Below are 113,030 nucleotides of genomic sequence, written 5' to 3' on the forward strand. Positions count from 1 at the left end.
ACGGTCTTGATCGGCGAGTCGTTCTTCACCAGGATCCCCTCGCCGACACCGTCGGGCGCGGTCCGGGCGAACAGCTTGAAGCCGGGCTTCTGGGCCAGCGCGGCGACGGCCGAGGTGATCGAGCCCTGGGCGACGTCCAGCTGGTCGGCGGAGAGAGCCTGGGCGGCGGGGGCGAAGGGGCCGGCGCTGCCGGTCCAGGCGACCCTGGTGTGGACGGCGGCCAGGGCCCGGTCCAGCGATCCGTCCTTCTTGCCGCGGGCGAGGAAGCCGTTGTTACCGGGGTCGGGCAGGCGGAGCACCACGTCGGCCTTGCCGTCGGCCCCGCCACCGGCGGAGGCCTTGGCCCCGTCGGCGGACGAGCCGCAGGCGGCCAGGGCGGTGGAGGCGAGCAGCGCGGTGGCGGCGAGGGCGAGGCGGGGGGTCTTCACGGGGTCTCCAAGTGAGTGACAGATGGCAGCCGACAGATGACAGCTGACAACTTTCAAAATCTGTCGTCTGAAATCTGTTGTCCGAAGGCGGTCATCGGAAGTCTGTGATCCGAACGGCGTCGAGGCCCGCATGCGCTCGCCGGGCCCGCAGCAGCTCACGGGCCGCGCGGAGCGGCTCCGGGTCGGCCCACGCCCGGACGTCCACCGGCGAGGTCAGGAACCCCTGCTCGCCAAGGAATCGTTCCTGCAACGCCAGCAGCTCCAGCCGCTCCGTCGACAGGTCCAGATGCAGGGTGCGGTGGCTGCCCGGCGCGTAGGCTCCGGCGACGCCCTCGGCTCCGGCGCCGGTCTCGGCCCGCAGGATCCGGACCACCTCCTCCGGGCGTTCCGCCGCCCAGTCCGCCGCCTCCAGCAGCACGGCGAGGAAGCGGACGACCAGCTCGGGCTGCTCGTCCAGCAGCCGCTGGTGAACGGTGACCGGCCGGGGCGTCCCGTTGTTGACCCGGGTCCGGCGGTCCGGCGCCGCGTCCAGCCCGACGGCCACCTCAGCGCCGATCCGACGGGCCGCCTCGACGGCGAGCGCCCCCTTCACGTACACCGCGTCCACCCGGCCGTCCCGCAGCGCGGCCAGCTCGGCGGACCACTGGCCGCCGCCCGGGACACCGGGGACGTCCACCAGCTCGGCGTCCGCCAGGGTGAGGCCCGCGAGTCCGAGGGCGCCGCGGAAGCCGGCCAGCGCCATCGCCCGCCAGAAGTCGATGCCGATGTCATGATGCGGGATCGCCAGCCGCAGCCCGCGCAGCTGCCCCGGCTCGGTGACACCGCTGCCGGCCCGGACCAGCACCACCTGGCGCTCCTCGATCCAGGTGAGCCCGATCAGCCGGGTCGCCTCACCGCGCGAACGGGCCCACAGCGCCGGGACGTTGCCGCCCTCCCGGAACAGGCCGGTCAGCGCGTGGGTGTAGTGGTGGTCCGCGGCCACCTCGGGCGGAGCGTCCTGGAGCGAGCGGACCGCGATGCCGTCGCCGGCGAACTCGCGGGCGAGCCATCCCTGGTCGGCGGCGATCCCGGTCGCGGTGGGCACCGGGCAGCGGGTGAACCAGAGGGTGTCGGGAAGCGTGGAATCGTCTCGGGTGCGACTGGACAACGGAGTTGGTCCTCTTCGGGGGCTCCGGCGACGGCCGGAGGCGGCTTGGGATCGATGACCGCACGATGGCCATCAGGCCTGGCGCACAAGGGAGTTGTACGCAACGATGCGGGGAGTGGACAGGCGGCGCGGGAGGCGTCGGTCAGCGACGACACGTACAGGAGGGGAGACACCGGTGGGACGTCACGGTGCTTCTCCTTCCGTAGAGTCGTGGCATGCGCCGCCTGGGCCGACTGGCTGTCCGGCGCGATGCCAGGAGCGTTCCACGGCAGGCGAGCCGAAGGCAAGCCATTGCCACATGGTGGGATCAGTTGTTCATCAATGCCATTCCATTGCAACATCGTCGACACATTCCCGCAGCACCGGCTGCCCTACGCTGAGACCGCCCCCGGCCGCCCGGCGGGAGTTCCGAACCGAAACGCGAGGTGCCATGGCCGAGGCCGCCACCGCCGTCCAGAGTCCGCCGGCCGGTGCGCAGGCCGTCCAGCGCGCGCTCGGACTGCTGCACTGCTTCCACGACAACGGCCCCGACCTGAGCGCCTCGGACCTGGCCCGCCGGATGGGCCTGTCGGTCTCCACCGCGCACCGGCTGGCCCGCACGCTGGTCAGCGCCGGATTCCTGGAGCAGAACGAGCGGACCGCCCGCTACCGGCTCGGCCCGGCCGTCGCCGAACTCGGCCAACTCACCTTCCACCAGCGCGGGCTGCACCTCGCCGGACCGGAACTGGAGCTGCTCTCCCGGCGCACGAAGGCGACCGCCGACCTGGCGATCCGCAGCGGCGGGCACGCGGTGATCCTGGTCGGCGGCTCGGTCCGGCCGGACACGGGGCTGGGCCTGCGCCGCCCGCTGCACTCCACGGCGCTGGGCAAGGTCCTGCTGGCCTGGCCCCGCCCGGGCGAGACGACACTGCCCGCGCTCGGCCCGCTGCCGTCCTTCACCGACCGCACCATCACCGAACCCGCGCTCCTGAAGGAGGAGCTGGAGAGGGTCAGGGCGGCCGGTTACGCGCTCAACGACGGCGAGTCGGCCGCCGGGGTGCGCACCGTGGCCGTACCCGTCCTGGACGGTGCCGGGCAGGCCAGGTTCGCCCTGGCGGCCCGCTCGACGCCGGCACACCTCACCGACGACCGGCTGGACTGGTTCCTCGGCCACGCCCGCACCTGCGCCGACGCCCTCGCCGTCCTCCTACTGCCGCCGGAGCAACGTATCTGACGATTCGTCAAGAAAAGGAAAGAAGCAGCGGTCCGCCCGCCCGGGGAGGGAACGGGCGGTCCGCTGCTTCGTCCGACCGGCGACGGTCTGCCGTCAGACCGTGGCCGGGGTGTACTTGTAGCCGACCCGGCGGACCGTCACGATGGTGTCCCGGTAGGCCGGTCCGAGCTTGCGGCGCAGCCTGGCGACGTGCACGTCGACCGTCCGCCCGTCCCCGACGTGGCCGTAGCCCCAGACCGCGGAGACCAGGTGGTCCCGGGTGTGCACCCGCTGCGGGTGCTCGGTGAGGTGGGCCAGCAGCTCGAACTCCAGATAGGTGAGGTCGAGCAGCCGCCCGTCGACGTAGGCGTTGCGCCGCTCGGTGTCGACGGCGATACCCCGCCCGGCCGGGCGGACCGGACGGACGCCCGCCACCGCCTGGGCACCAGGCCCGCCGGACGCGGGGTACCCGGCGGCCCCGGCCGCGACGCCGACCTGAAGCCCCGGCAGGCCCGGGACCCCCGCCGCCTGGCCCTCGGCCGGTACCAGCACCAGGTACCCGACCATCGGACTGCCGTTCACACCGCCGAACTGCGTACCGTACTGGGCGAGCAGACCCTGCGGCAGCACGCCCTGCGGCAGGGTCGCGACGACGGCCGCGCCCTCCGGCAGCGCGGCGAGCAGCGCCTGGGGCACCTGCGGGCCGGCGGAGCCCGGCTGCGGGGCGGGCAGCACCGGACGGGAAGGACCGGAATGAGGCGAACCGGCCTGGGCCGGACCGATCTGGGCGAGGCCGTTCTGGGGTGGCCGGGCCGCCGCCCCCGGCCATCGGTCGGACACCGACGCCGGAGCGACGGACGGCCCCGCGGTCCCGGGCGCGCCGGGACCGACCGGCGCGGTGGAGGGGACGGCGGAGACCGGCGGAACAGCCGAGACCGGCGGGACGGAGCGGACCGCGCGCAGGTGCGGGGTCGCGGTGGGCAGGGGCAGGGTGGCCGTGGAAGAAGAAGACATGGTGTGCCGCTCATTTCGCGCGTGACGGACGGGGTGGAGTCGTCTGCGCGTCGACCGGGCGTACTGCCTGGGCTGGACCGGACCGAACCGGATCAGTGGGCGGAGAGCCGGGACGCGCTGGGCGAGCCGGGACACGTCTGATCGAACAGGTGCGGCTGCCGGGACGGCCAGAACGGCTCAAGGTCGAAGCGACCCTGCCGGCTGTCCACGGCGCGGTTCCCGCACCGGTTCCACCGCCCGGTCAGTCCGCCCGCGCGCATCGCGGTGGCCGCACCGGTGGTTCGGGTACGGCCTTCGATGCCGGGAACGGTGCTGGGGCAGACGATGTTCACTGGTGATCTCTCCGCTGGGCGGGTCCGGTTGGTCGGCCGCGGGCACGCCGGACGGGCGGTCCGCTACGGCCTGGTCGACGGGTGTCGGCGGTGCGTCGGGCGGCGGGCCGGGTGGGCCGAAGCTGCCGGGGGGACGTACCGGGAAGGGCAGGCCGGTCAGCGACAACACGCGCTACAGACCAGCGCGTGGTCGATGTAGCGGCGGATGGTGAGCGCCGGGCCGACGGCACCGGGGACGGTGGAACCGGGCACGAGGGAGCCGGACACGCCGGTGGTGATGCGTCGTCGGCCGACGGTCATCCTGCTGCCCTCCCCCTTCGTTCTCCCCGCGGCGGCGCACCGCTGCCGGCACCCGCCGGCGATGCCTCGCCGGTTCACCGAAGGCCGTCCGCCGGTCGGCAACGCCCTTGTGAACAGAGCGTTTCCGGCGCTCCCGACGGCATGGCCGGGCGGCCTTCGTCCACAGAGCCTTCCACGGCCGGGCCGGTCTAGGCAACCTTCGGAGCAACGAGCGTCCGGGATGCGGACGGCCGAATGAGACGACCGGCGGAACGGGCAGGTCGGCACGGCCTCGAAGCACCGCCCTCGGACGGCGCCCGGTCCTCATCCGCCGACCCGCCCGCGGCCGGCGCGCCCAGCCCTCAGGCTCCGAGCGGGGCGCGGTGCCGGCGGGCGGCGGCGTGCTCGACCAGCGCGACGAGCAGGTCCTTGCCGTCCTGCCGCAGCCGCGCGTCGCACAACAGCACCGGGATGTCCGGGTCGAGGTCGAGCGCGTCACGCACCTCGTCCGGCGTGAACCGCTCGCTGCCCTCGAAGCAGTTCACCGCCACCACGAACGGGATGCCGCGCTGCTCGAAGAAGTCGACCGAGGGGAAGCAGTCGGCCAGCCGCCGGGTGTCCGCGAGCACCAGGGCGCCGAGCGCGCCACGGGCCAGCTCGTCCCAGACGAACCAGAACCGGTCCTGCCCCGGGGTGCCGAAAAGGTAGAGCGCGAGGCCCGGCCGCAGGTCGATCCGGCCGAAGTCCATCGCGACGGTGGTCGTGCGCTTGGTCTCCACGCCCGAGGTGTCGTCCACCGGACGGCCCAGCTCGCTGAGCTCCTCCTCGGTGCGCAGCGGCCGGATCTCGCTGACCGAGCCGACCAGGGTGGTCTTGCCCGCACCGAAGCCGCCCGCGACCAGGATCTTCACCGCGACGGCCGGACCGCCGCGCCAGCGCGGTTCGTCGGCGTTCGGCCGGTGCGGCCCGGCGCCACCGGGGCGGGGCGCGGCGCCGCCGAGGCGGGGCCCTGTGTCGTCGTGACGGGTCTCAGTACCGTCCGGACGGAGCTGGGGGTCAGAGCGCACGGAGTCCATTGATCACGTCTCGCAGCAGGCGCTCGTCCGGCAGCTCGGCGAGCGGAACGGGTCGGGTGACGCTGATCAGGTCGGCGTCGTAGAGGTCGCCGAGCAGCACCCGCACCACGCTGACCGGCAGGTCGGTGTACGAGCCGAGTTCGGCGACGGAGAGCGGCTCCCGGCGGCACAGGGTGAGCAGCGTCTGGTGCTCCGGGTCGAGGACGTGCGCGGGCACGGCCCCCGCGTCCGGCCCGGGTTCGACGGCGGTGACCAGCGAGATCAGGTCGAACAGCCCCTCCTCGACCGGCCGGGTGCGGCCGCGGGTCATCGAGTAGAGCCGGACCACCGGGCCCGCCTCGTCGTCGAACCAGCGGTCGTCGACCGGGGTGCGCGGTCGGAACAGGTCGACCTCGGGATCGTCCGGAGCCGCCTGCCCGTCCTGCGCCGACGCCCCCGGACCGTCAGGGGGCCCGGCCCCGGGGAACCCGGCGGACCCGTCGGGCCCACCGGCCCCGGACACCACCTGGGCACCGGACGCCCCGCCGACACCGGACGGCCCGGCCGTGCCGCTGGGCACGGCCGGGCCCACCGGCACCTGGGGACCGTCCGGCGGCTCCGGGCCGGCCGGCACATCCGCCTTCGGATCCGCCATCGAACCGCTCATCTCACCGGCGGGGCGGTTTCGGTGCGCGGCTCGGCGGCCATGTGCTCGCCGACCCGCTTGACCAGCAGCGCCATCTCGTAGGCGATCTGGCCGATGTCCGCCTCGGCCTCGCTCAGCACGGCCAGGCAGCTGCCGTCGCCGGCGGCCGTGATGAACAGGAACGCCTCGTCCAGCTCCACCATGGTCTGCCGGACGCCACCGACCTTGAAGTGCCCGCCGGCGCCCTTCGCCAGGCTGTGGAACCCGGCGGCGACGGCGGCCAGGTGCTCGGCGTCCTCGCGGTCGAGGTCACGGGAGGCGCCGGTGGCCAGGCCGTCGTTGGAGAGGATCACCGCGTGCCGCAGGGCGGCGATGCGCCCCACCAGGTCGTCCAGGAGCCAGTTGAGGTCCCCTGACGACTGCATCGACGTGGTCATGAATCAGTTCCTTCCGCTGGAGCGGGTGGTGCGGGTGGTGCGGGTGGTGCGGGTGGTGCATGTGGTGCTGGTGGTTCGGGTACGACGGGTGGCACGGGCGCACCGGTGTCCTGGCTCCGGCGCACCGGCTGCCCGGGTGGCAGCCGACGGACGAGCGGTGCCCGGCCGGTGTCCTGCGGCGCGGGCAGCGCCGCCGGGGCGGGTGCCGGGCTGATCGCCCGCCGGGACCGGTCGGGCGGCTGCCAGGCCGGTACGGCCGAGGGCCGTCCGTTCCCCCGTCCGGCACGATCGTCCGGTGTGCCGGGACGATCCGTCAACGGAGCACCCGAGCGCTCCGCGGGGACACCCGTACGGTCCGCGGGGGCCGTGGCACCGCGCCCCCGGGTGAAGCCGCGCTGGAACGAGGCGAAGGTGGCCCGGGCCTCCTCCGGCGAGCGTTCCCGGACGTCCCTGCTCTCCCCGCCGTCGTGGGTGCCCCGATCGTCCCGGACGGGTCCGGCCGGCTCTCCCCCGGCTCCGCCTCCGCCCCCGCCTTCGGTGCGGAACCGTTCCTTCAGCTGTTCCGTGAGCTGCTCCCTGAGCTGCGGAGCCAGGTTCGCCTGCCGCACCCGACGGGGCAGCCCGCCCGCCGTCCTGGGCGCGGTGTCCACGGACGGAACCACCGCCGAGTCGCTCCGCGCGGCGGCCCCCGACACCTCCGACGCCCCGGAAACACCCGAAACACCGGAAACACCAGCGGCCGCGACCGCCGCCTCGGCGGCGGCCACCACGACGTCCTCCCGCCGGTGCCGCCCCGTCCCCGGCGCGTCCTCGGCGTCCGCCACGGGCGCGGGGACCAGCACCGGCCCGCCCTTCACCCGCGAGGCCCGGCGCGGCAGTCCGCCCACCGTGCGCCCGGACTCCGGCGCGGAGGGCCGCGGCCCGCTCGTCGTCCCGCGGTACCCGCCGTCCTCGCCGCCGCCCGTACGGCTTCCGTACGCCGCGCCGGCCGGTTCGGCGGCCCCGGCACCCGAGGTGGCGGCATGGCCGACCCGGGCACCCGAGGGCCCCGCGCCGCCCGGCCCGGGCACGGCGACCAGGTCCCGCTGCCCGCGCCGCCCGCCCGCCCCCGACCGCTGTCCGGCGGCGGGCGGGTCCGGCCGCCCGTCCGGCGCCTCGGCGAGCAGCTCGCGCGGGATCAGCACCACGGCCGTCGTCCCGCCGTACGGGGACGGCCGCAGGTGCACCCGGATGCCGTGCCGCCGGGCCAGCCGGCTGACCACGAACAGGCCCAGCCGGTCGGTGTCGGCGAGGTCGAACTCCTGCTCCACGGCGAGGCGTTCGTTGATCTCGGCGAGCAGCTGCTCGCTCAGCCCGAGGCCGCGGTCGTCGATCTCCAGCGCGAAGCCGTGTGCCACCACCTCGCCCTGGACGGTGACCTGGGTGGTCGGCGGGGAGTACACCGCGGCGTTCTCGACGAGTTCGGCGACCAGGTGAGTGACGTCCGCGACGGCGCTGCCGAGCAGCCCGGTGCCCGGGAACGGCCGGACGATCACCCGGGCGTAGTCCTCGACCTCGCCGACCGCCGCCCGGACCACGTCCACCATCCGGACCGGCTTGCGCCAGGCCCGCCCGGGCGACCCGCCGGCCAGGATGATCAGGCCCTCGGCGTGCCGGCGCATGCGGGTGGTGAGGTGGTCGACCTTGAAGAGGTCCTCCAGCTCCGCCGGGTCCTCGGTGCGGCGTTCCATGGTGTCGAGCAGGGTGAGCTGGCGGTGCAGCAGCACCTGGCTGCGCCGGGCCAGGTTGACGAAGACCGCCGAGACCCCGCGGCGCAGTTCGGCCTGCTCGACGGCGGCCTCGACGGCGGCCCGCTGCACGGCGTTGAAGGCCTGGCCGACCTGGCCGATCTCGGTGTCCCCGAAGTGCAGCTCGGGCGCCTCGGCGGCCACGTCCACCGGCTCGCCGCGGCGCAGCCGGAGCATCACGGACGGCAGCCGGGTGCCGGCCAGCTCGTCGGCCGCGTTGCGCAGGCCGATCAGCTGGCGGGCCAGGCCGCGGCCGATCCGGAACGAGATCATCACCGAGAGCACGACGGCGACCAGGCCGACCGCGCCGGCGATGCCACCGCGCCACAGCAGCCCGATCGCGCCGGACCGTGCCCGCTCGTCCAGCCCGGCGGCGATCCGGCTGTTGATCGAGGCGAGGTCGCCGAGCGCCCGGTCGGCGGTCTCCCGCCAGGAGTCGCTGTTGAGCGCCTGGACCACCCGGTCGGGGCCGCCGGCGCCGACGAAGTCCGCCTCGGCGCGGGCCAGCGCGCCCCAGGCCTCGCCGCCGCGCAGGGCGACGTAGTCGGACTGGTCGGCGGGTTCGAGTTCGGCGATGTAGACGGTGTACAGCGCCTGCTGGTTGTGCAGGGCGTCCAGCGCGACCTGGTACTGCTCGGCGGTGGGCTTGGCGGTGCCGGTGCGCAGGCCCTCCATCGCCGCGTCCTCCTGGGCCAGGTACTCGCGGGCGCGCACCAGCTCGATCAGGATCGTTCCCTGGCGCGGGAGTTGGCCGCTCTGCCGGGCGACGTAGGCGGACCGGAAGCCGAACACCGGCTTGACCAGGTCGCTGTACTGGTCCAGCGCGAACTCCCAGTTCAGCGCGGAGCGGCCGACCTGGGCGCGCAGCGGGCCGATCTGGTCGGCGGCGGCGATGATCTGCACGAAGCGTCCACGCTGGGCGGCGGAGAGCTTGCCGCCGGAGGTGTCCTTCTTCTGCCGCAGCACGTCCAGGCTGTGGTCGGTGGCGGCCTTGGCGCGCTCGTAGGCGTCCCGGTGGACCGGCGAGCGCGGGTCGGCCAGCCGCTGGACGGCGGCGCGGCGCTCGTTCTGCAGGTCGGTGGTGTACTGGTCGACCGGGCCCGCGAACTCCTTGTACGTACGGCTGATCCCGAGCTGGTTCCAGACATCCCCGGTGGTGGCGATCGTCGCGTACACCCACAGGGCGGTGAGGGCGACGATGGGCACCAGGAGCAGCGCGATGATCTTCGCGCGGATCGAGCTGCTGCGCAGACGCATGGAGTCCTCGGTCGGGAAGTGCCAGGCGCGGACGGGGAGCGGTGGAAGCGGTGGCAGTGGTGAACGGGCGGCGTCGGGAGCGGGTGGCGGGGAGGTACGGGGCGGGACGTTGCGGTTCGGGGCGGCGGCGCGGGAGCAACACGGAGAGTGATGAGGAAAGAGTCGATGGAGGGGCCCCCGGCCACAGGTCTGCGAGACTCTACTACGCCCTGACCACTCGTTCGAGGGGCGAACCAGTCCACTTCGCGGTCTCACCCCGCACACACCGGGAACCGGTCGTCCCCGCCTCCGCTTCGCGCCCGAATCATCCTCGGACACCCGGAATGCCCGACCACCGGGAGGCCCCGTCCGCCTCCGCGGTTCCCCCTCCGCGTCTCCCCCACGCCTCCCCGGCCACGGCACCGCCGACCAGGACCCGTGCCGATCTCGTCGTGTCGCCGCCACACCCCCTGGGCAGCGACGGAGCGATCCGATAGTTTCGGCCCACCTCGTACTACCGGCGTCGAACTGGGGAGGACCGTGCGCGAGTTCACCACCCCCGCCCCGGCCGTGCCCGAGGCCGCCGGAGGACTCGCCGACTCCCTGTACGACACCGCCGAACGCGCTCCCGAACTGGTCCAGCTGTCCTGGCGGGCCGAGGACGGCCGGTGGCAGGACGTCACCGCCAGGGAGTTCAGGAACCAGGTGCTCGCCCTGGCCAAGGGACTGCTCACTCACGGTGTCCGCTACGGCGACCGGGTCGCCCTGATGTCCCGCACCCGCTACGAGTGGACGCTGTTCGACTACGCACTCTGGTCGATCGGCGCGATCACCGTCCCGGTCTACCCGACCGCCGCCGCCGAGCAGGTGCGCTGGATCCTCGCCGAGACCCAGGCGGTGGCCTGCCTGGTCGAGGACGAGGACGCCGCGATGACGGTCGGCGCGGTCTGCGACGCGCTGCCCGACCTCGCCGGCATCTGGCAACTGGACCGCGACTGCGTCGCCGCGATCACCGAGGACGGCCGCGGCGTGCCCGACGCCCTGGTGCACCGCCAGCGCCTCGGCGTCGCCGCCCAGAACATCGCCACCGTCGTCTACACCTCGGGCACCACCGGCCGGCCCAAGGGCTGCCTGATCACCCACGCCAACCTGGCCGCCGAAGCCGACGCCCTGCTCGCCGGCTGGGGGGACGTCCTGCGCGACACCGGCGGCGACCAGCCGGCCACCCTGCTGTTCCTGCCGCTCGCCCACGTCTACGGGCGGGCCGTGCAGATCGCGGCGATCCGCGGCGGCTTCCGGATCGGGCACATCCCCGAGGTCTCCACGGACGCGCTGCTGCCCGCGCTCGCGTCCTTCCGTCCGAGCTTCCTGCACGCCGTCCCGTACGTCTTCGAGAAGATCTTCCAGCAGGCCCGGCGGGCCGCCGACGACGCCGGCCGCGGCGAACTCTTCGAGCAGGCCCGCCAGGTGGCCGTCGAGTGGGCCGCCGCGCGGGAGCAGAAGGCCTTCGGGCGCGGCCCCGGACCCGGCGCGGCCCTGCGGCTGCGCCACCTCGCGTACGAGCGGACCGTCTACCCGAAGCTGCGGGCGGTGCTCGGCGGCCGGGTACGCAGCGTGATGTGCGGCGGCTCCACGCTGCGGCGCGAACTGGGCCTGTTCTTCACCGGCGCCGGCCTCCGGCTGTACGAGGGCTACGGGCTGACCGAGACCACCGCCGCGATCACCGCCAACCCGGCCGGACGGCAGAAGCTCGGCACGGTCGGACAGCCGGTGCCGGGCGCCTCGGTGGCGATCGCCGACGACGGCGAGGTGTGGGTGAGCGGCGGCTCGGTCTTCGGCGGCTACCTCAACCATCCGCGGTGCACGGCCGAGTCCCTGGTCGACGGCTGGTTCGCGACCGGCGACCTGGGCCGGCTGGACGACGACGGCTATCTGACCATCACCGGCCGCAAGAAGGACCTGATCGTCACCAGCAGCGGCAAGAACCTGGCGCCGACGGCCCTGGAGGAGCGGGTCGAGGCGAACGTGCTGGTCTCCCAGTGTCTGGTGGTGGGCGACGACCGTCCGTACGTGGCCGCGCTGATCACGCTCGACCCGGCGGCACTGGCGCACTGGCTGAAGACCCACGGGCGGGAGCAGGCCGATCCGTGGACGGTACTCGCGGACGAAGAACTGCACGTGGAGGTCCAGCGCGCGGTGGCGGCGGCGAACACCGCGGTGTCGCGGGCCGAGTCGATCCGTGCCTTCCGGCTGCTGCCGCGGGAGTTCAGCCAGGAGCAGGGGCTGCTGACCCCCTCCCTCAAGCTGCGGCGGGCGGCGATCGCGGAGTACTACGCGGCGGACATCGAGGAGCTGTACCTGCCCTGAACCGGGCCTGCCCGAACGGTCCTTGACGTACCGTCTTGTCCCTTGTGTCGCGGCTTCGATGACCACGGGGTTCATCCACCGTTCCCTTGACGGCCCCATTGGTCTAGTCCATTGTTGCGACGATCCAGAGTTCCGCGCACCGATTCCACTCACGCCCTCCCCACGGGCGTACCCCCACCTGCTGGAGTCCTCACGTGTCGATGTCCACGCGCCTTCCCCTCGGCCTGCCCACGGGCCTGTCCACCCGCCTGTCCAGAGGCCTGTCCGCGCTGGCCACCGCGGCCGCGCTGCTCGGCGGCCTCGCCGCACCGGCGGCCTCCGCCGACACTCCCCCGGCCGGCGGCGCGGGCGCCGGGAGCGCCCCGACGGTCAACCTCGCGACCAACCCCGGCTTCGAGCTGCCCGCCCCCGAACTCGCCGACTGGGGCAGCATCCCCGGCTGGAGCTGCACCGGCGGCCCGGCCGAGGCGGCCGTCACCACCACCGCCCCGCACGCCGGCGGCTCCGCGCTCACCGTCACCCCGGCGAACGCCGACTCCACCGGCGAGTGCGCGCAGACCGTGGCCGTCCAGCCCGGCACCACCTACACGGCCTCCGCCTGGGTGCGCGGCAACTTCGTCTACCTGGGCGCCACCGGCACCGGCAAGGACGTCGCCCCGGCCTGGACGGAAACCACCCGCGGCGGCTGGCAGCGGCTGACCACCCGGTTCACCACGGGACCGAACGCGCGCAGCATCCGGCTGTACGTGCACGGCTGGTACCAGCAGGGCCCGTTCTCGGTGGACGACGTCCGGGTGGACGGCCCCGCGCCCGCCCCCGCGGTGGCGGCGGGTTCCGTCCCGACCACCGACAAGGTCGTCTTCCTCACCGTGGACGACGGCTGGCAGCGCACCCCCGAGGCGGAGCAGTTCATCGCCGACCACCGGCTGCCGATCACCGCCTTCCCGCTGCCGATGCCGGCCGCCACCGACCCGGCCTTCTTCAAGCGGGTCACCGCCGTGCCCGGCTCCTCGGTCCAGAACCACAGCGTCTCCCACGCCGACCTCAGCCAACTCCCGCTGGAGCGGCAGCAGGTCGAGATCTGCGACGCCAGGGACTCCCTGACCCGCCTCTTCGGCACCGCGCCGACGTTCTTCCGTCCGCCGTACTTCACCTGGAACGCCGACACCCTGCAAGCCGCCGCCAACTGTGGCATCCGCACCGTGCTCACCGCCGACGCCGACTTCAGCTGGGGCGCCGGCAACATCTGGCACCCGGGCCTGTTGCAGCCGGGCGACGTCGTGCTGATGCACTGGACGGACACCCTCGCCTCCGACCTCCAGCGCGCCCTGGCGGCGGCCGACGCCGCCGGGCTCAAGCCGGCCGGGCTGGTCGACTACCTGCGCTGACGGACGGTCCTCCGGACCCGCCGCGCCGCCGTCTCCGGGAGGAGCGGCGGCGCGGCGCCGTCCGGCACGGGAGGGCGGGTCGCCCGGGAACGAGCCCCGCCGGGCTTCCCGGGCCTCGCCGGGGCGCACCGGGGCACATCGGTCGACCCCTCAACCGCTCAACCGCTCAACCGCTCAACCGCTCAACCGCCGAAGACGTCTCCCATCCAGCCGATCAGGCGCGCCTCGAAGTCGGCGGCGGAGGTGATGCCCTGGGCCGGGATGGTGCCGCCCACCTCGTGCTCCTCCGCCGTGGCGGGCTTCTCCTCCCGGCCGGCGGCCAGGTAGTCCACGTCCGCCCAGCCTCCGCGGAAGAGCACCACGTGCAGTTCGCCACCGGTCAGCGGGGCGGACAGCCGCAGGCCGACGGAGTCCGGATCGCCGACCCGGGTGCGGTCCGTCTCCAGCAGCTGGGGCCAGGGGGCGAGGCCGTCGCGCCAGGTGAGCGGCCCCACCGTCAGCCGGGCCGCGCACCAGCGCGGGGACCGGGCGGTGATCCGCGCGGCGGCGTCGTCGAGGTCCACCACGCGTTCCACGGCGGCTCCGGCTCCCCTCGGGTGGTGATCACGCTCGTTGACAGCCCGTCCACGGCCTGGCTCTAATGGGGGCGTGCAGCGCGGCGTCGGCCACAGAGTAGTGGGCCGGCCGACAGCCGAGCGAGCACCCTTCCGAAGGGACGAAGCGCGATGAGCACTCTCTCCGCTGCCCTGATCTGACGCCAGGCGGTCACCGCGGTGCCCGCGTGTGCGGGACACCTCCACGAGGCACCTCCACGGGGTACCTCCGCAGGGTGCGTCCACGGGGTCCGTCCACGGCGAGCACCGCCGGTCGCGCACCCCCGTGGCATCACCCGCACCCGCATCACGTGTGGCCGCGACACCCCTTTCCTCTCCGGAGATCCATCACCCACGCATGCCCATGTCCTTCAATCTGAACGTCATCGAGGAGTTCCGCGCCAACGACGGACGGGTCGGCGGCCCGTTCGAGGGCGGCGACCTGCTGTTGCTCACCACCACCGGGGCCCGTTCCGGGCGGCCGCACACCGTGCCGCTCGGGTACGTCCGGGCGGAGGGGCTGCTCCTGGTCGTCGCCTCGGCCGCCGGGGCGCCGGAGCACCCCCAGTGGTACCGCAACCTGCTGGCCCACCCCGTGGTCCGGGTCGAACTCGGCACCGAGGCCTTCGAATCGGTCGCCGTCCCCGCCGAAGGCGCCCGCCGGGAACGGCTGTTCGCCGCCGTCGTCCGGAAGGCCCCTGGCTACGGCGACTACCAGGCGCAGACCGAACGGGAGTTGCCGGTCGTGGTCCTCGAACGGCCCGATCCGCCCGACCCGACCTCCGGCGGCCTTGCCTCCGCGGGGCTGACCTCCGGCGCCCCGGCCCCCGAGGGCCCGGCCCCGGTGGTCGGCAGCCTCGCCGACAAGCTGCTGGAGGTGCACACCTGGCTCCGCGCGCAGCTGCGCCACGTACGGGAGGAGGCGCACGCCCACGTCCCGGGCCGGCCGGCCGCGCTCGGGCTCCAGCTGCGCCGGCACTGTCTGGCCTTCTGTGACGGGCTGACGCACCACCACACCGGCGAGGACACCGCGATCTTCCCCGCCCTCGCCCGCAGCCACCCGGAACTGGCCGGCGTCCTGGCACGGCTCGGTGAGCAACACCTGGCCATCGGCCGGATCAAGGAGGAGCTGGTGGCACTGCTGGCCGGCATCGCGGTCACCGAACCGGAACGGCTCCGGGCGGAGTTGGACCGGATGTCCGCCGAGCTGGAGGCGCACCTCGACTTCGAGGAGGCCGAACTGCTGCCGGTCCTCGCAGGCATCCCCTTCCCACCGACCGGGCCCGCGCCGAGCGGCGGCTGAGACCGCACCGCCGCCGTCCCCTCCCCCGCACGGCCGGGGGAAGGGACGGCGGCCATTGCGACTGCCCGTCAGGACGCCGAGAACACCGGGAGGTAGCCGCCGGAGTGGCCGGCCGCCTTCGGGTGGTAGCTCTCGTCGACCGGCAGGGTGGTGCTGTTCAGCCAGGTGGTCAGCGAGCCGCAGATCTCGTGCTCGTTGAAGACGTTGCGGACGTCGCCGAAGGCGAAGCCGGCGTTGGCGGCACGCTTGGCGATGACGCCGTCCAGGGCGTCCGCGGCACCGTTGATGGCGGCACGCTTGGTGTCACCGATGCCGAAGATACAGCTGCCGCCGACCTTGTAGATGTGCGGGTAGCCCATCACCACGACGTGGGCGTTGGGGGCCTTGGACTTGATCGCCGAGTACACCTTGTCCAGCTGGCCGGGCAGAGTGCCGGTGGCGTAGTTCTTGGCCGTGTTGACGGCGTTGACGCAGTCGGTGTCCGTGCCCAGGACACAGGTCTGCATGGTGTCGGCGAAGCCGGCGTCGTTGCCGCCGATCGAGATACTGACCAGCGTGGTGCTGGCGTCCACCGCGGAGATCTGGCTGTTCAGGATGTCGCCGGTCTTGGCGCCCGAACAGGCGACGAACTTGAAGGAGGACGGCGCGTGCGCGTTCTTCCAGAGGTACGCGTACGCGTTGGTGCTGCGCTTGCAGCTGCCACTGTCGCTCAGGTAGCTGCCGGCACCGACACCGGAGGAGTACGAGTCGCCGAGGGCGACGTAGTTGACGCCGGCCGCGTTCGCGGACGACGCGGCGAAGAGCGTCGTCATGGTGAGGCCTGCCGCAACGGCGGCGATCGACAGGGCACGGGCAGAGCGGATCATCACGGCTCCAGTGGGGTGGCGTGGCGTGGGTCACAGAAGTGATACCAGGCAGTAGCCAAACCCGGAAGCGGTCATGCCAAGGATATTGACGGGACGTCTGACAGCTCAGAGATGAACTGCCGCCGACAATCCGTCATTTCGCGCTGGTCAGAGCGGGTGCGGGGTGACGCGCGTAGTGCAGCGCGCGTAGACCGGCAACTTGCGGAAATTCCGCGCAGGACAAGCGGGGGGTCGCCGCCCGTCCATCGCCGGTTCGGATTCGACGAGGGTGCCGGCCGACACAGGGGGGGCGGATGACATGCCTCAGGGGGCGTCAGAAGGTGGGCCGAAAAGGTCATCGACCGCGTCGACGGCACCGGACGGAATTCACCGGTGTGGCCGATCGGACCCGGGTGACAGATGTGAACGGCCTTCAGGACGGCATGCCGGGCGTCGTTCGGACGTACGGAGCAGCGCGCGGTCTGCCCCGGAAGCCGGGGCGACCAGCCCTGAGCCCCAGCGCGCGGTCGGTCCCGAACGCCGGGACACGGTCGGCTCCGGCCACCGGGGTGGCTCAACCCGAGTGGGCCGCGCGGTCGGTGCCGGGCATCGGAGTGCGGTCAGCACCGGACATCGTGGCGCGGTCAGCCCCGGACGCCGGGGTGGCCGCCACCGGGGTGCAGGGCACCCCGGTACACGGCGCCCTGGGAAACCGTGCAGCCCTCGACCGGCAGTTCCTCGATCGCCTCGTTCGCGGCCTCGGGCACACCGAGCCACCGGACGGCGGTGGCGACCGCGACCCGGGCCTGGCGCAGCCCGGGCAGGCCCCAGCCGAGCAGCTCGACGGCGAGGCCCGGCGCGACCAGCAGCCGCCGGTAGTGCCGGCCCGAGGCCGGGTCGGGCACGCTCGGACCGACCGCCCGCAGCGCCGCCGCCATCCGGACCCGCGCGCACTCGTGCCCGCCGTTGGCCGAGCCGACCCGGTCGTAGAGGTAGCCGAGGTAGTACGGCCGGCCGATCACGGCCTGCGCCTCCTCGGCGGCCTCCCTGGCCAGGGCGGCCGCCGGGTCGCCGCCGTCCTCCGGCTCCAGCGAGCCACCGGGCAGCGAGCAGATCCCGTCCCTGGGGTTGACCAGCGTCAGCACCCGCCCGTCCGGAGCGAACAGCCACCCCCAGGACTGCTTCGTCGGCAGCCCGTCCGGCACCAGCTCGCCCGGGCGCCACGGCCAGCCCGCCGTGGGGCGCCGCCGCACCTTCCCGAGCAGTTCGGCGATCTCCTCGCTGTACTCGATCGGGCTCATGCTCTCGCCCCGCGGCGCTCGGCGGGGGCACCCGCCCGGCCGTACCCCCTGGCGCCGAGCTCGCTCCGCTCGCTCATCCGTCCCCCTCTCGCTGTCGGGCTTCGCCGGACCGGCGGTGCGCGGGGAGGACCTGCATGGCGCGGTACGGAGCGGAGCGGCCGGAGCGGCGACGTGGGGTACCGCGCGCTCCTGCTGTTGATCTTCTCCGAATCTTCCCCGAACACGCGGTCGATGAACAGTCCCCAGCGCCGCATGGTGGACGCGGAGGGGGTGAACGCCCTGATCACCCCCTCACCCCAGCGGCCCACCCCCTTCCCCGGCGGCCGGGAGTCCTGGCAGCGGGAAGCCCGGCCGCGGGTCCACTCCGGGCGGGAAGGGCAGCCCCCGCGCGGCGTCGTCGGCCAGCTCGTCGAACACCTGGTGCGCGGTCATCGGGCGCAGCCGCCCGCCGCTCAGCGCCCAGCCGCGCACCGGCGGCCGCGGCCCGGCACCGGCGGCCGGGGCGGTGCGGCCACCGGCCTGCCCGGCGGCCCCGCTGTCGACGTGGCCGTCGGCCGGCACGCCCGCCGACGGGTCACCGTGCAGCAGCAAGGCCCCCTCACCGCCGGAGGCCACACCCGCCGCCAGCGTGACGCAGAACGCCTCGGCGTCCCGCCCTGCGGGGTGGAGCCGCCCCTCCTCGACACAGACGTCCACCGCCGAGGTGAGCTCCTCCCCGTCCTCCGGACCGTGGCAGCGCAGCGTCAGCAGGTGGCACCCCTCCCCCGCGCCCTCGGCCAGCGCCAGGTAGACGGACGTCACGTACCGCATCACCGTCGCCATCCGGTGCTGCCCGGCCCCGTCCACTCCGACGGCGTCCAGCAGGGCCGCACAAGCCACGGACATCCGCACCCGCGCCCGGTGGTCGTCCAGCAGCACCGGGAGCAGTTCGGCCAGCCGCTCGCCCGCGTAGACGAACGGCTCCCCGGCCAGCTCCGGATCGCCCGCGTAGGCGACCCGGGCCGCGGGTGCCCGGGGATCGAGGCCGAGCGCCTCGCAGTAGTCCTCGAAGTCGCCCGCCTCCAGGACCCGCAGGTGCACCTCCAGCCCCTGCCGGTGCAGGGCCGTCAGCTGCTCCTCCGCCCGCCGCAGGTAGGCCTCGTGCCCGAGCCCGCCGAACAGCCCGTACCGCGCCAGCCCGGCGAAGTCCCCGGCGTCGACGGCCAGGGCCACCGCCACCGGCTGGGGCGGCGGCGCACCCCGGACCCGCCCGCCGCGCCGGGCCCAGGACCCGCCCCCTCCGGCACGCGCACCAGGCGGCCGCCCGCCGCCCGGCGGCACCGCCCCGCCGGGCCCACCGGCCGACTCCCCGCCGACACCTCCACCCGGCCTCCGCCCGGCCCGCACCAGCACCCGCCGGTGCCCCCGCGACGGCCGCCCCGCCGCCACGCACAGCGCCTCGCACACCCACTCCCGCACAACAGCCATGGCTCCTCCTCCGGTCGCTTCCTCGCGCCGGCCGCCCCGTACCGGGACGATGCCGTCCGCCCCGGCCGGCGGTCGGCCGACGTCGAGGAACATACACAGAGCCACTGACAATGCACCCCTGGTAATCGAACAGCTCGGCGCCGCCCTGGCTGCCTCCCGTCCGAGCCACCCCTGACAGCCTCCCGGCCGACCGGCGGCGCACCGATGGCACCCGCCACGAACGGAGTCACGATCCCCCTTCAGGGAGCCCCTGGTGCCCGTGGTTCCACAGGGCCGGGCGGGATTGTCAGTAGCGCGGGTTAGGGTCGGGAACCATGCGACTGCTGCATACCTCCGACTGGCATCTCGGGCGTTCGTTCCACCGGGAGAGCCTGCACGACGCCCAGCGCGCCTTCCTGGACCACCTGGTGGCAGTGGTCCGGTCCGAGGGCGTGGACGCCGTGCTGGTCGCCGGGGACGTGTACGACCGGGCGCTGCCCGGGCTGGAAGCGGTCGCGCTGTTCGACGACGTGCTGCACCGGCTCGCGGACCTCGGCGTGCCGACGGTCTTCATCAGCGGCAACCACGACTCGGCCCGCCGCCTCGGGGTCGGGGCCCGGCTGATCGGGCGGGCCGGCATCCACCTGCGCACCGACCCCGGCGAGTGCGCCGAGCCCGTCCTGCTGGCGGACGGGCACGGCCCGGTGGCGGTGTACGGGCTGCCGTACCTGGAACCGACGCTGGTGCGCGAGCGCTTCGGGCTGGCGAAGGGCGGGCACGCGGCGGTGCTCGGGGCCGCGATGGACCAGGTCCGGGCCGACCTCGCGGAGCGCCCGGCGGGGACGAGGGCGGTGGTACTGGCCCACGCCTTCGTCACCGGCGGCGCGCCGAGCGACAGCGAGCGGGACATCGCGGTCGGCGGGGTCGCCTCCGTGCCCGCCTCGGTCTTCGACGGGGTGCACTACGCCGCGCTCGGCCACCTGCACGGCTGCCAGACGCTCGCCCCGCACCTGCGCTACAGCGGCTCCCCGCTCGCCTACTCCTTCTCCGAGGTGAACCAGCGCAAGACCATGTGGCTGGTCGACCTCGCCGCCGACGGCTCGGTGGCGGCCGAACGCGTGCCCTGCCCCGAGCCCCGCCGGCTCGCCACCCTGCGCGACACCCTCGACGCGCTGCTCACCGACGAGAAGTACGCCGAGCACGAGCAGTCCTGGGTGCAGGCCACGATCACCGACGCGGCCCGGCCGAGCGAGCCGATGGAGCGGCTGCGCCGCCGCTTCCCGCACACCCTCCAGCTGCTCTTCGACCCCGATCGCGGCGATGCCGAGCCCGCCCGGTCGTACGCGGCCCGGGTCAGCGGCCGCGCCGACCTGGAGATCGCCGAGGGCTTCCTGCGGCACGTCCGTCCCGGTGCCGAGCCGGCGGCGGACGAGCTCGGCTGGCTGCGCGAGGGCTTCGAGCGCGTCCGGGAGACCACCGACCGGAAGGCGGACCTGCCCCGATGAGGCTGCACCGGCTCACCGTCACCGCCTTCGGCCCGTTCGCCGGCAGCGAGACGGTGGACTTCGACGCGCTCGCCGCCGGTGGGCTGTTCCTGCTGCGCGGCGCGACGGGCGCGGGCAAGAGCAGCGTGCTGGACGCGGTCTGCTTCGCCCTCTACGGCGAGACGCCGGGCGCGCGCCGGGCCAACCGGCTGCGCAGCGACCACGCCGATCCCAAACTGCTGACCTCGGTCGAGCTGGAGCTGACCCTCGGCGGACGGCGGCTGCGGATCACCCGGCTGCCGGAGCAGCGCCGCCCGAAGAAGGTCGGCACCGGCACCACCGTCGAGCGGGCGCAGACCCTGCTGCGCGAGTGGGTCCCCGACACGGGCGACGGCACGCCCGGCTGGCGCGGGCTCAGCAAGTCGCACCAGGAGGCCGGGGAGGAGATCCACCGGCTGGTCGGCATGAACCGGGAGCAGTTCTGCCAGGTGGTGCTGCTGCCGCAGGGCGACTTCGCCCGCTTCCTCAGGGCCGACTCCGAGGAGCGCGGCAAGCTGCTGCGGCGGCTGTTCGACACCGAACGCTTCCAGCACGTGGAGGCCTGGCTGGCCGAGCAGCGCCGCGGTCAGGAGGCCGCCGTCCAGGCCGGCCGGCGCCGCCTGCGGGACCTCGCCAGCAAGGCCGAGCAGGCGGCCGGTCCCGGCGCCGAGCCCGCCGAGGGCTGGGTGCCGGCCGAGGACGAGGCCGGCGGTCCGACCGCGGCTCCGACCGCCGGGGTGCTCGGCTGGGCGGCGGTGCTGCGCAGTGGCGCGGCCGAGCAGCTCGCCGTCGCCGAGGCCGCCCTGACGGGCGCCGAGTCGGCCCAGCGCGCCGCCCAGGAGCACCGGGCGACCGCGGAGGAGCTGGCCGGGCGCCAGCACCGGCACCGCGAGGCGGTGGAGCGGGCCGAGCGGCTGGCCGGCTTCGAGTCCGCCGCGGCCGCCGACCGGCAGCGGCTGGCCGCCGCGCAGGAGGCCGTCGGGGTGGAGTCCGCGCTGCGGCTGCGGGAGAGCGCGGCCGAGTCGCTCCGGCGCGCGCAGCAGACCGAGCGCCGGCACCGCGAGGAACTGGCCGGATCCGGCGGCGAGGGCCGTGACCTCGCCGGGGCCGACGCCGCCGCGCTGGCCGGGGCCGAGCTGCGGCTGCGGGCCGAGGTGGTCCGGCTGGAGACGGCCCGGGAGGAGGAACGCCGCTGCGCCGAACTCGCCCACGAGCAGCGCACCCTGACGGATGACCGGCGCACCGCCGAGGAGCTGGCCGAGGAGGCCGAGGACTGGCTGGCCGAGTTCGAGGGCGAGTCGGGCCGACTGGAGCAGCAGCACACCGAGGCCCGGGACGCGACCGCCCGGGTCGAGCAACTGGACGGGCAGCTCGCCGAGTTGGCCACCCGCCTGAGGGCGGCCCGGCAGCGCGACGGCCTGCGCGCCGAGATCGCCGCGACCGAGCCCAGGGTGGTGGCGCTGCGCACCGCCGCGCTGGACGCCCGCGAGCACAGCCTGGACCTGCGGGACCGCCGGCTGAGCGGCATGGCCGCCGAACTGGCCGAGCAGCTGCGCTCGGGCGAGGCCTGCCGGGTCTGCGGCTCACCCGACCACCCGGCGCCCGCCGAGGCCGCGCCGGGCAGCCGGGTCGGCGCCGAGGACGAGGAGCGGGCGCGTCGGACGCAGGCCACCGCCGAGCAGGTCTGGACGGAGGCCGACCAGGCGCTCACCGCTCTGCGGATGCGCGAGGCCACCGCCGCCGGCGCTGCCGGGCCGGACGGTGCGGAGGCACTCGCCCAGGGCCTCGCCGAGCTGGAGCGCGCGCACCGCGAGGCGCGGCACGCCGCGGAGGCGCTCGGCCGGGTCGAGCAGGAGATCGCCCGGCTGTCCCAGGACCGCGCCCGGCGGGTCGACGAACTGCACGGGGCGAAGGAGCGCACCGCCGTCCTGTCCGACCGGCTGCTGGCACTCGGCACCGAGCAGCAGACACTCGCCGCCCGGGTGACGGCCGCCCGGGGCGAGGCGGCCTCGGTGGCCGAGCGCGCCGCGGCCCTCACCCGGCTCACCGAGGCGGTCGCCGCCGCGGCCGTCGCCGCCAGGGCCCACGCGGAGGCGGCGGCCCGGCTCGGCGAGGCCGAGGTGGAACTGGGCAAGGCCGCCGCCGCGGCGGGCTTCCCGGACGCCGGTGCGGCCCTGGCGGTGCTGCTGCCGCGCGAGGAGCGCGAGCGGCTGGAGGCCCGGCTGGAGCGGCACCGCACCGGGACCGCCGCCGTCCGCCGGGAACTGGCGCTGCCGGAGCTGGTCGAGGCCGCGGGCCGTCCGCCGGTGGACCTGTCCGCTGCCATGGCCGCGCTCGGCGCCGCCACCGACCGGCTCGGCCGGGCGCACGCCGACCACGCGGCGGCCCGCGAGCGCTGCGAGGCGCTGGCCGCGATCGGGCGGCAGCTGGCCGGGCTCGCCGCCGAACTGGCCCCGACTCTGGACCGGTACGGGCGGCTCAACCGGCTCGCCGCGCTCGCGGCCGGCACCTCCGCCGAGAACCGGCTTCGGATGCGCCTGGAGTCGTACGTCCTGGCGGCCCGGCTGGAGCAGGTCGCGGCGGCGGCCAGCGACCGGCTGGTCCGGATGTCGGGCGGGCGCTACACCCTGGTGCACAGCGACGACCGGGGCACCGGCACCAAGCGCTCGGGGCTGGCGCTGCGGGTGGTCGACGCCTGGACGGGCACCGAGCGGGACACCGCGACCCTCTCCGGCGGCGAGAGCTTCTTCGCCTCGCTCTCCCTCGCCCTGGGCCTGGCCGACGTGGTGACCGACGAGGCGGGCGGCATGCCGCTGGACACCCTCTTCATCGACGAGGGCTTCGGCACTCTCGACGAGCAGTCCCTGGAGGAGGTCATGGACGTCCTGGACGGCCTGCGCGAGCGGGACCGCGCGGTCGGCATCGTCAGCCACGTCGCGGACCTGCGCAGCCGCATCCCCGCCCAGCTGCTGGTCCGCAAGGGCAGGCACGGATCGACCCTGGCGCCGGCCGGCCGGGAGGACGCGTAGGGCCGGTCCGCCGGATCGGGCCGGATCGCCGGATCGAGTCGGGCCGGCTCGGGGACCACGGGCCGGTGACCGGCCCGAGGTGAGTCCGGGTTCGGCCCGGGGATCAGCCGGAGCAGGCGATCCGCTGCGCCTGCTGCCAGGCACACACCGGGCAGAGGGTGCTGCCCGGCCGGTCGGCGGGCAGTTCGGTCGGCTCGCCGCACAGGACGCAGTCGGCACGCGGACCGGCCGCCTCCGGGGCGTGCCGCAGCGCCGCCTCCGCCCCGCTGTCGGGCGCGAGTTCGCAGACGCCCGCTTGCTCGTTCGTGCCGGTGCCGGTGTCGCTCATGCCGCCTTCCTACTCCGCATGCCCGTCCTGCCGCAACACCCGGCCCGGCTCGGGCTGACGGCTGACGGCGAACAGATTTCAGAAAACGTTTGCTGAAAGCTGTCATCTGATATCTGTCGTCTGACATCCGTTACCTGTCGGCTGCCGCCCGAAAGCCGTCGCCTGAACTCCGTTCGCCGACACCCGTCCGCCCGCCCGCCCGCCGAACCCTGCCCGCCCCGCCCCGCCGCCACACCGCTCCCACCCGGCGGCTAGCGTGACCGGCATGGCCACCGACCTGCACCGACGCCTGCTCGCCGCCCACGCCACCACCCCGTCGTACCCCGAGGTGGGCGCCACCCGGGGCGGGGGCGGACGGCTGCCGGCCGGCTACGCCCACCTGCGGCGGCGGGTCCACCTGGGGCACGGTCCCGAAGTGCTGGAGCGGGCCGGACGGTACGTGCTCGACTGGGGCAGCCAGGTGGGCACCGGCTTCGCCGTGCACCCGGCAGGACGGGCCCGGGAGGGCGACACGGTGCTGCTGCGGCTGAACCTTCCGGGGAGCAGGTGGCCCCGGCTGGTGATCCCCTGCCGGGTGGTGTGGACGGTGGACGAGCCGGGCCGGATCGGGTTCGGCTACGGAACCCTCCCCGGGCACCCGGAGTGCGGCGAGGAGGCCTTCCTGGTGTCGATGGACGCCGACGGCGAGGTCTGGTTCGAGGTCACCGCGTTCTCCCGGCTGTCCGCCTGGTACGCCCGGCTGGGCCGGCCGGTGGCACTGCTGTGCCAGCACCTGGCGATCGAGCGCTACCTCGCCGCGGTCGCCGCACACGTCCGCTGACTCCGCCCGCCGGGCTGCCCGCCGTCGGGGGGTGCCGTCCGCGCTCCGAGCGCCGGGTCCGGCCCTCGACCCCGGCTTCAGTTGTCAGCCGTAAGCCCCCAGCTCTCAGTTGTCAGCCCTCAGCCCTCAACCTTCAGCCTTCAGCCGAGGAAGGACAGCCGGACGGTCCGGCGCGGGTTGTCCCCGTTGGTGTCGACCAGCACCACCGACTGCCAGACGCCGAGCGCCAGTTGGCCGCCGAGCACCGGCAGGGTGGCGTGCGGGGCGACCAGTCCGGGCACCACGTGGTCTCTGCCGTGCCCCGGGCCGCCGTGCCGGTGGCGCCAGCGGTCATCGGGAGGGAGCAGGTCGCGCAGGGTGGCGAGGAAGTCGTCGTCACTGCCGGAGCCGGTCTCCAGCACCGCGATCCCCGCGGTGGCGTGCGGGACGAAGATGTTGAGCAGGCCGTCGCGCCCCGCGGCCCGTTCGTCGAGGAACGCGGCGCAGCGGTCGGTGATGTCGAGCGCGACCTCACGGCTGCCGGTGGTGATCTCGAAACTGCTGCTCTGGAAGGTGGTGGTCGGGTCGGAGGTGGTCCGGGTGGAGTGGTTGTTGTCCGCCATGGCGCCATCCTGTCCCAGGCCAGGGGGTCGGGCGTACTCCCTCGCCGACTCGGCCTGCCGAGGGGGCGAACTCGAATAGGGTGAAAGGTTCAGACCACAGCACCCCGAGCGGCGGGCACACCCGCCCGGCGCCGCCCGGAGCGGCTCAGGGCATCGCCCCGCCGGCGCCCGGGCACAACGAAGACCCGGCGGACCGGATGGTCCACCGGGTCGGAACCGACCAGAGCGGCGGGGAGGGACCCGTGCCGCGCCGGCCGGACTAGCCGCGCCCGCCGAAGAGGCTCCGCCGCAGCCGACGCAGCGGCGTCAGCAGCGAGATCCTGGTGTGGCGGCGACGGGTCGTCGGGGCCTCGGCGCCGCGCGGCGTGAGCTCCCTTATCAACCCGAGCGCCTCGGCGGTGTCCACCGCCGGGAGTGCGGGCGCGCCGAGCACGGCCAGGTGTCGGTCGATCCGGCGGCCGGTCGTGCCGACACCGCACTGGACCGCCGGCACGCGAGGCCGAGTCCGCACTTGCATGTGTTCCATCAGTTTTCCCACCCCTACGAGGCGCCAGGGCCGTGAGGCGAAGACTATCCGTGAAGGACGGCCTTCGCGCAACCGTCCCTGGTGTTGTGCCACCGTATCGTGCGGCGTCAACTGACGAAGCACCAGGGGCCACCAGGCCGGTCACGACTAGGCATCAATGATGGTGCACGACCAGCCGTACGTCACCAGGGCGGGCGGGCGCGGGTGCGGCACCCGTCCACGCGGCACGCGCCCGGCGCGCGGCAACACCCCGGCGACGTCCAGTGCGCACCTCGCCCGCCTCCCCTATATGGGGACAGCCGTCACATCGACAAAACGACCGCCGGAACGGCCGCCGGAGCGATCACCGGGACGATCAACGGGGCGTCCGCCGAAGCCGCGCGGACCCGGGCAGGGCTGGGCAGGGCACTCGCGACAGCGCGAACACGTCCGACTTCAGGAAGTGAACACAATCGAGGGATTGACTCCCGGCGAACCTCCAAGCAATATCTGATGCACACGCCAGTGCCCGTACCCCACTCAAGCGTGTGTTCGAGTGATGAAGGACTCCGGTTCCCGCGAGCCACTGCCCGGCCGCCTCGACGCTGCGGCGGCCAGGCTCGCGCGGTACCCGGACAGGCGGTCGGCCGTAGAGGGTCGGCCGGGCCGCCACCCGGCTGCCGGTGCCGCCCCGTGAGGGGCCCGGCACCGGCGGTTCCGGGCCCGCCGCGAACCCGCCCACCCCGAAGGGCCTTCGCGCCCCGCCACGAGGCCCCCGGGGTCCGCACCGGACGTCCGCGCAGGTCGCACCCGGTGGATCGGTAAACTCGGCCAGCGTGTCCCTCCTCCTCAGCATCGTGCTCCCGGTCCACGGCGTGGAGCGGTATCTCCCGCGCTGCCTCGACTCGATCCTCGGCGACACCCCCGCCGCGGAGACCCGCTTCGAGGTGATCGCGGTCGACGACCTCTCCCCCGACGGCTCCGGCGCGATCCTGGACGCCTACGCCGCCCGCGACCCCCGGCTGCGGGTGCTCCACCTCACCGAGAACCAGGGCCTCGGCGGCGCCCGCACCGCCGCCCTGCCACAGGCCCGCGGCGAGTACGTCTGGTTCGTGGACAGCGACGACTGGGTGCCCGAGCAGACGGTCGGTGCCCTGCTCGACGAACTGGAGCGGGAGCGCCGCCGGGAGACCCCCGTCGACGTGCTGATCACCGGCTTCACCCACGTCTACCCGGACGGCGGGACCGAGCCCAACCCCTGGCGTCACGTGCTGACCGACTCCCCGCTGGTCGAGGGCTGCACGCTGGCCGAGCACCCGGCGCTGTTCCAGACCGTGATGTCGGTGTGGAACAAGGTGTTCCGCCGCGAGTTCCTGGACGGCCTCGGCGTCGCCTTCGGCCGCGGCTACTACGAGGACATCTCGGTCACCTACCCGGCACTGCTGGCCGCCGGGCGGCTGCGCTACCTCGACCGCCCCTGCTACTTCTACCGGCGCGGCCGGGACGGCGCGATCACCGCCACCGCCTCCCCCAAGCACGCCGACGTGTTCGCCCAGTACGACGCGATCTTCGCCTTCATGGACCGGTCCGGCAACGGCGACGGCGACCGACAGGACCGCCCCGGCCGGCCCGTCCCCGACGCGCTGCGCACCCTGGTCTTCGACCGGACCGTCCGCCAGGCGCTGAACGTCTACGACACCCCCGGGCTGGTCCCCGCCGACCTGCGCAGGGACTTCTTCCAGAAGATCGCCCGGCACTTCGACCGCCACCGCCCGGCCGACTACCGCTTCCCCGGCGGGGTGCGCGGCGTGCAGTACCGGCTGGCCGCGCGCGGCGCCCGGATCGCCTACGCGGAGCTGCGCCGCACCGGCCGGCTGCCGCGCGAACTCAAGCGCGGGGCGCGGGCGGTGGCGCCCGCGGTGAAGAAGGGGATGCGCAGCGGCGCCCGGTTCACCGCGTACAACGCGTTCCGCCGGCTGCCGCTGGACGAGAACCTCGCGGTCTACGCCGCGTACTGGCACCGCGGTTACGCGTGCAGCCCGGCGGCGATCTACGAGAAGGCGAAGGAACTCGCCCCACGGGTCCGGGGTGTGTGGGTGGTGGAGAACCGCGCCCAGGCGGCCACGCTGCCGCCCGGCGTGCCGTACGTGATCGTCAACACCCCCGCCTACCTGAAGGCGATGGCGACCGCCAAGTACTTCGTCAACAACGTCAACTTCCCCCGCACGATGTCGAAGCGGCCGGGCACGGTGCACGTCCAGACCCAGCACGGCACCCCGCTCAAGGCGATGGGCATGGACCTGCGCGACCACCCGGCGGCGGCCGAGGGAATGGACTTCGAGCAGCTCCAGGCGGCCGTCGACCGCTGGGACTTCCTGGTCTCCCCCAACCCGCACACCAGCAAGCACTTCGCCCGCGCCTTCCCCGGCCGGTACGAGATGCTGGACACCGGCTACCCTCGCAACGACCGGCTGGCGAAGGCCGCTTCGGACGAGGTCCGGGAGATGCGCGAACGGCTCGGACTGCGGCCCGGCACCCGGGCGGTGCTGTACGCGCCGACTCACCGCGGCAGCAAGGGCGGCTACGTGCCGCTGCTGGACGTGGCGGCGCTGGCCCGGCAACTGGGCCCGGAGTTCACGCTGCTGGTGCGCACCCACTACTTCCACACCGACGGCCCTGGCGACCTGGCGGCGGCCGGTACGGAATCGGCGCGGATCGTGGACGTCTCCGCGCACCCGACGGTCGAGGACCTCTACCTCGCGGCGGACGTGCTGGTGACGGACTACTCGTCGATGATGTTCGACTACGCGGTGCTGGACCGGCCGGTGGTGATCTTCGCCCCGGACTGGGAGGAGTACCAGCGCGAGCGCGGCGTCTACTTCGACCTGTTCGAGGAACCGCCGGGCGCGGTCACGGTGGACCCGGACGGGCTGGCGCGGGCGCTCCTGGCGGGCGATCCGGAACCGGCGGCACGGTCCCGCTTCCGGGCGAAGTTCTGCGTCTGGGACGACGGCGGGGCGGCGGAGCGGGTGGTGCGCCGGGTCTTCCCCGCGACGTAACAGCCCCGCGACGCAGCAGCCCTGTGACGTAGCAGCCCGGCGGAGAAGTGAAGCAGGGCCTCCGGACGGGGCCGGTGCCGGCGGTACGGCGACCGGCCCCGTCGGCGCGGACTCAGCGCCGGCGGGCGGCCAGGAACTCCTCGAAGGTCAGGACGCCGTCGTGGTCGGTGTCCATGCCGTGGATCAGCGCCTCGGCCATCGAGAGGGTGACGTCGTGGTCGCCCATCTCGTTGGCCGCCAGGGCGTACTCGGCCGGGGTGATCCTGCCGTCGCCGTCCTTGTCGAAGCGGTCGAAAAAGGCCTTGATCGCCTCGGTGGTCTCCATCGTGCCCTCCTGGGTACTGCGGGGTGTCGCTCGGTTCGGACGGCCGTACCCTACCCGGCCGTGGCGCGCGCCACGGCCGCCGGGAGTGGACGGGCGCGGGGGTGGGTGTCGTAGTCTGCGGATCTGATTGCAGGCCCGGGCTCCTCCCGGGCGGTCGTTCGTCCAGGGAGGGAATCGTGCTCGACCTCGCCACCAAGTTGGTGCTGAAACCGGTCTCGCGGGGGATCTGGCGGCCGGTCATCGAGGGGATCGAGAACGTCCCGCGCAAGGGCGGGGTGATCCTGGCCAGCAACCACCTGTCCTTCATCGACAGCGTGGTGATCCCGCTGACCGCCCCGCGCCGGGTCCACTTCCTCGCCAAGGCCGAGTACTTCACCGGCACCGGGCTCAAGGGCCGGCTCTCCAAGGGCTTCTTCGAGGCGATCGGCGCGGTGCCGGTCGAGCGCGGCACCTACCGTTCCGCCCAGGCCTCGCTGGAGTCGGCGCTGGAGATCCTGGAGGACGGAAAGGCCTTCGGCATCTACCCCGAGGGCACCCGTTCGCTGGACGGCCGGCTCTACCGGGGCAAGACCGGCGTCGCCTGGCTGGCGCTGACCGCCGGTGTGCCGGTGGTGCCGGTGGCGCTGGAGGGTCCGGAGCAGATCCTGCCGGTGGGCAAGCGGCTGCCGCGGCTGAAGAAGGTGACGGTCCGCTTCGGCGAGCCGCTGCACTTCGACGGGCTGCACGGGCAGGCCCGCTCGCTGAAGGCCCGTCGGCAGGTGACCGACGAGGTGATGGCGGCCATCCAGCGGCTCTCCGGCCAGGAGGTCGCGGAGAGCTACAACGAGGCCCCGAAGGCGGCCTGACCCCGGGCCGGCCGCGTACGCGTCGGCCGGGGCCGACGGCCGCAGCCGATGTCCGTAGTCGACGTCCGTAGTCGACGTCCGTAGTCGACGTCCGTAGTCGACGTCCGTAGTCGCGTCCGTAGTCGCGTCCGTAGTCGGCGTCCGCGGTCCGTCAGACGCGCCCGAGTGCCGCCGGTTCCGGCTGCCCGGCGGCCTCCGGTACCTCCCGGCGCAGCAGCGCCGCGTACCGGCCGTCCAGCGCCACCAGCTCCTCGTGGGTGCCGAGTTCGACCACCTCGCCGCGGTCCAGGACGGCGATCTGGTCGGCGGCGCGGACGGTGGAGAGCCGGTGCGCGATGGTGATGGTGGTGCGGCCGGCGGCCAGGGTGTCCACGGCCTGCTGGACGGCGCGTTCGGTGCGGTTGTCGAGCGCGCTGGTGGCTTCGTCGAGGATCAGCACCGGCGGGTTGCGCAGGATCGTCCTGGCGAGTGCCAGGCGCTGCTTCTCACCGCCGGAGAAGCGGTAGCCGCGCTCGCCGACCAGGGTGTCGTAGCCGTCCGGCAGGGCGGCGATGGTGTCGTGGATCTGCGCGGCCCTGGCGGCCTCGACCAGTTCGGCGTCGTCGGCGCCGGGCTTGGCGAAGCGCAGGTTCTCGGCGACCGAGGCGTGGAAGAGGTAGGTCTCCTGGGAGACCACGCCGACCGCGCGGGCCAGGGTGTCGAAGGACAGTTCGCGCACGTCCACCCCGTCCAGGGTGACCCGTCCGCCGGTGACGTCGTACAGCCGCGGGACGAGGTAGCTGAGGGTGGTCTTGCCCGAGCCGGTCTCGCCGACCACGGCCAGTGAACTCCCGGCCGGGACCTTGAGGTCGACGCCGGCCAGGGTCGGGCGCTCCTGCCCGGGGTCGTAGCGGAAGTCGACGGACTCGAAGCCGACCTCGCCGCGGATCCCGGTCAGGGTGACCGGGTCGGCCGGTTCGTCGATCTCCACCGGCAGGTCGAGGTACTCGAAGATGCGCTGGAAGAGCGCGAGCGAGGTCTGCACGTCCACTCCGGTGGAGAGCAGGCTGACGGTCGGGCGGAAGAGGCCCTGCTGGAGGGTGACGAAGGCGACCAGGGTGCCGACCGAGACGATCGGCGCTCCGGCGGCGGAGGTCAGGCCGGCCGCCCAGTAGATCACCGCGGGCATCGCGGCCATCACGATCTGGATGGTGTTCATCCGCCAGCGCCCGGCCATGCTGGCCCGCACCTCCAGGTCGGCGAGCCGGTCGGACTGCCCGGTGAACTCGCCGGCGAGCGAGCCGGAGCGGCCCATCGTGCGGCCGAGCAGGATGCCGCTGACCGAGAGCGACTCCTGGACCGCCGAGCTCATCGCGGCCAGCTGCTTCTGCCGCTCGGTGGTGATCTTCTTGCGCTCCTGGCCGACCCGCCGGCTGATCCAGACGAACAGCGGGAGCAGCAGCAGCGAGACGACCGTCAGCCGCCAGTCGAGCGCGACCATGGCGACGACGGAGGCGACCACCGCGGTCAGGTTGGAGACCAGGCTGGTCGCGGTGGAGGTCACCGTGGACTGCATGCCGCCGATGTCGTTGGCGATCCTGGACTGCACCTCGCCGGTGCGGGTGCGGGTGAAGAAGGCCAGCGACTGCCGCTGGAGGTGGCCGTAGACGGCGGTACGCAGGTCGTGCATCACGCGCTGGCCGACGGTGGTGGAGATCAGCGTCTGCAGCACGTTGAAGATGCTGTTCACCACGGCGGTCAGGATCATCCCGAGCGCGAGCAGGCTGAGCAGCCCGGTGCGGCCCTGCGGGATGGCGGTGTCCAGGACGGCCTTGAGCAGGAACGGCGAGACGACCGAGACCACCGCGGAGGCGGCGACCAGCAGCCCGACGGTGGTCAGGCGGCCCCGGTACGGGTGGAAGAGCGCGAGGATGCGCCGCCACTCGGCGGGCGGGCGGGGATCGCCCTCGGCGCGGTCGGGCGGGGTCCAGTCGATGGCGGTGGGCCTCAAGGACGGGCCTCCCTGGGTGGGACGGTGGAGCGGACGGCGGGACGCGGGTCAGCATAGCGAGGATAGCTCATAGTTAGACAAGCTAATAGTGAGGGTTACTCTATTCCTCTGCCACACCGAACCCGGCCGCCCCGGCCGCCACTCTGCCGCCCCGGCCGTCACCCTGCGACCCCGACCCCGACGCCGCCCCGCCTCCCGGCACCCCCGTCCCGACGCCCCGGCCTCAGTCGGTCCGGTAGCTGCGCGCCGCCTTGGAGGAGAGCCCGCCGAGCTTGCCGGACGGCAGCACCCGGGCGATCGCCACGGCCGCCTTGTACCGCTTGCCCGGCACGGACACCGACCGGCCGCGGGCCAGGTCGCGCATCGCCTCGTTCACCACCCGCTCCGCGGACAGCCAGGACCAGGACGGGATGTTGCCGGTGCCCATGCCGGCCCGCTGGTGGAACTCGGTCCGGGTGAAGCCCGGGCACAGCGCCATCATCCGCACGCCCGTACCGCCGAGGTCGCGCATCACGCCCTGGGTGAAGCTGACCACCCAGGCCTTGCTCGCGCCGTACGTGCCGCGCGGCAGGAAGGCGGCCACCGAGGCGACGTTGACGATCGCGCCGCGGCCGCGCTCCCGCATGCCCGGCAGGGCGGCCGTGGTCAGCCGCAGGATCGCCTCGATGTGCACCTTCAGCATGTCCAGTTCGTCCTGGAGCGGGACGGTCCCGAAGGCCCCCTTGTTGCCGAAGCCCGCGTTGTTGACCAGGAGGTCCACCGGGCGGGCGGAGTCGGCGAGCCTGGCCTCCACGGCGGCGATGCCCTCGTCGGTCGCGAGGTCGGCGGTCAGCACCTCCGCCTCGATCCCGTACCTGTTGTTCAGGTCGACGGCGGCGCGCTCCAGGCGCCCGGTGTCCCTGGCCACCAGGACGAGCTGGTAGCCGCTGCGGGCGAGCCGGTGGGCGAAGGCGGCTCCGATGCCGGCGGTCGCGCCGGTGATCAAGGCGGTAGTCATGCCCCCGACCGTACCCACTCAGTGCACCGGCACCCGCACCCAGGGCGACGTCGCAGCTCAGCGGCCTGCGGATGCAGGTCCCCCCAGGTGCTCGTAATGTCGAGAAGGGGCATCGTCCGACCGGGCGGTGAAATTCCACTTGAGGAGGCATATCTGATGCTTACTCAGTTCCGGACCGAATCCGCTTCGACGTCACACAGCGCGACGCTCGAAGCCGAGACACTCGCGAGCCTGATGGTGGAGGACGAGGCCGTCGTGTCCGACGCGCCCACGTACTCGCCCGAGGCGGCAGGACTCCTGCTCCTGCTCGGCCTGATCCTCCTCTCCCCGAAGGGACCGAAGGAGAAGCCGACCCGGTAGCCGGACCCCCGGCCGCACCGGGCCCCGCGCCCACGCCGAACCTCCTGAAGGAGGACCTCACCACCATGCCATTCGCCGAGACCCCTCTCCGTGACGAGTACGCCGCGGCGGTCGAACGGGTGGCGGGCCGGATCCTCGCCGTCCTCCGGGACGGCGAGGATGCAGCCGCACTCGCGGATCCGGACACAGCCGTACCCCGCCCGCTGCTGGCCGCGGTGCGCGTGCTCGGAGCCGACCTCCTCGCCCCGCAACTGCTCGCCGGGACCGAGCCCGACGACCCCACCGCCGCACTGCTCGCCGAGGCCCGGCGGGCCCTTCCCGCACCCGCGGCCACCGCCGAGGGCGCGCTGGTGATCGCCTGGCAGGACTGGGCGGCCGACCGGGTGCTCGCCCGTACACCGTACGGGGGGGCGTCGACCGCGTCGCCGTCCGCTGCCCCGCCCTCTCCCGCTCCGCTGCCGGGACCGGCCGACCTGGGCTGGCAGTCCTGGTCGGTGCGGATGGCACAGCTGTCCGCACTCGCACTGCCCGGACTGGACGGACCGGTGCACGACGCCGCCAGGGCCGACACCCTGGGCCTCGCTCGCGGCACCGTCCGCTCCATGCTCCGGCAGGACTTCACCACCGCCGCACGGCTCGCCCGCTGGCTCGCCTGGGCGGACGCCGAGGGCCGACCGCCGCGGATCGAGATCGAGCCGGTCCTGGACCGGATCCGACTGATCGGCGTCGGCGCCCGTAACCGGCTGGACCTCGCCATCGCCGAGCGGCTGCTGGAGGGGACGGCATGACCGACACCCAGGTGCTCGCCACCGCCCAACAGCTCGGCAGCCGTGCGCTGTCCTGGCTGCACGCCTGCTACAAGGGCGGCTACGGCAGGCTCGAGGACAGCACCATCATCGACCTCTCCGAACCGAACGACGTCTACAAGCCGCTCTGCGAGGCCGCGATGGCCTCCTCCCTGGTCCTGCGCAACGGCGTCGCCGGGCCGCGGGACGTCCGCATCGCACGCGAGATGCTCGACGTCGCCTGGAGCCAGCTGCGCGAGGGCGATCTGCTGTACGAGCGGCAACTGCGGCACGTCACCGTCACCGATCCGCTGGAGACGTACGCGCACTTCGCCCGGATCGGCTACCGGCACGCCGCGCTGGAGGAACTGCTCGAATCGCTCGGCAAGCTGCGGGCCGTGCACGCCGTCGAGATCCCGGGCAGCCGGATGCTCGCCATGGCGAACGCCCGGCGGATCATCGGGCTCAGCCCCCGGCCGGACTGGCCCGCGCTCGCCGCCGGCACCTGGCTCGGCGCGCTCCCCGAACCCTGGACCGTCGCCTGGACGACCGCCTACCAGGCCACCCACACCGTCTTCCACCTCACCGACTGGGGCGCCCGGCCCGGGGATCTGCCCGAGCCGATGCGGGACTACCTGAACGACTGGCTGCCGGTCTGGCTCGACATCTGGCTGGAGATCGGCCAGTGGGACCTGGTCGGCGAGCTGCTGATCGTCGACGCGTGCATCGGGGAACCGGCCACCGGACGGTCCGGCTGGGAGGCCCTGGCCGCGGCGCAACGGGCCGACGGGCTGGTGCCCCGGGACACCGAACCGATCGAGGACGACCCGGAGTCGGCCATCCGCGCGCACGAGCACACCGCGGTGGTCGCGGTCGTGGCCGCGACGGTCATGCTCTCCCGGGCGCTCGGCGGCAGCCCCGCGGCGGTCGCGTGAACGACCTCGTCGACCAGGCCGTCACGGCGGTGGTGCGGGCGGCCGAGCCCAACGCCACCGCCGTGACGGTGGCCGTCGCACGCGGGGACCACGAGGAGATCCGGTGCTTCGGGCGGCTCAGGCGCGGGGCGGGCGCGCCGCCGTGCACGCCGGACACCGTCTTCGAACTCGGTTCGGTGAGCAAGACGTTCACCGCTCTGCTGCTGGCCACGATGGCCGTACGCGGTGAACTCGCCCTGGACGACCCGGTGGAGAGCCGCCTGCCGCGCTGCTGGCGCCCGGCGGCCGTCCGTTCGCCCGAACCGATCCGCCTGCTGCACCTGGCCACCCACACCTCGGGCCTGCCCCGGCTTCCCCCCGGAATGCGCGTGGGGGCCGTTCCCGCCTGGTTCAGCAACCCCTACGCCGCGTTCGGCGAGGACGACTTGAGAACCGGCCTCGCCCGAACGACCGTACGCAGCAGGCCAGGCAGCCGGTACGGGTACTCCAACTACGGGGTCGGACTGCTCGGGCGGACGCTCGCCGAAGCGGGCGGGCTGCCGTACGGGGACCTGCTCGCCGAACGGGTCTGCCGACCGCTCGGGCTGCGTTCCACGACCTGCGCCGCGGACGCTCCCGGCCAGGCCGTCGGATACCGGCACGGACGGGAGCTGCCGCCCTGGAGCATCCCCGGACTTCCGGGGGCGGGTGCCGTACGCTCCTCCGGGGCCGATCTGCTGCGCTACCTGCGGGCTCATGTCGACGGCGGCGCAGGAGAGTTGGGAACCGCCCTGCGGGAGGTCCAGCGGTTGCGGCTGCGGCTGCCACGCTCGACGGACCGGCTCGGCCTGGTCTGGATGCACCGCCACTCGGGCGGCCGGGACCTCTACTTCCACTCCGGCGGCACCCGGGCGTTCACCACCTTCGTGGGGTTCTCGTCCAAGGGCTCGACGGCGGTGGCGGCACTGGCCAGCACCCCACCGGCGCTGGACGGGCGATTCATCCAGGCCGGGTACGAGCTGCTGCGGGTGGCCTGCCCTGCGGACTGATCGTCCCGACCACCGCGGCCTCAGACCGCGACGGCCTTGGCGCGGTCGGCGGCGATGTGCACGGCGAGGCCGGCCAGGACGGTGCCCATCGCGTAGCGCTGGATCCGCAGCCAGCCGGGGCGGCGGTTGAGGAAGGCCGCGATGCCGCCCGCGCTCACCGCGATCAGGCCGTTGACGGTGACCGCGATCGCGATCTGGGTCAGGCCCAGCACCAGGCTCTGCGCGGCGACGTGACCGCGCTCCGGCGCCACGAACTGGGGCAGCAGCGAGATGTACATGATGGCGATCTTGGGGTTGAGCAGGCAGGTCAGGAAGCCCATCGCGAACAGCCGGCGCGGCGGGTCCGGCGGCAGCTGCCGCGGGGCGAAGACCGCCGTACCGCCCGGCTTGACCGCCTGCCAGGCCAGCCAGAGCAGGTACCCGGCGCCGGCCAGCTTGATCGCGGTGTAGAGGGCCGGCACCACCGAGAACACCGCGGCCACCCCCGCCGTCACCGCGACCAGGTAGACCAGGAAGCCGGTCGCGACCCCGGTCAGCGAGACCAGCCCGGCGCGGCGGCCCTGCGCGATCGAGCGCGAGACCAGGTAGATCATGTTGGGCCCCGGCGACAGCACCATGCCCAGTGCCACGGCGGCGATCCCGAGCACGGCGTGGCCGTCCACGGCGGATGTCAACGTGTCCATGCGAGGAGGCTAGGGCGGGCAATCCCCTCAATGCAATGATGACTTTGCACTCGGTGCAATGTGGCGGAGTGGCGGGGCCCCTGGCCCTTGACGCCGTCCGGGCCGCCCACCCCGTGCACTCCATGCATGCCATCCACGCTCTACGAAGGACCACGGGAGGGCCGACCGCCGATGGACGACTACCGCCTGATCGCCGACCGGATCGCCGCCGACATCGCGGACGGGCGGCTGCGGCCGGGCCATCAGCTGCCCACCCAGCGCGCGTTCGCCCGCAGCCGGGGCATCGCCGCCTCGACGGCCGGACGCGTCTACCAGGAACTCGCCCGACGCGGACTGACCGTCGGCGAGGTCGGACGCGGCACCTTCGTCCGGGCCGGGCGCGCGGCGGACGGCGGCCGCGTGGCGCTCGCGGAACCGGCCGCCTCCCCGGTGGACCTGGAGCTCAGCTACCCCACCGTCCCAGGGCAGGCGGAGCTGCTGGCGGGCGGGCTGGCGCCGCTGCTTCGGCCGGACGCGCTCGGCGACGCACTGCGGCCGGTCGGCGTGGCCGGGACGGGCTCTGCCCGGCGGGCGTTCGCGGGGCTGGTGTCGACCGGCTTCCGGGAGGTCGGGGCGGAGGAACTGCTGTTCGCCGGCAACGGGCGGCAGGCCATCGCCGGGGCGCTGTCCGCACTGGTACCGCCCGGGCAGCGGCTGGGCGTGGAGGAGCTGACCTATCCGGTGGTCAGGGCGGTGGCGGAGCGACTGGGCATCGTGCTGGTGCCGCTGGCCGTCGACGAGCACGGGCTGCTGCCGGACGCCGTGGCGGCCGCCCACAGGACCGCGCCGCTGCGCGCGCTGTACGTCCAGCCGCGCCTCCAGAACCCGCTCGGGGCGAGTCTGCCGCAGGAGCGGGCGGTGGCGCTCGTGGAGGTGCTGCGGCGGCTCGGCCTGCCGGTGGTCGAGGACGCCGTCTGGTCCTTCCTGCGGCCCGAGCTGGCGCCGCTGGCCGTGCTCGCGCCGGAGCGGACCGTGCTCGTGGACAGCCTCTCCAAGCGGCTCGCCCCCGGTCTGACCACGGGGTTCGCGGTCGTCCCCGCGGAGCTGCGCGAGGCGGTGGCGGGGTCGCTGCGCTCGGGCGGGTGGACGACGAGCGGCTTCGCGCTGGAGGCGGCGGTGCGCTGGATCGGGGACGGCACACTGGCCTCCGTCGAGGCGGCGAAGCGGGCCGACGCGGCGGCCCGGCAACTGCTGGCGCGCGAGGTGCTGGCGGGGCAGCGGCTGCGATCCGACCCGCGCTCGTACTCCCTGTGGTGGGAGCTGCCGACGGGCCTGCGGGCGGAGATCTTCGTCGCGGAGGCGGCGCGCGCCGGGATCTCGGTCACGCCCGCGGCGGCCTTCGCCGTCGACCCCCGGCGCTCACCGTCCGCCGTCCGGGTCGGGCTGGCCTCGCCGCCGCTGCCGGTGCTCGCTCGGGCGCTGGAGACGCTGGCGCGGATCGCGGGGGCGGGTGGGGGCGCGTCGCCGGGGGGGACGACGGACAGATGACAGCTGACAGATTTCGAAATCTGTCAGCTGTCATCTGTTATCCGTCGCCTGATATCTGTGCTTCCGCCGGGCTTCGTCTGTCAGGCGACGGCCGTCACTCGCCCGCCCCGTTCCGGCTCCCCCGGACCGCCGTGTCGGCCGCACCTCCGGCGCCGACCGCGCGCAGGCGGCTCGCGGCGGTGGCGGCGAGCTGGGGGGCGAGCCGGGCGACGTCACGGGAGCCGACCACCGCGATCAGGCTCGGCAGCAGCCAGCGGACCGGCTGCATCCCGCGCAGCCAGGCCTGCGCGTAGACGTGGGCGGACCGACGGGCGATCCCGGCGACGATCCGGTCCACGGCCGGCTCCAGCGGATACGTCTTGTTCGCCGGCCACGGCAGCCGGGAGCGCATCTGCTTCAGCACGGCGTCCTGGTCAGCCCCGCGCACCATGTCCGTGTCGGTCCAACTGAGGTACCCGACACCGACCTTGACCCCCTGGTAGGCCACCTCGGCGCGGATGGAGTGGGCGAAGGCCTCCACTCCGGACTTGCTGGCGCAGTACGCGCTCATCAGCGGCGCGGGCGTCAGCGCGGCGAGCGAGGCGATCTGGAGCAGGTACCCACGGCTCTCGGCGAGCGCCGGGAGGAAGGCCCGCGCGGTGGCCACGCTGCCCAGCAGGTTGACCTCGATGACCCGGCTGAACGCCCGGTGGTCGCTGTCGGCCAGCGGTCCACCGAGGGCGATCCCGGCGTTGGCGACGACGGTGTCGATCCGCCCGTAGTGCTCCTTGATCAGCCGGGCGGTGTCGCTGAGCGCGTCGAGGTCGGTGACGTCCACCTCCCAACTGGTCGCGGACGGGCCGCACTGCGTCGCGACGGCCTTCAGCTCCTCGGGCTCCAGCCCCAGCAAGGCCACCTGGGCCCCGCGCCGGGCGAGCTTGCGGGCCAGCGACGCACCGACGCCGCGCGCGGCCCCGGTGACGACGACGACCTGTGCGGACAACGGCGGGATGGCGTTCATGCGACGGCGGTCCTCTCGTCGGCGGAAGCAGAATCGGAAGCGGAGGCGGGGGCGGAAGCCGGGGCAGCGGCCTCGCCGGACGCGGCGGCCAGGTACCCGGAGGCCATCCGGTGGATCTCGGCCGCGACCTCCGCCGGGCGCTCCAGCGGCGACATGTGGCCGACCCCCGGCAGCAGCAACAGCCCCTGCGGATCCCGGAGTCCGGCGACGATCCGGTGGGCGTGTACCGGCGGGGTCAGCCGGTCTTCGGTGCCGACCACCACCGACGTGGGCGCGGTGAGCCGGGCGAGTCCCGCGTGGACGTCCAGCCGGTCGAGCACCGCGGCCCAGTTGGCGCGGACGGCGGTCGGGCAGGCCTGCACGATCCGGGCCGTCGCCTCGACCTGGCCGGCGGGCGAAGCCGGCCCCATGGTCGCGTACTTGAGCGCCGCCCGGCTGACCGGTGAGACCGGGCCGAGGGGCATCCGGGAGCGCAGCAGCTGACGGTGCAGGAAACGCCGCAGGCCCCGCGGGCGCACGGCCGGTGGCAGGACGGTGAGTTCGGCCACCAGCTCGCCGGGCCCGGTGGAGATCAGGACGGTCGCGGCGGTTCGCTCGGCGACTTCGGGACGGTCACCGGCCGCCATGATGGTCATCCCGCCCATGCTGTGCCCGGCCAGTACGGCCCGCTCCCCCGCCGGTACGGTCCGGGCGAGCACGGCGGACAGGTCCTCGGCCAGCGCCCGGGTCGAGTAGCGGGCCCGGCTCGGCGGGATCTCGCTGTGCCCGTGACCGCGCTGGTCGTAGGCCACCACCCGGTAACGGTCGGAGAGTTCGCGGATCACCGGGGCCCAGAAGGCGGTCGAGCAGGTCCAGCCGTGCGCGAGCACCACGGTGGGCGCGCCGGGCTGACCGTGCACCTCGGCGTGCAGCCGGATGCCGTCCGCCGAGCGGATGCTCAACTCCTCCACCGGGGCCGGCGGTTCGTACTTCTCAGGCAGGTGAACGCCACTCACGCGGAGACCTCCTGGACGGTGCGGGCGGCGGCGGGCGCGGCGCGCATGATCAGCTCGTACTCGCCGAGGTCCACCTTGCGGGTGGCCCTGCGGAACGAGGTGGTGGACCCCGGCCAGAGCACGGTGTTCTTGCCGCTCGGATCGAGGTACCAGCTGCGGCAGCCGCCGGTGGTCCAGACGGTGCGGTCCATCCGGTGCTGGAGTTCGAGGTTCCACTGCCGCTGGGCGCGTGCGGTCGGCTGCATCGCGGTGGCACCGATCGAGCCGAGCGTGGTCAACGCGTCGATCATGTAGTTCAGTTGGGACTCGATCATCAGGATCATCGAGCTGTTGCCGAGGCCGGTGTTGGGCCCGATCACGAAGAAGAGGTTCGGGAAGCCGTGCACGGTCGAGCCGCGCAGCGCCTCCATGCCGTCCTTCCACTCCTCCGCCAGGCTGGTGCCGTTGGCGCCGAACACCCGGGCACCGATGGGCATGTCGGTGACGTGGAAGCCGGTGCCGAAGACGATGGCGTCCACCTCGTGCTCGCTGCCGTCGGCCGCGACCAGCGTGGAGCCGCGCAGCTCACGCAGGCCGGAGGAGACGACCTCGGTGTTGGCCGCCGCGAGTGCCGGGTAGTAGGTGTTGCTGAGCAGGATGCGCTTGCAGCCGATCCGGTAGTCCGGGGTGAGCTTGGCGCGCAGCGCCGGGTCGGGGACGCCCTGGGCGATGTGGCGCTCGGCGAGCTGCTGGACCATGCGCAGGAGTCCCGGGCGGCGCACGAACGCGTCCACCTGGAGCTCGCGGAGGGCGAAGAGGGTGCCCCGGCGGATCTTCGCGGTGACCGGGAGGCGGCCGTGCAGCCACTTCTCCAGCTGGGTGATCTCGCGGTCGCGGCGCGGCAGGACCCAGGCCGGGGTGCGCTGGAAGACCGTCAGCTTGCCGACCTTCGGCTGGATCGACGGGACGATCTGGGCGGCGGAGGCGCCGGTGCCGACCATCGCGACGCGCTTGCCGGTCAGGTCGAAGTCGTGGTCCCAGCGGGAGGAGTGGAACACCTTGCCGGGGAAGCCGCTCAGCCCGGGCAGGTCGGGGATCTGCGGGTCGGCGAGCGGTCCGGCGGCGGAGACGATCGCGTCGGCGGTCCACCGGCCGGCCGCCGTGGTGATCTGCCAGCGGGTCTGCTCGCTGTCCCAACGCGCCTCCAGCACTTCGGCGTTGAAGCGCAGATGCGGACGGAGGCCGAAGACCGTGGCCACCTTCTCCAGGTAGGCGCGGATGTCCGACTGACCGGAGAAGCTGCGCGGCCAGTCGGGGTTGGGGGCGAAGGAGAAGGAGTAGAGGTGCGAGGGCACGTCGCAGGCGCAGCCGGGGTAGCTGTTGTCGCGCCAGGTGCCGCCGACGGAGTCCGCTCGCTCCAGGACCACGAAGTCGGTGATCCCGGCGCGGCGCAGCCGGACCGCGGCGCCGAGGCCGCCGAAGCCGGAGCCGATCACCGCCACCCGGACGTGCTGGACGGACTCCTGGGCGGCGGTGGTATCGGTCGCTGCGGACGCGCCGGAGCTGGGGCGCTTGCTACTGGATGCCATGCGGCAACCTCCTGAGGGTGGGGCGGTGATCTTCGCGCTCTTCCGGGACCGTCCGCCCCGGAGCCTCCCGGGGGCTCACCTCCGGGACCCTGCCAATCGCGCCAGTAATCACTGGCACGATTGGCAGGGTAACCCTTGCTGACACCGGATGGAAGAAGCGCGACGGCTCCGGTTCGGCGAGCCCTTCCGATGCGGCAAGCCCTCCGATCGGCGAGCCCTCCGATCGACGGGCCGACCGCCGCGGAGGGCCTTCCGAGCCCGGAGCGGCTTCGGAGCCGACGGTCCTATGCTGAACGCCGTGGACAAGGTCAGAGCTGCTGCGGACGACAGAAAACGCGAGTACCGGGTGGAGGAACTGGCCGAGGCCGCCGGCATCACCACTCGCACCCTGCGTTTCTACCGCGAACGCAAACTGCTCCAGCCGCCCCGCAAGGAGGGGCGCATCGCCTGGTACGGCGAGGAGCACCTGGCCCGGCTGCGGATGATCGGCGAACTGCTCGAACGCGGCCACACCCTGGGCGGCATCGCCGAGCTGATCGGCGCCGGGGAGAGCGGGCGGGACGTCGCCGACCTGATCGGGCTGGAGGCGGCAATCGTCGCGCCGTGGTCGGACGAGACCCCGGTGCGCCTGGACTGGGACGAGCTGAAGGCCGCCTTCGGCGACCAGCTGACCGAGGAGAACACCGCCGAGTCGATCGCCCAGGGCTACATCAGCGTCGAGGAGGACGGCATCGTCCACGTCAGCCGCCGGCTGATGGACGCCACCACCGAACTGGTGGCGGAGGGCGTGCCGCTCTCGGCGGTGCTGGAGGCGAGCCGGCGCACCCGGGAACACGTGGACGCCATCGCCGAGGTCTTCATCGAGGTGGTCAGCGAGCACCTGCTCAGCGCACTGGCCACCGACACCCCGCTCCCGGCCGGCGAGGCGGCCAGGCTCACCGAGCGCATCCTGCGGGTGCGGCCGCTGGCCCGTACGGTCGCGGACGCCCAGTTCACCCTCGCGATGGACCGGCGGGTGCGCGCCGAGTACGACGAACTGCTGCGCCAGCGACGGGAGAAGGGCTCCGAGGCGTAACCGGGTGGCCGGGCGGGCAGGGATTCCCGCGCCCTACCCGTACGTTGGAGGTGCCTCCGATGCCCCGACCGCTCAGCCGCCGTGCCGCCCTCGGCCTCGCCGCCGGACTCGTCCCCGGGCTCGCGCTCGCCGCGTGCGGGTCCGGCTCCCCCGGGACGGGCTCCGGTTCGGCAGGTTCGTCCGGCTCGGCAGGTGACTCCGGCGGCACCGGCGGCACCGGCGGCACCCGGACGGTCCGCCACGCGCGCGGCGAGAGCACCGTACCGGCGCGGGCGAGCCGGGTGGTGACCCTGGACACCGACGCGCTGGACTCGGTGGTCACCCTCGGTCTCAGCCCGGTCGGCGCCACCACCGTGACCGCCGGCGCGGCCTTCCCCGCGTACCTGCCCGCCGAGCGGCTGGCCGGGACGAAGCCGGTCGGGGCCATCGGCCAGCCCAGCCTGGAGACGATCGCGGCGCTGCGGCCCGACCTCATCCTGAGCAACCAGGTCCGCGACGACAAGCGGTATGACGAGCTGTCGAAGATCGCTCCGACCGTGCTCTCCAAGACCACCGGACCGGCCTGGAAGGAGAACGTCCGGCTGCACGCCGAGGCACTGGGCCGCCAGGCCGAGGCCGAGGCGGCGGACGCGGCCTACCGGACGAAGCTGCGGGACCTGGTCACCGCGCTCGGCGGGCCGGCCAAGGCGGCGGCCACCCGGGTCGAGCTGGCCCGCTTCCTGGCGGGCGCGCCGACCAGGCTCTACCTGAACGACACCTTCGTCGGCTCGCTGTTCAAGGACCTCGGGCTCGGCAGACCCGCCAACCAGGACAAGCCCGGCTTCTCGATGGAGATCAGCCCCGAGCAGGTGGACCAGGCGGCGGCCGACGTCATCTTCTACTCGGTGTACGGGGACGCGGCCAAGTCCGACCAGGGGAAGATCACCGACGGGGCGCTCTGGAAGAACCTCGACGCCGTTCGCAGTGGTCGGGTGTTCCGGGTGGACGACAACGTGTGGATGCTCGGCATCGGCTACACGGGGGCCGGGCTGGTCCTGGACGAGATCCGCAAGGACCTGGCGCCGACGGGCGGGTGACGGATGACGGGCGGCAGGCGCCAGCTGACAACCAACAACTAACAGATGACAGATGACAGATGACAGATGACAGATGATGAAATCTGTCATCTGAAAGCCGTCACCCGTCACCCGCCGGCTCGGGTCATCCCGTGCCCCCGCCGTACCGGCCCGGCCGCAGGCGCCCGGTGGAGGCGAGGAAGGCGACGAACCCACCGAGGACGATCCACCCCGGCCAGCCGGCCAGCGACATGGTGAGCGGGTCAAGTTCGGCACCCGGGTCGGCGAACTCCCGGACCATCGACACGCTCATGCTGCTCGTGAAGGTGTGCGCCAGCACCGCGGGGACCACGGACCCCGAGCGCAGCCTCAGCCAGGTGAAGACCGGCAGGACGAGCACACAGCTCACCGTCAGCGCCGGCACCGCCAGGTACCAGGGCCGTCCCGGGTACTGCCCTCCCATCAGCAGGGTCGGCAGGTGCCAGAGCGCGAAGGCCGTCCCGGTGAGCAGGTACGCCAGGACCAGCCGCGCCGTACCACCATCCGCACCGTCACCCGCAGCACCGCCCGTACCGCCGTTCACGCCGTCCGCACCCCGGCCGAGCCTCAGCAGCCGGGGGAAGAGGAAGCCCTGCCAGCCGATCTCCTCACCGAAGAACAGCGGCAACGAGAGCGCCATGCCGATCGCACCCTGGACCGCCCACGATCCGATCCGCCCCGGGTCCAGCGAGCCGAAACCGGCGAACGGGTAGCTGCCCACCAGCGCACCGAGCACCAACACCGCCGCCGTCAGCGCGCCGAGCACCCCGAGCGGCAGCAGGCAGGCCCGGACCGCACGAGTCCGGGGAAGGCGCAGCGCGAGCGCCTCCCGCACCCCTCCACCCCCTCCCGCGCGCTCGACGAAGCGGACCACGAACAGCGCCGCCAGCGCCGGAGCGAACATCGCGGCCCCGATGCAGAGTTGCTCCCGTACGCCGACCCCCTCCCGGGCGTCGGCCCGCTGGTAGCCGTCGGCGAGCAGCGGAGCCATGGCCGCCCACATCCCGAGGTAGGCGAGCACCAGGTAGACCAGCAGGCCGCGCCGCCGGACGGCGCTCTGCGTGGATCGTGTCAGTGGCTTCAGTGGCGTCATGCCGAGGACGCTACGGACCGGAGGGATCTCCCGAGAACCAAGTACGCTGCCGCTCAGGAGGGTTGTCGACTGCCGGTGGATGGTGGAGTTTTCTGGGTGTTCGGCGGCCTGTCGGACGTGCTACCCGCCGGGCGTACTGGTCGCTTTCCCTGCCGATGACGCACTCGCGGCTCGGGAGCGGTACAGTTCACCCACCTGACGGGCAGTCAGGCAGCGAGCAGCAGGGGCGACGGTGGTCCGCTCACCGTCACCCCTGCTGTGATGGCCCTGCCCGGCCCGTCTCAGCTGAGGGCCCGCTCATTTCCGAACCCGCCTGATCAGCAGATCAGTTGACGTTGACGGCCGTCCAGGCGGCGGCGACCGCGTTGTACTCCGCGCCACCCGAGCCGTACAGGTCGGCCGCCGCACTGAGGGTGCCCGCACGCGCACCCGCGTAGTCGGTGGTGGAGGTGAAGTAGGTGGTCAGCGCGCGGTACCAGATCTGCGCGGCCTTGTCCCGGCCGATGCCCGCGAGCGTGGAGTTGTCGTAGGTCGGGCTGTTGTAGTCGAACCCGTTGATGCTCTTCGCCCCGCTGCCCTCGGAGAGCAGGTAGAAGAAGTGGTTCGCCACCCCGGACGAGTAGTGCACGTCCAGGTTGCCGACGTTCGCGTCCCAGTAGTCCGCCGAGCCGCCGTCCCTGCTCGGCTGGTCCATGTAGCGCAGCGGGCTGCCGTCGCCGCGCAGGTTGATCAGCTCGCCGATCCAGTAGTTCGGCGGGTTGGAGGGCAGGTTGGCGTACCACTCGACCATCGTGCCCATGATGTCCGAGGTGGCCTCGTTGAGACCGCCGGACTCGCCCGCGTAGTTGAGGTTGGCGGTCGCCGCGGTGACGCCGTGGCTCATCTCGTGGCCGGCCACGTCGATCTCGGTGAGCGGCGCGGTGTTGTTGCTGCCGTCGCCGTACGACATGCAGAAGCAGCTGTCGTCCCAGAACGCGTTGACGTAGTTGGAGCCGTAGTGCACCCGGCTCAGGGCGCCGACGCCGTCGTTGCGGATACCGCTGCGACCGAAGGTGCTGTGGTAGAAGTCCCAGGTGGTCGCGGCCCCGAACTGGGCGTCCACGGCGGCGGATTCGCGGCTGTTGACGGTTCCGTCGCCGAACCTGTCGCTGGTGTTGGCGAACAGCGAGCCGGTTCCGTCGGTGCCGTTGTTCAGGTCGCTGGTGGACTGGTTGCCGCGGCTCGCGTCCTTGAGCGCGTAGGTCGAGCCGCTCTGGGTCGTGGTCAGCGGGACCTGGCCGACGAAGACGCCGTTGCCGGTGCCGGCGGCGGTCTCGATCGTCTCGTGCGAGGCCAGGACCCGGCCGTCGGCGGCGTCGGTGACCAGGATCTGGCGGCTCGGGGTACCGTCGGCGCGCCGGCCCTCGACCGTGGTGCGGTACGCCGGCCGCGGGTTGCCGTCGGTGGCCCAGACCACGAGTTCGGCCCGGTCGGCCTGGCCGACCTCGGTCAGTGGCGACGCGTCGGCGTCGGTGGTCGCCCCGAGGGTGGCCCTGACCGTCCCGGCGGCCTGCGCGGCCGCCCGGTCGGCGGCGATCCTCGGGGTCAGGCCCGGCAGCGCGATCCGGGCGGCGACCGCCTTGTCGACCGACTTCACCGAGCCGTCGGCCTTCTGGTGGACGACCAGGTCGCCGCCGATCACCGGCAGACCGGCGTAGGTGCGCTCGAAGCGCAGGTGGCGGGTGCCGTCCCGGTCCACCGCGGCGTCCTTGGCGACCAGCTTCTCCTGGTCGCCGAGCGCGAGCGCCTTGGCGAGCGGACCGGCCTGACCGGCCGCCAGCTTGAGCACGGCGGCGTGCTGCTGGGCGGCCTGGGCGACCCGGGCCTGCGACGTGTCGGCGGGGGCGGCTTGGGCGGCGGTGCTCACCTGGATCACACCGGTCAACAGGGCGGTGGCCGAGAGTACGGCGACGGCCGCGAGCTTACGGTTCACGTACGAGTCCTTCCGGGAAACCGCGTCCGGGCGCGGTCGTACCTCGTTCCGGGGGCCGGGTCGGCACCTGTGGGGAGGAACGGGCACTGACGTGCGGGAACCCCGCGCGGTCGAGCAGCTCGCCACCAAGGGGTGGGGGTGGGGGCTACCGCCGGGGGATGACCAGAAGCATGGCAATCGAGCAGGTTGATTGACAGGTCTGCTTCAGAAGTTGGCCAGGTCCCGCCACCGGGTAAAGAGCTTCCAATCGGCGGGCGAACCGGGGCAATCCACCACATCCCACCGGGGGTTCAGGCCCGAGCGACGACCGACCGCCTGCGCCTACGGGCATCCGTCCGCCCGGTGCCGGATCGGCGCCCGGTGCCGGCCGGCCGTCGATCGACTTTTACATGTGTGTAGAAGACTCCATACGGTTCCTTGACACCCGGGTGGCGAGGTTTCGCCACCCGCGCCCTCTTGTTCACCCGGGAGGCGCCTGCTAGCCGGTCCCCCCGCGCGCCCGCCGCCGCGGGCCGGTCACTGGAGCCGCCACTCCTGGGCGGTGTTGCCAGGGGTGCAGGCGACCATGCTGACCGCGCTGCCGGGGCCGTTGTTGGTCATGCAGCTCTGGTTCTGGTAGTCGCCGAGCGTGTACGAGTCGGACGAACTCCCGGTGTGGACCGTCCAGTTGGTGAGGAAGCTGAACCCGCCGTTCAGGACGACCTTCCCGTCCATCGTCTGGACCATCGTCGGGCCGCCGTTGTTGCAGGCGTTGAAGAGGATCCAGGAACCGGGGTTGGTGGAACGCACCCAGCCGTACTGCGCGTGCCCCCCGACCACGATCGGGTTGTCGCCGTTCAGGTTGTCGTCGCGCATCCCGATGGTGCGGCCGTCCTTCACACTGACGATGGTGCTCCAGCTGCTGCCGCCGCAGGAGGCGGGCCGGCCCGGGCTCTGCGGGGCGCTGGTGGTGCCGCCGCCGGTGGTGGTCTGGGCGGGGGGCTGCGGGTTCTGGTTGGCGGGCGGGTTGGGCGGGTTGCCGCCACCGGGCTGGTTCGCCTGTCCGCCCGACGACCCGGCGGCGGCGGTGCCCGCGCCACCGGTCTTGTTGCCGCCGGAGCCACCGGAACCGCCGGAGCCGGCGCTTCCGCCACTTCCACCGCCACTGCCCTGGCCGGCCGCCGGGACCGGCGCCTGTGACTGGCTCTGGGCGGTGCCGGGCGTCGGCTGGTCGGGGCCGGGGGTGGCCGACGGCGTGTCGGTCGGGGTCGGGGCAGCGGGTGGGGTGGTGGTCGCGGGCGCCGAGGTGGCGGCGCCCGGGTTCACGGGCGCGGTGACCACCACGGTCGGCTGGGCGGCGGGTGGCAGGACCCCGTCGGAGCCGCCGGATCCGCGGTCGATCAGCAGGACGGTCGCCGTGCCCATCGAGATGACGACGGGGATGACGATGGGCACCAGCAGGGTGCGCCGTGGCCGCCGACGGCCGGGCTCGGTCCGCGCCTGCGGCTCCACCTCCACCTTCGCGACCTCGTCCGGGGCCGGGGCACCACCCGTGGCGGGCACCACCACGGCCCCGCCCTCGGCGGACGCCTCCGCGGCCTCGCCGCCCTCGGCAGGACCCGCCGCCGTGTTCTCGGCCGCCGCCACCACGGCCGCGGCGCCCGCGGCCGCCTCACCCGCACCGGCCCGGAGCGGGATCGTCCGGCTGTCGGCCGCGCCGGCCTTCCCGGCCGTCGGCCCGTCTCTCCCGGCGTCCTCCGCCGCGGACGCGGCGAGCGCGGCGCGGGCCGCCGCGGCCATCTCGGCGGCGTCCGCGTACCGTTCCTCGGGCTTCTTGGCGAGCGCCCGGGCGACCAGTGCCCGCACCGGAGCCGGGAAGGTGTCCGGCAGCTCCGGCACGGGCTGGTTGACGTGCTTGAGCGCGATCTGGAGCGGACCGTCGCCGGAGTAGGGCGGTTCGCCGACCAGCAGTTCGTAGCAGACCACGCCGATCGAGTAGAGGTCGGTGGCCGGCCCGAGGCTCGCGCCCTCGGCCTGTTCGGGGGACATGTAGAGCGCGGTGCCGATGATCGCGAACGGGGCGGTGAGCTTGGTGCTGGCGACCGCCCGGGCGATGCCGAAGTCGGTGATGGCCACCCGGCCGTCGGTGCGCACCATCAGGTTGGACGGCTTGACGTCCCGGTGCACGATCTCCCGCTGGTGGGCGGCGTGCAGCGCGTCCAGGGCGCCGGCCGCCAGGTCGAGGGTGCGCTCGACGGTCATCGGGCCGGTGTCCCTGAGCACCCGGTCCAGCGGACTGCCGTCGATCATCTCCATGACGATGTAGGCGCAGCGCTCCTCGCCGTCCCCGCCGCTCTCCCCGTAGTCGTGGACGTGTACGACGCCGGGGTGGTCGATCGCGGCGACCAGCTGGGCCTCACGGCGGAAGCGCTGGGCGGAGGTGTCGTCCTCCAGCAGCTCCGAGCGCATGATCTTGACCGCGACCTGCCGCGCCAGCACGGTGTCCTCGGCCTTCCAGACCGATCCCATCGCGCCGCCGCCGATCTTCTCGACCAGCTCGTACCGCCCGCCGAGCACGGTGCCCGCGCCGCTCATACCCCTGCTCCCCCGTGTGTCGTGACCCGCCCCGACGGGTCATCGGCACACAGTGTGCCAGAGCGTGTCACGACCTCAGCAGTCCAGGTCCGAAAAGGAATTGGGCACGAATTGTCAGACGTCGAGGAAGTATCGGGCATGCTCCGAAACTTCTCGGACGGCCGCGACGACCGCCCGGGGCCGGTCCACCTGGATGGCGTGACCGGCGCCGTGGACCGTGCCGTGCGTTCCCCGGACGGCGTTCCTCGCGACGCACGCCTGCACGGCGGTCCACCGGACGCGCATCGTCCGGGGCAGCCCCTCGGTCGCGCTCAGGACCGCCAGCGGCATCTCGGGCGGCCGCGCGAGGGATCGGCGGCGCCGGATCCCGGGCCCGGCGAGGGCCGTCATCCGCTGTTCGGCGAGGACGGCCCACCGCTGGTGCGGGTGCGCGATCACGGCCGCCTCCGCCAGGTCGAGCGGCTCCGCCGGTCCTGGTGCTGCCGGCGCCGACCCGGCCCGGTACAGCCACAGCCGGTTCAGCACGGCCTCGGCGACCCGGATGGACTGCGGCTGGAACTCCTCGTGTGCCGGATCCACCAGCACCAGCCCGGCCACCAGGTCCGGCCGCTGCCAGGCGAGGAGTTGGGCCGGCTGGGCACCCCAGCTGTGCCCGACCAGGAGCGCCGGTCCCGCGTCCAGGTGTCGCACCAGGGCGGCCAGGTCGGCGACCTGGCCGTCCGGCGTCGGGCCGGCACCGCGCCCGGGGCCGGACTCGGGATCGCTGGCGCCCAACCCGGCCCGGTCGTACGCCACGACCCTTCCGTGCCGGGCGAGTTCGGGCAGTACGGCGGACCAGATGAGCGCCGTGGTGCCGCAGCCCGCGATCAGCACCACCGGTGCGACGCCACCCCGGCCGGCCTCCACCCAGCGCAACGCCCGTCCGCCGCGGTCCAGTTCACCGGTCCGCACACCGCCGGGCAGGTGCTCGCCCAGCGCCCGGGCCATGACCTCCTGGACTCCCCGCAGATCAGGTCCGGCCGGTGCGCCCCGCCTGCTCTGCCTGGTACTCATGCGTGATCCCCCCTGGATCCCCGTCCGGCCCCGCTCTCCCGGGCCCGGTTCCGAACAGACTGCCATCAGCCGACCGGATTTGCCGGATGGCCGGATGGCCGGCCGGGAGTCGGTTCTCAGACCGGCAGGGCCTGCCGCAGCACCCCGAGCAGCGCCGCCCAGTGCCGCTCGTCGGCCGCCGCGTCGTAGCGGGTGGTGTCGGCCTGGGTGTAGCCGTGCGGGGCACCGGCGTAGACCTCCGCGCGGTACCGGACGCCGGCCGCGGTCAGGGCCGCGGCGAGCCGGTCGATCTGCTCGGGCGGCAGCGCGGGGTCCTGGTCGGCGTGGCCGAAGTACAGCTCGGCGGTGATCCGTTCGGCGCCCAGGTGCGGGCTGTCCGGGGTGTCGGTGGCGAGGCTGCCGCCGTGGAACCCGGCGGCGACGGCGATCCGGTCCGGATGGCTGGCGGCCGTACGCAGAGCCAGCAGTGCCCCGCGGCAGTAGCCGGTCAGGCCGACCGGGCCGTCCTGGACCAGCGGGGAGTCGGCGAGCCAGCGCAGGTAGGCGTCGGCGTCGCGAGTGGTCGCCTCCGGGGTGAGGGTGGCGAGCAGCGGGCCGATTCTGGCGAAGAGCCCGCTGTCCTGCTCCAGGTCGACGAGCTCCGGCAGTTCGACGACCGGCGCGCGGCCGCTCCGGTAGAAGGCGTTCGGGACGAGCACGGTGTACCCGGCTTCCGCGAGCCGGTCGGCCATCCGCTCCAGATGCGGCCGGAGCCCGAAGGCGTCCGTGTAGAGGATGACGGCCGGGTGGGCCCGGCCGTCGTCGGGGTGGGCGAGGTAGGCGTCGGCGGTGCCGTCCGCCGTCGGGATGTCCACGAGGGTTCCGCGCACGGGCATGAGGAGCACTCCTTTCGGTCCGTCCGGCAGCGTATCCGCTGGGCCCGCGGCCGGACACCACAGTTCACCACCGCCCGGCACCGCCCGCCCGACCGGGCGCCGTTCCCCGCAGTGCGCCCACGAGGGAACGCCCGGGCCGTACCGCCGCGTTGAGCGGGCATGGGGTTGATCGTGGGTGTGGCGGCGGCGGTCGTGGTGGTGCTGGGGCTGGTGCTGCTCGCGGCGTGGCAGGTCCTGGACGAGTCCTCCTCGCGGCCTCGGCAGCGCGGACCGGGTGTGGGGATGGGCGCCGGCGGGCTGGAGGAGCTGCACGCGCTGTTCAGCCCGGGCAAGCAGGTGCAGGTCGAGCAGAAGCACGAGCAGCTGGTCCTGCGGGACGACGCGCAGGCCGGAGCGCTGCCGCACCTCGGCGTGGACCTGGACCGGGGCGTGGCCGTCCTGCGCGGCGGGGCCGCAGGACGGACGCCCGAGCCCGCACCGCACGACGGGAGCGGGACGGGGACGACCGGTCAGGCCCCTCTGGCGGCGGGGGTTCAGGCCTCCCAACTGCGGGAGCAGAGCACCAGCCGGTAGCCGTCCGGGTCGGATATCGTCACGCCGTACTCGTCCCAGTACGGGTTGTGGGACTCGGCCCGGGTGCCGCCCGCCTCCTCCAGCCGGGCGACCAGGGCGTCGTCCACCGGGGCCCCGAGGTAGACGACGAACAGGTCGTCCACCGTCGGGGTGGGATCCAGCGGCCGCTCCGGGTCGCGCGTGAGCTCGAAGTGCCAGCCGCCCCCGGACGGGCCGACCATCAGCAGGTCGTGCTTTCCGGACACCCTCTCGGCGCTGCGCCACAGCACGTCGAGGCCGAGGCCGCCGACGTAGAAGCGCTCGGCCGCCGCGAGGTCGCGCGAGGGGCGGGCGATCCGGACCCGCGTGGTGGAATCGATCATGCCGGCGACCATAGCCGATGCCACTGACATCGAACCACGCTGCGCGACGGGCCTGTGGACGGACCGTCAGAGCCGCCGCAGTCGCTCCTCGTCGGAGGTGCGCGGGCAGGTCAGGCAGGCGACGGCCGCGGGCCCGACAGCGTAGTGGAGGCAGCAGCCGAGCCGGGTGCGGGTGTGGTGGGCGCGCCCGTCGGGGGTGTGCAGGCGACGGAAGCCGGCGCCGCCGGGGAGCGGCGGGGTGCCGCCGGGCAGTACGGCCTCGGCGGCGGCGACGGAGGCCTCCTCCTCGCCCAGCATCCGGCCGAGGCACCAGAGGGCGGAGGCCAGGTCGTCCGTCACCATGCCCCAGAGCGCGCGGTCACGGCGCCGGGTCGGTCCGGCGAAAGCGGCGAGCACCGGTCCGAGGTGCCCGACCACGGCGGCCCGCAGCTCGGCGCGCAGTTCGTCGTCGCCGGGCAGGGTGACCGACCCGCGCGGGCGCAGGGCGAGTGCACCGGTGGGGGCGTGCAGCCAGAGGTCGGCGGGGCCGAGGACGGGGACCCGACGGGCGAGGTGCCAGGGACCGGCGATCAGCAGGCAGGCCGACCAGACGTAGTGGTGGAGCAGCCGGGAGGCGGTGACGTGCGGTCGCGGGGCGCGGCCGTGCTCGGCGGCGATACGGGCCTCCGCCCCGGCCAGGACGGCGGCCCGCGGCCGCCCGTCGGCGGCGAGTTCGGCTCCGGAGTACCAGTCGTCGGCGGCGCACGGATCGGGCTCGGCGGCGTCCAGCAGGCGCAGCTCCAGCACCGGGCAGAGCTCCAGCATCCGCCGGTAGTCGGCGGCGAGCGCCGAGGACACGGAGAGCCCGGCGGGCACAGCGGGCACAGCGGACACAGCGGGCACGGGGGTTGCGACGGGCGCGGCGGAGGGCACGGCGGGCATGGGCGTTCCGGGAACCACTGACACTCCCGTGATCGATTCTGCATGATCGATTAAGGTGAGGCTCACCTTACAACGCCTCGTATCACCCGGCGACCACACACGACCACACACCGCCCCGCCGGTCCGCCGGTTGCCGGTCGCCACCCACCGTCGACCACCCGCCGCCGCCCGTACACCCACCGTCCACCACCCCCGGCCGCCGCCGCCCCCTTCCCCCGCTCGTGGGAGAGTGGTAGGCAGCGAAGGGAGCGCGAACGTGCTGATGGACAAGGTGGCGGAGATACTCGCCGAGGCGTCGGCCCAGGCGGTGGAGCCGCGCTTCCGGGCGCTGGCCGCGGGCGAGGTGATGGAGAAGGCGCCCGGCGAGGTCGTGACGGTCGCCGACCGCGAGGCCGAGGCGATCATCGCCCGCCGGCTGCACGAGCTGCTGCCCGTACCGGTGGTCGGCGAGGAGGCGGTCTCCGCCGACCCGTCGCTCGCCCTGGCCCTCCACAACGAGCCCGCCGCCTGGCTGGTCGACCCGGTCGACGGCACCGCCAACTTCGTGGCCGGCCGTCCCGAGTACGCCGTGATGTGCTCCCTGGTCCGCTCCGGCCGGACCGTCGCCGCCTGGATCTGGCAGCCCGCCACCGCCACCACCTACTGCGCCGAACTGGGCTCGGGCGCCTGGCGCGACGGCGTGCGCCTGACCCGCCCGCCCGCGCCCAGGGACCTCGCGAAGCTGCGCGGCTCGGTGAAGAGCCGCTACCTCGACGCCGAGCACCGCCGCCGGCTCCAGGACAACATCGCGGCCTTCGGCGAGATCTCCCCCGGCCGGCACGCCGCCGGGATCGAGTACCCGGACGTCGTCGAGGGCCGCTCCGACTTCATCCTCTACTGGCGCACCCTGCCCTGGGACCATGCCCCCGGCTCCCTCCTGGTCACCGAGTCCGGCGGCGTCTCCGCCCGCCCGGACGGCACCCCCTACCGCCCGGAGGCCCCCGGCTGCGAGGACGGTCTGCTGGTCGCCGCCGACCCCGACACCTGGGAGCTCACCCGGTCGCTCCTCCTGAGCAACTGACCCCAGGCCCCGGCGCCGCCGCGCCGCCCGTCACCCCTTCGCCGCTCCGCCCACTGCTACCCCGCCCGCTCACCCGCCACCTTGCGACCGGCGCCCACCACCTCCCGCAGCAGCGCGCCGACCTCCCCCGCGGTCGTGTGCGGGTTCAGCAGCGTGAGCTTCAGCCGGACCCGGCCGGGGCCGTCACCCGGGAGTTCGGTGCGGCCGACCACCACCCGCCCGGTGCGCAGCAGCAGCCGGCGCAGCCGGCCGTTCAGCTCGTCCAGCGCCGCCTCGTCCGTCACACCCGCCGGCCGGTAGCGGAAGAGGACGGCGGTGAGCACGGGCTCGGTGTGGAGTTCGAGCGCCGGATCGGCGCGGACGGCGTCGGCGGCCGCCCGGGCGAGGTCGTGGCAGCTGTCGACCAGCCGGCCGAGCCCGTCCCGGCCGAGGGTGCGCAGGGTGACGGCGAGCTTGAAGGCGTCGGCACGCCGGGTGGTGCGCAGCGAGCGGCCCAGGAGGCTGGGGTAGCCGGCCTGCTCGTCGTCGACCGGGTTGAGGTACTCGGCGCGGCGGGCGAGCGAGACGTACGTCTCGGCGCGGCGCACCAGGAAGATCCCTGCGGCGGCCGGCTGCCAGCCGAGCTTGTGCCAGTCCAGGGAGACCGAGTCGGCGCGGGCGATGCCGTCGAGCAACGGGGCGAGCCGGTCGGAGAGCAGCGCCCCGCCGCCGTACGCGGCGTCCACGTGCAGCCAGGCGCCGTAGCGTCCGGCCAGGTCGGCGGCGGCGGTCAGCGGGTCGATGGCTCCGGTGTCGGTGGTGCCGGCGGTGGCGACCACCGCGATCGGGGTCCTTCCGGCCCAGCAGGCCTCGGCCATCGCCCGCTCCAGCTCGTCCTCCCGCATCCGCAGCCCGCGGTCGACCGGGACGGGGATGACGGCCCGCTCGCCGAGGCCGAGCAGGGCCGCGGAGCGCTGGACGGAGAAGTGCGCGGCCTCGGAGGCGATGATGCACGGCCGGACACCGGCCGGGATGCCGTCCAACTCCACGATGCCGTCGAGCTTCTGGTCGCGCGCCAGCATGAGCCCCATCAGGTTGGACTCGGTGCCGCCGGAGGTGAGGACGCCCGCTGAGCGCTCCGGGTCGTAGCCGACCAGTCCGGCGATCTCGGCGAGCAGCGCGCTCTCCAGGGCGGTGGCGGCGGGGGCCTGGTCCCAGGAGTCCTGGGAGGGGTTGAGGGCGCTGACCGCGAGGTCGGCCGCGGCGGCGACGGCGAGTGGCGGGCAGTGCAGGTGTGCGGCGCAGGCCGGGTCGGCGGGGTCGGCGGCACCGTAGGCGAGGAGTTCGGTGAGTCTGCCGAGTGCGCCGGGGCCCTCGCTGGTGGCGAGCGCTTCGTCGACCAGGGCGGCGATCTCGGCCGGGCTGCCCGCGGGCAGCGGTCCCGACCGCATGGCGGTGCCCGTCTCCAGGGCGTCGAGGACGGTGGCCAGCAGCGGTGCGAGCGCACCGGGCCCGGCGGCGCCGCCCGCCAGGGCGTCCGTCGCGACGCCGTCCCCGGGGAGCCCGACGGGGCCGGAGCCGGGCCCGCTCACCGGTGCCTCCGCCCCGCCGGCGCACCCGCCGAAGCCGCACCCCCAGGGGGGATCGCCGAGGCCGCCGCGATCGCCTCCGCCAGGCGCTCCAGCACCGCGGCCACCTGCTCGTCCGTGATGGTGAGCGGCGGGAGCAGCCGGAGCACCGCGTCGTGGCGGCCGCCGAGTTCGACGATCAGCCCCCGCGCCAGGCACGCCTCCCGGACCCGTACCGCGAACGCCGGGTCCGCGGGCCGGGCGCCGCACGCGTCGGGTTCGGCCGCCGGGTCGACCAGTTCGACCCCGAGCATCAGCCCGCGCCCGCGCACGTCGCCGATCGCGGGCAGCTCGGCCGCGAGGTCGCGCAGCCTGGCCGCCATCCGCTCGCCGACCACGGCGGCGCGCTCGACCAGTCCGTTCGCCGCGACGTGGCGCAGCGTCGCGGCTCCGGCGGCCATCGCGAGGGTGTTGCCGCGGAAGGTGCCGGTGTGGGCGCCGGGCCGCCAGCCGTCGTAGTCCTCGCGGTAGACGACGACCGCCAGCGGCAGGCTGCCGCCGATGGCCTTGGAGAGGACCATCGCGTCCGGGACGATGCCGCTGTGCTCGACGGCCCACATCGCGCCGGTGCGGCCGACTCCGGTCTGCACCTCGTCCACGATCAGCGGGATGCCGCGCTCGGCGGTGATCCGGCGCATCGCGCGCAGCCAGTCGTCGGGGGCGGGGACGACGCCGCCCTCGCCCTGGACGGCCTCCAGGATCATCGCGGCGGGCGCCACCACGCCGCCCGAGGGGTCGTCCAGCAGCCGCTCCACGTAGGTCGCGGCGAGGTCGGCGCCCGCCGCGCCGCCGACTCCGAACGGGCAGCGGTAGCCGTACGGGTAGGGCAGCCGGACGACTTCGCCGCCGCTCGGCAGCGGCTCCTTGACGGCGACGTTGCCGGTGAGGGCGAGGGCGCCGGCGGTCATGCCGTGGTAGGCGCCGGTGAAGGCGAGCGCGCCGGAGCGGCCGGTGGCGGTCTGCATCAGCTTGAGCGCGGCCTCGACGGCGTCCGTCCCGGCCGGTCCGCAGAAGTGCACCCGGGCGCGGGCGGCGAACTCCGCGGGCAGGCTCTCGAACAGCGCGCTGGTGAAGTCGTCCTTCTCCGCGGTGGCGAGGTCGAGCAGGTGCAGCGGGGCGCCGCTGTCGAGGGTGCGGCGGATCGCCTCCAGCACCACCGGGTGGTTGTGGCCGAGGGCGAGCGTGCCGGCTCCGGAGAGGCAGTCCAGGTAGCGCCGCCCGTCGGCGCCCTCGACGGTCATGCCGTGGGCGCGGACCGGGACGATCGGGAAGGAACGGGCGTACGTCCTGGCGGCGGACTCGCGGACGCGCTGACGGCGCAGGATGGCCTCGCCGGCGGCCGGGGCTCCGGAGGCGGCCTGGACGGGTACGGCAGCGGGTGACACGAGAAACCCCCAGGGGAAGTTAGGTTAGCCTAACTTTACTGCTCATGACCTGCCGGAATGCCTGCGGGGCACTCAGAACCACCCGAGCGAGTGAACCTCCCCCCGTTCCTCCAACGAGCGCCGCGGGGAAAGGTCACGGCTCGGGACCCGGAACGGTCGGGCCCCGGAACGGTCGGGCCCCGGAACGGTCGGGCCCCGGAACGGTCGGGACCCGGAACGGTCGGGACCCGACGGCCGCCGCCCTCCGCCCTCAGGCCCTGCCCCTCCACCGGTAGCAGAGCTCCGGCCGCCCGACGTTCCCGTACTGCGGCTCCCGCACCGCGCACCCGGTCTCCACCAGGTGCTCCAGGTAGCGCCGCGCGGTGATCCGCGAGACCCCGGCGGCGGTGCCCGCGGCCGCCGCCGACAGCCCGCCGGCCGCCTCCCGCAGCACCGAGGCGACGGTGTCCAGGGTGGGCGCGCACAGCCCCTTGGGCAGCGTGGTGCGCTCCGGCGTGCGGAGCAGGGCGAACGCCTGGTCGACCTCGTCCTGCCCGGTCGCCTCGCCGGTGCGCCCGAGGCTGTCGCGGTAGCGGGCGTAGCGCTCCAGGCGGTCGTGCAGGGCGGCCGCGCTGAACGGTTTCAGCAGGTACTGCACGACGCCGGCCGAGACCGCCTGCCGGACCATGGCGAGGTCGCGGGCCGAGGTCACCGCGATGACGTCGGTGCTGTGGCCGGCCGCGCGCAGCGTCCGGCAGAGCTGGAGCCCGTGGCCGTCCGGCAGGTAGAGGTCGAGCAGGGTGAGGTCGACGGGCGTCCCGGCGGCGCGGGCCCGGTCCAGGAAGCGCAGCGCGTCGGCGCAGCTGTGGACCGTCCCCGCGGCGCGGAAGCCGGGCTCGCGCCGGACGTAGAGGGTGTGCGCGGCGGCGGCCACCGGGTCATCCTCGACCACCAGGACGGAGATCTCCGCGCCGGCCCCGGCGGCCCTGTCGGCAGTGGCGGCGGCGTCGTTCACGCGAGGGCCCCTTCCCGATCCCGGCCGGTGGACCCGTCCGGCCGCCCGGCGGGATCCCCCGGGCTGCCGGCGGGCCCGGACGGACGGACGGCCAGCGGCAGCCGCACCGTGAGCACCGCCCCGCGCTCCCGCCCGACCGTGACGGTGCCACCGTTGCGCCGGGCGGTCTGGGCGACCAGCGCCAGCCCGAGCCCGTGCCCCCGGCCGTCCTGCTTGGTGCTCCAGCCGCGCCGGAACACGTCCTCGACCGCGCCGGGGGCGATCCCCGCACCGGTGTCGGCGACCCGCAGCAGCAGGCAGTCCCCCGCCGTGCCCGCCGCGTCGCCACCGCACTCCCGGCCACGGGCGATCCGCGCCGTGACGGTGACCTCCGGCGGATCGGGGCTCTCCGCCGCCCCCGCGATGGCGGCGTCCACGGCGTTGTCGATCAGGTTGCCCAGCACGGTGATCAGGTCCCGTGCGGAGAGCCCCGGCGGCAGCACCCCGTCATCGATCCGGCTGTCCTCGGTGAGGGCCAACTCCACGCCCCGTTCGGCGGCTTGGGCCGCCTTGCCGAGCAGCAGCGCGGCGAGCACCGGCTCGGACACCGCCGCGACCACCCGGTCGGTGAGCTGCTGGGCGAGCTCCAGCTCCGCGGTGGCGAACTCCACCGCCTCTTCGTGGCGGCCGAGTTCGATCAGCGAGACCACCGCGTGCAACCGGTTCGCGGCCTCGTGCGCCTGCGCGCCGAGCGCCTCGGTGAAGCCGCGCACCGAATCCAACTCTCCGCTCAGGGCCTGGAGTTCGGTGTGGTCCCGGAGGGTGACCACCCGGCCGAGACCGGCGCCGGTGCCGGTGCCGATCGGGGAGGTGTTGAGCACCACGACCCGTTCGACGGTGAGGTGCACCTCGTCCCGGACCGGCTCCTCCCTCAGGACGGCCGCCACCAGCGCCTCCGGCAGACCCAGCTCCGCCACCGACCGGCCGTCCAGGTCGCCTGCCAGGCCGAGCAGTTCACGGGCGGCGTCGTTGCACAGCACCACCCGGTGCGCGCGGTCCAGCAGGACCAGCCCCTCGCGCACCGCGTGCAGGGTGGCCTGGTGATACTCGTAGAGGTGGCTCAGCTCGTCCGGCCCCATCCCGTGGGTGTGCCGCCGCAGCCGGGAGTTGGCGAGGTAGGTGCCGACGCCGCCGACCGCGAGCGCGGCCACCGCCACCCCGACCAGAGCCAGCAGCGGACCGCTCAGCTGCGCGGATATCGAATCCACCGTGAGGCCCGCGCTGACCAGCGCGACCACCCGGTGCCGGTCGTCCCACACCGGGGTGACCACCCGCACGGACGGGCCCAGCGTGCCCGTGTACGTCTCCGCGTGGGTCTGCCCGGCGAGCGCCCGGTCGATGTGCCCGAGGTAGGCCCTGCCGATCTGGTCGGGCAGCGGGTGGGTCCAGCGCACGCCGCCGGTGTCCATGACCGTGATGAAGGAGACCCCGGTGTCGGCCCGCACCTGCTCGACGTACGGCTGGAGCAGCGCGGTCGGATCCGGACCGGTGACGGCGGTCCGCACGGACGGCGAGTCCGCGACGGCGTGGGCGACCGCGGTGACCTGGCGGCGGGCCGCGTCCTCGGTACGGTCGGCGGCGAACAGGTACGCGAGCACCGCGCCGCCCGCGACGACCGCGGCGACGATCACCACCTGGACGACGAACAGCTGCCCGGCCAGGCTGCGGACCGGCCGCCGGGGCCCACGGCCCTTCGGCCGATACGAGCCGCGGCGCGGGTCGGTGGGGGCGGTGCGCTCGGACATGCCTGCCAGTCTGCACCACGGCCCCGGTTGCCCCCGGGGCCAGTCCGACCCACACCGTTCGCGGGCCCGCCGCCCGGGCCACCCGTGCCGTTCATGAACTCTATGAACGCAAACGTGACCTCCGTCACCCGGGGAGCCCATAGTCGGAGCGGCCCATCCCCCGGGGCCGCCAGGACTGCACGGCAAGGGAGCCGCAGATGTCGATCGACGGAGCCGCCACGGCGGCGGAACCCAGACGCAAGGACCGCACCCACTACCTCTACCTCGCCGTGATCGCAGCGGTGGTCGCGGGTGTGGTGGTCGGTCTGGCCGCCCCCGGTTTCGCCGTGGAGCTGAAGCCGGTCGGCACGGGCTTCGTCAACCTGATCAAGATGATGATCAGCCCGGTGATCTTCTGCACCATCGTCCTGGGCATCGGTTCGGTGACCAAGGCCGCGAAGGTCGGCAAGGTCGGCGGCCTCGCCATCGGCTACTTCCTCGTCATGTCGACCGTCGCACTGGCCATCGGCATGGTGGTCGGCAACCTGCTGGAGCCCGGCGGCGGCCTGCACCTGACCGCCGCGCTCGCCAAGTCCGGTCACGCCCAGGCGGCGGCCGGCGGCGCCCAGTCGACCACCGACTTCCTGCTCGGGATGATCCCCGAGACCCTGTTCTCCGCCCTCACCCAGGGCAAGGTGCTCCAGACCCTGCTGGTCGCCCTGTTCACCGGTTTCGCGCTCCAGGCGATGGGCCGGGCCGGCGCGCCCGTGCTGCGCGGGATCGAGCACGTGCAGCGGCTGGTCTTCCGGATCATGTCGATGATCATGTGGGTCGCACCGGTCGGCGCCTTCGGGGCGATGGCCGCCGTGGTCGGGGCCACCGGCACCGCCGCGCTGAAGAGCCTGGCCGTCATCATGGTCGGCTTCTACGTGACCTGCGCGCTGTTCGTGGTCCTGGTGCTGGGCACGCTGCTGCGCCTGGTCGCCGGGGTCAACGTGTTCGCGCTGCTGAAGTACCTCGGCCGCGAGTTCCTGCTGATCCTCTCCACCTCCTCCTCCGAGAGCGCGCTGCCCCGCCTGATCGCCAAGATGGAGCACCTGGGCGTCAGCCGCCCGGTCGTCGGCATCACCGTGCCGACCGGCTACAGCTTCAACCTGGACGGCACCGCGATCTACCTGACCATGTCCTCGATCTTCATCTCCGAGGCGATGGACAAGCCGATGTCGGTCGGCGAGCAGCTCTCCCTGCTGGTCTTCATGGTGATCGCGAGCAAGGGCGCGGCCGGGGTCACCGGCGCCGGGCTGGCCACCCTCGCGGGCGGTCTCCAGTCGCACAAGCCCGCGCTGGTGGACGGGGTCGGCCTGATCGTCGGCATCGACCGCTTCATGTCGGAGGCCCGCGCGCTCACCAACTTCGCGGGCAACGCCGTCGCGACCGTACTGATCGGGCACTGGACCGGCGAGCTCGACGCCGAACGTGCCCGGCAGGTGCTGGCCGGCGGACTGCCCTTCGACGAGCGGACGCTGGTCGGCACCCACGGCACGCCCACCGGCCCCGCCGCGCCGGACGCCCCCTCTGCCGACTCCCCTGGGACCGTTCCCGCCCAGGGCGCCGCCCCCGCCGGAGTCTGAGCCCGGCAGCGACCCCCGAACTCCCCCGATCCGGCGCCTCCCAACCAACCCCCGGTAACGGCGCCGGATCGGGGGTCCTTGCTTTTCCGCTCGGCTTCCTTCGGCCCCCGGCCGGTCAACCCCCGGTCGGCCCTCGGTCGGCCGGCCCTCGGTCGGCCGGCCCGCGCGGCCGAGGCCCGTCACAGCTCCTGCGAGCCGCTGACCGCCCAGGCCACCCCGCCGACCGGGTCCTCCAGTGCGACGTGCAGATGGTGCAGCCCGGCCGACGGCTCCTGCCAGGTGAAGCAGCGCATCCGGGCGACGAGGGCGTTCACCTCGCCCCGGTCGGCCGTGTCCACCGTGTCCGCCTCGCCCTGACCGCCCGGTGCGCCCCGGCCATCCGGTGCGCCCCGGCCGTCCACTCCGTGCGACCCGGCCGCGCCGGCCATCGCGGCCAGTGCCCGCCACAGGCCCAGCCTCCCGTGCGCACAGCCCTGCGCCCGTCCCACCGCGGCGGCGCGCACCAGCGCCGGATAGGCGAGCGCGAACGGCAGGTACCCGCCGACCACCCTGCGGTCGCGGGCCAGCAGGGCCGCGGCCGCCGGAGCCCGGCCCCGGACACACACCGTCTGCGCCCACGGCGCCAGCGCGCCCAGTCCGGCCAGCGCCCGGGCGACCCGCGGCCCGTCCGGCCTGTCTCCCGGCTGCCCCGCCAAGGGCGGCAGCTCCACCTCGCCCAGACCCTCCCGGCTGGCCGGCAGGGTCAGCAGCGCGCTCCGCGCACCCCCGCCGGGCAGGTACTCACGCACCCTGGCCGCCTCGTCCCAGCCGGCCGCCTCCCACGGCTCCAGCCGCAGCGGCACTCCCTCCGGGTCGGGCTCGGCCCCGTACCCGAGGTCCTCGCCGAGCAGCGCCCTGGTGTGCGCGACCAGCCGTCGCACCGGAGCCGGGCCGAGCAGCGGGGCCAGCCGCAGCCAGGAGTGCCGGGTCGCCAGCACCTCCCAGAGCGGACCGGCGTCGTGGTCGGCCACCCCGGCGGCCGTCCCCGCGCCGCCGTCCCGGTCGAACAGCCGGACGGCCAGCTCGGGCGGCGCCGCGTAGGCGATCAGATGCCCGAGCGGTGCGGTCAGGGCGGCGGCGGCCTCCTCCCCCGCCTCCGCCACGGCTGCCGCCCGGCCCTGCCGGTAGGCGGCGAGCAGTTCGGGCCAGCGGCCGTCCTCGGCCAGGGCACGCAGGCGGCCGTCCTCGTACGTGATCACGATTCGCAGCGTACGGGCCCGGGCGGCGCATCAGCTGACTTGCCGTCAGCTCGGTGCGTCGGAGCGGCGGTCGCACCCGATGCCGCGCCCGGGGCTCCGCCGCCGAGCCCGGTCGCCCCGCTCGCACCCCCGTTCGTGGCCGTGCTCCCCCTCGCGTCCGCGCTCGCGTTCGCAGTCGCGCTCGCGTTCCCGCTGGAGGACGGCGCGCAGCCGGCCGTGGGCGCGGCGCCGGGTGACGGCCAGCGTGCTGCGGTGCAGCCCGAGCAGTTCGGCCGCCTCGTCGACGCTGTAGCCGTCGAGGTCGACCAGCACCACCACGCGGGCCTGCTTGTCGGTCAGGAAACCCAGCAGCCGCAGCACCTCCCAGCGCGCCTGCAACTCGACCATCCCGCCGGTCGGGGGGTCGAACGCCCCCCGGTCCCGCGCGGCGGCGTCGGCCACTTCCGGAATCTCCGACATCGGCACCCGGCGCCGCTCCCTGCGCCACTGGTCGCGCAGGATGTTCACCATCGTGGTGAACGCGTAGGCGTACGGCTGCGGATGGCCGAGGAAGCGCTCCGGCCGACGGGCGATCCGGAGGTACGCGTCATGGACGACGTCCCCGGCGGCGAGCGGACTGCCGGCCAGTGAGGCCGCCGCCTGCTGAAGCCTGGGCAGCAGATCCGTGAACACCCGGTTGAATTCGGCCTCCTGGTCGCCGTTCCCGCTCGGACCGAAGTCCTTTCCCCGTCCGCCGCCCGCACTCCGACCACTGCAATCCGCCATGCCGCTCTCCCCGGAAATCGGCACCCCGAACGCCCGGTCTGGCCTGGCCGCAAGGGATGTGACCTGACCGGACGAGTTGTGACACAGGTCACATCATAGTTCGTCGTCTCACCGTGCGCAGTCAATCGTACGCAACACGTCACCAGCGGTACGGGAGGCCGGACTTCACCTTCGCGCGGACGCCCCGGCGGCCCGGACGCGCCGCTCGACGAGAACCCTCGGCAAGGAGAACCACCATGCGAGGTTGCATCGCCAGGAAGATCACCACGTTCGGACTGGCCGCCGCGGCCGCCCTCGGCGTGCTCGGGGCCACCGCCCTGCCGGCCGCCGCGGCGACGGTCCGGCACCGGACCGTCACGCCCGGGTCCATCGAACCCTCGAACACCATCACGGCCGACGCCTACCGCTGCGTCATCACCGGCAACTACGGCTGGCGCTGGGAGGGATACTGCAACGTCTACTCCGGCCGCCTGCGCACCGTCACCTACTGTGCCGACGGCTCGCACACCACCGGCCTGTGGATCGGCGCACGACCGGAGGCCTGGGCGGTCTGGGGCAAGTGCCCCGGGTCCAGCTGGACGAAGATCGTCTTCCAGTGGCACAGCTGAGCCATCGATCCCTCGGCCGAAGCCCGACCGGACCCAGCCGGACCGGACCGGCCCCCGACCGAAGCCCGGCCGAAGCCTCGGGCAGGCCGGACCGGCGGGTGACGGGCGGCTGGTGACGGGCGAACGGCCGACAGATAACAGATGACAGATTTCGAAATCTGTCATCTGTTATCTGTCATCTGAAACCTGTCGGCTGAACTCCGTCCGCCACCTCCGCCTGCCGACTCAGCCCACCGACGAGACCTCCGCAAGCAGCCGGGCGGCGTGCACCCGGCCCGCGTGCTCGACCAGCTTGATCAGCACCTCCTTGCCCGAGGCCCGCCGACGCGCGTCGCACAGGAGCACGGGAGTGCCGGCGTCCAGGTCCAGCGCGCGGGCGACCTCCTCCGGGCCGAAGTCCCTCGTTCCGGCGAACCGGTTCACCGCGACCACGAACGGAATGCCCCGGTGCTCGAAGAAGTCGACGGCCGGAAAGCAGTCGGTCAGCCGGCGGGTGTCCGCGAGCACCACCGCACCGAGCGCCCCCTGGGCCAGCTCGTCCCAGAGGAACCAGAACCGGTCCTGCCCCGGGGTGCCGAACAGGTAGACCGCCAGGCCGTCTCGGATGGTGATCCGGCCGAAGTCCATCGCCACCGTGGTGGTGGACTTGCGCTCCACGCCGTCCAGGTCGTCCACCCCGCGCCCGGCCTCGGTCAGCCGCTCCTCGGTGCGCAGCGGGCGGATCTCGCTGACCGCGCCCACCAGCGTCGTCTTGCCGACTCCGAAGCCGCCCGCCACCAGGATCTTGAGCGCGAGCACGGTGCCGTCGGGGTCCTCGGGCCCCGCGAGGTCGAACGGATCCGGCCGGCGGCGCGGATCGGACGGACCGGACGGGCCGAACCGGTCGGTCGGATCGAACCGCTCGGACGAGTCGGACGAGTCGGACGGGTGGTCAGAGTGCACGGAGTCCACGGATGACCTCCTGGAGGATGCGCTCGTCGGGGAGCAGGGCGGGCGGAACGGGACGGCGGACCCGGATGAGCCCGGCCGTCAGCAGGTCACCGAGCAGCACCCGCACGACGCCCACCGGAAGGTCGAGGTCGGCGGCCAGCTCGGCCACGGACAACGGAGTGGCCCGGCACAGCGCGAGGATCCGCGCCTGCTCCGGGCCGACCGGCGGCTCGGGCGCTGCCGGACCGAACGCCGGACCGAACGCCGGGTCGGGCGGCTCGGTGATCACCAGAGCGATCAGGTCGAACTGCTGCTCCCCGGTGCCGGTACGCCCCCGGGTCATCGCGTACGGACGGACCAGCGGCCCGGCCTCCTCGTCGTACCAGCGGGCCCGGTGGGCCGCGGCCAGCGGGTTGCGGGGGTGACCGTCGGGTTCGGCCCTCGGATGCTCCGGATGTCGCCCCCGGTGCGGGTGGGGCACCGGACTCACCGGCCGCCCACCGCCCGCGGCGGGGCGCTCAGGTGCTCCCCGACCCGGCGGACCAGTCTGGCCATCTCGTAGGCGACCAGACCGAGGTCGGCCCGGGCGGTGGCGAACACGGCGAGGCAGGTGCCCTCCCCGGCCGCCGCGACCAGCAGGTAGCCGCCCTCCAACTCGACCATGGTCTGGCGGACTTCGCCCGCACCGAAGTGCCGACCGGCGCCCTTGGCGAGGCTGTGGAAGCCGGAGGCGATGGCGGCCAGGTGCTCGCCGTCCTCGCGCGCCAGGCCCGCCGAGGTGCCCATGGCCAGGCCGTCGGCGGAGAGCATGACGGCGAAGCGGAGTTCGGGGGCGCGCTGGACCAGCTCGTCGAGGAGCCAGTTCAGCTCCCCCGCGCGGTGGGTGGTGGCGATCACGGACGGTCTCCTTCGGGTCGGGACGAGGGTCGGGGGTGGCGCGACCGCGGCGACTGCGGAGGGTCGGCGGGCTGCCCGTCCCGCCGACCCTCCGGGGACAGGCCGCGCGCCCACCCGTTCTGGAAGGCCGCCATCGCCGCCCGGGCCGCCTCGGGACTGCGGCCCGCGGGCCCGCAGCCGTCGCGGTAGCCGTCACCGGAGCCGGACTCGGCGGCGACATCGGAGGCGGAGGGCGCGGCGGAGGCGGCGGCCGTGCGACGGCCGTACGGGGCCGGGCGGGTCGGAGCCTCGCGCAGCTGCGGCGCGAGGCTCGCCTGGCGGGTCCGGCGCGGCAACTCCTCGGGGCCCTGGTCGACCCGGTGACCGCCCGAGGGCGGTCCGGATTCCGGCTCAGGGCACGGTCCCGTACGGCTCGGCTCCGCACCGTACGGATGCGGCGGCCCGGCCTGCGGACGGGTTTCCGCACCCGCACCCTCGTCCGCACCCTCGTCCGCAGCCGGACCGGCCACCCGGGGCCCTGAGGCCCGGAAGGGGGTGCGGCGCAACGGTCCGGGGTCGGCGCCCCGGACGCCGAACGCCAGCAGCGCCCCGCCCTCCGACGGCGGCCCACCCGCTGCCGGAAGCCCGTCGTTCCCCCCGCCCCGCGGGGGCTCCCGGTGCCACGGGCCGCCGACCGGGACACCCGTCGGATCGCCGGTCGGATCGCCGCTCCGGTCGTCCCCCGCACCGCCCGTCGGGTCGTCCACCCGGCCGGGCTCCGGCGCGAACTCCCGTTCCGGAGCGCCCTGCTGAGCCCACCCGCCGACCACCGGATCCACCGGCCCCGCCCCGACCGCCGATCCCGACCCGAGCGCCCTGCCGCCCGAAGTCGCCACTGGCCCCACCGGTTCGAAGCCGTACCGCTCGTCCTCCGTCCCCACCTCCGCCGTCTCCTCGGCCAGCAGCGTGGTGGGCAGCAGGACGACGGCGGTGGTGCCTCCGTACGCGGAGGTCACCAGGGAGACCTTGACGTCCTGCCGCCGGGCGAGCCGGCTGACCACGAACAGGCCGAGCCGGTCGCTGTCGAAGAGGTCGCTCTGCTCGGCGGCGGCGATCCGGCGGTTGGCCGAGGCCAGGACCTCAGGGCCCATGCCGAGGCCACGGTCCTCGATCTCCAACGCGAAGCCGTTGCCGACCCGCTCACCCCGGATGTGCACCCGGGTGTGCGGCGGGGAGAAGCCGGTGGCGTTCTCGACCAGTTCGGCCACCAGGTGGGTGAGGTCCGCGACGGCGTGGCCGGCCACGGCGGCGCGCGGCAGCGGATGCACCTCGACCCGGGCGTACTCCTCGACCTCCGAGACGGCCGCGCGCACCACGTCCACCAGCGGGACGGGCCGGCGCCAGCCCCGGCCGGGGGCGGCCCCGGAGAGGATGATCAGGCCCTCGGCGTGGCGGCGCATCCGGGTGGTGAGGTGGTCGAGGCGGAACAGGTCCGCCAGCTCGGACGGGTCCTCGGTGCGGCGTTCCATCGCGTCCAGCAGGGTGAGCTGGCGGTGCACCAGGACCTGGCTGCGGCGCGCGAGGTTGACGAACACCCCGGAGACCCCGGAGAGCACCTCGGCCCGTTCGACCGCCGCCGTGACGGCCGCCCGCTGGACAGTGCCGAGCGCCCGGTGCACCTGGCCGATCTCGTCGCCCCGCTCCACCGGCCGGGGCACCTCGACCTCGATGTCCACCTCCTCCCCCGCGCGCAACTTCCGCATGGTCGCCGGGAGTTTGCGCCCGGCCAGCTCAAGTGCCGAGTTCCGCAGGCCGATCAGCTCGGTGACCAGACCGCGCCCGATCTGCACCGAGATCACCAGCGAGGCGATCACCCCGGCCAGCCCCAGCAGCACGGCCATCCCGGACGGGGTGAACAGGCCCAGGGGGTAAGGGTCCTGGCGCTCGGCGGCGATTCGTCCAGCCTGGTCCTCGACGGCCCTCAGGGCACCGGCCACGTTGCCCGCGACCATCGCCCAGCGGTCCGCCGGCACCGCCGCGACGGCGGCCCGGCCGTCGGCGGCCGCCCGGACCCTGTCCTCGTACCCGGCCAGCTCGCGGTGGTCCTGGCCACCGGTGACGGCGAGCAGCGCCTCCCGCTCGGCGGGGCGCAGGTCGGCGGCGGAGCCCAGCTCGAACGCGCGCCGGGCGAAGGCCGCGCCGGAGAACTCCCGCAGCTGGTCGTCACCGAGCGCACCGGACAGCTGGGCGGAGCGCAGCAGCGCGTCCTCACGGGCGAGCAGTTCCCTGGACCGGGCCGGCTCCAGCAGCACCCGCGCGTCGGCGGCCATCTGCCGCTCCTGGAACGGTGCCACGGCGCCGGCGGCGGCGAGCGCCCGGTCCACCGCCTCGCCGTACGCGGCGTACGCCTCGGGCCAGCCGACGCTCCTGTCCAGGACCCGGCTCCGCAGCACGGGCAGGGCGGCGAGCGAGCTGCCGAGGGCGTCCAGCCGGGTGGCCGCGTCACCGCCCAGGCCCTGGGCGTCCGCACGGTTGTAACCCTGGCCGGGGTGGCGGGCGTCCGGGAACAGCGGGGTGAACGCCCGGTCGGTGGCCGTCGCCGCCTCGCGCAGGGCGCTCTCCCGGGCGGCGGTGGGGGCGGCCGCCGGGGCGGCCAGCAGCTGACCGGCGGCGGTGCGTTCGGCTTGCAGCCCGGCGACCGTCTCCGCGACCGGCGTGAGCACCGTGCGCTGGGCGTCGCGCTGGCGCAGCAGGTCCCAGACGCCCTGGGCGGTGGTGACGGTGGCGAACCCCCACAGGGCGATGACGGAGACGACCGGGACCATCAGCAGGGCGATGATCCGGGCGCGGACGGTCCGGGGGCGCAGCCCGCGCAGCCACGGTCCTGGGCGCGGCGGACGGGCAGGCGGCCCGGCATGGGCACCCCGGCGGGCACCGGGGGCGGTGCCGCGGTCTTCTCGCATGAGCTGAGGAGCCTTTCGAGCGGGAGGGCGTCGACGGGAACGCGGGGGAGGAACACGGGGACGGGAACGCGGGGACGGGAACGCGGTTGCGGGCGCGGGAGCGTGCGCCGGGAGGCGGTGCTCAAGCCGCGCGGTCGCGCCGCCCGGTGTCGTGGCGCCCGACACCGCGGTGCCCGGCCTCGCGCTGCCCGGCCTCGGCCTCGGTCGGGGTGCGCTCGGGGCGGGCCGGATCGGCGCCCGGGGCCTCGGCGGAGAACTCCTCGACGACCGGCTCGCCCGCCTCCCGGTAGCCGGCCCGCTCCTGGGCGGTCGGCGAGAGCGCCACGAAGGCCGAGGCGAGGAAGAGGAACGAGCCGAGGCCGACGGCGAGCGGGAAGACGAACTCCATCGGGCTGGCCCCGTCGAGCCCCGCCCTGGTCGGGTCCAGCCGGACGTGCACGGCGGCCATGCCGGTGTAGTGCATGCAGCTGACGGCGAGGCCCATGGCCATCGCGGCGGCCGCGGCCGCGTACACGTTGCGGATGGTGACGGCGGCCCAGAGCGCGGCGGTGGCGGCACCGACCGCGACCAGCACGGACAGCGCGACCGTCCCTGCGTCGTAGTGCAGGCCCCCGTGCATCCGTACGGCGGCCATCCCCAGGTAGTGCATCGCGGCCACGCCGAGGCCGGTGGTGACTCCGCCGGACAGCAGGGAGAGGCCGCGGTGCCGGCCGTGGCAGACCACGGTCAGGCCGAGTCCGGTGACCAGGACGGCGACCGCGAGGCTGAGGACGGTCAGCGGGACGGTGTAGCGCAGCTCGGTGCCGTCGACGGTGAAGCCGAACATGGCCACGAAGTGCATGGTCCAGATGCCGGAGCCGATCGCGGCGGCGGCCGTGATCAGCCAGTTCCGCCGGGCCGGGCCGCTCGCGGCCATGGCGCGCAGCGTGCAGCGCAGCCCGAGGGCGGCTCCGGCGCAGGCCATCAGGTACGAGAGGACGGGGGTCAGCCAGCCCAGGCTGAGATGGTTGAGGGTGCCCATGGGACCTCCGGTCGACCGGTCGGGCCCGGGGCGGTACGCGATGCGCCCGGGCTCCCCTCACCGGGCGGACTGCATACGAAGGGCATATGCCAACCGCATGTGCGCTTCCGGCCTGGGGTGCGTGGGACGCTACCGAGGGGCCGGAATCAGCCAAAGAAAGATCTGAAAAGCTGCCCGCAGAGCGAGGGCGTTGTGTTCGAATGTCCCGGTCCTGTGCCCAGTGGGCGATGGACGGCGGCGCACCGGCGAACAAATGACAGCCGACAGATAACAGCGCACAGATAACAGCGCACAGATAACAGAATCTGAAATCTGTCATCCGTCCGCTGAACTCTGTCCGCTCTCAGCAGTCCGCCGTCAGCCGTCAGCCGTCAGCCGCCGACTGTCAGCCGCCCGCCGTCACCCGGATCCGCATCGGGCTCGCCGCCCGCAGCGTGATCCCCTGGGCGAGCGCCACCCGCTGGTCGACCGCCTCGATCTCGAAGTCCCGCAGCAGCACCCCCAGCGCCAGCACCGCCTCCAGCATCGAGAAGTGCTGCCCGATGCAGGCCCGCGGCCCGCCGCCGAACGGGAACCAGGCGTAGCGGTGCCTGGCCTTCTCCGCCTCCGGCAGGAAGCGGTCGGGGTCGAAGCGCTCCGGGTCCGCCCAGTGGTCCGGGTGCCGGTGGGTGACCAGCGGCGCGACCACGACCTGCGCCCCCGCCGGGATCACGTACCCGCCGATGACGGTCTCCGCGACCGCCCGCCGCCCGCCCAGCGCCGCCGCCGGGTAGAGCCGCATCGCCTCCTTCAGCACCCGGGTGATGTACGGCAGCGCGTCCAGGTCCGCCGCCGTGGGCACCCGCCCGGCCAGGACGGTCCGCGCCTCCTCCCTGGCGAGCCTCCGCTGCTCGGGGTGCTTGGCCAGCAGGTGCAGCGCGAAGGCCAGCGCGGTGGCCGTGGTCTCGTGTCCCGCGAGCAGGAACACCAGGACCTGGTCGCGGAGTTCGTCCGGGTCCAGCCGGTCGCCGTGCTCGTCGCGGGCCCGCCCGAGCAGGGTCAGCAGGTCGTCCGCGGCCTCGTCGCCACCGTCACGTGCGGCCCGTTCGGCGATGATCCGGTCGCAGACCTCGTACAGCGCCCGCCGAGCCTCCGCACCGCGCCGGTTGGACGGGGTCGGCCAGGTGCGCGGGAGCCGTATCGGCGCGTAGCCACGCTCCTTCACGTACTCGCCGAGCACCGGGAAGCTTCGGTGCACCACCGCCACCGCCTCCTCCACGTCGGTGCCGAAGAGGACGCGCGCGACCGTCCGCAGCGCGAACCTGGACGTCTCCTCCGCCGCGTCCACCACCCCGCCGGGCACCGCCCGCCAGCGCTCGGCGAGCGACTGCGCCTCCCGGGCGATCGCGTCCGCGTAGCCGTCCACCCTGCGCCGGGTGAACAGCGGCTGGACCAGCCGGCGCTGGCGCTGGTATTCCGCGTCCTGGCTGGTCAGCAGGCCGTTGCCGACGTTGGTCCGCAGCTCGTCGTAGAAGGCGTCCTCCTTGCGGAAGTTGGCCGCCTCGCCGGCCAGCACCTGGTGGACACCCTCCGGCGAGAACACCCCGTAGAAGTCGGCCCGCAGCCCGGGCAGCCCGGCCTGGAAGTGCACCACGTCGCCGTGGTCGCGGCGGGCCGCGAGGTAGCTGCGCAGCGGGCGGCGGGTGAGGTCGAACAGCGATCCGAGCAGCGGGATCCCGGCCGGGACGGGTATGGCGGAGGTGGGTGCGGGCACCGGGACGCCCGCGGGAACGGGAACGGGGACTGCTTCGGTGGCCATCGGCACTCCTTGCGCGGGGATGTGCCCGTCGACGCCGCCGACGGGCAGTCGGCACCGGACGGAGCCGAGCCCGGACCCGCCCGGCCGAACCGACCCGCCCGGCCGGCTCCGGCCCCGCCTCACTCGTATTCGGTGCCCCCCTTGCGGGTCGGGTAAGCGTCGCCGACCACCTCGGCGATCGCACGCCCCCCGAGCGCGGGGCTCCAGCGCTCGGCGAGCGGCCGCACCACCACGCCTTCGCGCAGGCGCGGTTCACGTCCGGAGAAGGCCTCCTCGCTCCGGGCGAACCCCGGGACGATCCTCGAACCGAACCGAACCGAACCGAACGGCACGCGCCGCCCGGGCGGCCCGCCGCCATCGCCCCACGGGCCCGCCCCGCCACGTCCACCAAGGCCGCCACGACCACCAGGCCCGCTTGAGCTGCCTGAGCCGTCCCGCGGCGGCACGGAGGCCGGCGTCGGTCCCCGCCCATGCGAACCGACAGGGGATGTATCGCTCGTATTTGCGGCACTATGATCGCCGTCATGGCCGCACCTGCGACCAGTCCCTCGCGCCTCATCCGGCGCGTACCCGGGAGGGGAAGCCCCGATGAGCACCCGTACGACCACCACCCGCAGGCTCACCGTCGCCGTCGCGGCGGTCCTCGCTCTCGGCCTCGGGGTCACCGCCTGCGGCAGCGACGGCGGCAAGTCCTCCGGTGCCACGGCCTCCTCGGACGGCTCCGCCGCCTCCTCCGCGGCCGGCAGCGGCGGCGTCCCCAAGGCCTCGGGGACGGTCACCGTCTTCGCCGCCGCCTCCCTCAAGGAGACCTTCACCGACCTCGGCAAGAAGTTCGAGGCCGCCAACCCGGGCTCCAAGGTCACCTTCAACTTCGGCGGCAGCTCCGGCCTCGCCACCAGCATCAACTCCGGTGCCCCGGCGGACGTTTTCGCCGCCGCCAGCCCCGCCACCATGAAGACCGTGACGGACGCGGGCGGCGCCGCCGGGCAGCCGACGACCTTCGTCAGGAACGCGCTCACCATCGCCGTCCCCAAGGGCAACCCCAAGCACATCTCCGGCCTCAAGGACCTCACCGCCTCCGGCGTCAAGGTCGCCCTGTGCGCGAAGGAGGTGCCGTGCGGCGCCGCCGCCCAGACCGCGCTCAAGGCCGCCGGCGTCGACCTCACCCCGGTCACCCTGGAGCAGGACGTCAAGGGCGCGCTCACCAAGGTCGAACTGGGCGAGGTCGACGCCTCACTGGTGTACCGGACCGACGTGCGGGCCGATGCTGCGAAGATCGACGGTGTGGACTTCCCCGAGGCCGACAAGGCCGTGAACGACTACCCGATCGCCGCGCTCGCCAAGGCACCCAACAAGGACGGCGCCGCCGCCTTCGTCGCGTACGTCCAGTCGCCCGAAGCCAAGCAGGTGCTGACCGCGGCGGGCTTCCAGGCGCCGTGAGCGACCGCAGCACCGGCCCCGGAGAGAACCGCCCCGGCCGGGACCTCAGGACCGGCGCCGCCGAGGGCGGCGGGACAGGACCCGCGAAGTCCCTGCCGCGCCACCGCCCGGGCATCCGCCCGCGCGGCCGCCGCCCGCACCGCGTCCCGGTCACGCTGCTGCTCCCGGCGCTGCTCGGACTGGCGTTCCTGGTCCTGCCCCTGGTCGGTCTGCTGATCCGGGCACCCTGGAGCAGCCTGTCCGAGCAACTCACCAGCACCGCCGTCTGGGACGCGCTGCGTCTGTCGCTGATCAGCGCGACCGCGGCGACCGCGGTCGCGCTGGTCCTCGGCGTCCCGCTGGCCTGGCTGCTCGCCCGCACCGAGCTGCCCGGCCGGCGGGTGATCCGGGCGCTGGTCACCCTGCCGCTGGTGCTGCCACCGGTGGTCGGCGGTGTGGCGCTTCTGCTGGTGCTCGGGCGGCGCGGCATCGTCGGCTCCTGGCTGGACTCGGCCTTCGGCATCACGCTGCCGTTCACCACCACCGGGGTCGTGATCGCCGAGGCGTTCGTGGCGATGCCCTTCCTGGTGATCAGCGTCGAGGGGGCGCTGCGGGCCGCCGATCCCCGCTACGAGGAGGCCGCCGCGACCCTGGGCGCCTCCCGGCTGACCGCGTTCCGGCGGGTCACCCTGCCGCTGATCGCCCCGGGGATCGCCGCCGGAGCCGTCCTGGCCTGGGCCAGGGCGCTCGGCGAGTTCGGCGCGACGATCACCTTCGCGGGCAACTTCCCCGGCCGCACCCAGACCATGCCGCTGGCCGTCTACCTGGCCATGGAGTCCGACCCGCAGGCGGCGATCGCGCTGTCACTGGTGCTGCTGGTGGTCTCCGTCGCCGTCCTGGCCGGCCTGCGCGACCGCTGGCTGTCGACGCCGTGACCGCGCCCGCACCCGCCGCCTCGGCCTCCACCTCTGAGACCGCCGCTGACACCGCCGCTGACACCGCCTCGGACACACCCCCGGACACCTGGACGCCGCCCCGATGAGCACCGAACGCCTCCCCGGCCCCGCCCTGGACGCCCGCCTGCGGGTCGAACGCGCCGCGTTCGCCCTGGACCTCGCCCTCACCGCCGCCCCCGGCGAGGTGGTCGCACTGCTCGGCCCCAACGGCGCCGGCAAGTCCACTGCCCTGCGCGCCCTCGCCGGACTGCTCCAGCTCACCGGCGGCCACCTGCGCCTGGACGGCCGCCTCCTGGAGGACCCGGCACGGCGCGTGCACACCCCCGCCGAGGAGCGGCCGGTCGGCGTGGTGTTCCAGGACTACCTGCTGTTCCCGCACCTCAGCGCGCTCGACAACGTCGCCTTCGGCCCGCGCTGCCAGGGCCGTCCCAAGCGCGAGGCACGGGCCGAGGCGGCCGGCTGGCTGGAGCTGATGGGCCTGGCCGACCACGCGACGGTCCGTCCCGGCCGGCTCTCCGGCGGTCAGGCCCAGCGGGTGGCACTCGCCCGCGCCCTCGCCGTACGCCCCCGGCTGCTCCTGCTGGACGAGCCGCTGGCCGCCCTGGACGCCCGCACCCGGCTCGACGTACGGGCCCAACTTCGGCGCCACCTCGCCGAGTTCGAGGCGGTGGCGGTGCTGGTGACGCACGACCCGCTGGACGCGATGGTGCTGGCCGACCGGCTGGTGGTGATCGAGGACGGGCAGGAGGTGCAGTCCGGCAGCCCGGCGGAGGTCGCCCGGCGCCCGCGCACCGACTACATCGCCCGGCTGGTCGGGCTGAACCTCTACCAGGGGCGGGCCGACGGCAGCCGGGTCACGCTCCCGGACGGCACGATCCTCGCCACCACCGAGGAACTGGACGGTCCGGCCTTCGTCGCCTTCCCGCCCTCCGCTGTGACGCTGTACCGGGAGCGCCCGCTGACCAGCGCGCGCAACCTGTGGCAGGCCGAGGTCACCGGGCTGGACCTGCACGGCGACCAGGTCCGCGCCGAACTCGCCGGCGAGCTGCCGATGGCCGCCGACCTCACCCCGGCCGCCGTCGCGGAGCTGGAGCTGGCTCCGGGCGTCCCGGTCTGGGCCTCGGTCAAGGCCGCCCAGACCCACGCCTACCCGGCCTGACGGCCCCGCCCGTCCCTGACCCGGCCGGCCGTCCCCTGACCCGCCTGCCCCTTGACCCGGCCGTCCGCTGATCCGGCCGCCACTTGACCCGCCCGTCCCCTGACCTGGCCTCCCCACGACAAGGGCACCCCGGAAGGCCTCCCGGTGCCCGGCCGGGCGCCGGTCACTCCGCCGGCTCGACGAACCCCGACTCGTACGCCGCGATCACCGCCTGGGTGCGGTCCCGTGCGCCCAGCTTCGCCAACACGCTGCTGACGTGCGTCTTCACCGTCTGCACGCCGACGAACAGCTGCTCGGCGATCTCCCCGTTGCTGAGGCCGCGCGCGACCAGCCGCAGCACCTCCGCCTCGCGCTCGGTCAGTGCCGCCCGCTCCATCGCCGCCCGGGCACCCGGGTTGCCGTGCCCGGCGGCCAGCCGGCGGATCGCGGCCGGGAACAGCAGCGACTCACCCGCCGCCACCAGCCGTACCGCCTGCGCGATCTCGGCCGGACGGGTGCGCTTGAGCAGGAAGCCGTCGGCGCCCGCGCGCAGCGCCTGGTACACGTAGTCGTCGTTCTCGAAGGTGGTCACGACCAGGATCCGCGGCGGGCGCTCCCCCGGTGCGCCGGGGCGCAGCAGTTCGCGGGTGGCCGCCAGGCCGTCCAGCACCGGCATCCGGACGTCCATCAGCACCACCTGCGGACGCAGCGCGCGGGCCAGGGCGACCGCTTCCGCGCCGTCGGCCGCCTCGCCGACCACCCGCAGGTCCCCCTGCGCCTCCAGAACGGCTCGCAGACCGGCCCGGATCAGCTCCTCGTCGTCGGCGAGGAGGATGTCCGTCATCCCGGCGGTGGCTGCGGCCGGACCTTCCCTCACAAGATCGTTCGTCACGTGCCCAAGCGTAGGGGCAGCCGGACGGTCAGGACCCACTGCCCGCTCCCGTCCTCCGACTTCCCCGCCGTCGCCTCCCCACCGAGCAGGGTGGCGCGCTCGCGGATGCCGCGCAATCCCTTGCCGCCCTTGCGCGTTGCGCCTCTGCCCGCCCCACCGACGGAGGCCCGCGCCGTCCCGTCCGCCGAACGTCCCACGCCGGGCAGCCGGTTGGCGCAGCTCAGCTCCAACAGACCGTCGCGGACGGCGATCCGGATGTCGACCGGTTCGCCGGGGGCGTACTTGAGCGCGTTGGTGACGCCCTCCTGGACGATCCGGTACGACTCCCGGGAGAGCACCCCCGGCAGTGTGCCGGGCGGCACCTCGACCCGCGCGTCCACCGGACTGCCGGCCGCCCGGGCGGTGTCGAACAGTGCGGGCAGCTGGTCGATCCCGGGCTGCTCGGTGGCCACCCCGTTCGCCCCGGCCGGGGTCTCGCGCAGCAGGACGAGGGTGCGTTCGAGGTCGTCCATGGCCCGCCGGCCGGTCTCCTCGATGACTTCGAGCGCCTTGGCGACGAAGGCCGGATCCCCGACCTCCCGCGCGGCTCCCGCTTGGAGGACCGTCACCGTCAGGGCGTGGCCGATCGAGTCGTGCAGCTCGCGGGCCAGCCGGTTGCGCTCCAGCAGGCGTTCGGCCCGCAGCTCCGCCTCGGCCAGCCGCTCGGCCGGGGACGGCCCCAGCAGCCTTACGGCCATGGCGAGTTGGAGGCGGCCCGCGTACACCAGGAACCAGCCGGAGCCGAGCGCCATCAGCGGGGAGAGCGGGAGGTACCAGAGCGCCCGCGGACCGGTCAGCCCCTGGTAGCCGGCGGTGAGCGCGAAGACCAGCGCGAAGCCGACCGCCGAACCGAGCGCGACCCGGCCGATCACCCAGCCGGCCGTGCGCCTCCGGTCGGCCCAGGTGCGGGAGGGCTCGGTGGCGATGTCCTCCTCACGGTCGGGCACCAGCAGCAGACGGGCCTGCACGCCTTCGGCTCGCCGTGCCGCCGGGATGAGCGCGGCGAGTGCGAGCAGCACGGTGTCCAGCGCGATGCTCTTCATCAGGATCTCGCCGAGGCCCTTGTCCCCCGTCCCCGGATAGACCATCAGCACGATGCCCGCGAAGATCCATCCGACCAGCAGGTGCAGCAGTCGTGCGTAGGTGGCGCCGGCCGTCAACGGCGCGACGATCCCGGGAGCCCTGCTTCCCGGCGCGGCGGTTCCGGACACCGCGCTCTTCAGCGCTGCGATCGTGGGCATCGGGCCATCCTGCCAGGCCGCCCCCGTCTTCCGGCTCCCGCGCCGGTCCGCCCACGGCCTCCCTCCCAGGAGGGAGAGGGCTCCCCGCGCCGGCGGGATCCGCCGCACCGGCCCGCTCCGGTCGAATGGAGCCACCGCCGGGGCCCACCACAGCCGGCACCGGCGGAGACCAACGACGACGGGAACGAAGGGAGCGGGCCGTGATCGAGATCCGGGGCCTGACCAAGGAGTACGACGGCCGGCGCGTCGTCGACGACCTGACGTTCGGGGTCCGGCCCGGCGTGGTGACCGGCTTCCTCGGCCCGAACGGCGCCGGCAAGAGCACCACCATGCGCCTTGCCCTCGGCCTCGACCGGCCGACCGCCGGACACGCCCTGATCGGTGGCCGACCGTACGTCGAACTCCCCGATCCGCTGCGGACGGTCGGAGCACTGCTGGACGCCCAGGCCCTGCACGGCGGCCGGACCGCGCACGGCCACCTGCGCTGGCTCGCCGCGAGCAACGGGCTGCCGGCCCGCCGGGTCGACGAAGTGCTCGGCCAGGTCGGTCTGGCCGACGCCGCCGGGCGGCGGGTCCGGGGCTTCTCCCTCGGCATGCGCCAGCGCCTGGGAGTCGCCGCCGCACTGCTCGGCGACCCGCCGGTGCTGCTGCTCGACGAACCGGTGAACGGTCTGGACCCGGAAGGCATCCGCTGGATCCGCACCCTGCTGCGCGACCTGGCCGCGGAGGGCAGGGCGGTGCTGGTCTCCTCTCACCTGATGACCGAAATGGCCCTCACCGCCGACCACTTGGTGGTGATCGGGCGCGGAAGGCTGCTCGCCGACGCCGCCACCTCCGAGTTCATCGACCGTCACGGCCGCACCAGGATCAGGGTCCGCGCCGTCGCCCCGGCCAAGCTCGCCGCCCTGCTCGGCGACACCGGCCACGGCCTCGACGCCACCGAAGTCGGCGACGGCGCCTGGGAGGTGAGCGGCGCCGAACCCGAGCGGATCGCCGCGCTCGCCACCGCCAACGGCGTGGTGCTGTACGAGATCGCCGTGCAACAGGACTCCCTGGAGGAGGCGTTCATGCGGATGACCGCCGACAGCGTCGAGTACCGGGCGGAGGCCGCCCCGTGAACGCGCCGCCCACTGCCGCGCCGCTCTCCCCGAGCCCGGCCCGCAACGCCCTGCGCGCCGAGGGGATCAAGCTCACCACGCTCCGCTCGCTCTGGATCACCCCGCTGCTCGCCCTGGCGCTCACCGCCGGCGCCACCACCGCCATCGGTGCCTCCCTCGGCGGCAAGGACCACAGCATCACCGACGACCCCGGTGCCGGGATCTTCTACGGACTCAACTTCGGCCAGGCGGCGCTGATCTGCTTCGGCATCCTGCTGATCGGCCAGGAGCTCAACACCCGCATGCTGGACATTTCGCTCACCGCCGTCCCGCGACGCGGCCGGCTCTACGGCGCCAAGCTGACGCTCGGCGCGCTGGTCGGGCTGGCGGTCGGCACCGTCGGCACGGCGGGCGCCTTCGCCGGGTACGCCGCCACCGTCCCCGCCGACTGGGACGGGCCCGCCTTCGTCCGCGCGGCCGTCGCCGGAGTGCTCTACCAGACGCTGCTGGTGGTGTTCTGCCTCGGGACAACCGCCCTGCTGGGCAACCTCACCGCCGCCATGGGCCTGCTGGTCCCGTCCCTCTTCCTGCTCTCCCCGCTGCTCGGCGGCCTGCCCGGGGTGCACCGGGTGGTCCAGTTCCTGCCCGACCGGGCCGGACAGTACGCGCTGCGGTACACGGACGACCCGCAGGTGGCCTACGGCCACTGGACCGGGCTGCTGATCATGGCGCTCTGGACCACCCTGGCGGTCTTGGGCGGCCTGCGCGCCCTGCGACGTACCAAGTGACCACGGGTGAAAGGAAGTCGAGGACGGACATGAGCACGATGGCCGACGCCCTGCGCGCCGAACGGGTCAAGTTCACCACCCTGCCGTCACAGTGGGCGGCCCCGCTGGTCGCCCTGGCGCTGACCGTCGGCATCACGGCGGCCGTCAGCGTCGCCTACGGGGCGAAGGACCACACCCCCGGCGAGGACCCGGCCGGCGGGATCTTCTACGGGCTGCTGTTCGGTCACGTCGCGGTGGCCTGCCTCGGCATCCTGCTGATGGGGCAGGAGTTCAACACCCGCATGATCGGCACCTCCCTCACCGCCGTGCCACGGCGCGGCCGGCTGTACGGTGCCAAGCTCGCGCTGGGCGCCGGGCTGGGGCTGCTGCTCGGGCTGGCCTCGACGGCGGGTTCGTTCCTGGCCGTCGGCACGACCGTGGGCCTGGACCTCTCCACTCCTGGCCTGGCCCGCGGCTTCCTGGCCGGTGTGCTGTACCACCCGATGATGGTGCTGCTCTGCCTCGGACTGACCGCGGTGCTGGGCAACTTCAGCGCCGCGCTCGGCCTGCTGACACCGATGGTGTTCCTGGGGACCACCTGGCTGGCCGCCATCCCGGGCGTCCGCGAACTCGGCCAGTTCCTGCCCGACCGGGCCGGCCTGTACGCGACACGGACCCAGACGGAAGCGGGCATCCACTACGGCCACTGGACCGGGCTGCTGATCATGGCGGCCTGGACCACCCTGGCGGTCCTGGGCGGCCTGCGGGCGATCCGGCGGTACGAGCACAGCTGACGGCCGACGGGGTGCGGCCGACGGGTGTCAGCGAACAGATGACAGATTTCGAAATCTGTCATCTGTTCGCTGTCATCTGTTCGCTGACATCTGTTCGCTGACATCTGTTCGCTGACATCTGTTCGCTGACATCTGTCCGCTGTTACCTGTTCGCTGTTACCTGTTCGCTGTCATCCGTTCTCCGTCACCCGTCCGCTGCCCCCTGCCAGCCGCCGTCCGTCACCCGTTGCCCGTCGGCCACCCGTCAGCCGGCCGTCACCGCAGCGCCGGGTGCTCCGCGATCACCGTGCAACTGCCGGGCGCGATCTCGGTGAAGCCCGCGTCCTGGACCACCGGCAGCCCGCTGCGGACGAGCTCCTCCCACGCCTCCGGGGCGGCCGTCCGGACCGCGAGCGCGAAGCCGGCCTCGGCCCACTCCTTGCGCTGCGCCTCGTCCAGCCGCCACCAGGCGAGCTGGGCGGCGTGCCCGGTCTGCGCCATCGTCTTGCCCGCGCTCATCTCCAGCTCCGGGTTGAGCCACAACACCGGCAGCCCCGGCTCGGGCGCGTCGACCTCGGCCGTCTCCTCCAGGTCCGTCCCGGACACCTGGAGCTTGGCGAGGTCCTTCGGCCAGCCGTCCAGCGGGATCGGCGGGAACACCCGCACCTCCGCCTCCCGTCCGCGCACCGTGACGCCCGGCAGCTCGCCCGCCCGGCGCCACTCCCCGCCCCTGGCCCGGCGGACCACCTTGCGGATCCGGGCGTCCTCCCAGGCCGCGACCCGCTCCGTCCACTCGCCGTCCGCCTCGGTCACCCTCGGGTCGGCCAGCAGGGTGAGCACCGCGCGGGCCGAAGTCTCCAGCGCGTCCGTCCGGCCCGGCGGAGTGGCCCGCTCCAGCCGGACGACCAGCGGCAGCACGTACTGCGGCAGGGCGTCGCGACCCTCGGGCTCCGAGGCGTCGCCGGGGTCGGCCACAGCGGCGGGGGTCACGGAAGCGGAGGTCGGCGTAGCGGAGGTCGGGGCAGCGGAAGGAGAAGTCACCCGTCCAGCATGCCAGCCCCGTCCCGGCCGACTCGGCCCGCCCCGTTCACCTCGGAGGGCACACCGGCGTTCCGCCCGAGGCCCCGCCCCGGCGTTCACCGCGGCAGCTGCCGGGCCGCCCGCCGCCCGGCCCGGACGACAACCGCGAAGCCGGGCCGGTGCGGCTGCCGCAGCCGGTCAACGGCCGCCGCAACGGGTCAGCGCCGGTAGCCGCGCTGCGGGTCCCGTTCCTCCGCGTCCTCGTACATCAGGAACCAGCCCTCCGGGTGGGTCGCCGCCAGCAGCACCTCCGTACGCTGCTCCGCCGCCAGCTCCGGATCCCCGTCGTCCGGCCCGTAGACCCCGAACAGCTCGTCGTGGCAGCCGTCCCAGTCGTAGTCGTAGAGGTCGGCCGGGAGGTCGCCCATCATGTCCGCCACCGACTCGGGCTGCGCACCGAGCAGTGCCCGGGCGTCCACCAGGGCCATCCGCAGCGCGATCTCCTCGGCCAGGCAGCGCGGCAGCGGCCACTCGCCGAGCGCGAGGTCGTCGGCGAGGTCGTCGAAGGCCCTGGCCATCGCGCGGCGCCAGTTCCGGTGCATCCGCCAGGTGCGCTCGGGCAGCCGGGCGAAGACCGTCCAGTCCGTGTCGTCGCCGTCGGCGACCGCCTCGTCCCCGTGCTCGTCGAAGTCGTCGTAGGCGGCGTCGGCCAGGCCGATCAGCTGGGTGTGGAGCAGGCAGGCGGTGCGCGGGGTGAGCGTCCAGTCCGCGCCCGCACCGCCTTCCTCCTCGTCGCCCTCCAGCGGGAACAGTTCGGCGAAGTCCGGTGAGAAGTCCTCGGTGACGCTGATCTCCAGCGTTCCGCCGACCGCCTCGACGCCGGGGATGGCGGCCAGCAGCCGGTCCGGATGCAGCAGCGCGCCGAGCGCCGCGTTCGCGTCCTCGGCGACCTCGCGCAGCAGTTCGCGGCGTTGGCCGGCCGTGTCGATGCCGTGGAAGTCCAGTTCCTCGACGACCCTGATCGCGGCCGCGCGCAGGGCCGGCCAGTCGGTGATCCGCAGGCCCAGCACCACCGTCGCCTCGATCTCCTGCGCACCGGATTCCTCCGCCGCGCCCGGCCCCTGTGGATGATCGCTTCGCTCGCCCATGGGGCTAACGGTACGGCTTTTCGGTCCCCCGATCACCGGTCCGGACCAGCTTCCGGAAGCCTTCTCGGCCACTGCCCGGCCCTGCCTCGGTCACTCGGACGCAGGAACTTGGCAGGATGGGCCCCATGGCTGACATCAACGAGTACGGCGGCGGGCAGGGCCCGAACGCCGACGTCCTGGTCGTGACCACCAACGACATCCCCGGTTTCCGGGTCGACCACGTGATCGGCGAGGTCTTCGGGCTGACCGTCCGCAGCCGCCACATCGGCAGCCAGATCGGTGCCGGTCTGAAGTCGCTGATCGGCGGCGAGCTGCGCGGTCTGACGAAGACCCTGGTCGAGAGCCGCAACGAGGCGATGCAGCGGCTGGTCGAGCAGGCCAAGGCGCGCGGTGGCAACGCTGTCCTGATGATGCGGTTCGACGTCACGGAGGCGGCCGACGTCGGCACCGAGGTCTGCGCCTACGGCACCGCCGCGGTGATCTCCCCGCTGACCTGACGCACCCCCGTTCACGGCCCCGGTCTCACGCGTCCCGTTCACGCCCACCGGCGGGGCACACCGACGGGTCGCACCGGCGGACATGCCGACCGGACACCGGCGGGAACAGCCGCCGAACCCCCGATGTTTCACGGGCGTGACTGTTTACGGTGCAACGAACAGCGTTCCCCAGCGCGTGGACGTCCTGGTGGTGGGCGCCGGACAGGCAGGTCTGTCCGCTGCCTATCACCTGCGCCGCCGCGGCTTCGCCCCTCACCGGGCGGGGGCCGACGGCGGCTTCGTCGTCCTCGACGCCGACGCCGCACCCGGCGGCGCCTGGGCGCACCGCTCACCGTCCCTGCGGATGGCCACCGTGCACGGCGTCCACGACCTCCCGGACGCCGAATTCCCGCCGCCGGCCCCCGAGGCCCCCGCGCGCGAGGTGGTTCCGAGGTACTTCGCGGCGTACGAGGCCCAGCACGCGCTCCCGGTCGTACGCCCGGTCACAGTGCGCGCCGTACGCGCCGAGAACGAGCGCCCGGACTCCCGGCTGCTGGTCGAGACCGACCGCGGCACCTGGTCCACCCGCGCGCTGATCAACGCCACCGGCACCTGGACCCGCCCTTTCCTCCCGCACTACCCGGGCCGCTTCGCCGGCCGGCAGCTGCACTACGCCGAGTACCGCGGCCCCGAGGAGTTCACGGGCAAGCGGGTGCTGGTGGTGGGCGGCGGCGCCTCGGCGATCCAGGTGCTCTCGGAGGTGGCGGCGGTCGGCGAGACGGTCTGGGTCACCCGCTCCGCACCCGTCTACCACGACGGCCCGTTCACCCCCGAGTACGGGCGTGCGGTGGTCGCGAAGGTCGAGGAGCGGGTCCGGCAGGGGCTGCCGGTGCGCAGCGTGGTGAGCGTGACCGGGCTCGGCCCTTCCGTCGCCTACCGGCGCGCCGAGGAGCTGGGCGCGCTGCACCGCCGGCCGATGTTCGACCGCCTGACCGAGCACGGGGTCGCCTGGGGCGAGGAGGAACTGGCGGTGGACGCGATCGTCTGGGCGACCGGCTTCCGGCCCGAGGTCGGGCACCTCGCCCCGCTCGGGCTGCGCTCCCCCGGCGGCGGCATCGCGCTCACCGGCACCCGGGCCACCGCCGACCCGCGCGTCCACCTGGTCGGCTACGGCCCGTCGGCCAGCACCGTCGGCGCCAACCGGGCCGGGCGCGCGGCCGTCAACGACCTGGTCAGGCTGCTCGGAGATCCTGTGCTCGGGAAGCCGGCGCCCGGGAAACCGGAACTCAGCGAGCCGACGCTCGGTGAGCAGGCCCCCGGTGAGCCGGAACTCGGTGAGCCGGCGATGGCGCCCGCCGCCGTCTGAGGCTCAGCGGTCGTAGTCGACGGTCACCCGGTCGGTGAGCGGGCGGGCCTGGCAGGTGAGGACGTAGCCGGCGGCCAGCTCCTTCTCCTCCAGCGCGAAGTTCCGGCGCATCTCCACCTCGCCCTCGGTGACCAGGGCGCGGCAGGTGCCGCAGACCCCGCCCTTGCAGGCGAACGGCAGATCGGGGCGGGAGCGCTGGGCTCCGTCCAGGATCGAGCGGTCGCGCGGGAGGCACAGGGTGCTGCCGCGGCCGTCGAGGACGACGGTGACCTCGCTCCGCGCGCCCGGCGCGCCGTCGGACGAGGTGTCCGTCCGGTCCCAGTCCTCGTCGCGCTCCGGGAGCGGCTCGTCCTCGGCGTGGAACAGCTCCTGGTGCACCCGCTCGCCGGGCACGCCCAGCTCGGTGAGCAGTTCCTTCGCCCCGACGACCATCCCGAACGGGCCGCACAGCCACCAGTGCCCGACGCTCCCGACGTCCACGAGTGCCGCCAGCAGCGCCCGCACCCGTTCGGGGTCGAGCCGGCCGCTGAGCAGTTCGGCGTCCCTGGTCTCCCGGGAGAGCACGTGGACCAGCTGGAAGCGGCCGAGGTAGCGGTCCTTCAGGTCGGCCAGCTCGTCCGCGAACATCACCGTGTCGCTGCGCCGGTTGCCGTAGAGCAGGGTGACGGTGGAGCTGCGGTCGGCGGCCAGCACGGAGGCGGCGATCGACAGCATCGGGGTGATGCCGGAGCCGGCCGCGAGCAGCACGTGGTCGGCCGGAACGCCGAGTTCGGGGGTGAACAGCCCGGACGGCGTCAGCACCTCCACCTCGTCGCCGGGCCGCGCCTCGCGCACCAGCCGGCGCGAGAACAGCCCGCCGGGCACCTCCCTGACGGCGATCCGCAGCGGTCCGCCGACCGGGGCGCAGATCGAGTAGGAGCGACGCTCGTCAGCGCCGTCCACCAGCTCGCGCAGGGTCAGGGTCTGCCCCGGGCGGAAGGCGTACTCCTCCGCCAGCCCGTCCGGCACCGCGAAGGTCACCGCGACGGCGTCCTCGCAGAGCCGCTCGACCCGGTCGATCCGCAGCCGGTGGAAGGCCGGGCGGCGGGCGGGGCGGATGCCGGGCGGCTGGGTGTCGGCGGCGGAAGCGGCGGGCATTCAGATCTCCTTGACGCGTTCGAAGGGCTCGCGGCAGGTCCGGCAGCGACAGAGCGCCTTGCAGGCGGTGGAACCGAAGCGGGACAGCTCCTCCGTGTCGGTGCCGCCGCAGTGCGGGCACGGTACGGGGGGCGCGACCGCGGTCGTGGCCGTGGCCGCCCTGCCGGGCGAAGTACCGGTCCCGGCTCCGGGCACCGCTCCGGGCACGGTTCCGGTGCGGGTCGGGCCGAGGAGGAGCGCGACCGGTCCGGTCACGGCGGCGGTCGCGCGCGGCGGGGCGATGCCCGCCGCGGCGAGCTTGCGGCGGCCCTCGGCGGTGATCAGGTCGGTGGACCACGGCGGGTCCAGCCGCAGCCGTACCCGGACGTCCGGGTATCCGGCCGCGCGCAGCCGGCGGTCCACGTCGGCGGCCATCTCGGCGACGGCGGGGCAGCCCGAGTAGGTCGGGGTCAGCCAGGCGGTCACCGTGCCGTGGGCGCCGTCCGCCTCCACCTCGGCCAGGACGCCCAGGTCGGCCAGCGTGAGCATGGGCAACTCCGGATCCGGGACGGCCGCGGCGACGGCCCAGGCCGACTCGCGGGTCATCCGGTCCACCGTGCCCGTTGCGCCCGCTGAGTCCATGGCGCGGTCGCCCGTCACCAGGTCGCTCCCGGGTGGGCGCGGGCCACCACCTGGAGCTCGGCGAGCAGCGGGCCGAGCGCCTCGGTGTGCACGCCGTCCCGGCCGGCCAGGCCGAGGACGGTGGCCAGCGGCGGCACGTCCGGCACCGTCAGCCCGGCCTCGGTGAGGACGGCCGTGAGCGAGCGCAGCACCGGTTCACGCACGGTCCCCGGGTCGACGCCCGCCCGCAGCTCCACCGGGTGCGCCGTGAACAGCTCCTCCAGCAGCGGCCAGACGGCGTCCAGCCCGGCCTGCATCCGCTCGGCGGAGTACGGCGTGCCGTCGCCGAGGCGCAGCGTCCAGGCGGTGGCGTACTCCCGGTGGTACGCCAGCTCCTTGACACCCCGGGCGGCGACCGCGGCCACGACCGGGTCGGGATGTGCGCTCAGCGCCTCGTACAGGGCGCCGCGCGCGGTGGCGAACAGCAGCAGCCGGGCGATCGAGCAGGCGAAGTCGCCGTTCGGCGTCTCGACCAGGCGGACGTTGCGGAAGTCCTGCTCCTCGCGCCAGTACGCCAGGTCGTCCTCGGTGCGGCCGGTGCCGTCCGCCTGGCCGGCCCGGGTGAGCAGCAGGCGGGCCTGGCCGAGCAGGTCGAGGCCCAGGTTGGCGAGCGCGACCTCCTCCTCCAGCTCGGGCGCGCGGGTGCACCACTCGATCAGCCGCTGGGCGAGGATCAGGGCGTCGTCGCCCAGCATCCGGCAGTAGGCGGCGAGGTCGGCGCCGTCCAGACCGGCGTGCAGGGCGGTGTCCACGCCGAGCAGCGGGTCGGCGAAGCCCGTCCCGTACGCCCAGCGGCCCTCGCCCTCGGGGCCGGGGGTCGCCCCGGCGAGGCTGAGGTAGACGTGGTCGTCCCGGTCGGCGCCGGTGCCTGCGGTGCTGGTGCCCGCGGTGCCGGTGGACGTGGCGCTGGTGGACGTGGTGTGGTCGTGCACGGTGGCTCCCCCGTCAGATGTGCGGGACATCCTCGGGGATGTCGTAGAACGTCGGGTGGCGGTAGACCTTGTCGCCGCTGGGTTCGAAGAACGGGTCACGCTCGTCCGGGGTGGAGGCGGTGATCGCGTCCGAGCGGACCACCCAGAGGCTGACGCCCTCGTTGCGACGGGTGTACAGGTCACGGGCGGCGAGCAGGGCCATCCGGTCGTCGGCGGCGTGCAGCGATCCGACGTGGACGTGGTTCAGTCCGCGCCGGGGGCGCACGAACACCTCGTAGAGCGGCCAGCCGGCCTTGGACTCGGTCACTTTCCGTTCTCCTGTTCGGTGGCGGGCCGGGTGGCGGGCCGGGGATCGTGCCGGGCGTCCTGCCGTGCTTCCTGTTCGGCGGTGCGCTTGGCCGCGTAGGCGACGGCCGCCTCGCGCACCCAGGCACCGTCCTCGTGGGCGGCGCGGCGGCGTTCGATCCGCTGGGCGTTGCAGGGGCCCTGGCCCTGGATGACCCTGGTCAGCTCGGACCAGTCCGGATCGCCGAAGTCCCAGCCGGCGCGCTCCTCGTTCCAGTGCAGCTCGGGGTCCGGGAGGGTGACGCCCAGGTGCTCGGCCTGCGGGACGGTCATGTCGACGAAGCGCTGCCGCAGCTCGTCGTTGGTGTGCCGCTTGATCCGCCAGGCCATCGAGCGCGCGGTGTTCGGCGAGGCCGCGTCCGAGGGGCCGAACATCATCAGCGACGGCCACCACCAGCGGTCCACCGCGTCCTGGACCATCCGGCGCTGGCCCTCGGTACCGCGCATCAGCGTCATCAGGAGCTCGTAGCCCTGGCGCTGGTGGAAGGACTCCTCCTTGCAGATCCGCACCATCGCCCGGGCGTACGGGCCGTAGCTGCAACGGCAGAGCGGGACCTGGTTGCAGATCGCGGCACCGTCCACCAGCCAGCCGATCACGCCGACGTCGGCGAAGGTGAGGGTCGGGTAGTTGAAGATCGAGGAGTACTTCTGGCGGCCGGAGATCAGCTTCTCGGTCAGTTCGGCGCGGTCCACGCCGAGGGTCTCGGCCGCGGCGTAGAGGTAGAGGCCGTGACCGGCCTCGTCCTGGGCCTTGGCGAGCAGGATCGCCTTGCGGCGCAGGGACGGGGCCCGGGTCAGCCAGTTGCCCTCGGGTTGCATGCCGATGATCTCGGAGTGGGCGTGCTGCGCGATCTGGCGGATCAGGGTGGCCCGGTAGGCGTCGGGCATCCAGTCCCTGGGCTCGATCCGCTGCTCGGCGGCGACGACCGCCTCGAACCGTTCCTCCGGCGTCTGCACGGGGAGCGCCTCGGCCACCTCTGCTGTCACCACGGTCCCCTCTCGTGTCCTGCCCGGCGGTCGCATGGGCGCCGACCAACCGACTGACCGTTCGGTCGGTACCATTCTGCGCGGCGGGGTGGAGGGATGGCAAGGTGCGAAACAGATAACAGCTGACAGATTTCAGAATCTGTCAGCTGTTATCTGTCGGCTGTCATCCGTTCGCTGTCATCTGTTCGCTGCCGCCGCCTGCGGTCGCCTGGCTGCTGCTGCCTGTCAGCTGCTGCCTGTCAGCTGTCGCCCGCCGGCTGATTCCCGTCAGCCGTCAGCGGCTCCCCGCCTGCTCCCCGTCGGCTCACCCCTCCGCGCGGTCGCGCAGTCGCGGCAACGGCACCGCGAGCAGTGCCGCCAGCAGGGCGATCCGGGGAGCGATCTGGTCGAGCCGGATGTACTCATGCCGGGCGTGGGCCCCGGCACCCACCGCACCGAAGCCGTCCAGGGTCGGGAGTCCGCGCGAGCCCGGCAGGTTGGTGTCCCCCGCCCCGCCCGCCGGGGCACCGTCCAGTTGCTGCCCGAGCACCGCGGCGAGTGAGCGCACGTGCCGCAGCAGCGGGTTGCCGGTCCGCTCGGGCCAGGCCGGACGGCTGGACAGCACCTCCGTACGGACCCTGGCGCCCGGACGCAGCGCGGTGAGCCGGGCGAGGTTGTCGAGCGTACGGCGCTGTGCCTCGACGGTGGCGAACCGCAGGCCCAGCTCGGCCTCGGCCCGACCGGCGATCACGTTGGCACGCGAACCACCGCTGATCCGACCGGCGTTGAGTTCGGTGCCGGGCTGTCCGGCGAGGTCGCGCACCAGCACCAGCTGATCCACCAGCTCGTCGACCGCGGACACCCCGTCCTGGGCGTCATTGCCCGCGTGCGCCTCGCGGCCGGTCACGGTGAGCCGCACCCGGGTGCTGCCGCGCCGCGCCGTTTTCAACCGGCCGTCGGGGTGCGGCGGTTCGAGCCCGAGCACCGCTGCCGCGCCCCGCAGCTGGCGCTCGACCAGGAGCCGCCCGTCCGGGCTGCCCACCTCCTCGTCGGAGACCACGACCAGGCGGACGGTCCGGTGCGGACGCTCGCCCAGGTCCGCGAGCAGCGCCAACGCGCCCTCCAGGATGGCCAGTCCGCCCTTCATGTCGACCACGCCGGGGCCGGTGAGCCGGCCGTCCTGCTCCGTCACCGGCCAGTCCGCGAGGGTGCCGACCGGCCAGACCGTGTCGTGATGCCCGACGATCAGCAGGTGCGGCAGGGACTCGTCCCGCCCTTCCCACTCCAGCACGAGGTGGTCCCCGGCCGGTCCGGGTTCGCGACGGGCGGTGGCGCCGGTGGCGCGGAAGCCGGCGGCCAACTCCTCGGCCAGGGCGTCGAGTCTGGGAGCGTCCCCGCTGGGCGACTCGATCCGCGCCAGGTCGGCACAACGGCGCCGGACCGCTCCGGCGAGGGTACGGGCGCGGGCACTGAGCGCCTGTGGCACACCGGGCAGCGCCGTGGTGACGGTGGCGGCCACCCCCGCGACGGTGGCCGCCGGGTCTGCCGCGGGCTTCGCGACAACGGCCTTCGCGACCGGCGTCTTCGCGGCCACGACTGTGGTGAGGGCGGGATTCGTGAGGGCGGACGTGAGAGCCGAGGTGGCGGCTGCGGTCCTGGCTCCAGCCGTTTTGGCTCCAGCCGCTTTGGTTGCGGTTGCCTTGGTTCCGGCAGCCGTGACTCCGGCGGCCTTGGTCCCGAGGGCCTTCGCGGCACCGGACTTGGCCGCGTTCACCTGAGCCGACGGACCCGGAGCCGCAGCGGCGGCTGCCGTGCCGCCGCCGGCGGTTGTGGTGGCCGTGGTGCCTGTGGTGCCTGTGGCGGTTTTGGCGGTTGTGGTGGCCGGGGCGGCTTTGGCGGCTGCGGCGAGGGCTTCGCCGTCGGTGGCGGCCGGAACGGTGACCGGCGTCGGGGCGGGTTCCGTGGCGGCGCCCGGCACGGCGGGCGACCCGACGATCTGGGGACTCAACGCTCGCCTCCGCGGCCGCCGCCGGTATTCAGCGGCCGTACCGGCCGCCCGCTCCCGCCCGGGTACCAGGCCCGACCGGACCGCACCGGACGGCCGGGATGCCGGGCGGCCCACCGGATCGGCCTGTCTGGCCCAAGTACGGTGGAACGGTTGGGCGGCGTGCTTGGCATGTGCGTCCTCCTCGCTCGATCCGGGGCCCCGGTCCGCCCGGAGCCCCGTTGGACGGCGGTTTCCTGACGGCGGGCGCAGTGGCCGGACCGCCGCAGGGAAAGCCGAGATGTGAGCCTAGAAGAACCGTTCGGTTTCCTGCGAGGTGGCCCTGCTCCCAGCGTGCCGGTGCCGGGCCCCGCTGCGGGCACCCGCCCCCGCGATCGACGCGGGCGCTCGGCGCGCGGGCCTGGATCGGCGCGCGGGCGCGGTCGCCGGATCGCGCCCATCTCCACCATGGACCCGCCGCCCGAGTTCGGCAGCGCAAACGGCCAAGCCGCTGCATTTCCACGCCGGATGGGTGACAGCGACTCAGCACGCGGTACGAACCGGGGGCACGCGGCGGCTCAGGGAAGCCCGCTTCGGCACCCGCCATGACCCCACGGGAACGTCCAGGGAACGCCCGTGTGAACACCGGCCGATGCCGTGCCCTGATGTGCCCCGCCGAGCCCCGGCGTGCTTCGGCTGCCGCCCTCGGGCACGAACCCCCGTCCTCCGCCCGCCCTCAGCCGTCCCTCCTCAGCCGCCGTCGCCCACCAGCCCGGCGTCGCGCGCGAGCAGCGCCGCCTGCACCCGGTTGCCGACGCCGAGCCCGGTCAGGATCCGGCTGACGTGCGCCTTGACGGTGCCTTCGCGCATCCCGAGCGTTCCCGCGATCTCGGCGTTGGAGAGGCCGTCGGCGAGTTCACGCAGCACGTCGGTCTCCCTCGGGGTGAGCCCGGCGACCCGGTTGCGGGCGGCCACCGACCGGGGTGCCCCGACCCGGTGGTAGCGGTCGATCAGCCGCCGCGCGGCCGCCGGGTGCAGCATGCCCTGGCCGCCCGCGACGACGTGGACGGCCCGGGCGATCTCCGCCGGCGGGGTGTCCTTGAGCAGGAAGCCGTCCGCCCCGGCCGCGAGCGCCTGGTACACGTACTCGTCCAGGTCGAAGGTGGTGAGCGCGATGACCCGTGGGCCGTCCGGGAGTTCACGCAGCCGCCGGGTCGCGGCGATGCCGTCGAGCCGGGGCATCCGGATGTCCATCAGCGCGACGTCGATCCGGCGGCTCTCGGCGAGCTCAACGGCTTGCAGGCCGTCGGCGGCCTCCGCGACCACGGTGAGCGCCGGGTCCTGGGCCAGGAGATCGACGAGGCCGAGGCGCACCAGCGCGTCATCGTCGACCACCATCGTTCGGATCATGCGGCGTCCTCCGGGTGCTGCTTGGTTCCTGCTTCGGTTCCTGCTTCGGTTCCTGCTGTGATGCCCGCGGTGATGCCCGCTGCGGCTGCTTCGGCGGCTCCCGCTGCTCGCTCCGCTTCGGCCGCTCCGTCTGTCGCACCCCTTGCGCCCCTCGCACCCCTTCCTGCGACTGCCGTGCTCCTCGCTTCCCTTGCTCAGGCTTCCGCATGGCCCGCCCCGGCCGCTGGGCCGGGCCGTCGCCACGGGCCGGGTCCGAGTCCGGCACCGCCGGCGGCGGACGGTCCGGCGTGGGCAACCGGGCGGAAAGTCGGAAACCGCCGCCGCCGTCCGGACCCGCGTCGAGGTGGCCGCCGAGGGCCTCGACCCGTTCGGCCAGCCCCACCAGTCCGTACCCGCCGCCGGTGCCCGGGTCGTCCGGCGGCGCCTGGCCCGGACCGTTTCCGACCTCGACCGTCGTCGCCGGCGCCCCGTAGCCGACCCGGACCGTGACGGGCGCGGCATGGGCGTACTTGCGCGCGTTGGTCAGCGCCTCCTGGACCAGCCGGTGCACGGCCAGCCGGTGGGTGGTCGGTACGGCCTCCGGGTCTCCGGAGAGGACGAGTTCGACCTGCTGCCCGGCCTGGGTGGCCTCGCCGACGAGTTCGGTGAGGTCACGCAGGGCGGGCGCCGGGACGAGGGCGTCCCCGGCGGGTACGGACGGCTCGTCCCCCGTGGCCGGCCGGACCGGCGGGTCGGCCCGCAGGGCCCCCAGGACGTCGCGCAGGTCGTCGAGCGAGCGGGCGGCGGTGGTGCGCAGCAGTTCGAGGCGATGGGTGAGCCGGGCCTGGTCGGCGGCGACGGTACCGGCCCTGGCCTGGTCACGCAGCACCCCGGCGTGCAGCACCAGGAGGCTGAGTCGGTGGGCCAGGACGTCGTGCATCTCCCTTGCGATCCGGGCCCGTTCGGCGGATCGTGCCTGTTCGGCGCGCAGCTCGCGCTCGCGGCGCAGCGCGTCGACCTGCTCGTGCAGGGTGCGGATCAGCACGCGTCTGCCGTGTAGCCACAGACCGACCGCCAGAATGGCGGCCTGGAGCAGGAGTTGGGACCCGGTGGTACCGGCCCAGCCGACCAGCGAGTCCGAGCCCGTCGCCCTGGCCACCGCGATGACCGCGCCGCCCGCCATCGCCGGGCCGGTCCGGCCGAGGTAGGCGAGGTAGAACACGCTGAACAGGCCGGGGAACGCCCGGTTGAAGAGCCCGCCGGTCAGCACCGGCAGCACGGCCGCGGCCACCGGGTGGCGGCGCACGAAGAACAGCGAGAGCGAGGCGAGGGCGGCCACGACCGTACGCGGCAGGCGCAGCGGACCGTCGGTGGTCATCCACTGGGCGAGCGCCTCCTCGGTGGTGAGGGCGAGCAGGCCCAGCAGCAGCAAGGTGTCCGTCCGGGCCCGGTGGTCCGGCCCGTACCAGCCGAGCAGACTCCTGCGCATGGCACTCCTCCTCTCCGCGTTCCGAAAGCCTTCCGGCCATGCCGGGCGTTCCGTGCGTGCCGGGCCGTCCGAGCCGTCCGGACGCCCGTCGTTCATTCCTTCGGGCTCGATGCTAGGGGCGTTCGGCCGCCGGACGCCTCTGTCTTCCGGGTAACCGCACCCTCGACTTTCGTCGGGGGTCAGCGTCGCTGACCGGCCGATTCGCGGCGGATCCGCCCTGCCTAGCGTCGACGATATGACGAACGGACAGCTCGACGACCACCCCGACCACCCCGACCACCCCGACCACCCCGACTACCCTGCACCCCGGAACAGTTCGCCCGCCGGTGGGGACCACCTGCTGTTCCTCGCCGAGGCCCTGCGCACGTTCCACGACACCGGCGCGCTGGCCCCGAGCGGCCCGGAGCTGGTGAACGCGCTGGTGGTGCCGGTCACCAGCCGCCCGAACCGTCCGATCTCGGTGCTGGAGGTCGGCGCCGGAACGGGCGTGGTGACCCGCCGGCTGGCCCAGGTGCTGCGTCCGGGCGACCGGTTGCACGTCGTCGAGGCGAACGCGCGGTTCGCCGACCGCCTTCGGGAGGACCCGGTGCTCGCCGCCCGCCGGCCGGGGATCGGGCTGCGGCTGTCGGCCTGCCGGATCGAGGAGCTGCCGGAGTGCCGCCCGTCGGCGCCGGAGGGGGCCCGGCCGGAAGGCCGCGCGGAGCGCTACGACGTGATCGTGTCCGGGTTGCCGTTCACCAACTTCGAACCCGCGCAGGTCCGCGACATCCTCGACCGCTATCTGCGACTGCTGATGCCCGGCGGCGAGCTGACGTACTTCGGGTACCTCGGTACGACGACGGCGCGCACCCTCTTCTCGGGCCCCCGTCGGGGCGCCCGCCACCGCGCGGTGGTGCGGCTGCTGCGGCGGTTCGAGACGACGTACGGCCTGGGCGAGCGCACGGTGTGGCGCAACCTGCCGCCCGCCCGCGCCTACTTGCTGCGCGCGCCGGGCGGGCGCGAGGACTGGGCGCCGAGTGGCGGCCCGGCCGTCGAGCCGACGGGCGCGACGGACACGAAGGCCACGACGGCCACGACGGCCACGACGGCCACGACGGCCACGACGAGGGCGCCGGACACCACGGAGACGGGCAAGACGCCCGAGACCAGCGAGACGAGCGAGGCGACGGACACGAAGGCCACGACGGCCGGACCTGCGGGCGGGGCGCTCCCGGCCGCCCGATGATGGACCGGGGCCGGGCCCGGCTCCGACATCTCCGGCAGCGAGGAGCCGCGATGACCCTCTCGGTACGTGACGTGGAAGCCCGGAACCGCTTCGAGGCCTGGGAGGACGGCGAACCGGCGGGCTTCGCCGAGTACCTCCGCAGCGACCGACTGGTGGTCTACCCGCACACCGTGGTCGAGCCCGCCTTCGAAAGCCGGGGCATCGGCAGCGCGCTGGCCCGCGCCGCGCTGGACGACGCCCGTGCCCGAGGCCTGTCCGTACTGGCCACCTGCCCCTTCATCAAGGGCTGGATGCTCCGCCACCCCGAGTACACCGACCTCGCGTACGAGAACCGCAGCCGCGTCGCCGACTGACGGCCCGGCGCCGGGAGCCGAGCCCCGACAGGAGAGGAGTTCGTCCGAACAAGTGACAAATAACAATCGACAGATTTCAACTTTCAGATAACAGACGACAGCGAACAGATTTTGAAATCTGTTCGCTGTCGTGCCATAGTGAGACCCGGGCCACCCTCACCTCGCCTCAGGCACCGCACCTGCCAACCGCCGTACCCGCGGGCGCCACCGCCGGTGACCGGTGCGCTGCCGCACCAACGGCCCACCTCGACGGCGAGCACCGACCCGGCGCCGCCACACGACCCGCCCGCACGGCCCCAGGAACGGATCTCCCGTGACCACGGACAGCACACTCACCGCCGAGCAGATCCTGATCGCGGCGGAGGACGTCCTCCGGCGGTTCGGCCCGGCCAAGGCCACCGTCGTGGACGTCGCCCGCACCCTCGGCGTCAGCCACAGCAGCGTCTACCGCCACTTCCCGAGCAAGGCCGCACTGCGCGAGGCGGTCACCCAGCGCTGGCTCGACCAGGCGCACCACGAGCTGGCGACCATCTCCAACGAGGGCGGGCCGGCCTCCGGGCGGCTGCACCGCTGGCTGACCACGCTGTTCACGGCGAAGCGGAAGAAGGCACTGGACGACCCAGAGCTGTTCGCCACCTACATGGTGCTGGTCGAGGAGAACAGCGGCCTGGTGGACGCCCACGTCGACACCCTGGTCGGCCAGATCGCGCAGATCTTCGAGGAGGGCACGGAGGAGGGGGAGTTCAAGCTCGCCCACATCCGGAACACCGCCCGCGCCGTCTTCGACGCCACCGGCCCCTTCCACGACCCGGCCTACGCGTCCACCTGGTCCGCCCCCGGCGTCGACGACCGATTCGAGGCCGTCTGGAAGCTCGTCCTCGGCGGCCTGAGGGCGAAGTGACGGACCGTCGGCGAGCGGAGCGTCGACGAGCGGGAAACCCACTCGCCGACGCCTCGCCCGTCCGGCAGACTGCCGCGCACAGTCGATCTCACCTGGAGGATGACATGCGTGCGGCCGGACCGGTCCTGGACAGTCTGGAGGGGCTCGCCCTCGGCGATGCCTTCGGCGACCGGTGGTTCTCGGTCCCGGTGGACGAGGCGCCCGCCGCGCTGGCCGCCCGCCTGGTCCGGCCCGCGCCCTGGCACTGGACCGACGACACCGCGATGGCACTCGTGCTGGTCCGCCACCTGATCGATGCGGGCGAGGTCCGACCGGACGTGCTCGCCGGGGAGTTCGCCGCCGAGTACACCCGCGAGTACGGGCGCAAGTACGGCCCTTCGATGCACCGGGTGCTGCGCGGGATCGGCGCCGGCGGGGACTGGCGCGCCATCACCGCGGGCCAGTTCGAGGGCCAGGGTTCGTACGGGAACGGCGCCGCGATGCGGGTGGCCCCGCTGGGGGCCTGGTTCGCCGATGACCTCGACGCGGTGGCCCGGCAGGCCGAACTCCAGGCGCTCACCACGCACTTCCACCCGGAGGCGGTCGCCGGCGCGGTGGCGGTCGCGCTCGCGGCGGCGCTGGCCGTCCGGAGCCGGGGCGGGGACCCGCCCGGCCGGGCCGAGTTGCTGGCCGAGGTCGCCGGACGGCTGCCGGACAGCGATGTCCGCTCCGGACTGCGGATCGCCGCCCGACTGCCCGGCCACACCAGTGTCCGGCAGGCCGCCAACGTGCTCGGTTCGGGGGCGCTGATCTCCGCCCCGGACACCGTGCCGTTCGCCCTCTGGTCCGCGGCCGGTCACCTGCACTCGCTGCCCGAAGCCATCTGGCACACCCTGGAGGGCTGGGGCGACATGGACACCACCTGCGCCATCGCCGCAGGCGTGGTCGCCGCCCGGACCGGGCTCGCCCGGGTACCGCCCGAGTGGATCGCCGCGCGCGAGGAACTCCCGGACCGGGTCGCCGAGGTGTCGTAGGCCACCAGCTGCCGGCGGCCGCCCGGGGCCGTCCCGGTGAGCCGGGCGGTCAGCGCCGGAAGACGAAGCGGAGCACCCGGTAGGCGAACACCAGGACCAGCGCGCCGCCGATGGCCGACACCCAGGTCGTGACGTCGAGGAAGCTCACCTTCACCGTCCCGTGCATCCAGTGCGAGACGATCCAGGTGCCGATGTAGGAGCCGGTGATGCCGATCAGTGTGCTGCTGATCAGACCGCGCTCACCCCTCGACATCGCCATCCTGGCCAGGGTGCCCGACACCAGGCCCAGCACGATCCACGCCATCCAGCTCATCTGCCGCCCCTTGCGTCATGGGTGTGACGACCCCGTCCGGCCCCCAGGTCCGACCGGAAGGACGTACGAGGACCTCGCATCGTTCCGATGCCCGGAAGGAGCGGCGCCAACCGGCCAACCGGCCCCGCCGCTCCGGGCGGCGGAGACCCGTCGGCGGACGCGGGCGAACGCGGGCGTCCCCGGACGAGCGCAGACGGACGTGGCGGTCAGCGGCGCGAGTTGCCGAACAGCAACCGGTAGACGATCAGCAGCACCAGGGCGCCGCCGATCGCCGACACCCAGGTCGCCAGGTCGAAGAAGTGCCCGGTGACCGAGCGGTGCATGAAGTGCGACGCGATCCAGCCGCCGACGAAGGACCCGGCGATACCGATCAACGTGGTCACGATCAGGCCGCCCGGGTCCTTCCCCGGCAGCAGCAGCTTGGCCAGCGCACCCGACAGCAGGCCCAGCACGATCCAAGCGACGATGCCCATCCGTCATCCCCTCCAGTCCACGGCACGACGGGCCCCGTCCCGTCCGCTCCGCCCACAAGGACGCCACCCCGGGCGAACCCGGTTCCGTCACCCGCGCAACGGCGTTCGAATCCGGACGCCGCGACAGCCCGCCCACGCGTGGTGTCCTTCCCACGGACCGTACGCGCCGAAATACTGCGGCCATGCGCATCCTGATCGCCACCGCCGGCTCCCGGGGCGACGTGGCCCCCTTCACCGGGCTCGGCCTCCGTCTGCGGGCGGCCGGTCATCAGGTGGCCGTCGCCACCCACGACACCTTCGCGGAACCGGTGCGGGCCGCCGGACTGGAGTTCCGCCCCCTGCCGGTCGACCCGCGCGCCGAACTCGCCTCCGCCGAGGGGCGACGCCTGCTGCGGGCCGGCGCCGGACCGGGCGCCGTCCTGCAACTCCTCCGCCTCGGCCGGCGGTTCATGCCCGCGCTCGGCGACGGCATCGCCGACGCCACCGCGCTCGGCGCCGACCTGCTGCTGACCACCAGCACCACCAGCGCGCTCGGTCAGGTCGCCGCCGAGGCGGCGGGCATCCCCAGCATCGGGCTCTACCTCCAACCGCTCGCGCCCACCCGGGAGTTCGCGCCGGCCGTCACCGGCACCCGGTCGCTCGGCCGGTCCGGCAACCTGCTGGCGGGGCACGCCGTCCAGGCCGCGACCGACCGGCTGTTCGTCCCGGCGGTCCGCGGGCTGCGCCGCCGGCTCGGCCTGCCGCCGCACGGCATCGCCGCGGCCAGGCGCAACCATCCCGTCCTGCACGGCTTCTCACCGCTGGTGGTGCCCCGCCCCGCCGACTGGCACCCCCGACTGGACGTCGCGGGCTACTGGTGGCCGGCCGGACCACCGCACTGGCAGCCCCCGGCCCGGCTGCTCGACTTCCTCGCCGCCGGGCCGCCACCGGTCTTCGTCGGCTTCGGCAGCCTGGTCGTCCCGGAGCCCGAGCGGCTCACCACGGCCGTCCTCGCCGCCGCCCGTGCCGCCCGGGTGCGCCTCCTCCTCCAGTCGGGCTGGAGCGGACTGGCCGCCGAGGACTCGGACTCCGTCCTGACCATCGGCGACACCCCGCACGACTGGCTCTTCCCCCGCACGGCCGCCGTGGTCCACCACGCGGGCGCCGGCACCACGGCCGCCGTCCTCCGCTCGGGAACCCCCACCGTCCCCGTACCGGCGCAGCTCGACGCACCGTTCTGGGCCGCCCGCCTGACCATGCTCGGCGTCTCCCCCGGCCCCGTCCCGCTGCGCGCCCTCACCCCCTCCCGCCTCGCCGCCGCCCTCCGCCTCACCCTCGACGACCCGCGCCACCGCACCCGCGCCCAGGCCGTCGCCGCCGCCCTGGCCACCGAGGACGGCACGGCCAAGGTCCTCACCGCCATCGACCGGGTTTCAGCGAACAGCTGACCGACGACCGCCAACTGTTGCGACTGTGCGGGCCGGAAGGGCCACTCGTCGCGCACTGTCATCATCTATTCTGCACAAACACGACTCGGGCGCCTCACAAGGACCCGATACTGCGACATGCCCCGTTCGTCACACTTGGCGCATGACGTCTGCGTGGCGGGGCGCAGGCATCTCAGGAGGCACAGTGCGGCTGACGCAGGTCCAGGTGACCAACTTCCGAGCGCTGAAGCACATCACCGTTCGGGTCGAGGACCATGCCACCCTCATCGTGGGCAGGAACAACAGCGGCAAGACCTCCTTCGCCAGCCTCTTCGACAGGTTCTACGGGACCGACGAGACCCGCTTCGTACCAGAGGACCTGCACACGAGCCGGATCGCACAGATCCGGAAGGCCTTCGGCCGCTACGTCGAAGCTCAGAAGACACCAGCCGAGGATCCCGAACTCCGCGAACGACTCCTTGACGAAGCGCGCGGGCTCTTGCCGGAAATCCGCCTCCTGGCGAGGATCTCCTACACCGTCGAAGACGACCTCGCGCTCCTGTCCGAGATCATCCTCGACCTCGACGAGCGCTGTTTCGACGCCAACCTCGAGGCCGTCCACGCCGTGAAGCGACCGGACGAGTTCCTCGCGCACATCAAGGAGACGAGGGCGAGGCAGAAGCAGGCCTTCTCCTGGCAGAAGTATCTGCGCAAGAACTTCTCCTCCTTCTTCGGCACCACCTACTGGGCCGTCTCCGCGAACGCCCCCTCCGTAAGGCGGGAGATCAGCAGCACGACTGCCCGTCGCATCATCACCGTGCGGACCATCCAGGCGCAGACGAAGTTCGACGACACCCCGGCCGACAAGACGCGGACCCTCTCGAAGACCTTCGAGGCCTTCTATAAGGCCAACAGCGGAGAGGACCAACGCGACCAGAACATCGAGAGCATCGACACCGCGCTCTCCGTCGCTTCGGAGTCCATCGACAAGGCCTACGGAGATCTCTTCACGCCCTTCCTCGGCACCTTGCAGGTATTCGGCGTCGGCTCCATCGATCCGCTCCAGGTACCGCGCATCGTCACCCAGATCGAGCCCGGAGCGATCCTGCGCGGCAGCACCCGGATCCAGTACCCGTCGCCGGACGGCACCCACCACCTGCCGGAAGGTCACAACGGCCTCGGATACAGCAGGCTGATCTTCACTCTCATGCAGGTCACGGACTTCATCCTGACCTGCCAGCGCAGCAAACCACGACCCGCGCTGCCCCTGCTCTTCATCGAGGAGCCTGAAGCCCATCTGCACCCTCAGATGCAGGAGGTCTTCATCAACAGCATCAAGCGCTTCCTGGAGGCCGGGAACTCGTCGGTCCAGTCGTTCATCACCACCCACTCGTCCCACATTGTGGCCAGCAGTGGCTTCAGCGCCGTACGCTACTTCGACTCCAACGGCCCGGACATCGTGGTCAAGGACCTGTCCGCGTTCCAGGCGAACACGAAGAAGACCGGCTCCCAGGGTGCCATGACCATGCGGTTCCTGACGCAGTACATGCAGTTGCATCGCTGCGACATGTTCTTCGCCGACAAGGTCATCCTCATCGAGGGCACCGTCGAGCGGCTCCTGCTGCGTCCCATGATCAGTAAATGCGCACCGAAGCTGGAGAGCCAGTACATCTCCATCATCGAAGTCGGCGGAGCCTTCGCTCACCGCTTCAAAGAACTCCTGGAGTTCATCAACGTCCCAACCCTCATCATCACCGACCTCGACTCGGTGGACCCGACAGCGAAAAACGGGCGCTGTTCCCCGGACACCGGGAACGCCGTCACGTCCAACCACACACTGAAGTCTTGGCTCCCTCGGAAAAAGGAGATCAAGACCCTTCTCGACCTGCCTGAAGAGGACAAGAGCACAGGCCGTGTGCGGGTTGCGTACGAGGTACCCGAACACGACGCCGTGCCCTGCGGTCGCAGCTTCGAGGATGCGTTCATCGTCGCCAACGCCGAACTGTTCGCACGGAACCTCGACATGCTGGTCCTCAAGGGCGCCTTCACCGCCGTCGCGGGACCGGCACCTTCTTCCGATGACATCACGTCCAACGCCTACGAGATCGCCGAACGGCTCTCCGACACCAAAACCGACTTTGCCTTCGACATCCTGCTCATGGACGGCTGGACCGTCCCGCGCTACATCCGCGAGGGGCTCGAATGGCTGAGCTGACAGTTCTCACTCGAATTCAGCAGGTTCTGGACGCCCGGCGCGACTTCCTCGTTGAGGCCGGCGCGGGGGCCGGGAAGACCACGGCACTGGTCCATTCCCTGCTCTACCTGCTCCGCACCCGCCGGGACGAGCTCGAACGCGCGGGGAAGCGCATCGCCTGCATCACGTACACCAACGTGGCCAAGGAAGAAATCCGCGAGCGCATCGGGGACGACCCCCTCGTGTACGTCGGCACCATCCACGAGTTCCTGTGGATGGCCATCCAGGACCACCAGTCCGAACTCCTGGACGCACTGATCGCCCACAACCAGACGCTGGCTCGTCCACAGGACATGGCCGAGATCAAGGCGAACCTCGTCGTAGAGTACAGCGATCGCCGACGCCGCTATGCCGACGGGCTGATATCTCATGACGAAGTACTCGCCTTGGCCTACACGTTGATCACCACCCGGCCCAAACTCGTGCGAATCACAGCAGACCGGTTTCCGGTCATCTTCGTCGATGAATACCAGGACACCTTCCCCAGGACGATCGAGGTGCTGCTCGACCACTTCGCTGGTTCGGGGACTTCGGTGTGCACCATTGGTCTGTTCGGCGATTCGATGCAGAAGATCTACAACACCGGAGTCGGCAAGGTCACCCATGAACGTCTGGTCAGCTTCACCATGCACGGCAACCACCGCTGTGCCGAGCCGATCGTCGATGTCCTGAACCGAATCCGCCCGGAGTTGCGGCAAGTTCACGATGCTGGCAACACGGACGGCCAGGTGCACCTCTTCCTCACGAGAAAACCGCTCGGTGGGGACACCGACCCGCGTGACGTACTCACACCAGTGCTCGATTCCTACGGTTGGGCACCCGAGAGAACCAAGTATCTCGTCCTCACTCATCGCCGCATCGCAGGAGCACTCGGCTACCAGGACCTGCTCGCGCTCTATACCAAGCGCTACGCCACCGGCCGCGACGACCTCCTGGAGGGCACCGAACCCTACGCACAGCTACTGAAGTCCGTCGAGGAACTCAGCAGTGCCTTCGAGTCCCGGAACTACGCCCAGTTGACCGCACTGCTCGACGGCGAGCACCTCGCCATCACCAGGCACTCCGACAAGGTCCGTACCACCCGAACGCTTCAGGGCCTCATCGACGTCCGAGGCACGGGAACCGTCGGCGACGTGCTCGACTACGTCATCAGCAGCCGGTTGCTGACTCCCTCCGGGAGAGTCAGGGCAATCGAGCGAACACTTCAGGCCACCGACCTCGACGAACGCGCGCAGAAGGACGCCGACTTCGTAAACGCCCTTCGCGCCCTCCCTTACCATCAGGTCGTCAACCTCACCCGGTTTCGCGATGAACTCACCCCCTTCTCAACCCAACACGGCGTCAAGGGTGCCGAGTTCGAGAACGTCGTCGTCATCATCGACGATCAGGCATGGAATCAGTTCAACGTCGACCGCATGCTCTCGGGCGACGACCACATCAGAGCGCGGGAGACCCGCACCCGCAATCTCTTCTACGTCTGCTGCTCACGCGCCAGGAAACGTCTCGCCGTGGTATTCACCACACCCCTGGGACAGGAGGCCGAGGCGATGGCGAGAGCGTGGTTCGGTAGTGCACACGTACACGAGGGGATGTTCTGACCGCGCCGAAACGAAGTGCCGCGACCCCTCAGACCGATGCCCGGCACCGGCCGCAGGTCGTCGCTGGTGAAGCCGTTGGGAGGCAACTCCACGTCTGCCGGGTCGAGTTCGACCCGGCCGTCGGGGTGCTGCCGCTGTCTGCCACCGCTGGTCTCGGTGTCGGGCACGGGCAACTCCCGTCCGCCGCGGGCGAGGCCACGGCTGGGTTCAGGTGGGGGTCACGGGCGGGCTCACGGGCAGGTTCTCAAGACGGTTCCGAAGCGTGGGTCGCGGGCGGGACGTCACAGGTGCGGGATGACGTCCGTCCCGTAGGCGTCGATGGTGGCCTCGATGGCGTCGTGCATGGCGTAGACGGCGAACTGGTCGACGCCGAGCGAGCGGAGTTCCGCCAGCCGGGCCCGCTGCACATCGGCCGGGCCGATCAGGCAGAAGCGGTCCACGATCCCGTCCGGGACGAAGGCGGTGTCCGGGTTCCCGGCCCGCCCGTGGTGGCTGTAGTCGTACCCCTGGCGGTCCTTGATGTAGTCGGTGAGTTCCTCCGGCACCAGGTCGGAGTGCTCACCGTAGTGGCTGACCAGGTCGGCCACGTGGTTGCCGACCATTCCGCCGAACCAGCGGCACTGCTCCCGGGCGTGGGCGAGGGCCTCGGGCGAGTCGTCGGCGGTGACGTAGGCGGGGGCGGCGACGCAGATGGTGAGCGAGTCCGGGTCCCGGCCGGCCTCGACGGCGGCGGCCCGCACCGCCTTGACCATGAACTCGGTCAGATAGGGATCGGCCAACTGGAGAATGAATCCGTCAGCCTGACGACCAGTCAGGTTCAGCGCCTTCGGCCCGTACGCGCCCATCCAGATCGGCAGCGACGCGCCGGGACGGACCCACGGCAGGTGCATCTCGGCACCGTCCACCTCGGCGGTGCGCCCCTCGGCCAACTCCTTGATGGCGTGCATGGCTTCGGAGAGCCGGGCGAGGGTGGCGGGGCTCCGCCCGGCCACCCTCATGGCGGAGTCGCCGCGGCCGATGCCGCAGACGGTCCGGTTGCCGTACATGTCGTTGAGCGTGGCGAACAGGGAGGCGGTCACCTCCCAGGTACGGGTGGAGGGGTTGGTGACCATCGGGCCGACGGTGATCCGCTCGGTCTCGGCGAGGATCCGGCTGTAGATGACGAAGGGCTCCTGCCACAGCACGCAGGAGTCGAAGGTCCAGCCGTGGCTAAACCCGGCCTGTTCGGCCCGGACCATCCGGTCGATGAGCAGCCGGGCGGGCGGGTCGGTCTGAAGGACGAGGCCGATGTCCATGAGGGGCTCCAGATGAGGGGTTCGGCCGCCCGCCCGACCGCCGGTGGGGCGGCCGGGCGGGCGGCCACGGGTGGACCTGCACGGGCGGAGGGACGGGAAGCGGGAGAGGAGGGCTCAGACCAGGTACTGGCAGGTGTCCCGGCGCAGGAAGGCCCCGTGCCCGGCCCGGCCGAGCCACTCCCCGCCGTCCAGCACGACGGTGCCGCGCGACATCACCGTCCGCGCCCGGCCGGTGAGCCGGCGGCCCTCGTAGGCCGAGTAGTCCACGTTCATGTGGTGGGTCGCGGCGGAGACGGTCTGCACGGCGGCGGGATCGTAGACCACCAGGTCGGCGTCGGCGCCCGGCGTGATGGTGCCCTTGCGCGGGTGCAGGCCGAACATCCGGGCCGGGGTGGTGCAGGCGATCTCGACCCAGCGGCGCCGGCTGATGTGCCCGTCCACCACGGCCTGGTGGAGCAGGTCCATCCGGTTCTCCACACCCGGCAGGCCGTTGGGGATCTTCGAGAAGTCGCCGCGGCCCAGTTCCTTCTGGCCCGCGAAGCAGAACGGGCAGTGGTCGGTGGAGACCACCTGGAGGTCGTTGGTGCGCAGCCCGCGCCAGAGGGCCTCCTGGTGCTCGCGCGGCCGCAGCGGCGTGCTGCACACGTACTTGGCGCCCTCGAAGCCGTCGGCACCCTCCTCGGCGAGGTTGTCGGTGGAGAGGAAGAGGTACTGCGGGCAGGTCTCGCCGAAGACGTTGTGCCCGGCGTCCCTGGCCGTGGTGAGTTCGGCGAGCGCGGCGGCGGCGGAGACGTGCACGACGTAGAGCGGGCTGCCGGCCACCTGGGCGAGCTTGATCGCCCGGTGGGTGGCCTCGGCCTCCAGCAGTTCGCGGCGGACCTCGCCGTGGTACCGGGGGGCGGTCTTCCCTGCCGCGAGCGCCTGTTCGACCAGGACGTCGATGGCGATGCCGTTCTCCGCGTGCATCATGATCAGCCCGCCGTTGACGGCACCGCGCTGCATGGCGCGCAGGATGCGGCCGTCGTCGCTGTAGAAGACGCCGGGGTAGGCCATGAAGAGCTTGAACGAGGTGGACTCGCCGGAGTCCACGAGGGCGTCCATCTCCTTCAGCACACCGTCGTTGACGTCGGAGACGATGGTGTGGAAGGCGTAGTCGACGGCGCAGTTGCCCTCGGCCTTGGCGTGCCAGGTGTCCAGGCCCTCGCGCAGCGAGCCGCCGACCGACTGGACGGCGAAGTCGACGATGGTGGTGGTGCCGCCCCAGGCGGCGGCGCGGGTGCCGGTCTCGAAGGTGTCGGAGGCCGAGGTGCCGCCGAACGGCAGCTCCATGTGGGTGTGTGCGTCGACGCCGCCCGGGATGACGTAGTGGCCGGTGGCGTCGATGACGGTGTCGGCGGTCCAGGCCTCGGCGGCGGAACTGCCGGTGGTGGCGAGGGCGGCGATGCGTTCGCCCTCGATCAGGACGTCGGCGTGGAGTTCCTCGGTGGCTGTGATGACGAGGCCGCCGCGGACGACGGTGCACCGGCGCGGGTCACTGGTGGTCATCGCGCTGCTCCTCACGCCTCGGCGAGCGGTCCGTAGGCGTCGGGCCGGCGGTCGCGGTAGAACGCCCACTGCTGGCGGACCTGTTCGATCAGGCCGAGGTCGAGGTCCCGGACGACGAGTTCCTCCTCCTTGTCGGAGGCGACCTCGCCGACGAACCGACCGCGCGGGTCCACGAAGTAGGAGGTGCCGTAGAAGTCGTTGTCTCCGTACTCCTCGGTGCCGACGCGGTTGATCGCGGCGACGAAGTACTCGTTGGCGACGGCCGCGGCGGGCTGTTCGAGCTGCCAGAGGTAGGCGGACAGACCCCGGCTGGTGGCGGAGGGGTTGTAGACGATCTGCGCGCCGGCCAGGCCCAGGGCGCGCCAGCCCTCGGGGAAGTGGCGGTCGTAGCAGATGTAGACCCCGACCCTGCCGACGGCGGTGTCGAACACCGGCCAGCCGAGGTTGCCGGGCTTGAAGTAGTACTTCTCCCAGAAGCCCTTGACCTGCGGGATGTGGTGCTTGCGGTACTTGCCGAGGTAGCTCCCGTCGGCGTCGATGACGGCGGCGGTGTTGTAGTAGACGCCGGTCTGCTCCTCCTCGTAGACCGGGACGACCATCACCAGCCCGAGTTCGCGCGCGAGGTCCCGCATCCGGCGCACGGTCGGGCCGTCCGGGACCGCCTCGGCCCAGCGGTAGTGCTCGGCCTCCTGGACCTGACAGAAGTACGGGGAGTTGAAGACCTCCTGGAAGCCGATGATCTTCGCGCCCTGGGCGGCGGCCTCGCGGGCGTACCGCTCGTGGAGCGCGATCATGCTCTCCTGGTCACCGGTCCAGCGGGTCTGGACGAGCGCGGCACGGACGATCTGCGACATGGGTACCTCCGCAACTCCGCGGTCCGGCCGTGCGGTCGGGCCCGCGGTCTGAGGGTTGACGGGGCGGGTCTGCCCTGCGGGTCCACGCGGGAGCCACAGGGTCTACGTGCGTAGAAAGCGATCTGTAGACGGTAGGCCCGGCCTCGGTGGCCTGACAATACGTTGGTGTCAACGCGTCTGGAGCGACCTTGTGGCGCGGACACGCGGGCGTGCCCGGGGGCGATGGGAAGCTGATCTACCCCGGGAGTCGCCCTCTTACTCGTCCGGGTGAATCCGGGCACCCGGGGTGCGCGATCGACGGTGGCGGGGTAGGCCCCGGAGACGGACAGCCCCCGGGGCGACGGCGGGCCGTCGGCTCGGCTTGACTTCGTCCGGTTCGCTCGGGAAGGATCCGGCGCATGGACTCCGGCGCCACTCTGGTCTGCCGCCTGCACGTCGATCTGCGACGCCAGGCGAGTTCCATCTGTGCCTGTTGACCTTGTTCTCTCCCGCCGGTCCCGCCCTGTGACGTCTGCCAGGGCCCGCGCCGCGCACCCGCACCCGCAGTTCTGACTTCCCGCCCCGCTCCGGCGCACCCGTGCGTGCCGGGCCGCTCCGCCGGCCCGCGCCCGCCCGCTGCCGCCGGAGGCCGGGCGCCTCCCCCCGACGTTCCCGCCGCATCCGAGGACGCCCTCATGAGCCCGAGCCCGAGCATCAGCCCCGACACCCGGCCGACCGACAGCCCCGGCAGCGCCACCCCGCCCACGGACAGGGACACGGCCGCGAACACGACCACCACGGACACAGCCACGGACCCGACGCCCACCCCGGAGCCACCACCTACGCCGACCACCGGGCAGGCGCGGACCACCGCACCGCTCACCCCCAGCACCCTGCGGACCATCGTCCGCGTGCTGGCCGAGCGGCCCGAGGAGTGGATCCACCACGTCCGCCTCTCCACCGAGGAGCGCTGGTACCGCCGCCTGGCCGCCGACGAGGACCACGAGGTGTGGCTGATCAGCTGGCTGCCCGGCCAGTCCACCGGCTTCCACGACCACGGCGGCTCGCGCGGCGCGTTCACCGTCGCCCTCGGCGAGTTGGAGGAGCTGTCCCTCGGCGGGCCCGACCAGGGCCTGCTGATCCGCCGGGTCCCGGCCGGCACCGCCCGTGCCTTCGGCCCCGAGTACGTGCACGACGTGCGCAACACCGCCGTCGGCCCCGCCGTCACCCTGCACGCCTACTCGCCGCCGCTGAGTTCGATGGCGCACTACGACCTGCGGGCCGGCGGGCTCGTCCGCACCTCCGAGGAAGGACCGGAACAATGGTGACCACGATCGAGGACCTGGTGGAGCGGGCCCGGGAGGGCGTCCACCGCCCGCGTGCCCGCGATGCGTACCAGGCCCAGCTGGACGGCGCGCTGCTGGTGGACATCCGTCCGGCGGCGCAGCGGGCGGCCGAGGGGGAGATCCCCGGCTCGCTGATCATCGAGCGCAACGTGCTGGAGTGGCGGCTCGATCCGACGGGCAGTCACCGGATCCCCGAGGCCTCGGGCTACGACGTCGAGGTGATCGTGGTCTGCTCCGAGGGTTACGCCTCCAGCCTCGCCGCCGCCTCGCTGCGCGAACTGGGGCTGCACCGGGCGACCGACCTGGACGGCGGTTTCGTCGGCTGGGAGGCCGCCGGACTGCCGACCCGTCAGGGCGGCTGAGCCAGGGGCCGAACCGCGTGCCGGACGGTAAATCAGGGACAGGAGATGATGCAGGTCATAGTCTGATCAGAGTTTCCGCCGGTCCAAAGCTGGGCAGCCACGCGGGCGGAAGTACGCCCGGGCGCTTGAAACCGCCGCCACCGATCGACCCGACCGAACGACCGACCGACCCAGGCGCCGCCTCCCCGGGGCGCCCTGACGAGGAAACTCCACGTGATCAGATTCGACGGCGCCGGAAAGCGCCACCCCGACGGCACCATCGCAGTCGAGGGCCTGGACCTGGAGGTCCCGACCGGTCGGATAACCGTCCTGGTCGGACCGTCCGGCTGCGGGAAGACCACCCTGCTGCGCATGGTCAACCGGATGGTCGAGCCCACCTCGGGCCGGGTCCTGCTGGACGACACGGACGTCGCGAAACTGGAACCGGCCAAGCTGCGCCGTGGCATCGGGTACGTGATCCAGCAGGCCGGGCTCTTCCCGCACCGCAAGGTGATCGACAACATCGCCACCGTCCCCTACCTGCTCGGCTGGGACCGCAGGAAGGCCCGTGCCCGCGCCGCCGAACTGCTCGAACTGGTCGGGCTCGCGCCGGAGACCGCCAAGCGGTACCCGTTCCAGCTGTCCGGCGGCCAGCAGCAGCGGGTCGGCGTGGCGCGGGCGCTGGCCGCCGACCCGCCGGTGCTGCTGATGGACGAACCGTTCAGCGCCGTCGACCCGGTGGTGCGGGCCGGGCTCCAGGAGGAGCTGCTGCGGCTCCAGTCCGAGCTGCACAAGACGGTGCTGTTCGTCACCCACGACATCGAGGAGGCCGTCCGGCTCGGCGACCAGGTGGTGGTGCTGCGCGAGCACGGCCGGATCGCCCAGCTGGCCGACCCGCACACCCTGCTCACCACCCCCGCCGACGAGGGCGTGGCCGCCTTCCTCGGTCGCGACCGGGGCCTGCGCGGCCTCGCCCTGCGCCCCGCGAGCGCCGTCGAGATCCGCCCCGTGAGCGACGGACTCCGGTACGGGGGATGGGAGTTGGCCCTGGACGACGGGCGGCACCCGATCGGCTGGATCGACCGTGACGCCGTCACCGCCGAGCTGCACCCGGCGGCCGGATTCCGCCCGGACACCGACACCCTGCGCAGCGCGCTGGACGCTACCGTCCTCTCCCCCGCCGGAGCCGCGGTCGCGCTGGACGCCGACGGCCGGGCCACCGGCACCGCGAGCCGCGAGGCCGTCCTCGCGGCGCTGCGACCCGACGCCCCCGATTCGACGGCCGCCGACGCGCCCGTCCGCATCGGCAAGTCCCCGACCGCAGGAAGCCGATCGGACGACCCGGGCCGCGCGGGCGGCACGAGCGGCACGGACACGGCGGGCGGCACGGGCACCCCGGGCGGCACGGACACGGCGGACGGCACGGACGGAGCCGACGGTGGACGATGAACCGATCGTCCGCTGGTACTGGATCGGCGACCACGTCGGCTACCTCGGCCACCTGCTCGCCGACCACGCCGTGATCGCCCTCGTCCCCGTGCTCATCGGTCTGCTGCTGGCCGTCCCGCTCGGCCTGGCCTGCGCCCGATTCCCGCGGCTCTACCAGCCGCTGTCCGCCGTCTTCAACATCGTCTACGCGCTGCCCTCGCTGGCCGTGTTCGTGGTGCTGATCCCGTACACAGGGCTCGCCACCCAGGCGACCGTGATGATCCCGCTCACCTTCTACGCCCTCGCCGTCCTGCTGCCGACCACCGTGGACGGGCTGCGCGCCGTCCCGGACGCCGTCCGGCAGGCCGCCACCGCGATGGGGTACGGGCCGTGGCACCGGCTGACCTCGGTCGAGCTGCCCGCCGCCGTGCCGTACCTGATCGCCGGACTGCGGGTCGCCGCGGTGTCCAGCATCTCGCTGGCCAGCGTCGGCGCGCTGGTCGGGCGCGGCGGGCTCGGCTACCTGTTCATCGACGGCTTCCAGCGCACCTTCCCGACCCCGATCGTGGCCGGTATCGCGCTGATCGCCGTCCTGGCGCTGGCCGTCGACCTGGTGCTGGTGGCCGCCCGGCGGCTGCTCGCGCCCTGGGCGGTCCGGGAGAAGGGAGCGGGCTCGTGAACTGGCTGAACTGGCTGAGCGACTTCTTCACCGCCCCGGACCACCTCAGCGGGCCGGACTCGATCGTGCACCGGGTCTCCGAACACCTGCTGCTCTCCGGCGAGGCCCTGCTGTACGCGACGCTGCTCGCCGTCCCGCTCGGGCTGCTGATCGGCTACACCGGGCGCGGCGTCACCGTGGTGACCGCGCTCGCCGGCGCCGCCCGCGCGCTGCCCACCCTCGGCCTGGTGACGCTGGCCGTGCTGCTCGCCGGGGTCGGCGACACCGCGGTCCTGATCCCGCTGGTCGCCCTGGCCGCGCCGCCGCTGCTGGTGGCCGCCGTCGAGGGGGTTCGGGGCACCGACCCGGACGTCCGGGACGCCGCGCGCGGCATCGGGCTGACCCACCCGCAGGTACTGCGGCAGGTCTGCCTGCCCTCGGCCGCGCCGACCCTGCTTGCGGGCTTCCGCACCGCGACCGTGCAGGTGATCGCGACCGCCACGGTGGCCGCCTACGTCGGCCTGGGCGGGCTCGGCCGCTACGTCATCGACGGGCTGGCGACCCGCAAGTACGCCGTGACCGTGGGCGGTGCGCTGCTGGTGGTGCTGCTCGCGGTCGGCGCCCAGCTGTTCTTCGCCCTGCTCGCCCGGTTCGCGCTCCCGCCCGGGGTGCGCGCCCAGCAGCAGCCCCGCTGATCTCCTCCCCTCCTCTCTCTCGTCCCGGAAGGACATCTGTCACCATGTCGACAATCAACCGAAGCCGTCGCGCCGTCGTCCTCGGCACCCTCGCCGCGCTCGCCCTCGGCGCCACCGCCTGCGGTTCCTCGGGCGGCGGCGACCCGCTCGGCGGGGGTTCGAGCACCGCGGCCTCAACAGGCGGGTCGGGCGGCTCAGGGTCGACGGTGGTGGTCGGCTCGGCGAACTTCCCCGAGAACGTCCTGCTCGGCTCGATCTACTCGCAGGCGCTCAAGGCCAAGGGCATCAAGGTCGAGGAGAAGTTCAACATCGGCAGCCGCGAGGTGCTCTACGGACAGCTGCAGAGCGGGAACCTGACCGTCCTGCCGGAGTACAACGGCTCGCTGCTCGCCTACCTGGACGCCAACTCCACCGCCGTCACCACCCAGGACGTGAACGCGGCGCTCGCCAAGACGCTGCCCGCCTCGCTGGGCATCCTCGACTCCTCCCCGGCCGAGGACAAGGACTCGCTGAGCGTCACCCAGGAGACCGCCGACAAGGACGGTCTCAAGAGCATCGCCGACCTGGCCGCCAAGGCGGGCGAGTTCACCATCGGAGGGCCGCCGGAGTTCAAGAACCGCCGTGAGCAGCAGCTCAAGGACGTCTACGGGCTGACCTTCAAGGAGTGGAAGCCCACCGCCGACACCACCGCGAACGCGCTCAAGGACGGCAGTATCCAGGTCGGCAACGTGTTCACCACCGACCCGAAGATCGCCCAGTACAAGCTCGTCCCGCTGTCCGACCCGAAGAACATCTTCGGCGCGCAGAACGTCACCCCGCTGGTCAACAAGGCGGGCGTGAACGCGACCGCGACGGCGGCGCTCAACGCGGTGTCGGCCAAGCTCGACACCACCGGGCTGCTGGCGCTGATGAAGCGCGTGTCGACGGACAAGGAGGACCCGTCGGCGGTCGCCAAGGACTGGCTGAAGTCCAACGGCCTCGGCTGACGGTCGGACGGCCGGACGGCCGACCTGGCGCCCCTGCCGGTCCGGCGGTTTGAACGGCCTGCCGGCTCGACGGTTTGCCCGTCCGGTGGTTTGCCCGTCTGGCTGTCTGCCCGTCCGGTGGTTTGCCCGTCTGGCGGTCTGCCTGTCCGGTGGCCGGCGCGGGTTGCCGCCGACCGGCCGGGGGTCGTGAACGCGGCGGCCCGGAGGAGCTTCCTCCGGGCCACCGTCCGCCGTTGCGGAGCCCCCTCTCCGGCCTGCGGAGGGACCTTCCCTTCCATGCCGCGAACATGACAGTGTGGGCGCCATGCGCACTCGTCTCCTCGCCGCCACCCTCACGGCACTCGCCGCGGTGAGCCTCGCTGCCTGCTCCGGTTCCGGGTCGGGCTCCGGCAAGGCCACCGCCGCGGCCGGCTCCCCCACCGCCTCCGCCACCACTCCGGCCGCTTCCCCCACCGGCGCCGCCACCACACCCGAGGCGCCCGCGCCCGGGTCCGCCGCGCCCACGACCGACAGCACGGCCGCCCCCACGGCCACGGCCGACGGCACCGCCGGTGCGCCCGCACCCGACGCCGGCGCCTCGGGAGCCCCCGCACCGGCCAAGCCCGCCCCGCCCGCCGACGCCGGGCTGCCCGCCAAGCCGGGCACCGACCTGACGGCCAAGCTGGTCTCCGCGCTGGACGCGATCGATCCGGCGATCGTCGGAGGCAAACCCGAGCAGGCCGTGGACCGGGCGCGCAACCAGTGCCAGTCGATGTACCAGTTCCCCAAGGACAAGCAGAAGTTGGTCGAGCTGGCCGGCCAGCGCTTCACCTCCGCCGACCACCCGCAGGGGTTCGGACCTGACATCGCCGCGAAGATCAACGACGCACTGCTCGCCACGCTCTGCCCTCCGGCGCGCTGAGCCGGCGCGCTGAGCCGGCCCGCGGACCCGCGGGCCGGGCAGGGTCCGCGGGTTACGCAAGGTCCGCGAGTAACGCGGGGTCCGCACATTCGGAAGAACCGCATTTCCGCCGCTCCACGGGTTTCGCAGAACCGTGGATCCGCGCCACCATGAACCGCCCGGTGTCCTGAGCGCCGGGCCGCCGTGGCCGCGCCCCTTCCCGGGTGCGCGGCCACGGTCTTCTCGTTCCCGGCCCCTTCGGCGACCACCCCACCCGCTCTGGTCGCCCTTTCGCCCCCTTCGGCCGCGCGGACCGTATGCT

The 113,030-nt window shown here is 73.6% G+C and carries 100 protein-coding genes and 1 pseudogene (1 of these 101 only partly in view); 43 read left to right on the plus strand and 58 right to left on the minus strand.

The window, feature by feature from the left end:
• Positions 1-428 carry the beginning of an NrtA/SsuA/CpmA family ABC transporter substrate-binding protein gene (locus tag ACZ7C5_RS04420; protein WP_401088088.1) on the minus strand. Its footprint begins 601 nt before the window's first position, so 428 of the gene's 1,029 nt are visible here — the first part of the coding sequence; its start codon is at positions 426-428; its stop codon lies off the left edge, out of view.
• 91 nt (positions 429-519) lie between these two features.
• Complete coding sequence (locus ACZ7C5_RS04425; protein WP_470321940.1) at positions 520-1,575, minus strand: ABC transporter substrate-binding protein; 1,056 nt, start codon at positions 1,573-1,575, stop codon at positions 520-522.
• Positions 1,576-2,005: 430 nt separating this feature from the next.
• Here ACZ7C5_RS04425 and ACZ7C5_RS04430 point away from each other — a divergent pair, with 430 nt between their 5' ends.
• Complete coding sequence (locus ACZ7C5_RS04430) at positions 2,006-2,788, plus strand: IclR family transcriptional regulator (RefSeq protein WP_470321941.1); 783 nt, start codon at positions 2,006-2,008, stop codon at positions 2,786-2,788.
• Positions 2,789-2,881: 93 nt separating this feature from the next.
• Here ACZ7C5_RS04430 and ACZ7C5_RS04435 read toward each other — a convergent pair whose 3' ends face one another.
• The 5 genes from ACZ7C5_RS04435 to ACZ7C5_RS04455 all read right to left on the minus strand — a co-directional run bounded on the left by ACZ7C5_RS04435 (position 2,882) and on the right by ACZ7C5_RS04455 (position 9,574).
• Positions 2,882-3,550 carry a winged helix-turn-helix domain-containing protein gene (locus ACZ7C5_RS04435; RefSeq protein ID WP_470322095.1) on the minus strand — a complete coding sequence of 223 codons (669 nt, stop codon included), beginning with the start codon at positions 3,548-3,550 and terminating at the stop codon, positions 2,882-2,884.
• Positions 3,551-4,754: 1,204 nt separating this feature from the next.
• Positions 4,755-5,303 carry a GTP-binding protein gene (locus ACZ7C5_RS04440; protein WP_317620209.1) on the minus strand — a complete coding sequence of 183 codons (549 nt, stop codon included), beginning with the start codon at positions 5,301-5,303 and terminating at the stop codon, positions 4,755-4,757.
• A gap of 145 nt (positions 5,304-5,448) precedes the next feature.
• Complete coding sequence (locus ACZ7C5_RS04445) at positions 5,449-6,102, minus strand: DUF742 domain-containing protein (protein ID WP_470321942.1); 654 nt, start codon at positions 6,100-6,102, stop codon at positions 5,449-5,451.
• 8 nt (positions 6,103-6,110) lie between these two features.
• Positions 6,111-6,530 (minus strand): roadblock/LC7 domain-containing protein, encoded by a 420-nt coding sequence (locus tag ACZ7C5_RS04450; RefSeq protein ID WP_188298164.1) that lies wholly within the window; start codon positions 6,528-6,530, stop codon positions 6,111-6,113.
• Positions 6,527-9,574, minus strand: a complete 3,048-nt coding sequence (locus ACZ7C5_RS04455) for a sensor histidine kinase (RefSeq protein ID WP_470321943.1) — start codon at positions 9,572-9,574, stop codon at positions 6,527-6,529. The genes ACZ7C5_RS04450 and ACZ7C5_RS04455 overlap by 4 nt, the downstream gene beginning before the upstream one ends.
• A gap of 519 nt (positions 9,575-10,093) precedes the next feature.
• Here ACZ7C5_RS04455 and ACZ7C5_RS04460 point away from each other — a divergent pair.
• Positions 10,094-11,920, plus strand: a complete 1,827-nt coding sequence (locus tag ACZ7C5_RS04460; protein ID WP_401088099.1) for an AMP-dependent synthetase/ligase — start codon at positions 10,094-10,096, stop codon at positions 11,918-11,920.
• A gap of 200 nt (positions 11,921-12,120) precedes the next feature.
• Complete coding sequence (locus ACZ7C5_RS04465; protein WP_401088191.1) at positions 12,121-13,308, plus strand: polysaccharide deacetylase family protein; 1,188 nt, start codon at positions 12,121-12,123, stop codon at positions 13,306-13,308.
• A 182-nt stretch (positions 13,309-13,490) separates the two neighbouring features.
• Here the strand turns inward: ACZ7C5_RS04465 and ACZ7C5_RS04470 are convergent, their stop codons facing one another.
• Positions 13,491-13,883, minus strand: coding sequence for a hypothetical protein (locus ACZ7C5_RS04470; protein WP_470321944.1), 393 nt, complete (start codon positions 13,881-13,883; stop codon positions 13,491-13,493).
• Between the two features lie 376 nt (positions 13,884-14,259).
• Here ACZ7C5_RS04470 and ACZ7C5_RS04475 point away from each other — a divergent pair, with 376 nt between their 5' ends.
• The gene (locus tag ACZ7C5_RS04475) at positions 14,260-15,204 is read left to right on the plus strand and encodes a nitroreductase/quinone reductase family protein (protein WP_470321945.1); all 945 of its coding nucleotides are present in this window, start codon (positions 14,260-14,262) and stop codon (positions 15,202-15,204) included.
• A gap of 68 nt (positions 15,205-15,272) precedes the next feature.
• Here ACZ7C5_RS04475 and ACZ7C5_RS04480 read toward each other — a convergent pair whose 3' ends face one another.
• The 3 genes from ACZ7C5_RS04480 to ACZ7C5_RS04490 all read right to left on the minus strand — a co-directional run bounded on the left by ACZ7C5_RS04480 (position 15,273) and on the right by ACZ7C5_RS04490 (position 18,562).
• Positions 15,273-16,070 carry an SGNH/GDSL hydrolase family protein gene (locus tag ACZ7C5_RS04480; RefSeq protein ID WP_401088106.1) on the minus strand — a complete coding sequence of 266 codons (798 nt, stop codon included), beginning with the start codon at positions 16,068-16,070 and terminating at the stop codon, positions 15,273-15,275.
• A gap of 623 nt (positions 16,071-16,693) precedes the next feature.
• Complete coding sequence (locus tag ACZ7C5_RS04485; RefSeq protein WP_401088108.1) at positions 16,694-17,350, minus strand: NUDIX domain-containing protein; 657 nt, start codon at positions 17,348-17,350, stop codon at positions 16,694-16,696.
• A 291-nt stretch (positions 17,351-17,641) separates the two neighbouring features.
• Positions 17,642-18,562 carry a hypothetical protein gene (locus tag ACZ7C5_RS04490; protein ID WP_470321946.1) on the minus strand — a complete coding sequence of 307 codons (921 nt, stop codon included), beginning with the start codon at positions 18,560-18,562 and terminating at the stop codon, positions 17,642-17,644.
• 569 nt (positions 18,563-19,131) lie between these two features.
• On the opposite strand from ACZ7C5_RS04490, the gene ACZ7C5_RS04495 reads away from it, so the two are divergent.
• Both ACZ7C5_RS04495 and ACZ7C5_RS04500 read left to right on the plus strand, forming a co-directional pair.
• Positions 19,132-20,301: an exonuclease SbcCD subunit D gene (locus ACZ7C5_RS04495; RefSeq protein WP_470321947.1), complete on the plus strand. Its 1,170-nt coding sequence runs from the start codon at positions 19,132-19,134 to the stop codon at positions 20,299-20,301.
• Positions 20,298-23,348 carry an AAA family ATPase gene (locus ACZ7C5_RS04500; protein WP_470321948.1) on the plus strand — a complete coding sequence of 1,017 codons (3,051 nt, stop codon included), beginning with the start codon at positions 20,298-20,300 and terminating at the stop codon, positions 23,346-23,348. Before ACZ7C5_RS04495 ends, ACZ7C5_RS04500 begins: the two co-directional genes overlap by 4 nt.
• Positions 23,349-23,451: 103 nt before the next feature.
• Here the strand turns inward: ACZ7C5_RS04500 and ACZ7C5_RS04505 are convergent, their stop codons facing one another.
• Positions 23,452-23,676 (minus strand): hypothetical protein, encoded by a 225-nt coding sequence (locus ACZ7C5_RS04505; protein ID WP_401088116.1) that lies wholly within the window; start codon positions 23,674-23,676, stop codon positions 23,452-23,454.
• A 265-nt stretch (positions 23,677-23,941) separates the two neighbouring features.
• Here ACZ7C5_RS04505 and ACZ7C5_RS04510 point away from each other — a divergent pair, with 265 nt between their 5' ends.
• Complete coding sequence (locus ACZ7C5_RS04510; protein ID WP_401088118.1) at positions 23,942-24,496, plus strand: DUF1990 family protein; 555 nt, start codon at positions 23,942-23,944, stop codon at positions 24,494-24,496.
• 140 nt (positions 24,497-24,636) lie between these two features.
• Here the strand turns inward: ACZ7C5_RS04510 and ACZ7C5_RS04515 are convergent, their stop codons facing one another.
• Both ACZ7C5_RS04515 and ACZ7C5_RS04520 read right to left on the minus strand, forming a co-directional pair.
• Entirely contained in the window at positions 24,637-25,098 is a 462-nt protein-coding gene (locus tag ACZ7C5_RS04515) for a YjbQ family protein (protein ID WP_470321949.1), read from the minus strand.
• A 259-nt stretch (positions 25,099-25,357) separates the two neighbouring features.
• Positions 25,358-25,624 (minus strand): hypothetical protein, encoded by a 267-nt coding sequence (locus ACZ7C5_RS04520; RefSeq protein ID WP_188298127.1) that lies wholly within the window; start codon positions 25,622-25,624, stop codon positions 25,358-25,360.
• Between the two features lie 815 nt (positions 25,625-26,439).
• Between ACZ7C5_RS04520 and ACZ7C5_RS04525 the strand changes: the two genes are divergently transcribed.
• A complete protein-coding gene (locus ACZ7C5_RS04525; protein WP_401088123.1) occupies positions 26,440-28,662 on the plus strand; it encodes a bifunctional glycosyltransferase/CDP-glycerol:glycerophosphate glycerophosphotransferase in 2,223 nt (740 codons plus the stop codon).
• Between the two features lie 112 nt (positions 28,663-28,774).
• Here ACZ7C5_RS04525 and ACZ7C5_RS04530 read toward each other — a convergent pair whose 3' ends face one another.
• Entirely contained in the window at positions 28,775-28,987 is a 213-nt protein-coding gene (locus ACZ7C5_RS04530) for an EF-hand domain-containing protein (RefSeq protein WP_401088126.1), read from the minus strand.
• Between the two features lie 176 nt (positions 28,988-29,163).
• Here ACZ7C5_RS04530 and ACZ7C5_RS04535 point away from each other — a divergent pair, with 176 nt between their 5' ends.
• Complete coding sequence (locus tag ACZ7C5_RS04535) at positions 29,164-29,832, plus strand: lysophospholipid acyltransferase family protein (protein ID WP_401088129.1); 669 nt, start codon at positions 29,164-29,166, stop codon at positions 29,830-29,832.
• 151 nt (positions 29,833-29,983) lie between these two features.
• Here the strand turns inward: ACZ7C5_RS04535 and ACZ7C5_RS04540 are convergent, their stop codons facing one another.
• Both ACZ7C5_RS04540 and ACZ7C5_RS04545 read right to left on the minus strand, forming a co-directional pair.
• Positions 29,984-31,822, minus strand: coding sequence for an ABC transporter ATP-binding protein (locus tag ACZ7C5_RS04540; protein ID WP_470321950.1), 1,839 nt, complete (start codon positions 31,820-31,822; stop codon positions 29,984-29,986).
• A gap of 223 nt (positions 31,823-32,045) precedes the next feature.
• Positions 32,046-32,819, minus strand: a complete 774-nt coding sequence (locus ACZ7C5_RS04545; protein ID WP_188298122.1) for an SDR family NAD(P)-dependent oxidoreductase — start codon at positions 32,817-32,819, stop codon at positions 32,046-32,048.
• A gap of 156 nt (positions 32,820-32,975) precedes the next feature.
• On the opposite strand from ACZ7C5_RS04545, the gene ACZ7C5_RS04550 reads away from it, so the two are divergent.
• The 4 genes from ACZ7C5_RS04550 to ACZ7C5_RS04565 all read left to right on the plus strand — a co-directional run bounded on the left by ACZ7C5_RS04550 (position 32,976) and on the right by ACZ7C5_RS04565 (position 35,927).
• Positions 32,976-33,179, plus strand: coding sequence for a hypothetical protein (locus ACZ7C5_RS04550; RefSeq protein ID WP_401088133.1), 204 nt, complete (start codon positions 32,976-32,978; stop codon positions 33,177-33,179).
• Positions 33,180-33,244: 65 nt separating this feature from the next.
• A complete protein-coding gene (locus ACZ7C5_RS04555; protein WP_470321951.1) occupies positions 33,245-33,967 on the plus strand; it encodes a hypothetical protein in 723 nt (240 codons plus the stop codon).
• Positions 33,964-34,899: a DUF6895 family protein gene (locus tag ACZ7C5_RS04560; protein WP_401088137.1), complete on the plus strand. Its 936-nt coding sequence runs from the start codon at positions 33,964-33,966 to the stop codon at positions 34,897-34,899. The genes ACZ7C5_RS04555 and ACZ7C5_RS04560 overlap by 4 nt, the downstream gene beginning before the upstream one ends.
• On the plus strand, positions 34,896-35,927 hold the full coding sequence (locus ACZ7C5_RS04565; RefSeq protein ID WP_401088139.1) for a serine hydrolase domain-containing protein: 1,032 nt from the start codon (positions 34,896-34,898) through the stop codon (positions 35,925-35,927). Before ACZ7C5_RS04560 ends, ACZ7C5_RS04565 begins: the two co-directional genes overlap by 4 nt.
• A 20-nt stretch (positions 35,928-35,947) precedes the next feature.
• On the opposite strand, the gene ACZ7C5_RS04570 is transcribed toward ACZ7C5_RS04565, so the two are convergent.
• The gene (locus ACZ7C5_RS04570; protein ID WP_401088141.1) at positions 35,948-36,610 is read right to left on the minus strand and encodes a LysE family translocator; all 663 of its coding nucleotides are present in this window, start codon (positions 36,608-36,610) and stop codon (positions 35,948-35,950) included.
• A gap of 171 nt (positions 36,611-36,781) precedes the next feature.
• Here ACZ7C5_RS04570 and ACZ7C5_RS04575 point away from each other — a divergent pair, with 171 nt between their 5' ends.
• Positions 36,782-38,137 carry an aminotransferase-like domain-containing protein gene (locus tag ACZ7C5_RS04575; protein WP_470321952.1) on the plus strand — a complete coding sequence of 452 codons (1,356 nt, stop codon included), beginning with the start codon at positions 36,782-36,784 and terminating at the stop codon, positions 38,135-38,137.
• 94 nt (positions 38,138-38,231) lie between these two features.
• On the opposite strand, the gene ACZ7C5_RS04580 is transcribed toward ACZ7C5_RS04575, so the two are convergent.
• The 3 genes from ACZ7C5_RS04580 to ACZ7C5_RS04590 are packed head-to-tail and all read right to left on the minus strand — an operon-like array spanning position 38,232 to position 41,700.
• Complete coding sequence (locus ACZ7C5_RS04580; protein WP_401088142.1) at positions 38,232-39,137, minus strand: SDR family oxidoreductase; 906 nt, start codon at positions 39,135-39,137, stop codon at positions 38,232-38,234.
• Positions 39,134-40,132, minus strand: coding sequence for an alpha/beta fold hydrolase (locus tag ACZ7C5_RS04585; RefSeq protein WP_470321953.1), 999 nt, complete (start codon positions 40,130-40,132; stop codon positions 39,134-39,136). The genes ACZ7C5_RS04580 and ACZ7C5_RS04585 overlap by 4 nt, the downstream gene beginning before the upstream one ends.
• The gene (locus ACZ7C5_RS04590) at positions 40,129-41,700 is read right to left on the minus strand and encodes a flavin-containing monooxygenase (RefSeq protein WP_470321954.1); all 1,572 of its coding nucleotides are present in this window, start codon (positions 41,698-41,700) and stop codon (positions 40,129-40,131) included. Before ACZ7C5_RS04590 ends, ACZ7C5_RS04585 begins: the two co-directional genes overlap by 4 nt.
• A 286-nt stretch (positions 41,701-41,986) precedes the next feature.
• On the opposite strand from ACZ7C5_RS04590, the gene ACZ7C5_RS04595 reads away from it, so the two are divergent.
• On the plus strand, positions 41,987-42,775 hold the full coding sequence (locus tag ACZ7C5_RS04595) for a MerR family transcriptional regulator (RefSeq protein ID WP_470321955.1): 789 nt from the start codon (positions 41,987-41,989) through the stop codon (positions 42,773-42,775).
• Positions 42,776-42,834: 59 nt separating this feature from the next.
• Positions 42,835-43,851 carry an ABC transporter substrate-binding protein gene (locus tag ACZ7C5_RS04600; RefSeq protein WP_470321956.1) on the plus strand — a complete coding sequence of 339 codons (1,017 nt, stop codon included), beginning with the start codon at positions 42,835-42,837 and terminating at the stop codon, positions 43,849-43,851.
• Between the two features lie 124 nt (positions 43,852-43,975).
• On the opposite strand, the gene ACZ7C5_RS04605 is transcribed toward ACZ7C5_RS04600, so the two are convergent.
• From ACZ7C5_RS04605 to ACZ7C5_RS04625, 5 genes are all read right to left on the minus strand, one after another.
• Positions 43,976-44,962: a CPBP family intramembrane glutamic endopeptidase gene (locus tag ACZ7C5_RS04605; protein WP_401088149.1), complete on the minus strand. Its 987-nt coding sequence runs from the start codon at positions 44,960-44,962 to the stop codon at positions 43,976-43,978.
• 325 nt (positions 44,963-45,287) lie between these two features.
• Complete coding sequence (locus ACZ7C5_RS04610; RefSeq protein ID WP_470321957.1) at positions 45,288-46,934, minus strand: M4 family metallopeptidase; 1,647 nt, start codon at positions 46,932-46,934, stop codon at positions 45,288-45,290.
• A gap of 516 nt (positions 46,935-47,450) precedes the next feature.
• Positions 47,451-49,508 carry a serine/threonine-protein kinase gene (locus tag ACZ7C5_RS04615; protein ID WP_470321958.1) on the minus strand — a complete coding sequence of 686 codons (2,058 nt, stop codon included), beginning with the start codon at positions 49,506-49,508 and terminating at the stop codon, positions 47,451-47,453.
• A gap of 114 nt (positions 49,509-49,622) precedes the next feature.
• The gene (locus tag ACZ7C5_RS04620; protein ID WP_401088155.1) at positions 49,623-50,561 is read right to left on the minus strand and encodes an alpha/beta fold hydrolase; all 939 of its coding nucleotides are present in this window, start codon (positions 50,559-50,561) and stop codon (positions 49,623-49,625) included.
• A gap of 116 nt (positions 50,562-50,677) precedes the next feature.
• Complete coding sequence (locus tag ACZ7C5_RS04625; protein WP_401088157.1) at positions 50,678-51,436, minus strand: dienelactone hydrolase family protein; 759 nt, start codon at positions 51,434-51,436, stop codon at positions 50,678-50,680.
• 159 nt (positions 51,437-51,595) lie between these two features.
• Between ACZ7C5_RS04625 and ACZ7C5_RS04630 the strand changes: the two genes are divergently transcribed.
• Positions 51,596-52,009, plus strand: a complete 414-nt coding sequence (locus ACZ7C5_RS04630; RefSeq protein ID WP_401088159.1) for a DUF6191 domain-containing protein — start codon at positions 51,596-51,598, stop codon at positions 52,007-52,009.
• Here ACZ7C5_RS04630 and ACZ7C5_RS04635 read toward each other — a convergent pair.
• A complete protein-coding gene (locus ACZ7C5_RS04635; protein WP_401088161.1) occupies positions 51,970-52,371 on the minus strand; it encodes a VOC family protein in 402 nt (133 codons plus the stop codon). The two genes, ACZ7C5_RS04630 and ACZ7C5_RS04635, sit on opposite strands and share 40 nt — an antisense overlap.
• A gap of 66 nt (positions 52,372-52,437) precedes the next feature.
• Positions 52,438-53,235, minus strand: coding sequence for a (2Fe-2S)-binding protein (locus ACZ7C5_RS04640; protein WP_470321959.1), 798 nt, complete (start codon positions 53,233-53,235; stop codon positions 52,438-52,440).
• 319 nt (positions 53,236-53,554) lie between these two features.
• On the opposite strand from ACZ7C5_RS04640, the gene ACZ7C5_RS04645 reads away from it, so the two are divergent.
• Positions 53,555-54,352 carry an inositol monophosphatase family protein gene (locus ACZ7C5_RS04645; protein ID WP_470322096.1) on the plus strand — a complete coding sequence of 266 codons (798 nt, stop codon included), beginning with the start codon at positions 53,555-53,557 and terminating at the stop codon, positions 54,350-54,352.
• Positions 54,353-54,408: 56 nt separating this feature from the next.
• Here the strand turns inward: ACZ7C5_RS04645 and ACZ7C5_RS04650 are convergent, their stop codons facing one another.
• From ACZ7C5_RS04650 to ACZ7C5_RS04665, 4 genes are all read right to left on the minus strand, one after another.
• Entirely contained in the window at positions 54,409-55,923 is a 1,515-nt protein-coding gene (locus ACZ7C5_RS04650; RefSeq protein ID WP_401084543.1) for a pyridoxal phosphate-dependent decarboxylase family protein, read from the minus strand.
• Positions 55,920-57,344, minus strand: a complete 1,425-nt coding sequence (locus ACZ7C5_RS04655) for a diaminobutyrate--2-oxoglutarate transaminase (RefSeq protein ID WP_470321960.1) — start codon at positions 57,342-57,344, stop codon at positions 55,920-55,922. Before ACZ7C5_RS04655 ends, ACZ7C5_RS04650 begins: the two co-directional genes overlap by 4 nt.
• A gap of 250 nt (positions 57,345-57,594) precedes the next feature.
• Positions 57,595-58,338, minus strand: a complete 744-nt coding sequence (locus ACZ7C5_RS04660; RefSeq protein ID WP_401084548.1) for a response regulator — start codon at positions 58,336-58,338, stop codon at positions 57,595-57,597.
• Positions 58,335-60,122, minus strand: coding sequence for a sensor histidine kinase (locus ACZ7C5_RS04665; RefSeq protein WP_470321961.1), 1,788 nt, complete (start codon positions 60,120-60,122; stop codon positions 58,335-58,337). Before ACZ7C5_RS04665 ends, ACZ7C5_RS04660 begins: the two co-directional genes overlap by 4 nt.
• Before the next feature lie 197 nt (positions 60,123-60,319).
• Here ACZ7C5_RS04665 and ACZ7C5_RS04670 point away from each other — a divergent pair, with 197 nt between their 5' ends.
• Positions 60,320-61,732 carry a cation:dicarboxylate symporter family transporter gene (locus ACZ7C5_RS04670; protein ID WP_470321962.1) on the plus strand — a complete coding sequence of 471 codons (1,413 nt, stop codon included), beginning with the start codon at positions 60,320-60,322 and terminating at the stop codon, positions 61,730-61,732.
• A gap of 179 nt (positions 61,733-61,911) precedes the next feature.
• Here ACZ7C5_RS04670 and ACZ7C5_RS04675 read toward each other — a convergent pair whose 3' ends face one another.
• Positions 61,912-62,970, minus strand: coding sequence for a hypothetical protein (locus ACZ7C5_RS04675; protein ID WP_470321963.1), 1,059 nt, complete (start codon positions 62,968-62,970; stop codon positions 61,912-61,914).
• A gap of 45 nt (positions 62,971-63,015) precedes the next feature.
• Complete coding sequence (locus ACZ7C5_RS04680) at positions 63,016-63,735, minus strand: RNA polymerase sigma factor (protein WP_470321964.1); 720 nt, start codon at positions 63,733-63,735, stop codon at positions 63,016-63,018.
• Positions 63,736-63,971: 236 nt separating this feature from the next.
• Here ACZ7C5_RS04680 and ACZ7C5_RS04685 point away from each other — a divergent pair, with 236 nt between their 5' ends.
• Positions 63,972-64,343 (plus strand): hypothetical protein, encoded by a 372-nt coding sequence (locus ACZ7C5_RS04685; protein WP_401084562.1) that lies wholly within the window; start codon positions 63,972-63,974, stop codon positions 64,341-64,343.
• 225 nt (positions 64,344-64,568) lie between these two features.
• On the opposite strand, the gene ACZ7C5_RS04690 is transcribed toward ACZ7C5_RS04685, so the two are convergent.
• The 7 genes and pseudogenes from ACZ7C5_RS04690 to ACZ7C5_RS04720 form a co-directional block, all read right to left on the minus strand.
• Positions 64,569-65,141 carry a GTP-binding protein gene (locus ACZ7C5_RS04690; protein ID WP_470322097.1) on the minus strand — a complete coding sequence of 191 codons (573 nt, stop codon included), beginning with the start codon at positions 65,139-65,141 and terminating at the stop codon, positions 64,569-64,571.
• Between the two features lie 133 nt (positions 65,142-65,274).
• On the minus strand, positions 65,275-65,616 hold the full coding sequence (locus ACZ7C5_RS04695) for a DUF742 domain-containing protein (protein WP_401085276.1): 342 nt from the start codon (positions 65,614-65,616) through the stop codon (positions 65,275-65,277).
• 143 nt (positions 65,617-65,759) lie between these two features.
• Positions 65,760-66,170 (minus strand): roadblock/LC7 domain-containing protein, encoded by a 411-nt coding sequence (locus ACZ7C5_RS04700; protein ID WP_188300661.1) that lies wholly within the window; start codon positions 66,168-66,170, stop codon positions 65,760-65,762.
• Entirely contained in the window at positions 66,167-69,112 is a 2,946-nt protein-coding gene (locus tag ACZ7C5_RS04705; RefSeq protein ID WP_470321965.1) for a sensor histidine kinase, read from the minus strand. Before ACZ7C5_RS04705 ends, ACZ7C5_RS04700 begins: the two co-directional genes overlap by 4 nt.
• Positions 69,113-69,233: 121 nt before the next feature.
• Complete coding sequence (locus ACZ7C5_RS04710) at positions 69,234-70,133, minus strand: MHYT domain-containing protein (protein WP_470321966.1); 900 nt, start codon at positions 70,131-70,133, stop codon at positions 69,234-69,236.
• 385 nt (positions 70,134-70,518) lie between these two features.
• Positions 70,519-71,931, minus strand: coding sequence for a cytochrome P450 (locus ACZ7C5_RS04715; RefSeq protein WP_401084570.1), 1,413 nt, complete (start codon positions 71,929-71,931; stop codon positions 70,519-70,521).
• Positions 71,932-72,050: 119 nt separating this feature from the next.
• Positions 72,051-72,203: pseudogene (locus tag ACZ7C5_RS04720) on the minus strand (RNA ligase (ATP)); the annotation flags it as partial.
• A gap of 316 nt (positions 72,204-72,519) precedes the next feature.
• Here ACZ7C5_RS04720 and modA point away from each other — a divergent pair.
• From modA to ACZ7C5_RS04735, 3 genes are all read left to right on the plus strand, one after another.
• Positions 72,520-73,371, plus strand: coding sequence for a molybdate ABC transporter substrate-binding protein (gene modA / locus ACZ7C5_RS04725; protein WP_470321967.1), 852 nt, complete (start codon positions 72,520-72,522; stop codon positions 73,369-73,371).
• Between the two features lie 92 nt (positions 73,372-73,463).
• Positions 73,464-74,285 (plus strand): ABC transporter permease, encoded by an 822-nt coding sequence (locus tag ACZ7C5_RS04730; RefSeq protein WP_401085278.1) that lies wholly within the window; start codon positions 73,464-73,466, stop codon positions 74,283-74,285.
• A 103-nt stretch (positions 74,286-74,388) separates the two neighbouring features.
• The gene (locus tag ACZ7C5_RS04735) at positions 74,389-75,465 is read left to right on the plus strand and encodes an ABC transporter ATP-binding protein (RefSeq protein WP_401084575.1); all 1,077 of its coding nucleotides are present in this window, start codon (positions 74,389-74,391) and stop codon (positions 75,463-75,465) included.
• Positions 75,466-75,628: 163 nt separating this feature from the next.
• Here ACZ7C5_RS04735 and ACZ7C5_RS04740 read toward each other — a convergent pair whose 3' ends face one another.
• Together ACZ7C5_RS04740 and ACZ7C5_RS04745 are read right to left on the minus strand one after the other, a co-directional pair.
• A complete protein-coding gene (locus ACZ7C5_RS04740; RefSeq protein ID WP_188300735.1) occupies positions 75,629-76,288 on the minus strand; it encodes a response regulator transcription factor in 660 nt (219 codons plus the stop codon).
• A 44-nt stretch (positions 76,289-76,332) separates the two neighbouring features.
• Entirely contained in the window at positions 76,333-77,616 is a 1,284-nt protein-coding gene (locus ACZ7C5_RS04745; protein ID WP_470321968.1) for a sensor histidine kinase, read from the minus strand.
• A gap of 200 nt (positions 77,617-77,816) precedes the next feature.
• Here ACZ7C5_RS04745 and ACZ7C5_RS04750 point away from each other — a divergent pair, with 200 nt between their 5' ends.
• From ACZ7C5_RS04750 to ACZ7C5_RS04760, 3 genes are read left to right on the plus strand one after another with little or no spacing between them, the layout of a single operon-like run.
• Complete coding sequence (locus tag ACZ7C5_RS04750; RefSeq protein WP_470321969.1) at positions 77,817-78,734, plus strand: ATP-binding cassette domain-containing protein; 918 nt, start codon at positions 77,817-77,819, stop codon at positions 78,732-78,734.
• Positions 78,731-79,501 (plus strand): ABC transporter permease, encoded by a 771-nt coding sequence (locus ACZ7C5_RS04755; protein ID WP_470321970.1) that lies wholly within the window; start codon positions 78,731-78,733, stop codon positions 79,499-79,501. Before ACZ7C5_RS04750 ends, ACZ7C5_RS04755 begins: the two co-directional genes overlap by 4 nt.
• 29 nt (positions 79,502-79,530) lie before the next feature.
• Positions 79,531-80,274, plus strand: a complete 744-nt coding sequence (locus tag ACZ7C5_RS04760) for a hypothetical protein (protein WP_470321971.1) — start codon at positions 79,531-79,533, stop codon at positions 80,272-80,274.
• 255 nt (positions 80,275-80,529) lie between these two features.
• On the opposite strand, the gene ACZ7C5_RS04765 is transcribed toward ACZ7C5_RS04760, so the two are convergent.
• Positions 80,530-81,243 carry a peptidyl-tRNA hydrolase gene (locus ACZ7C5_RS04765; RefSeq protein WP_401084588.1) on the minus strand — a complete coding sequence of 238 codons (714 nt, stop codon included), beginning with the start codon at positions 81,241-81,243 and terminating at the stop codon, positions 80,530-80,532.
• Positions 81,244-81,491: 248 nt separating this feature from the next.
• Positions 81,492-82,421, minus strand: a complete 930-nt coding sequence (locus ACZ7C5_RS04770) for a hypothetical protein (protein WP_401084590.1) — start codon at positions 82,419-82,421, stop codon at positions 81,492-81,494.
• A 125-nt stretch (positions 82,422-82,546) separates the two neighbouring features.
• On the opposite strand from ACZ7C5_RS04770, the gene ACZ7C5_RS04775 reads away from it, so the two are divergent.
• Both ACZ7C5_RS04775 and ACZ7C5_RS04780 read left to right on the plus strand, forming a co-directional pair.
• Complete coding sequence (locus ACZ7C5_RS04775) at positions 82,547-82,918, plus strand: YbjQ family protein (RefSeq protein WP_188300673.1); 372 nt, start codon at positions 82,547-82,549, stop codon at positions 82,916-82,918.
• Between the two features lie 175 nt (positions 82,919-83,093).
• On the plus strand, positions 83,094-84,263 hold the full coding sequence (locus tag ACZ7C5_RS04780) for an NAD(P)-binding domain-containing protein (RefSeq protein ID WP_401084593.1): 1,170 nt from the start codon (positions 83,094-83,096) through the stop codon (positions 84,261-84,263).
• Positions 84,264-84,266: 3 nt separating this feature from the next.
• Here ACZ7C5_RS04780 and paaE read toward each other — a convergent pair whose 3' ends face one another.
• The 8 genes from paaE to ACZ7C5_RS04820 all read right to left on the minus strand — a co-directional run bounded on the left by paaE (position 84,267) and on the right by ACZ7C5_RS04820 (position 93,165).
• On the minus strand, positions 84,267-85,400 hold the full coding sequence (gene paaE / locus ACZ7C5_RS04785) for a 1,2-phenylacetyl-CoA epoxidase subunit PaaE (RefSeq protein ID WP_401084596.1): 1,134 nt from the start codon (positions 85,398-85,400) through the stop codon (positions 84,267-84,269).
• Positions 85,401-85,985, minus strand: coding sequence for a 1,2-phenylacetyl-CoA epoxidase subunit PaaD (gene paaD / locus ACZ7C5_RS04790; RefSeq protein ID WP_470321972.1), 585 nt, complete (start codon positions 85,983-85,985; stop codon positions 85,401-85,403). It lies immediately after the preceding gene.
• 50 nt (positions 85,986-86,035) lie between these two features.
• A complete protein-coding gene (paaC, locus tag ACZ7C5_RS04795; RefSeq protein ID WP_470321973.1) occupies positions 86,036-86,992 on the minus strand; it encodes a 1,2-phenylacetyl-CoA epoxidase subunit PaaC in 957 nt (318 codons plus the stop codon).
• Between the two features lie 13 nt (positions 86,993-87,005).
• Complete coding sequence (gene paaB / locus ACZ7C5_RS04800) at positions 87,006-87,299, minus strand: 1,2-phenylacetyl-CoA epoxidase subunit PaaB (RefSeq protein WP_030056311.1); 294 nt, start codon at positions 87,297-87,299, stop codon at positions 87,006-87,008.
• Positions 87,296-88,360 carry a 1,2-phenylacetyl-CoA epoxidase subunit PaaA gene (paaA, locus tag ACZ7C5_RS04805; protein WP_401084605.1) on the minus strand — a complete coding sequence of 355 codons (1,065 nt, stop codon included), beginning with the start codon at positions 88,358-88,360 and terminating at the stop codon, positions 87,296-87,298. Before paaA ends, paaB begins: the two co-directional genes overlap by 4 nt.
• Positions 88,361-88,628: 268 nt before the next feature.
• Positions 88,629-89,822 (minus strand): M20 family metallopeptidase, encoded by a 1,194-nt coding sequence (locus ACZ7C5_RS04810; protein WP_470321974.1) that lies wholly within the window; start codon positions 89,820-89,822, stop codon positions 88,629-88,631.
• A gap of 1,215 nt (positions 89,823-91,037) precedes the next feature.
• Complete coding sequence (locus tag ACZ7C5_RS04815) at positions 91,038-91,697, minus strand: response regulator (protein ID WP_401084610.1); 660 nt, start codon at positions 91,695-91,697, stop codon at positions 91,038-91,040.
• Complete coding sequence (locus tag ACZ7C5_RS04820; RefSeq protein WP_470321975.1) at positions 91,669-93,165, minus strand: histidine kinase; 1,497 nt, start codon at positions 93,163-93,165, stop codon at positions 91,669-91,671. The genes ACZ7C5_RS04815 and ACZ7C5_RS04820 overlap by 29 nt, the downstream gene beginning before the upstream one ends.
• 235 nt (positions 93,166-93,400) lie before the next feature.
• On the opposite strand from ACZ7C5_RS04820, the gene ACZ7C5_RS04825 reads away from it, so the two are divergent.
• The 4 genes from ACZ7C5_RS04825 to ACZ7C5_RS04840 all read left to right on the plus strand — a co-directional run bounded on the left by ACZ7C5_RS04825 (position 93,401) and on the right by ACZ7C5_RS04840 (position 96,657).
• Entirely contained in the window at positions 93,401-94,390 is a 990-nt protein-coding gene (locus tag ACZ7C5_RS04825) for a class I SAM-dependent methyltransferase (protein ID WP_470321976.1), read from the plus strand.
• 50 nt (positions 94,391-94,440) lie between these two features.
• Positions 94,441-94,743 carry a GNAT family N-acetyltransferase gene (locus ACZ7C5_RS04830; RefSeq protein WP_470321977.1) on the plus strand — a complete coding sequence of 101 codons (303 nt, stop codon included), beginning with the start codon at positions 94,441-94,443 and terminating at the stop codon, positions 94,741-94,743.
• A gap of 313 nt (positions 94,744-95,056) precedes the next feature.
• Entirely contained in the window at positions 95,057-95,644 is a 588-nt protein-coding gene (locus tag ACZ7C5_RS04835) for a TetR/AcrR family transcriptional regulator (RefSeq protein WP_401084622.1), read from the plus strand.
• Between the two features lie 104 nt (positions 95,645-95,748).
• A complete protein-coding gene (locus ACZ7C5_RS04840) occupies positions 95,749-96,657 on the plus strand; it encodes an ADP-ribosylglycohydrolase family protein (RefSeq protein ID WP_470321978.1) in 909 nt (302 codons plus the stop codon).
• A gap of 49 nt (positions 96,658-96,706) precedes the next feature.
• Here the strand turns inward: ACZ7C5_RS04840 and ACZ7C5_RS04845 are convergent, their stop codons facing one another.
• Complete coding sequence (locus ACZ7C5_RS04845; RefSeq protein WP_188300684.1) at positions 96,707-96,970, minus strand: GlsB/YeaQ/YmgE family stress response membrane protein; 264 nt, start codon at positions 96,968-96,970, stop codon at positions 96,707-96,709.
• A 206-nt stretch (positions 96,971-97,176) separates the two neighbouring features.
• Positions 97,177-97,443: a GlsB/YeaQ/YmgE family stress response membrane protein gene (locus tag ACZ7C5_RS04850; RefSeq protein WP_188300685.1), complete on the minus strand. Its 267-nt coding sequence runs from the start codon at positions 97,441-97,443 to the stop codon at positions 97,177-97,179.
• 182 nt (positions 97,444-97,625) lie between these two features.
• On the opposite strand from ACZ7C5_RS04850, the gene ACZ7C5_RS04855 reads away from it, so the two are divergent.
• The 3 genes from ACZ7C5_RS04855 (at position 97,626) to ACZ7C5_RS04865 (ending at position 102,701) form a co-directional block, all read left to right on the plus strand.
• Entirely contained in the window at positions 97,626-98,870 is a 1,245-nt protein-coding gene (locus tag ACZ7C5_RS04855; RefSeq protein ID WP_470321979.1) for a glycosyltransferase, read from the plus strand.
• Between the two features lie 184 nt (positions 98,871-99,054).
• Positions 99,055-101,064, plus strand: coding sequence for an ATP-dependent nuclease (locus ACZ7C5_RS04860; protein ID WP_470321980.1), 2,010 nt, complete (start codon positions 99,055-99,057; stop codon positions 101,062-101,064).
• Entirely contained in the window at positions 101,052-102,701 is a 1,650-nt protein-coding gene (locus tag ACZ7C5_RS04865; RefSeq protein WP_401084633.1) for a UvrD-helicase domain-containing protein, read from the plus strand. Before ACZ7C5_RS04860 ends, ACZ7C5_RS04865 begins: the two co-directional genes overlap by 13 nt.
• 281 nt (positions 102,702-102,982) lie before the next feature.
• On the opposite strand, the gene ACZ7C5_RS04870 is transcribed toward ACZ7C5_RS04865, so the two are convergent.
• The 3 genes from ACZ7C5_RS04870 to ACZ7C5_RS04880 all read right to left on the minus strand — a co-directional run bounded on the left by ACZ7C5_RS04870 (position 102,983) and on the right by ACZ7C5_RS04880 (position 106,395).
• Positions 102,983-103,996: a TIGR03842 family LLM class F420-dependent oxidoreductase gene (locus tag ACZ7C5_RS04870; RefSeq protein ID WP_470321981.1), complete on the minus strand. Its 1,014-nt coding sequence runs from the start codon at positions 103,994-103,996 to the stop codon at positions 102,983-102,985.
• 114 nt (positions 103,997-104,110) lie between these two features.
• On the minus strand, positions 104,111-105,541 hold the full coding sequence (hydA, locus tag ACZ7C5_RS04875) for a dihydropyrimidinase (RefSeq protein WP_401084638.1): 1,431 nt from the start codon (positions 105,539-105,541) through the stop codon (positions 104,111-104,113).
• 11 nt (positions 105,542-105,552) lie between these two features.
• A complete protein-coding gene (locus ACZ7C5_RS04880; RefSeq protein ID WP_188300692.1) occupies positions 105,553-106,395 on the minus strand; it encodes a nitrilase-related carbon-nitrogen hydrolase in 843 nt (280 codons plus the stop codon).
• Positions 106,396-106,793: 398 nt separating this feature from the next.
• On the opposite strand from ACZ7C5_RS04880, the gene ACZ7C5_RS04885 reads away from it, so the two are divergent.
• The 8 genes from ACZ7C5_RS04885 to ACZ7C5_RS04920 all read left to right on the plus strand — a co-directional run bounded on the left by ACZ7C5_RS04885 (position 106,794) and on the right by ACZ7C5_RS04920 (position 112,729).
• Positions 106,794-106,871, plus strand: a complete 78-nt coding sequence (locus tag ACZ7C5_RS04885) for a putative leader peptide (protein WP_107086570.1) — start codon at positions 106,794-106,796, stop codon at positions 106,869-106,871.
• Positions 106,872-107,069: 198 nt separating this feature from the next.
• Positions 107,070-107,702, plus strand: coding sequence for a cysteine dioxygenase (locus ACZ7C5_RS04890; RefSeq protein WP_470321982.1), 633 nt, complete (start codon positions 107,070-107,072; stop codon positions 107,700-107,702).
• Positions 107,696-108,082, plus strand: coding sequence for a rhodanese-like domain-containing protein (locus tag ACZ7C5_RS04895; RefSeq protein WP_401084644.1), 387 nt, complete (start codon positions 107,696-107,698; stop codon positions 108,080-108,082). The genes ACZ7C5_RS04890 and ACZ7C5_RS04895 overlap by 7 nt, the downstream gene beginning before the upstream one ends.
• A gap of 213 nt (positions 108,083-108,295) precedes the next feature.
• Positions 108,296-109,510, plus strand: a complete 1,215-nt coding sequence (locus ACZ7C5_RS04900) for an ABC transporter ATP-binding protein (protein WP_401084647.1) — start codon at positions 108,296-108,298, stop codon at positions 109,508-109,510.
• Positions 109,500-110,168, plus strand: coding sequence for an ABC transporter permease (locus ACZ7C5_RS04905; RefSeq protein ID WP_188300696.1), 669 nt, complete (start codon positions 109,500-109,502; stop codon positions 110,166-110,168). The genes ACZ7C5_RS04900 and ACZ7C5_RS04905 overlap by 11 nt, the downstream gene beginning before the upstream one ends.
• The gene (locus ACZ7C5_RS04910) at positions 110,165-110,842 is read left to right on the plus strand and encodes an ABC transporter permease (RefSeq protein WP_401084650.1); all 678 of its coding nucleotides are present in this window, start codon (positions 110,165-110,167) and stop codon (positions 110,840-110,842) included. The genes ACZ7C5_RS04905 and ACZ7C5_RS04910 overlap by 4 nt, the downstream gene beginning before the upstream one ends.
• Before the next feature lie 44 nt (positions 110,843-110,886).
• A complete protein-coding gene (locus ACZ7C5_RS04915; protein ID WP_401084653.1) occupies positions 110,887-111,828 on the plus strand; it encodes an ABC transporter substrate-binding protein in 942 nt (313 codons plus the stop codon).
• A gap of 304 nt (positions 111,829-112,132) precedes the next feature.
• Entirely contained in the window at positions 112,133-112,729 is a 597-nt protein-coding gene (locus tag ACZ7C5_RS04920; RefSeq protein ID WP_470321983.1) for a hypothetical protein, read from the plus strand.
• Positions 112,730-113,030 lie beyond the last annotated feature (301 nt).

This window comes from Kitasatospora sp. NPDC036993 (assembly GCF_055607525.1).

Coding starts and splice junctions, on each gene's coding strand:
- ACZ7C5_RS04430 (WP_470321941.1), top strand. CDS start 2,006: ATGGCCGAGGCCGCCACCGCCGTCCAGAGTCCGCCGGCCGGTGCGCAG.
- ACZ7C5_RS04445 (WP_470321942.1), bottom strand. CDS start 6,102: ATGGCGGATCCGAAGGCGGATGTGCCGGCCGGCCCGGAGCCGCCGGAC.
- ACZ7C5_RS04450 (WP_188298164.1), bottom strand. CDS start 6,530: ATGACCACGTCGATGCAGTCGTCAGGGGACCTCAACTGGCTCCTGGAC.
- ACZ7C5_RS04455 (WP_470321943.1), bottom strand. CDS start 9,574: ATGCGTCTGCGCAGCAGCTCGATCCGCGCGAAGATCATCGCGCTGCTC.
- ACZ7C5_RS04465 (WP_401088191.1), top strand. CDS start 12,121: ATGTCCACGCGCCTTCCCCTCGGCCTGCCCACGGGCCTGTCCACCCGC.
- ACZ7C5_RS04475 (WP_470321945.1), top strand. CDS start 14,260: ATGCCCATGTCCTTCAATCTGAACGTCATCGAGGAGTTCCGCGCCAAC.
- ACZ7C5_RS04480 (WP_401088106.1), bottom strand. CDS start 16,070: ATGATCCGCTCTGCCCGTGCCCTGTCGATCGCCGCCGTTGCGGCAGGC.
- ACZ7C5_RS04485 (WP_401088108.1), bottom strand. CDS start 17,350: ATGAGCCCGATCGAGTACAGCGAGGAGATCGCCGAACTGCTCGGGAAG.
- ACZ7C5_RS04495 (WP_470321947.1), top strand. CDS start 19,132: ATGCGACTGCTGCATACCTCCGACTGGCATCTCGGGCGTTCGTTCCAC.
- ACZ7C5_RS04500 (WP_470321948.1), top strand. CDS start 20,298: ATGAGGCTGCACCGGCTCACCGTCACCGCCTTCGGCCCGTTCGCCGGC.
- ACZ7C5_RS04505 (WP_401088116.1), bottom strand. CDS start 23,676: ATGAGCGACACCGGCACCGGCACGAACGAGCAAGCGGGCGTCTGCGAA.
- ACZ7C5_RS04510 (WP_401088118.1), top strand. CDS start 23,942: ATGGCCACCGACCTGCACCGACGCCTGCTCGCCGCCCACGCCACCACC.
- ACZ7C5_RS04515 (WP_470321949.1), bottom strand. CDS start 25,098: ATGGCGGACAACAACCACTCCACCCGGACCACCTCCGACCCGACCACC.
- ACZ7C5_RS04520 (WP_188298127.1), bottom strand. CDS start 25,624: ATGGAACACATGCAAGTGCGGACTCGGCCTCGCGTGCCGGCGGTCCAG.
- ACZ7C5_RS04530 (WP_401088126.1), bottom strand. CDS start 28,987: ATGGAGACCACCGAGGCGATCAAGGCCTTTTTCGACCGCTTCGACAAG.
- ACZ7C5_RS04545 (WP_188298122.1), bottom strand. CDS start 32,819: ATGACTACCGCCTTGATCACCGGCGCGACCGCCGGCATCGGAGCCGCC.
- ACZ7C5_RS04550 (WP_401088133.1), top strand. CDS start 32,976: ATGCTTACTCAGTTCCGGACCGAATCCGCTTCGACGTCACACAGCGCG.
- ACZ7C5_RS04555 (WP_470321951.1), top strand. CDS start 33,245: ATGCCATTCGCCGAGACCCCTCTCCGTGACGAGTACGCCGCGGCGGTC.
- ACZ7C5_RS04560 (WP_401088137.1), top strand. CDS start 33,964: ATGACCGACACCCAGGTGCTCGCCACCGCCCAACAGCTCGGCAGCCGT.
- ACZ7C5_RS04570 (WP_401088141.1), bottom strand. CDS start 36,610: ATGGACACGTTGACATCCGCCGTGGACGGCCACGCCGTGCTCGGGATC.
- ACZ7C5_RS04575 (WP_470321952.1), top strand. CDS start 36,782: ATGGACGACTACCGCCTGATCGCCGACCGGATCGCCGCCGACATCGCG.
- ACZ7C5_RS04580 (WP_401088142.1), bottom strand. CDS start 39,137: ATGAACGCCATCCCGCCGTTGTCCGCACAGGTCGTCGTCGTCACCGGG.
- ACZ7C5_RS04590 (WP_470321954.1), bottom strand. CDS start 41,700: ATGGCATCCAGTAGCAAGCGCCCCAGCTCCGGCGCGTCCGCAGCGACC.
- ACZ7C5_RS04595 (WP_470321955.1), top strand. CDS start 41,987: ATGCTGAACGCCGTGGACAAGGTCAGAGCTGCTGCGGACGACAGAAAA.
- ACZ7C5_RS04600 (WP_470321956.1), top strand. CDS start 42,835: ATGCCCCGACCGCTCAGCCGCCGTGCCGCCCTCGGCCTCGCCGCCGGA.
- ACZ7C5_RS04605 (WP_401088149.1), bottom strand. CDS start 44,962: ATGACGCCACTGAAGCCACTGACACGATCCACGCAGAGCGCCGTCCGG.
- ACZ7C5_RS04615 (WP_470321958.1), bottom strand. CDS start 49,508: ATGAGCGGCGCGGGCACCGTGCTCGGCGGGCGGTACGAGCTGGTCGAG.
- ACZ7C5_RS04620 (WP_401088155.1), bottom strand. CDS start 50,561: ATGAGTACCAGGCAGAGCAGGCGGGGCGCACCGGCCGGACCTGATCTG.
- ACZ7C5_RS04625 (WP_401088157.1), bottom strand. CDS start 51,436: ATGCCCGTGCGCGGAACCCTCGTGGACATCCCGACGGCGGACGGCACC.
- ACZ7C5_RS04630 (WP_401088159.1), top strand. CDS start 51,596: ATGGGGTTGATCGTGGGTGTGGCGGCGGCGGTCGTGGTGGTGCTGGGG.
- ACZ7C5_RS04635 (WP_401088161.1), bottom strand. CDS start 52,371: ATGATCGATTCCACCACGCGGGTCCGGATCGCCCGCCCCTCGCGCGAC.
- ACZ7C5_RS04645 (WP_470322096.1), top strand. CDS start 53,555: ATGGACAAGGTGGCGGAGATACTCGCCGAGGCGTCGGCCCAGGCGGTG.
- ACZ7C5_RS04665 (WP_470321961.1), bottom strand. CDS start 60,122: ATGTCCGAGCGCACCGCCCCCACCGACCCGCGCCGCGGCTCGTATCGG.
- ACZ7C5_RS04670 (WP_470321962.1), top strand. CDS start 60,320: ATGTCGATCGACGGAGCCGCCACGGCGGCGGAACCCAGACGCAAGGAC.
- ACZ7C5_RS04680 (WP_470321964.1), bottom strand. CDS start 63,735: ATGGCGGATTGCAGTGGTCGGAGTGCGGGCGGCGGACGGGGAAAGGAC.
- ACZ7C5_RS04685 (WP_401084562.1), top strand. CDS start 63,972: ATGCGAGGTTGCATCGCCAGGAAGATCACCACGTTCGGACTGGCCGCC.
- ACZ7C5_RS04695 (WP_401085276.1), bottom strand. CDS start 65,616: ATGACCCGGGGGCGTACCGGCACCGGGGAGCAGCAGTTCGACCTGATC.
- ACZ7C5_RS04705 (WP_470321965.1), bottom strand. CDS start 69,112: ATGCGAGAAGACCGCGGCACCGCCCCCGGTGCCCGCCGGGGTGCCCAT.
- ACZ7C5_RS04710 (WP_470321966.1), bottom strand. CDS start 70,133: ATGGGCACCCTCAACCATCTCAGCCTGGGCTGGCTGACCCCCGTCCTC.
- ACZ7C5_RS04715 (WP_401084570.1), bottom strand. CDS start 71,931: ATGGCCACCGAAGCAGTCCCCGTTCCCGTTCCCGCGGGCGTCCCGGTG.
- modA (WP_470321967.1), top strand. CDS start 72,520: ATGAGCACCCGTACGACCACCACCCGCAGGCTCACCGTCGCCGTCGCG.
- ACZ7C5_RS04735 (WP_401084575.1), top strand. CDS start 74,389: ATGAGCACCGAACGCCTCCCCGGCCCCGCCCTGGACGCCCGCCTGCGG.
- ACZ7C5_RS04740 (WP_188300735.1), bottom strand. CDS start 76,288: ATGACGGACATCCTCCTCGCCGACGACGAGGAGCTGATCCGGGCCGGT.
- ACZ7C5_RS04745 (WP_470321968.1), bottom strand. CDS start 77,616: ATGCCCACGATCGCAGCGCTGAAGAGCGCGGTGTCCGGAACCGCCGCG.
- ACZ7C5_RS04760 (WP_470321971.1), top strand. CDS start 79,531: ATGAGCACGATGGCCGACGCCCTGCGCGCCGAACGGGTCAAGTTCACC.
- ACZ7C5_RS04770 (WP_401084590.1), bottom strand. CDS start 82,421: ATGGGCGAGCGAAGCGATCATCCACAGGGGCCGGGCGCGGCGGAGGAA.
- ACZ7C5_RS04775 (WP_188300673.1), top strand. CDS start 82,547: ATGGCTGACATCAACGAGTACGGCGGCGGGCAGGGCCCGAACGCCGAC.
- paaE (WP_401084596.1), bottom strand. CDS start 85,400: ATGCCCGCCGCTTCCGCCGCCGACACCCAGCCGCCCGGCATCCGCCCC.
- paaD (WP_470321972.1), bottom strand. CDS start 85,985: ATGACCCGCGAGTCGGCCTGGGCCGTCGCCGCGGCCGTCCCGGATCCG.
- paaA (WP_401084605.1), bottom strand. CDS start 88,360: ATGCGACCGCCGGGCAGGACACGAGAGGGGACCGTGGTGACAGCAGAG.
- ACZ7C5_RS04815 (WP_401084610.1), bottom strand. CDS start 91,697: ATGATCCGAACGATGGTGGTCGACGATGACGCGCTGGTGCGCCTCGGC.
- ACZ7C5_RS04820 (WP_470321975.1), bottom strand. CDS start 93,165: ATGCGCAGGAGTCTGCTCGGCTGGTACGGGCCGGACCACCGGGCCCGG.
- ACZ7C5_RS04825 (WP_470321976.1), top strand. CDS start 93,401: ATGACGAACGGACAGCTCGACGACCACCCCGACCACCCCGACCACCCC.
- ACZ7C5_RS04830 (WP_470321977.1), top strand. CDS start 94,441: ATGACCCTCTCGGTACGTGACGTGGAAGCCCGGAACCGCTTCGAGGCC.
- ACZ7C5_RS04840 (WP_470321978.1), top strand. CDS start 95,749: ATGCGTGCGGCCGGACCGGTCCTGGACAGTCTGGAGGGGCTCGCCCTC.
- ACZ7C5_RS04845 (WP_188300684.1), bottom strand. CDS start 96,970: ATGAGCTGGATGGCGTGGATCGTGCTGGGCCTGGTGTCGGGCACCCTG.
- ACZ7C5_RS04850 (WP_188300685.1), bottom strand. CDS start 97,443: ATGGGCATCGTCGCTTGGATCGTGCTGGGCCTGCTGTCGGGTGCGCTG.
- ACZ7C5_RS04855 (WP_470321979.1), top strand. CDS start 97,626: ATGCGCATCCTGATCGCCACCGCCGGCTCCCGGGGCGACGTGGCCCCC.
- ACZ7C5_RS04865 (WP_401084633.1), top strand. CDS start 101,052: ATGGCTGAGCTGACAGTTCTCACTCGAATTCAGCAGGTTCTGGACGCC.
- ACZ7C5_RS04870 (WP_470321981.1), bottom strand. CDS start 103,996: ATGGACATCGGCCTCGTCCTTCAGACCGACCCGCCCGCCCGGCTGCTC.
- hydA (WP_401084638.1), bottom strand. CDS start 105,541: ATGACCACCAGTGACCCGCGCCGGTGCACCGTCGTCCGCGGCGGCCTC.
- ACZ7C5_RS04880 (WP_188300692.1), bottom strand. CDS start 106,395: ATGTCGCAGATCGTCCGTGCCGCGCTCGTCCAGACCCGCTGGACCGGT.
- ACZ7C5_RS04885 (WP_107086570.1), top strand. CDS start 106,794: ATGGACTCCGGCGCCACTCTGGTCTGCCGCCTGCACGTCGATCTGCGA.
- ACZ7C5_RS04890 (WP_470321982.1), top strand. CDS start 107,070: ATGAGCCCGAGCCCGAGCATCAGCCCCGACACCCGGCCGACCGACAGC.
- ACZ7C5_RS04895 (WP_401084644.1), top strand. CDS start 107,696: ATGGTGACCACGATCGAGGACCTGGTGGAGCGGGCCCGGGAGGGCGTC.
- ACZ7C5_RS04915 (WP_401084653.1), top strand. CDS start 110,887: ATGTCGACAATCAACCGAAGCCGTCGCGCCGTCGTCCTCGGCACCCTC.
- ACZ7C5_RS04920 (WP_470321983.1), top strand. CDS start 112,133: ATGCGCACTCGTCTCCTCGCCGCCACCCTCACGGCACTCGCCGCGGTG.